103 protein-coding genes, 1 tRNA gene, 5 pseudogenes and 1 riboswitch (2 of these 110 running past the window's edge) are annotated in these 112050 nt (G+C 71.2%); of the genes and pseudogenes, 59 read left to right on the plus strand and 50 right to left on the minus strand.

The window, feature by feature from the left end:
- Window positions 1-191 (minus strand): annotated as a pseudogene (locus AC067M_RS10325) (zinc ribbon domain-containing protein); its annotated part reaches 136 nt to the left of the window's first position; the annotation flags it as partial.
- 153 nt (window positions 192-344) lie between these two features.
- On the opposite strand from AC067M_RS10325, the gene AC067M_RS10330 reads away from it, so the two are divergent.
- Window positions 345-420 (plus strand) — tRNA-Thr (locus AC067M_RS10330).
- A gap of 17 nt (window positions 421-437) precedes the next feature.
- On the opposite strand, the gene AC067M_RS10335 is transcribed toward AC067M_RS10330, so the two are convergent.
- From AC067M_RS10335 to AC067M_RS10345, 3 genes are read right to left on the minus strand one after another with little or no spacing between them, the layout of a single operon-like run.
- Window positions 438-1448 (minus strand): DUF4037 domain-containing protein, encoded by a 1011-nt coding sequence (locus AC067M_RS10335; RefSeq protein ID WP_478696578.1) that lies wholly within the window; start codon window positions 1446-1448, stop codon window positions 438-440.
- A complete protein-coding gene (locus tag AC067M_RS10340; RefSeq protein ID WP_478696579.1) occupies window positions 1445-1921 on the minus strand; it encodes an N-acetyltransferase family protein in 477 nt (158 codons plus the stop codon). Before AC067M_RS10340 ends, AC067M_RS10335 begins: the two co-directional genes overlap by 4 nt.
- Before the next feature lie 9 nt (window positions 1922-1930).
- Complete coding sequence (locus AC067M_RS10345; protein WP_478696580.1) at window positions 1931-2851, minus strand: aminoglycoside phosphotransferase family protein; 921 nt, start codon at window positions 2849-2851, stop codon at window positions 1931-1933.
- On the opposite strand from AC067M_RS10345, the gene AC067M_RS10350 reads away from it, so the two are divergent.
- Window positions 2850-3515, plus strand: coding sequence for a rhomboid-like protein (locus tag AC067M_RS10350; protein WP_478696581.1), 666 nt, complete (start codon window positions 2850-2852; stop codon window positions 3513-3515). The genes AC067M_RS10345 and AC067M_RS10350 overlap by 2 nt on opposite strands.
- A 69-nt stretch (window positions 3516-3584) precedes the next feature.
- On the opposite strand, the gene AC067M_RS10355 is transcribed toward AC067M_RS10350, so the two are convergent.
- From AC067M_RS10355 to AC067M_RS10365, 3 genes are all read right to left on the minus strand, one after another.
- Window positions 3585-5087: an MFS transporter gene (locus AC067M_RS10355; protein ID WP_478696582.1), complete on the minus strand. Its 1503-nt coding sequence runs from the start codon at window positions 5085-5087 to the stop codon at window positions 3585-3587.
- 56 nt (window positions 5088-5143) lie between these two features.
- Entirely contained in the window at window positions 5144-6124 is a 981-nt protein-coding gene (locus AC067M_RS10360) for a zinc-binding dehydrogenase (RefSeq protein WP_478696583.1), read from the minus strand.
- 90 nt (window positions 6125-6214) lie between these two features.
- Complete coding sequence (locus AC067M_RS10365) at window positions 6215-7375, minus strand: FAD-dependent oxidoreductase (RefSeq protein ID WP_478696584.1); 1161 nt, start codon at window positions 7373-7375, stop codon at window positions 6215-6217.
- Window positions 7376-7518: 143 nt separating this feature from the next.
- Here AC067M_RS10365 and AC067M_RS10370 point away from each other — a divergent pair, with 143 nt between their 5' ends.
- Complete coding sequence (locus tag AC067M_RS10370) at window positions 7519-8196, plus strand: pentapeptide repeat-containing protein (protein WP_478696585.1); 678 nt, start codon at window positions 7519-7521, stop codon at window positions 8194-8196.
- A gap of 73 nt (window positions 8197-8269) precedes the next feature.
- Here AC067M_RS10370 and AC067M_RS10375 read toward each other — a convergent pair whose 3' ends face one another.
- A complete protein-coding gene (locus AC067M_RS10375; protein ID WP_393622258.1) occupies window positions 8270-8770 on the minus strand; it encodes a hypothetical protein in 501 nt (166 codons plus the stop codon).
- Window positions 8771-8899: 129 nt separating this feature from the next.
- Between AC067M_RS10375 and AC067M_RS10380 the strand changes: the two genes are divergently transcribed.
- Complete coding sequence (locus tag AC067M_RS10380) at window positions 8900-10318, plus strand: M1 family metallopeptidase (protein ID WP_478696586.1); 1419 nt, start codon at window positions 8900-8902, stop codon at window positions 10316-10318.
- A 61-nt stretch (window positions 10319-10379) separates the two neighbouring features.
- Here the strand turns inward: AC067M_RS10380 and AC067M_RS10385 are convergent, their stop codons facing one another.
- Together AC067M_RS10385 and AC067M_RS10390 are read right to left on the minus strand one after the other, a co-directional pair.
- Window positions 10380-11321 (minus strand): bifunctional GNAT family N-acetyltransferase/NUDIX hydrolase, encoded by a 942-nt coding sequence (locus tag AC067M_RS10385; protein WP_478696587.1) that lies wholly within the window; start codon window positions 11319-11321, stop codon window positions 10380-10382.
- A 99-nt stretch (window positions 11322-11420) separates the two neighbouring features.
- Window positions 11421-11996 carry a TerD family protein gene (locus AC067M_RS10390; protein ID WP_392002693.1) on the minus strand — a complete coding sequence of 192 codons (576 nt, stop codon included), beginning with the start codon at window positions 11994-11996 and terminating at the stop codon, window positions 11421-11423.
- A 160-nt stretch (window positions 11997-12156) separates the two neighbouring features.
- Between AC067M_RS10390 and arfB the strand changes: the two genes are divergently transcribed.
- Together arfB and AC067M_RS10400 are read left to right on the plus strand one after the other, a co-directional pair.
- Entirely contained in the window at window positions 12157-12594 is a 438-nt protein-coding gene (gene arfB / locus AC067M_RS10395) for an alternative ribosome rescue aminoacyl-tRNA hydrolase ArfB (RefSeq protein ID WP_478696588.1), read from the plus strand.
- A 120-nt stretch (window positions 12595-12714) separates the two neighbouring features.
- Entirely contained in the window at window positions 12715-13563 is an 849-nt protein-coding gene (locus tag AC067M_RS10400) for a sigma-70 family RNA polymerase sigma factor (RefSeq protein ID WP_478696589.1), read from the plus strand.
- A gap of 31 nt (window positions 13564-13594) precedes the next feature.
- Here the strand turns inward: AC067M_RS10400 and AC067M_RS10405 are convergent, their stop codons facing one another.
- Entirely contained in the window at window positions 13595-14083 is a 489-nt protein-coding gene (locus AC067M_RS10405; RefSeq protein ID WP_478696590.1) for a GNAT family N-acetyltransferase, read from the minus strand.
- A 52-nt stretch (window positions 14084-14135) separates the two neighbouring features.
- Window positions 14136-14627, minus strand: coding sequence for a flavin reductase family protein (locus AC067M_RS10410; protein WP_478696870.1), 492 nt, complete (start codon window positions 14625-14627; stop codon window positions 14136-14138).
- Between the two features lie 475 nt (window positions 14628-15102).
- Between AC067M_RS10410 and cdgB the strand changes: the two genes are divergently transcribed.
- Together cdgB and AC067M_RS10420 are read left to right on the plus strand one after the other, a co-directional pair.
- A complete protein-coding gene (gene cdgB / locus AC067M_RS10415; RefSeq protein ID WP_478696591.1) occupies window positions 15103-16746 on the plus strand; it encodes a diguanylate cyclase CdgB in 1644 nt (547 codons plus the stop codon).
- A gap of 131 nt (window positions 16747-16877) precedes the next feature.
- On the plus strand, window positions 16878-17843 hold the full coding sequence (locus tag AC067M_RS10420; RefSeq protein WP_478696592.1) for a carbohydrate-binding protein: 966 nt from the start codon (window positions 16878-16880) through the stop codon (window positions 17841-17843).
- A gap of 12 nt (window positions 17844-17855) precedes the next feature.
- Here AC067M_RS10420 and AC067M_RS10425 read toward each other — a convergent pair whose 3' ends face one another.
- The 3 genes from AC067M_RS10425 to AC067M_RS10435 form a co-directional block, all read right to left on the minus strand.
- Window positions 17856-18785, minus strand: coding sequence for a 1-phosphofructokinase family hexose kinase (locus AC067M_RS10425; RefSeq protein WP_478696593.1), 930 nt, complete (start codon window positions 18783-18785; stop codon window positions 17856-17858).
- A 119-nt stretch (window positions 18786-18904) separates the two neighbouring features.
- Window positions 18905-20071, minus strand: coding sequence for an N-acetylglucosamine-6-phosphate deacetylase (nagA, locus tag AC067M_RS10430; RefSeq protein WP_478696594.1), 1167 nt, complete (start codon window positions 20069-20071; stop codon window positions 18905-18907).
- A complete protein-coding gene (locus AC067M_RS10435; protein WP_478696595.1) occupies window positions 20071-21018 on the minus strand; it encodes an ROK family protein in 948 nt (315 codons plus the stop codon). Before AC067M_RS10435 ends, nagA begins: the two co-directional genes overlap by 1 nt.
- A gap of 104 nt (window positions 21019-21122) precedes the next feature.
- On the opposite strand from AC067M_RS10435, the gene AC067M_RS10440 reads away from it, so the two are divergent.
- From AC067M_RS10440 to otsB, 3 genes are all read left to right on the plus strand, one after another.
- Window positions 21123-22388, plus strand: a complete 1266-nt coding sequence (locus tag AC067M_RS10440) for an extracellular solute-binding protein (RefSeq protein WP_478696596.1) — start codon at window positions 21123-21125, stop codon at window positions 22386-22388.
- Between the two features lie 34 nt (window positions 22389-22422).
- Window positions 22423-22650, plus strand: a complete 228-nt coding sequence (locus AC067M_RS10445) for a DUF3263 domain-containing protein (protein ID WP_478696597.1) — start codon at window positions 22423-22425, stop codon at window positions 22648-22650.
- Between the two features lie 148 nt (window positions 22651-22798).
- Complete coding sequence (gene otsB / locus AC067M_RS10450; protein ID WP_478696598.1) at window positions 22799-23662, plus strand: trehalose-phosphatase; 864 nt, start codon at window positions 22799-22801, stop codon at window positions 23660-23662.
- Here otsB and AC067M_RS10455 read toward each other — a convergent pair.
- Both AC067M_RS10455 and AC067M_RS10460 read right to left on the minus strand, forming a co-directional pair.
- The gene (locus tag AC067M_RS10455) at window positions 23650-25056 is read right to left on the minus strand and encodes an alpha,alpha-trehalose-phosphate synthase (UDP-forming) (protein WP_478696599.1); all 1407 of its coding nucleotides are present in this window, start codon (window positions 25054-25056) and stop codon (window positions 23650-23652) included. The genes otsB and AC067M_RS10455 overlap by 13 nt on opposite strands.
- Before the next feature lie 124 nt (window positions 25057-25180).
- A complete protein-coding gene (locus AC067M_RS10460) occupies window positions 25181-26125 on the minus strand; it encodes a glucosyl-3-phosphoglycerate synthase (protein ID WP_478696600.1) in 945 nt (314 codons plus the stop codon).
- A gap of 131 nt (window positions 26126-26256) precedes the next feature.
- Window positions 26257-26410, plus strand: a riboswitch (SAM riboswitch).
- A gap of 17 nt (window positions 26411-26427) precedes the next feature.
- Between AC067M_RS10460 and thrC the strand changes: the two genes are divergently transcribed.
- The 6 genes from thrC to AC067M_RS10490 all read left to right on the plus strand — a co-directional run bounded on the left by thrC (window position 26428) and on the right by AC067M_RS10490 (window position 33561).
- Window positions 26428-27714 carry a threonine synthase gene (thrC, locus tag AC067M_RS10465; protein ID WP_478696601.1) on the plus strand — a complete coding sequence of 429 codons (1287 nt, stop codon included), beginning with the start codon at window positions 26428-26430 and terminating at the stop codon, window positions 27712-27714.
- Complete coding sequence (locus AC067M_RS10470; RefSeq protein WP_003991133.1) at window positions 27711-27986, plus strand: MoaD/ThiS family protein; 276 nt, start codon at window positions 27711-27713, stop codon at window positions 27984-27986. Before thrC ends, AC067M_RS10470 begins: the two co-directional genes overlap by 4 nt.
- A 432-nt stretch (window positions 27987-28418) precedes the next feature.
- Entirely contained in the window at window positions 28419-28625 is a 207-nt protein-coding gene (locus AC067M_RS10475) for a cold-shock protein (protein WP_007493268.1), read from the plus strand.
- A gap of 328 nt (window positions 28626-28953) precedes the next feature.
- Window positions 28954-30579 (plus strand): chaperonin GroEL, encoded by a 1626-nt coding sequence (gene groL, locus AC067M_RS10480; RefSeq protein ID WP_478696602.1) that lies wholly within the window; start codon window positions 28954-28956, stop codon window positions 30577-30579.
- A 199-nt stretch (window positions 30580-30778) separates the two neighbouring features.
- The gene (locus AC067M_RS10485) at window positions 30779-31906 is read left to right on the plus strand and encodes an NADH:flavin oxidoreductase (protein WP_478696603.1); all 1128 of its coding nucleotides are present in this window, start codon (window positions 30779-30781) and stop codon (window positions 31904-31906) included.
- 170 nt (window positions 31907-32076) lie between these two features.
- Window positions 32077-33561, plus strand: a complete 1485-nt coding sequence (locus AC067M_RS10490) for an MFS transporter (protein WP_478696604.1) — start codon at window positions 32077-32079, stop codon at window positions 33559-33561.
- 8 nt (window positions 33562-33569) lie between these two features.
- On the opposite strand, the gene AC067M_RS10495 is transcribed toward AC067M_RS10490, so the two are convergent.
- Together AC067M_RS10495 and AC067M_RS10500 are read right to left on the minus strand one after the other, a co-directional pair.
- Window positions 33570-34151: a hypothetical protein gene (locus tag AC067M_RS10495; RefSeq protein WP_478696605.1), complete on the minus strand. Its 582-nt coding sequence runs from the start codon at window positions 34149-34151 to the stop codon at window positions 33570-33572.
- Window position 34152: 1 nt separating this feature from the next.
- A pseudogene (locus AC067M_RS10500) lies at window positions 34153-34798 on the minus strand (Uma2 family endonuclease).
- A gap of 219 nt (window positions 34799-35017) precedes the next feature.
- Between AC067M_RS10500 and AC067M_RS10505 the strand changes: the two are divergent.
- Window positions 35018-35176 carry a hypothetical protein gene (locus AC067M_RS10505; protein ID WP_478696606.1) on the plus strand — a complete coding sequence of 53 codons (159 nt, stop codon included), beginning with the start codon at window positions 35018-35020 and terminating at the stop codon, window positions 35174-35176.
- Between the two features lie 5 nt (window positions 35177-35181).
- Here AC067M_RS10505 and murQ read toward each other — a convergent pair whose 3' ends face one another.
- Both murQ and AC067M_RS10515 read right to left on the minus strand, forming a co-directional pair.
- Window positions 35182-36192: an N-acetylmuramic acid 6-phosphate etherase gene (murQ, locus tag AC067M_RS10510; RefSeq protein WP_478696607.1), complete on the minus strand. Its 1011-nt coding sequence runs from the start codon at window positions 36190-36192 to the stop codon at window positions 35182-35184.
- A 47-nt stretch (window positions 36193-36239) separates the two neighbouring features.
- Window positions 36240-37160 carry a MurR/RpiR family transcriptional regulator gene (locus tag AC067M_RS10515; protein ID WP_478696608.1) on the minus strand — a complete coding sequence of 307 codons (921 nt, stop codon included), beginning with the start codon at window positions 37158-37160 and terminating at the stop codon, window positions 36240-36242.
- Between the two features lie 55 nt (window positions 37161-37215).
- Here AC067M_RS10515 and AC067M_RS10520 point away from each other — a divergent pair, with 55 nt between their 5' ends.
- Together AC067M_RS10520 and AC067M_RS10525 are read left to right on the plus strand one after the other, a co-directional pair.
- Entirely contained in the window at window positions 37216-37599 is a 384-nt protein-coding gene (locus AC067M_RS10520; protein ID WP_478696609.1) for a hypothetical protein, read from the plus strand.
- Window positions 37596-37880, plus strand: a complete 285-nt coding sequence (locus AC067M_RS10525; RefSeq protein WP_478696610.1) for a DUF4031 domain-containing protein — start codon at window positions 37596-37598, stop codon at window positions 37878-37880. The genes AC067M_RS10520 and AC067M_RS10525 overlap by 4 nt, the downstream gene beginning before the upstream one ends.
- Here the strand turns inward: AC067M_RS10525 and AC067M_RS10530 are convergent.
- Both AC067M_RS10530 and AC067M_RS10535 read right to left on the minus strand, forming a co-directional pair.
- Window positions 37862-38944: a GNAT family N-acetyltransferase gene (locus tag AC067M_RS10530; protein WP_478696611.1), complete on the minus strand. Its 1083-nt coding sequence runs from the start codon at window positions 38942-38944 to the stop codon at window positions 37862-37864. The two genes, AC067M_RS10525 and AC067M_RS10530, sit on opposite strands and share 19 nt — an antisense overlap.
- A gap of 28 nt (window positions 38945-38972) precedes the next feature.
- On the minus strand, window positions 38973-39617 hold the full coding sequence (locus tag AC067M_RS10535) for an HD domain-containing protein (RefSeq protein ID WP_478696612.1): 645 nt from the start codon (window positions 39615-39617) through the stop codon (window positions 38973-38975).
- 143 nt (window positions 39618-39760) lie between these two features.
- On the opposite strand from AC067M_RS10535, the gene AC067M_RS10540 reads away from it, so the two are divergent.
- Window positions 39761-40432 carry a maleylpyruvate isomerase family mycothiol-dependent enzyme gene (locus AC067M_RS10540; protein ID WP_478696613.1) on the plus strand — a complete coding sequence of 224 codons (672 nt, stop codon included), beginning with the start codon at window positions 39761-39763 and terminating at the stop codon, window positions 40430-40432.
- A 79-nt stretch (window positions 40433-40511) separates the two neighbouring features.
- Complete coding sequence (locus tag AC067M_RS10545) at window positions 40512-41225, plus strand: copper homeostasis protein CutC (RefSeq protein ID WP_478696614.1); 714 nt, start codon at window positions 40512-40514, stop codon at window positions 41223-41225.
- On the opposite strand, the gene AC067M_RS10550 is transcribed toward AC067M_RS10545, so the two are convergent.
- Window positions 41111-42490 carry an MFS transporter gene (locus tag AC067M_RS10550; protein WP_478696615.1) on the minus strand — a complete coding sequence of 460 codons (1380 nt, stop codon included), beginning with the start codon at window positions 42488-42490 and terminating at the stop codon, window positions 41111-41113. The two genes, AC067M_RS10545 and AC067M_RS10550, sit on opposite strands and share 115 nt — an antisense overlap.
- A 105-nt stretch (window positions 42491-42595) precedes the next feature.
- Here AC067M_RS10550 and AC067M_RS10555 point away from each other — a divergent pair, with 105 nt between their 5' ends.
- Window positions 42596-42922, plus strand: a complete 327-nt coding sequence (locus AC067M_RS10555) for an ArsR/SmtB family transcription factor (protein WP_478696616.1) — start codon at window positions 42596-42598, stop codon at window positions 42920-42922.
- Here AC067M_RS10555 and AC067M_RS10560 read toward each other — a convergent pair.
- The 4 genes from AC067M_RS10560 to AC067M_RS10575 all read right to left on the minus strand — a co-directional run bounded on the left by AC067M_RS10560 (window position 42919) and on the right by AC067M_RS10575 (window position 48582).
- Window positions 42919-44967, minus strand: coding sequence for a HelD family protein (locus AC067M_RS10560; protein ID WP_478696871.1), 2049 nt, complete (start codon window positions 44965-44967; stop codon window positions 42919-42921). The genes AC067M_RS10555 and AC067M_RS10560 overlap by 4 nt on opposite strands.
- Window positions 44968-45215: 248 nt before the next feature.
- Window positions 45216-46106, minus strand: a complete 891-nt coding sequence (locus AC067M_RS10565) for a transglutaminase family protein (protein WP_478696617.1) — start codon at window positions 46104-46106, stop codon at window positions 45216-45218.
- A gap of 2 nt (window positions 46107-46108) precedes the next feature.
- On the minus strand, window positions 46109-47041 hold the full coding sequence (locus AC067M_RS10570) for an alpha-E domain-containing protein (protein ID WP_478696618.1): 933 nt from the start codon (window positions 47039-47041) through the stop codon (window positions 46109-46111).
- On the minus strand, window positions 47038-48582 hold the full coding sequence (locus tag AC067M_RS10575; RefSeq protein ID WP_478696619.1) for a circularly permuted type 2 ATP-grasp protein: 1545 nt from the start codon (window positions 48580-48582) through the stop codon (window positions 47038-47040). The genes AC067M_RS10570 and AC067M_RS10575 overlap by 4 nt, the downstream gene beginning before the upstream one ends.
- A gap of 195 nt (window positions 48583-48777) precedes the next feature.
- On the opposite strand from AC067M_RS10575, the gene AC067M_RS10580 reads away from it, so the two are divergent.
- Complete coding sequence (locus AC067M_RS10580) at window positions 48778-48963, plus strand: hypothetical protein (protein ID WP_478696620.1); 186 nt, start codon at window positions 48778-48780, stop codon at window positions 48961-48963.
- A 28-nt stretch (window positions 48964-48991) separates the two neighbouring features.
- Here AC067M_RS10580 and AC067M_RS10585 read toward each other — a convergent pair whose 3' ends face one another.
- Window positions 48992-50635, minus strand: coding sequence for a DNA repair helicase XPB (locus tag AC067M_RS10585; protein ID WP_478696621.1), 1644 nt, complete (start codon window positions 50633-50635; stop codon window positions 48992-48994).
- Window positions 50636-50698: 63 nt separating this feature from the next.
- Window positions 50699-53275, minus strand: a complete 2577-nt coding sequence (locus AC067M_RS10590; RefSeq protein ID WP_478696622.1) for a helicase-associated domain-containing protein — start codon at window positions 53273-53275, stop codon at window positions 50699-50701.
- A gap of 133 nt (window positions 53276-53408) precedes the next feature.
- Here AC067M_RS10590 and AC067M_RS10595 point away from each other — a divergent pair, with 133 nt between their 5' ends.
- Together AC067M_RS10595 and AC067M_RS10600 are read left to right on the plus strand one after the other, a co-directional pair.
- The gene (locus AC067M_RS10595; RefSeq protein ID WP_478696623.1) at window positions 53409-54419 is read left to right on the plus strand and encodes a hypothetical protein; all 1011 of its coding nucleotides are present in this window, start codon (window positions 53409-53411) and stop codon (window positions 54417-54419) included.
- A gap of 105 nt (window positions 54420-54524) precedes the next feature.
- Complete coding sequence (locus tag AC067M_RS10600; RefSeq protein ID WP_478696624.1) at window positions 54525-55169, plus strand: HAD family hydrolase; 645 nt, start codon at window positions 54525-54527, stop codon at window positions 55167-55169.
- Here the strand turns inward: AC067M_RS10600 and AC067M_RS10605 are convergent.
- Complete coding sequence (locus tag AC067M_RS10605; RefSeq protein WP_478696625.1) at window positions 55145-55396, minus strand: hypothetical protein; 252 nt, start codon at window positions 55394-55396, stop codon at window positions 55145-55147. The genes AC067M_RS10600 and AC067M_RS10605 overlap by 25 nt on opposite strands.
- Before the next feature lie 151 nt (window positions 55397-55547).
- Between AC067M_RS10605 and AC067M_RS10610 the strand changes: the two genes are divergently transcribed.
- A complete protein-coding gene (locus AC067M_RS10610; protein ID WP_478696626.1) occupies window positions 55548-55931 on the plus strand; it encodes a cold-shock protein in 384 nt (127 codons plus the stop codon).
- A gap of 16 nt (window positions 55932-55947) precedes the next feature.
- Here the strand turns inward: AC067M_RS10610 and AC067M_RS10615 are convergent, their stop codons facing one another.
- From AC067M_RS10615 to AC067M_RS10630, 4 genes are all read right to left on the minus strand, one after another.
- Entirely contained in the window at window positions 55948-56853 is a 906-nt protein-coding gene (locus AC067M_RS10615; protein WP_478696627.1) for a 1,4-dihydroxy-6-naphthoate synthase, read from the minus strand.
- Complete coding sequence (locus AC067M_RS10620) at window positions 56843-57544, minus strand: futalosine hydrolase (protein ID WP_478696628.1); 702 nt, start codon at window positions 57542-57544, stop codon at window positions 56843-56845. The genes AC067M_RS10615 and AC067M_RS10620 overlap by 11 nt, the downstream gene beginning before the upstream one ends.
- 20 nt (window positions 57545-57564) lie before the next feature.
- A complete protein-coding gene (locus AC067M_RS10625) occupies window positions 57565-58050 on the minus strand; it encodes a DUF2771 domain-containing protein (protein WP_478696872.1) in 486 nt (161 codons plus the stop codon).
- A gap of 150 nt (window positions 58051-58200) precedes the next feature.
- Window positions 58201-59634, minus strand: a complete 1434-nt coding sequence (locus tag AC067M_RS10630) for an MFS transporter (RefSeq protein ID WP_478696629.1) — start codon at window positions 59632-59634, stop codon at window positions 58201-58203.
- Window positions 59635-60055: 421 nt separating this feature from the next.
- Here AC067M_RS10630 and AC067M_RS10635 point away from each other — a divergent pair, with 421 nt between their 5' ends.
- Entirely contained in the window at window positions 60056-60982 is a 927-nt protein-coding gene (locus tag AC067M_RS10635; protein ID WP_478696630.1) for a DUF3027 domain-containing protein, read from the plus strand.
- A 27-nt stretch (window positions 60983-61009) separates the two neighbouring features.
- Here the strand turns inward: AC067M_RS10635 and AC067M_RS10640 are convergent.
- Window positions 61010-61813, minus strand: a pseudogene (locus tag AC067M_RS10640) (RpnC/YadD family protein); the annotation flags it as partial.
- On the opposite strand from AC067M_RS10640, the pseudogene AC067M_RS10645 reads away from it, so the two are divergent.
- The 4 genes and pseudogenes from AC067M_RS10645 to AC067M_RS10660 all read left to right on the plus strand — a co-directional run.
- Window positions 61806-61895 (plus strand): annotated as a pseudogene (locus tag AC067M_RS10645) (transcriptional regulator); the annotation flags it as partial. The pseudogenes AC067M_RS10640 and AC067M_RS10645 overlap by 8 nt on opposite strands.
- Window positions 61892-62101: a DUF397 domain-containing protein gene (locus AC067M_RS10650; RefSeq protein WP_478696631.1), complete on the plus strand. Its 210-nt coding sequence runs from the start codon at window positions 61892-61894 to the stop codon at window positions 62099-62101. The pseudogene AC067M_RS10645 and the gene AC067M_RS10650, both read left to right, overlap by 4 nt.
- Window positions 62102-62199: 98 nt before the next feature.
- Entirely contained in the window at window positions 62200-65358 is a 3159-nt protein-coding gene (locus AC067M_RS10655; RefSeq protein WP_478696632.1) for a sacsin N-terminal ATP-binding-like domain-containing protein, read from the plus strand.
- Window positions 65359-65565: 207 nt separating this feature from the next.
- Window positions 65566-66435 (plus strand): DUF5707 domain-containing protein, encoded by an 870-nt coding sequence (locus AC067M_RS10660; protein WP_478696633.1) that lies wholly within the window; start codon window positions 65566-65568, stop codon window positions 66433-66435.
- A gap of 15 nt (window positions 66436-66450) precedes the next feature.
- On the opposite strand, the gene AC067M_RS10665 is transcribed toward AC067M_RS10660, so the two are convergent.
- Complete coding sequence (locus AC067M_RS10665; RefSeq protein WP_478696634.1) at window positions 66451-68847, minus strand: cation-translocating P-type ATPase; 2397 nt, start codon at window positions 68845-68847, stop codon at window positions 66451-66453.
- Window positions 68848-68944: 97 nt separating this feature from the next.
- Window positions 68945-69208, minus strand: a complete 264-nt coding sequence (locus AC067M_RS10670; RefSeq protein ID WP_478696635.1) for a DUF2530 domain-containing protein — start codon at window positions 69206-69208, stop codon at window positions 68945-68947.
- Window positions 69209-69359: 151 nt separating this feature from the next.
- Here AC067M_RS10670 and AC067M_RS10675 point away from each other — a divergent pair, with 151 nt between their 5' ends.
- Complete coding sequence (locus tag AC067M_RS10675) at window positions 69360-70811, plus strand: NCS2 family permease (RefSeq protein WP_478696636.1); 1452 nt, start codon at window positions 69360-69362, stop codon at window positions 70809-70811.
- A 16-nt stretch (window positions 70812-70827) separates the two neighbouring features.
- On the opposite strand, the gene AC067M_RS10680 is transcribed toward AC067M_RS10675, so the two are convergent.
- Entirely contained in the window at window positions 70828-71010 is a 183-nt protein-coding gene (locus AC067M_RS10680) for a ribbon-helix-helix protein, CopG family (RefSeq protein WP_478696637.1), read from the minus strand.
- 152 nt (window positions 71011-71162) lie between these two features.
- On the opposite strand from AC067M_RS10680, the gene AC067M_RS10685 reads away from it, so the two are divergent.
- Genes AC067M_RS10685 through thpR form a run of 3 tightly spaced genes read left to right on the plus strand, consistent with a single transcriptional unit; the run spans window position 71163 to window position 73607 of the window.
- Window positions 71163-71600, plus strand: coding sequence for a MarR family winged helix-turn-helix transcriptional regulator (locus AC067M_RS10685; RefSeq protein WP_478696638.1), 438 nt, complete (start codon window positions 71163-71165; stop codon window positions 71598-71600).
- A 31-nt stretch (window positions 71601-71631) separates the two neighbouring features.
- On the plus strand, window positions 71632-72993 hold the full coding sequence (locus tag AC067M_RS10690; RefSeq protein ID WP_478696639.1) for an MFS transporter: 1362 nt from the start codon (window positions 71632-71634) through the stop codon (window positions 72991-72993).
- Window positions 72994-73034: 41 nt separating this feature from the next.
- Window positions 73035-73607: an RNA 2',3'-cyclic phosphodiesterase gene (thpR, locus tag AC067M_RS10695; RefSeq protein WP_478696640.1), complete on the plus strand. Its 573-nt coding sequence runs from the start codon at window positions 73035-73037 to the stop codon at window positions 73605-73607.
- Between the two features lie 187 nt (window positions 73608-73794).
- Here thpR and AC067M_RS10700 read toward each other — a convergent pair whose 3' ends face one another.
- The 3 genes from AC067M_RS10700 to AC067M_RS10710 all read right to left on the minus strand — a co-directional run bounded on the left by AC067M_RS10700 (window position 73795) and on the right by AC067M_RS10710 (window position 76293).
- Entirely contained in the window at window positions 73795-74787 is a 993-nt protein-coding gene (locus AC067M_RS10700; RefSeq protein WP_478696641.1) for an aldo/keto reductase, read from the minus strand.
- A 43-nt stretch (window positions 74788-74830) separates the two neighbouring features.
- Window positions 74831-75415, minus strand: a complete 585-nt coding sequence (locus tag AC067M_RS10705; protein ID WP_478696642.1) for a Uma2 family endonuclease — start codon at window positions 75413-75415, stop codon at window positions 74831-74833.
- 113 nt (window positions 75416-75528) lie between these two features.
- Window positions 75529-76293: a GDSL-type esterase/lipase family protein gene (locus AC067M_RS10710; protein WP_478696643.1), complete on the minus strand. Its 765-nt coding sequence runs from the start codon at window positions 76291-76293 to the stop codon at window positions 75529-75531.
- A gap of 94 nt (window positions 76294-76387) precedes the next feature.
- Between AC067M_RS10710 and AC067M_RS10715 the strand changes: the two genes are divergently transcribed.
- Entirely contained in the window at window positions 76388-77371 is a 984-nt protein-coding gene (locus AC067M_RS10715; protein ID WP_478696644.1) for a WD40 repeat domain-containing protein, read from the plus strand.
- On the opposite strand, the gene AC067M_RS10720 is transcribed toward AC067M_RS10715, so the two are convergent.
- The gene (locus AC067M_RS10720; protein ID WP_478696645.1) at window positions 77345-78154 is read right to left on the minus strand and encodes a TetR/AcrR family transcriptional regulator; all 810 of its coding nucleotides are present in this window, start codon (window positions 78152-78154) and stop codon (window positions 77345-77347) included. The two genes, AC067M_RS10715 and AC067M_RS10720, sit on opposite strands and share 27 nt — an antisense overlap.
- A 116-nt stretch (window positions 78155-78270) precedes the next feature.
- On the opposite strand from AC067M_RS10720, the gene AC067M_RS10725 reads away from it, so the two are divergent.
- The 3 genes from AC067M_RS10725 (at window position 78271) to AC067M_RS10735 (ending at window position 81683) form a co-directional block, all read left to right on the plus strand.
- A complete protein-coding gene (locus AC067M_RS10725) occupies window positions 78271-79233 on the plus strand; it encodes an ATP-binding cassette domain-containing protein (protein WP_478696646.1) in 963 nt (320 codons plus the stop codon).
- Window positions 79230-80051, plus strand: a complete 822-nt coding sequence (locus tag AC067M_RS10730) for an ABC transporter permease (protein WP_478696647.1) — start codon at window positions 79230-79232, stop codon at window positions 80049-80051. Before AC067M_RS10725 ends, AC067M_RS10730 begins: the two co-directional genes overlap by 4 nt.
- Window positions 80052-80159: 108 nt before the next feature.
- The gene (locus tag AC067M_RS10735) at window positions 80160-81683 is read left to right on the plus strand and encodes a cellulase family glycosylhydrolase (RefSeq protein WP_478696648.1); all 1524 of its coding nucleotides are present in this window, start codon (window positions 80160-80162) and stop codon (window positions 81681-81683) included.
- A 191-nt stretch (window positions 81684-81874) separates the two neighbouring features.
- Here the strand turns inward: AC067M_RS10735 and AC067M_RS10740 are convergent, their stop codons facing one another.
- Window positions 81875-82615 (minus strand): SDR family NAD(P)-dependent oxidoreductase, encoded by a 741-nt coding sequence (locus AC067M_RS10740; protein WP_478696649.1) that lies wholly within the window; start codon window positions 82613-82615, stop codon window positions 81875-81877.
- A gap of 102 nt (window positions 82616-82717) precedes the next feature.
- Window positions 82718-83836, minus strand: coding sequence for a phosphoserine transaminase (serC, locus tag AC067M_RS10745; protein ID WP_478696650.1), 1119 nt, complete (start codon window positions 83834-83836; stop codon window positions 82718-82720).
- 227 nt (window positions 83837-84063) lie between these two features.
- Between serC and AC067M_RS10750 the strand changes: the two genes are divergently transcribed.
- From AC067M_RS10750 to AC067M_RS10765, 4 genes are all read left to right on the plus strand, one after another.
- Window positions 84064-86928 carry an FAD-binding and (Fe-S)-binding domain-containing protein gene (locus AC067M_RS10750; protein ID WP_478696651.1) on the plus strand — a complete coding sequence of 955 codons (2865 nt, stop codon included), beginning with the start codon at window positions 84064-84066 and terminating at the stop codon, window positions 86926-86928.
- A complete protein-coding gene (locus tag AC067M_RS10755) occupies window positions 86921-87679 on the plus strand; it encodes a metallophosphoesterase family protein (RefSeq protein WP_478696652.1) in 759 nt (252 codons plus the stop codon). Before AC067M_RS10750 ends, AC067M_RS10755 begins: the two co-directional genes overlap by 8 nt.
- Before the next feature lie 64 nt (window positions 87680-87743).
- Window positions 87744-88889 carry a lipid II:glycine glycyltransferase FemX gene (locus AC067M_RS10760; protein ID WP_478696653.1) on the plus strand — a complete coding sequence of 382 codons (1146 nt, stop codon included), beginning with the start codon at window positions 87744-87746 and terminating at the stop codon, window positions 88887-88889.
- A 105-nt stretch (window positions 88890-88994) separates the two neighbouring features.
- Window positions 88995-89954 carry an EamA family transporter gene (locus tag AC067M_RS10765; RefSeq protein ID WP_478696654.1) on the plus strand — a complete coding sequence of 320 codons (960 nt, stop codon included), beginning with the start codon at window positions 88995-88997 and terminating at the stop codon, window positions 89952-89954.
- Between the two features lie 18 nt (window positions 89955-89972).
- On the opposite strand, the gene AC067M_RS10770 is transcribed toward AC067M_RS10765, so the two are convergent.
- Window positions 89973-90368, minus strand: a complete 396-nt coding sequence (locus AC067M_RS10770; RefSeq protein WP_478696655.1) for a hypothetical protein — start codon at window positions 90366-90368, stop codon at window positions 89973-89975.
- Window positions 90369-91235: 867 nt separating this feature from the next.
- Here AC067M_RS10770 and AC067M_RS10775 point away from each other — a divergent pair.
- The 9 genes from AC067M_RS10775 to AC067M_RS10815 are packed head-to-tail and all read left to right on the plus strand — an operon-like array spanning window position 91236 to window position 101987.
- Complete coding sequence (locus AC067M_RS10775) at window positions 91236-92030, plus strand: TIGR03084 family metal-binding protein (RefSeq protein ID WP_478696656.1); 795 nt, start codon at window positions 91236-91238, stop codon at window positions 92028-92030.
- Window positions 92027-93703 (plus strand): acyclic terpene utilization AtuA family protein, encoded by a 1677-nt coding sequence (locus tag AC067M_RS10780; RefSeq protein WP_478696657.1) that lies wholly within the window; start codon window positions 92027-92029, stop codon window positions 93701-93703. Before AC067M_RS10775 ends, AC067M_RS10780 begins: the two co-directional genes overlap by 4 nt.
- The gene (locus tag AC067M_RS10785; protein ID WP_478696658.1) at window positions 93658-95298 is read left to right on the plus strand and encodes an acyl-CoA carboxylase subunit beta; all 1641 of its coding nucleotides are present in this window, start codon (window positions 93658-93660) and stop codon (window positions 95296-95298) included. Before AC067M_RS10780 ends, AC067M_RS10785 begins: the two co-directional genes overlap by 46 nt.
- Window positions 95299-95309: 11 nt before the next feature.
- Window positions 95310-97151: an acetyl/propionyl/methylcrotonyl-CoA carboxylase subunit alpha gene (locus tag AC067M_RS10790; RefSeq protein ID WP_478696659.1), complete on the plus strand. Its 1842-nt coding sequence runs from the start codon at window positions 95310-95312 to the stop codon at window positions 97149-97151.
- Between the two features lie 58 nt (window positions 97152-97209).
- On the plus strand, window positions 97210-98370 hold the full coding sequence (locus tag AC067M_RS10795; protein WP_478696660.1) for an acyl-CoA dehydrogenase family protein: 1161 nt from the start codon (window positions 97210-97212) through the stop codon (window positions 98368-98370).
- A 30-nt stretch (window positions 98371-98400) separates the two neighbouring features.
- Complete coding sequence (locus tag AC067M_RS10800; protein ID WP_478696661.1) at window positions 98401-99969, plus strand: 4-coumarate--CoA ligase family protein; 1569 nt, start codon at window positions 98401-98403, stop codon at window positions 99967-99969.
- Window positions 99966-100700 (plus strand): enoyl-CoA hydratase family protein, encoded by a 735-nt coding sequence (locus AC067M_RS10805; RefSeq protein WP_478696662.1) that lies wholly within the window; start codon window positions 99966-99968, stop codon window positions 100698-100700. Before AC067M_RS10800 ends, AC067M_RS10805 begins: the two co-directional genes overlap by 4 nt.
- Window positions 100688-101365, plus strand: a complete 678-nt coding sequence (locus AC067M_RS10810) for a TetR/AcrR family transcriptional regulator (protein ID WP_478696663.1) — start codon at window positions 100688-100690, stop codon at window positions 101363-101365. Before AC067M_RS10805 ends, AC067M_RS10810 begins: the two co-directional genes overlap by 13 nt.
- Before the next feature lie 55 nt (window positions 101366-101420).
- The gene (locus tag AC067M_RS10815; protein WP_478696664.1) at window positions 101421-101987 is read left to right on the plus strand and encodes a hypothetical protein; all 567 of its coding nucleotides are present in this window, start codon (window positions 101421-101423) and stop codon (window positions 101985-101987) included.
- Between the two features lie 21 nt (window positions 101988-102008).
- On the opposite strand, the gene pdxH is transcribed toward AC067M_RS10815, so the two are convergent.
- Entirely contained in the window at window positions 102009-102719 is a 711-nt protein-coding gene (pdxH, locus tag AC067M_RS10820; RefSeq protein WP_478696665.1) for a pyridoxamine 5'-phosphate oxidase, read from the minus strand.
- Between the two features lie 235 nt (window positions 102720-102954).
- Between pdxH and AC067M_RS10825 the strand changes: the two genes are divergently transcribed.
- Window positions 102955-104055, plus strand: a complete 1101-nt coding sequence (locus tag AC067M_RS10825) for a citrate synthase 2 (protein WP_478696666.1) — start codon at window positions 102955-102957, stop codon at window positions 104053-104055.
- A gap of 416 nt (window positions 104056-104471) precedes the next feature.
- Here AC067M_RS10825 and AC067M_RS10830 read toward each other — a convergent pair whose 3' ends face one another.
- Entirely contained in the window at window positions 104472-105371 is a 900-nt protein-coding gene (locus tag AC067M_RS10830) for a LysR family transcriptional regulator (protein WP_478696667.1), read from the minus strand.
- A 72-nt stretch (window positions 105372-105443) separates the two neighbouring features.
- Between AC067M_RS10830 and AC067M_RS10835 the strand changes: the two are divergent.
- The 3 genes and pseudogenes from AC067M_RS10835 (at window position 105444) to AC067M_RS10845 (ending at window position 107718) form a co-directional block, all read left to right on the plus strand.
- Window positions 105444-105679, plus strand: a pseudogene (locus AC067M_RS10835) (RidA family protein).
- Window positions 105676-106155 (plus strand): GNAT family N-acetyltransferase, encoded by a 480-nt coding sequence (locus tag AC067M_RS10840; protein ID WP_478696668.1) that lies wholly within the window; start codon window positions 105676-105678, stop codon window positions 106153-106155. Before AC067M_RS10835 ends, AC067M_RS10840 begins: the two are co-directional and overlap by 4 nt.
- Before the next feature lie 129 nt (window positions 106156-106284).
- Window positions 106285-107718 carry a PAS domain-containing protein gene (locus AC067M_RS10845; RefSeq protein ID WP_478696669.1) on the plus strand — a complete coding sequence of 478 codons (1434 nt, stop codon included), beginning with the start codon at window positions 106285-106287 and terminating at the stop codon, window positions 107716-107718.
- A gap of 174 nt (window positions 107719-107892) precedes the next feature.
- Here AC067M_RS10845 and AC067M_RS10850 read toward each other — a convergent pair whose 3' ends face one another.
- A complete protein-coding gene (locus tag AC067M_RS10850) occupies window positions 107893-108648 on the minus strand; it encodes an SIS domain-containing protein (protein WP_478696670.1) in 756 nt (251 codons plus the stop codon).
- 259 nt (window positions 108649-108907) lie between these two features.
- Between AC067M_RS10850 and AC067M_RS10855 the strand changes: the two genes are divergently transcribed.
- Together AC067M_RS10855 and AC067M_RS10860 are read left to right on the plus strand one after the other, a co-directional pair.
- Window positions 108908-109600, plus strand: coding sequence for an iron-dependent transcriptional repressor DtxR (locus AC067M_RS10855; protein WP_133928997.1), 693 nt, complete (start codon window positions 108908-108910; stop codon window positions 109598-109600).
- A 584-nt stretch (window positions 109601-110184) separates the two neighbouring features.
- The gene (locus AC067M_RS10860; RefSeq protein ID WP_478696671.1) at window positions 110185-111171 is read left to right on the plus strand and encodes an alpha/beta fold hydrolase; all 987 of its coding nucleotides are present in this window, start codon (window positions 110185-110187) and stop codon (window positions 111169-111171) included.
- 125 nt (window positions 111172-111296) lie between these two features.
- Here the strand turns inward: AC067M_RS10860 and AC067M_RS10865 are convergent, their stop codons facing one another.
- Window positions 111297-112050, minus strand: partial view of a transporter gene (locus tag AC067M_RS10865; RefSeq protein ID WP_478696672.1) — the end only. The gene runs 836 nt beyond the window's last position; only the last 754 of its 1590 coding nucleotides appear in the window; its start codon lies off the right edge, out of view — the gene reads right to left on this strand; the stop codon is at window positions 111297-111299.

The following is a 112050-nucleotide window of genomic DNA, read 5'->3' on the forward strand; positions in this document are numbered from 1 at the left end:
ACCAGAGTCCGGCCGTACCACTCGCACTTGTAGCGCAGCTGGCGCAGCAGTTCGCCCCACGAGGCATCGCGGATTGCCTCGTTCAGCTTCGCTTTTCGCCGCCTTCCGCTTGATGTGCTCGGCTTCCTCGCCGACCACGGCTTCCGGCTTCGGCTTCTCCGCCGACTCCCCCATGTCCTCGACGGTCCGATCTTCGGAACAGCACGTCAGACCGATCAACGAACGGGTGCACGGATGGTTACGCACAGTCTTTGAGGTCGTGTGAAGGTGAAACTTCGTGGCCTGGGAGAACGGGCGCTGTGTACAGTGGAGCCGCCTTCGCGCGCGGCGTTGTGGTGCGTGGTGCCTCCTTAGCTCAGTCCGGCCCAGAGCAGCTGTCTTGTAAACAGCAGGTCGTCGGTTCGAATCCGACAGGGGGCTCAACAGGAAAGCCCAGGTCAGATGTCTTCTGACCTGGGCTTTTTTGTTTCCGCTAGCAGTGCCTCGGCGAACCGTTCCGCGTGCAGCACCCGAAACGGCCTGCTGTGATACGGCCGTGTCGTCGGATCGACCGGCGCGGTCAGCCCGAGCTGGTTGTGCAGTGCGCCCACCGCCTCGTACGCCTCACCAAGGTGCCGCTCCCGCGTCCGCCAGTCCGTGGCCGCCAGGGCCGCCGTCAGCACCGGAGTGAGGCGGCGGCCCGTCGGGGTCCGGGTGAAGGCGGTGCCCAGCCACTTGCTGTAGGGCGGGTAGCGGCGGTCCATGAGGAGGCACAGGCGCATCAGGTCGCGGGTCAGGCGGGCGGCGACCACGGCGGAGCCCAGTTCGTCGCCGACCTCGCCGCAGCGGCCGACGAACGCTTCTTCGTCGGAGACGCTCTGCCAGTGGCGGGCCAGGACCTGGAGCCAGACGTCGTGGGGGTACCAGCGGAGCGTTGTGCGGATGGGGGTGAGTGCGCCCAGGCCGTCGTGGAAGACCGCGCCCGAGGTGAGCTCGGCCAGGCGTTGGGTGGAGGTGGTGAGCCAGTGCTCCGTGGTGATCTCGGCCGTCGGGTCGAAGCCGAGCTGAGCCGTGAACCATGAGGTCGCGTCGGTGATCTCGACGCGGTGGTGGACCGGGCCGTCGGTCATCGCCATGACGCGGATGTCCTTGACCGGGTCCTCGCCCGTCGCCGCAAAGTGCGTCGGGTGGCCGAGGAAGGTCTTCGGGAGGCGTTCGGAGAGGAGGGTGTTCAGCCGGCTCCCGTGCTCGCGGGCGTCGTCCGGGTGGAGGTAGAGCTGGAGGCGTGGGCCCCATTCGTGGTCGGCGGAGCGGGATGTGTCGTAGCCGAGGACTTCGGAGCCGGGGCCGAGGCGGGCGGCCGAGTGGGGGGTGTGGGGGAGGGCCGCGTCGAGGAGGGGGCGTACGGCTTCGAGGTAGAAGCGGCGGGAGAGTTCGAGGCCGGGGAGGAAGGGGGGTGGTGTGGTCATGGGGCTCCTAGGGTCTTGAGTGCTTGGTCCGTGAGGCGGTACACCGTCCATTCGTCCTGCGGACGCGCCCCCAGCGCCTCGTAGAAGTCGATCGCCGGGCGGTTCCAGTTCAGGACGGACCACTCCAGGCGCTCGTAGCCGCGCTGCACGCAGATGCGGGCGAGTTCCGTCAGGAGGGCCTTGCCGTGGCCGCCGCCGCGGGCCTCGGGGCGGACGTAGAGGTCTTCGAGGTAGATGCCGTGGACGCCGCGCCACGTCGAGAAGTTGAGGAACCACAGGGCGAAGCCGACCGCCTCGCCGGTGGAGTCGTCGGTGGCGATGTGGGCGTAGGCGGCGGGATGGTCGCCGAAGAGGGCGTCGTGGAGCTGCTCCGGGGTCGCCTTCGCCTCGTGAGGGGCCTTCTCGTAGTCGGCCAGCTCGCGGATGAGGGTGTGGAGGGTGGGGACGTCGGCGGGGGTCGCGGTGCGGATCATTCCGGGAGACTAACCGTGCCGCAGGCAGCGGACGATCTCGAGGTGTTCCTCGTCCAGTTCGCGACCGTCCTCGATGTCCCAGAGGCAGTTCTGCAGCAGTCGGCCGAGGGTCCACGCCCGTGCCCGTTCGCGGTCCAGGGCGAGTACGTCGGTCATGGCGTCGAAACGCCAGAGGATGTCGTCGGCGTCGAAGCGGTTGGCGAGGGCGGGCCAGAGTTCGAAGCCGGGGTCCCCGGCGAGGGGTTTGGGGTCGATGGCGAGCCAGGGGGCGCGGTCGGAGACGAGGACGTTCTCGTCGTGCAGGTCCCAGTGCAGGAGGCGGTCGCCGGGTTCGTGGACGACCTCGCGTACGGCGGCCGCGCAGTCGGCGATCAGGCGTCGGGCCTCCGGGGCGGGGACGCGGTCGAGGGCTGAGGGGGTCTGCTCCAGCATCGCGTGGGCGATGTCGCCGAGGCGGCGCATTCCCGGCGGTGCCGGGAACGACGTCAGGTGGGCCAGCAGGCGGGCGATGACGAGGACGCCCTCGTGGACGTCCGGCAGGTGGGAGAGCATGCGGGTCGCATCGAGGCGTTCGAGGAGCATCGTGCCCGTCGGCTCGTCGAGTCGCAGCAGCCGCACCGCCCCGTCGCCGTCCCACAGGCGCAGCGCGACCGGCTCCCCCTCGCTCTCCTCGTCCAGGAGTTGCAGCTTGAGCACGGCCCGGGTGCCGTCGGCGGCGGAGACGACCGGCAGGACCAGAGCGGACACGCCATGCATCGCCGGACCGTCGAGCCGCAGCTCCCAGCTGTCGAGAAAGCCGGCCGCCAGTTCCGGCAGCCCCGCGACGAACGCGCGTCCCGCCTCACCGTTGTACTTCTCCTGTGCCTCCGCCAGCCCGCCCGGAATGTCAATCACGGGCCGGACGATACTGGCGTGCGTGAATCGGCTCATGCGAATTTCCGCGGGCCTGTACCGGGTCGTGGCGTACGTCCGCGGCGCCCCCGGAACGTACGTGTGGCTGGGAATGCTGTTCGTGACCACCGTGGCCGTGCACCACATGTCGCCGGAGTTCGAGCACGAGTTCCTGCGGGAGCGGTCGACGAACATCAGCGGGCTGTCGCAGAACCCGCTACGCGTGCTGTTCGCGAGCGCGATGCTGATCGACGGCGGGATCTGGCTGCCGTACGTCGTGCTCTACAGCCTCTTTCACGCGCCGGCGGAACGCTGGTTGGGCACGGTGCGCTGGCTGGTGGTGTGTCTGGCCGCGCACATCCTGGCGACGCTCATCAGCGAGGGCGCGGTGCTGCTGGCGATCTGGGAGGGCCGGGCACCGTTCTCGTCGGTCGACGCCCTCGACATCGGCGTCAGTTATGCCCTCGCCGGGATCATGGGCGTCCTGACGTACCGCATCGCGATGCCGTGGCGGCTGGCCCATCTCGCGGGTGTGTTCGCGGTGTACGCGGTGCCGCTGGCCGTGAGTGGGACCTTCACCGACTTCGGACATGTCACCGCCCTGCTGATCGGTCTGGCCTGCCATCCGCTGACGCGGGGCCGTGGAGAACCGTGGAATCCGAAGGAGACACTGCGCACGCTCAGGGATGGCGTCCGCCCATGAGTTCGGGTGGCGCAGCGGCACCGAGGTGCGCGTGCCTGATGTGTGAGGGGGGGCGCCGCGCCCTTCGTCTCAGGCCACTGATTCCGGTACCGCCGGCTCCGCGGGCGCCCCGTGCTTCGGGGGCTTCGTCGTGACCATGAGGCCTGCGATGAGGCCGGCGAGGAGCATGATGGCGGCCGCCCAGGCGATGGCGACGGTGTAGCCGTGGACGATGCCTTCGCGGGTGATGAGGGCTTTCTGGGTGGGGTCGGTGAGGTGGGTGGTGATGTAGGTGGCGCTGCTGGTGGTGGCGATGGTGTTGAGCAGGGCTGTGCCGATGGAGCCGCCGACTTGTTGGGAGGTGTTGACGGTGGCGGAGGTGACGCCGGAGTCCTGGGGGGCGACTCCTGCGGTGGCGGTGGCGAAGACGGGCATGAAGGTGAGGCCCATGCCGAGGCCCACGAGGAGAAGGGCGGGGAGTATTTCGGTGGTGTAGGAGGAGTCGACGGTCATCCGGGTGAGGATGAGCATGCCGCCGGCGGCGAGGATCATGCCAGGGACCATGAGCATGCGGGGGGCGACGCGTGGCAGGAGGCGGGCGGAGATCTGGGTGGAGCCGATGATGATGGCGGCGGTGAGCGGGAGGAAGGCGAGGCCTGTTCTGACGGGGGAGTAGCCGAGGATGACCTGGAGGTAGTAGGTCATGAAGAGGAACAGGCCGAACATGCCGATGACGGCGAGGGCCATGGTGAGGAAGCAGCCGGCGCGGTTGCGGTCCTTGATGATGTGCAGGGGGAGCAGGGGCATGGGTGCCCTGCTCTGCCACCAGACGAAGGTGGCGAGGAGTGCGACTCCTGCGGCGAGGAGGCCGAGGACGAGGGGGTCGCTCCAGCCTCGGGGTTCGGCTTCGCTGAAGCCGTAGACGATGGCGACGAGTCCGCCGCAGCCGAGGAGGGCGCCGGGTACGTCGAGGCGGGCGCCGGGGTGGCCGGGGCGGTCGTGGAGGAGGGCGAAGGCGCCGAGGACGGCGGCGATGGCGATGGGGACGTTGACGTAGAGGCACCAGCGCCAGTTGAGGTATTCGGTGAGCAGGCCGCCGACGATGAAGCCGATCGCGGCGCCGCTGCCGGCGAGGGCGCCGTAGATGCCGAAGGCTTTGCCGCGTTCCTTGGGGTCGGTGAAGGTGGTGGTGAGGAGGCTGAGGGCGGAGGGGGCGAGGACGGCGGCGAAGACGCCCTGGAGGGCGCGGGCGCCGAAGAGCATGCCGTCGGTGGTGGCGGCGCCGCCGAGTGCGGAGGCGGCGGCGAAGCCGATGAGGCCGATGACGAAGGTGCGTTTGCGGCCGGCGAGGTCGGCGATGCGTCCGCCGAGGAGGAGCAGGCCGCCGAAGGCGAGGGTGTAGGCGGTGATGACCCACTGGCGGTTGCCGTCGGACATGCCGAGGTCGGCCTGGGCGGAGGGGAGGGCGATGTTCACGATGGTCGCGTCGAGGACGACCATCAGCTGGGCGAGGGCGATGACGACCAGGCCCCACCAGCGGCGGGGGTCGGCATCGGTCGCCGGGCCGGGTTCACCTGATCGGGCGACACTCATCCGGCCAGAAGACCATGAATCGGGGTGTATTGCATCCCCGGGTTTCTTGTGCCTGGTCATGGCTCCAGTACCACCTTTCCGATCGTCGCGCGGGTCTGAAGGGCCCGGTGTGCGGCGGCTGCCTCGGCGAGGGGGAAGCGGTGTACGGCCGGGGTGAGGCGGCCGGCGGCGGCTTCGGTGAGGGCGCGTAGTTCGAGGGTGCGCAGGGGGCTGGGGCCACCCGCCTTGCGCATCATCACGGGGCCGAGGACCTGCTCGGAGACGCCTTCCACGAAGTGGCGGGTGCTGTCGTGCAGGCCTTGGCCCGACCAGCCGAAGACGAGGTGCTGTCCGCCGGGGCCGAGGAGGGCGACGGCCTCCGGGGTGATGTCGCCGCCGACGCCGTCGAAGACGACGGTGGCGGGCCTGCCGCCGAGGTGGGCGCGGACCTTTGCGGGCCAGGTGGGGTCGTTGTAGTCGACGGCGAGGTCGGCGCCGTTCGCCTGGACGCGGGCGACCTTCTCGGGGCCTCCGGCGAGGCCGATGACGGTGGCGCCGGCGTTCTTCGCGTACTGGACGAGGAGGGTGCCGATGCCGCCCGCGGCCGCCGGGACGACGGCCACCGAGTCGGGGCCGAGCTCGGTGAACTGCACGATTCCCATCGTCGTACGGCCTGTGCCGATCATGGCGACGGCCTGGGCGTCGTCGAGGTCGGCGGGGGTCTCGTGGACGCGGTCGACATCGGTGACGGCCAGTTCGGCGTAGCCGCCGGGGGCGAAGCCCAGGTGGGCGACGACGCGCTTGCCGAGCCAGAGGGCGGCGACGCCCTCGCCGAGGGATTCGACGGTGCCGGCGACCTCGCGACCGGGGATGGTGGGGAGGGCGGGCAGCTCGGGCAGGGGGCCCTGTATGCCTTCGCGTACGGCGGTGTCCAGGAGGTGGACTCCGGCCGCTTCGACGGCGATACGGACCTGGCCCGGGCCCGGCTGCGGGTCCTCGACCTCCTCGTGGGTGAGGTTCTCGGCCGGGCCGAAGGCGTGCAGGCGGATGGCGCGCATGTGGGGCTCCCCCGGTGCGTTGGATCTCTCGTCCGTTCGCGGAGCTCATGTCCGTTGGCGGATCTCTTGCCGAGCCCCCACTCTTCAACCTCAAGCTTGCTTGAGGTCAAGGGTGTGCCGGCCCAGTGCCAGGGACACGGCTGTGAGGGCGCTGTTGAAGGACACCTCGGACAGCACGCCGGGGGCGGCGACCTGGTCGCCGACGAGGTAGACGCCGTCGCCGCGGTCCACGGCCGGACGGTCGCGCCAGCTGGTGCCGGGCAGGTCGAGGGCGCCGGTGCGGCCGTCCGCGGTGGCCTCGCGCCGCCAGGTGACGCGGCCCCGCCAGCCGTCGAAGGCCAGGTCGAGGAGTTGCTCGGCGCGGGCGACGCCGTCGGCCTTCGTCTCGTGCGGGGCGAGGGGGATCTGCCCCTGGACGAGCTGTTCGCCGGCCGGGGCGAGGGAGCGGTCCTGGGCGGTGAACCGTTCGAGCCAGCCGGTCCGGTCCAGGTCGGACACGGCGAAGGCGTCGCCGCGCCGGGTCCGCAGGGCGAGGTCGACGAGGGCGGTGCGGCCGCTCGGCCAGGTCAGGGAGTCGTCCCCCAGGAGGCGGCGGGCGGCGGCGAGGGAGGTGGCGACGACGACGGGCGTGTCGGTCGGGAGGGCGTCGACGCGGGAGAGGGTCTCGATGCGTACGCCGAGGTTCCAGGCGCGGGAGGCCATCCGGTCGATCATGCTTGCCCAGCCGCCGCGCGGGTAGTGCGCCTCGGGCGGGAGCTTGGTGGCGCGACGCAGGCGTTCCTGCACGAACGCGGCGGACAGGGCGCCGGGGTCGTGGTGGAAGAGGGCGACGGCGGAGTAGTGGGAGGCGGCGAGGGCACCTTCCTCGCCGGCCTGTCGGGTGGCCCAGGTCATGAAGTCGACGTCGACGGGGGCCTGTCGGGCGGTGTGGCGCAGCAGTTTCAGCATCGCGAAGGGCGGGGTGCGGCGCAGGACGCCCTTGTGGCGCAGTCGTATCCGGGCGGCTTCCAGGGGCGGGATCGGGGCGAGCGGGCCGATGAGGTCGCGCTGCTTGAGCCAGGCCCAGTGGGGGCCGCCGTTGTAGAGGGCGTGCGGGCCGTCGTTCGTGCGGTACGGGCCCTCGGCGGTGCGTGCTCGTCCGCCGAGGGTGTGGTGGGCCTCGTGGATGGTGACCTTGGCGCCCGCCTCGGCGGCTGTGATGGCCGCGGTGAGTCCGGCGAAGCCGCCGCCGATGACGGTGATGCGGTGCATGGCTGGGGGTCTCCCTCTGCTCGTCGGGGTCGCCTTTCTGTGCATGCGACTGATGGACGCCTCGGAATGTGACATCGGGGTGTGGTCGGATGGTGTATGCGCAGGTCAGGGGGATTGTCAGTGGTGGGGTGCAGCATGGGGGCATGGTGAGGCGAGCGGCGGCCGGCGGGGCCGGTCCGAAGGGGGCGCGGCGGCCGGAGGTGCGGTTGCCGCGACTGGAGGAGTACGGCGGGGGGCTGGAGCCCGACGGGGATTACGACGGCGTGGAGTTCCGTGAGGCGGACCTGGCCCGTCAGGACGGCGCGGGCGCGCGGTTCATGGACTGCGCGCTGACGGGGTGCGCGCTGGACGAGACCCGGCTGCGTCATGCCCGCGTTCTGGACTCCGTCCTGTCCGGCATACGGGGTGTCGGTACCGATCTCGCCGAGGCGACCCTGCGCGATGTCGAGCTGCTCGACGCTCGGCTGGGCGGGACGCAGTTGCACGGCTCCGTTCTGGAGCGGGTGCTCGTGCGCGGCGGCAAGATCGACTATCTCAACATGCGAAGAGCCAGGCTCCGCGATGTCGTCTTCGAGAACTGCGTCCTGGTCGAGCCGGACTTCGGGGGAGCCCGGCTGGAGCGCGTCGAGTTCGTCGACTGCACCCTCAAGGCGGCGGACTTCAGCGCGGCGACCCTGACGGACGTGGATCTGCGGAGGGCGGCATCGCTGGAGGTCGCTCGGGGCGTGGGCCGCCTCGCGGGGGCGGTGATCAGCACGGCGCAACTACTGGATCTCGCACCGGTGCTGGCGGCGGAGATGGGGATTCGGGTGGAGGGCTGAGGGAGGGCTCTGCGGGGAGCCGAGGGGGCCTAGGGGGCCTAGGGAGCCGAGGGGGCAGGCGGAGCCCAGGCGATCAGGCGATCCTCGGGAAGCGGGCCTGGAGGGTCCAGATGGCCGGGTTCTCGGCCAGGTCGTCGTGGAGGTCGGTCAGGTCGGCGACGAGGTCGTGGAGGAAGTCGCGGGCCTCACGGCGGAGTTCGGCGTGGGAGAAGGTCAGCGGGGGTTCCTCCGCCGGCATCCAGTCGGACTCGATGTCCACCCAGCCGAAGCGGCGCTCGAAGAGGAGGCGGTCGGTGGACTCGGTGAAGTCCAGTTCCGCGTGCTGGGGGCGGGAGGCGCGGGAGCCGGCCGGGTCCCGGTCCAGGCGTTCGACGATGTCGCACAGGGCCCAGGCGAAGTCGAGCACCGGCACCCATCCCCAGGCTGTGGACAATTCCCGGTCCGCCTTGGTGTCGGCGAGGTAGACGTCACCGCAGAACAGGTCGTGGCGCAGGGCGTGGACGTCCGCGCGGCGGTAGTCGGTCTGCGGGGGGTCGGGGAAGCGGTTGGAGAGGGCGTAGCCGATGTCGAGCACGACGACGATGGTGTCACGCCCGGGCGGGCCCAGGACTACGGTCCCCGGGCGGGCCCGGGATAACGATCCCTGCCCAGAGGATCACGTTCCGCCCACATGGGCATGATCCGCGCCCGTAGGATCCTGATCATGTCCCGATCCGCGCGTCTTGTCCCCGCTCTGGCCTCCTCCGCCCTGCTGGCGCTCGCCCTGACCGCGTGCAGCGGTGGCGGCGGTGTCGAGGGCAGCCCCGGCGGCTCCGGCGTCCGCGACCCGTATTTCCCCAAGGCGGGCAACGGTGGGTACGACGTCACGCACTACGACCTGAAGCTCGCCTACGACCCGGACCAGCGCCACCTCACCGGCACGGCCGGCATCACGGCGCGTGCGACCAAGGACCTCTCCGCTTTCGACCTCGACCTCAAGGGCCTGGACGTCGACACGGTCACCGTGGAGGGCAAGGGCGCCCATGTCAGCCGTAGCGGGCAGGAACTGACCGTCCGACCGCACGACGAGCTGGCCGACGGGGAGACCTTCCGGGTGACCGTCCGCTACTCCGGCACCCCGGAGACGATCACGGACCCGGACCACTCGAAGGAGGGCTGGTTGCCGACCGCCGACGGCGCGCTGGCGCTCGGGGAGCCGACCGGGTCGATGGCGTGGTTCCCCGGCAACCACCACCCCTCCGACAAGGCGTCGTACGACATCGCCGTCACGGTGCCGAAGGACCTGCAGGTCGTGTCCAACGGGGAGTTGCAGAGCAAGCAGACCGTCCACGGGCGTACGACCTTCGCCTGGCACACCGCGGAGCCGATGGCGAGCTATGTCGCCATGCTCGCGATCGGCCGTTTCGACATCACCCGCACCACCGTCGGCGAGGACCGTCTGCCGGTGTACACCGCGGTCGACCCCGAGCAGACCGACGCGAGCCGCAAGGTGCTGGCGAAGATCCCCGAGATCATGGAGTGGGCCGCGTACAACTTCGGGCCGTATCCCTTCTCCTCCACCGGCGCGGTCGTCGACCGAGAGCACGACGCCGGGTACGCCCTGGAGACCCAGAACCGGCCCGTCTTCGCCGGCGCCCCCTACACCGAGATCCTCGTCCACGAGCTCGTCCACCAGTGGTTCGGCAACTCGGTCACGCCGAGGAGCTGGCGGGACATGTGGCTCAACGAGGGCTTCGCGACGTACGCGGAGTGGCTGTGGCAGGAGGACAACGGCGGGGACAGCGCGCAGGAGATCTTCGACGCGCTCTACCGGGGCGACTACGACGACGAGGAGGCCGGGAAGGCGATCTGGGCGTTCTCGCCCGCGAAGCCGCCGAGCGCCGAGCACATCTCCGACAACCTTGTCTACCAGCGTGGCGCCATGGTCATCCACAAGATCCGGCAGACGGTCGGCGACGACGCCTTCTACGACATCGTCCAGGGTTGGGCGGCAGCCCACCGCCACGGCAACGCCGACACCGACGACTTCACGGCGTACGTCGAGAAGAAGGCCCCCGACAAGGACTTCGACGCCATCTGGGAGGACTGGCTGTACGGCGAGGGGAAGCCGGACCGCCCGTAGGCCGTGCCGCCGGCGAGGGCGCCGAGGCCGGTGGCGGCGAGGTCCGTCCACTCCATGCCGGTCAGACCGCGCCCGTTTCGTATCGCTCGTCCAGCAGTCGTCCCAGTCCGGGCGGCCACACCGGTTCGGCCTCCGCGATGAGTTCCTCGCGGGTCCACCAGCGCCAGGTGAGGATGCCGTCGTCGGGGTGGGTGGCCACGGCGGGGCCGGTCGGTTCGCGGTGGGGGCCGTGGGTGACGTAGATGTGCTCGTGCTGGCGGACGGGGGTGTCGAAGCGGGTGAAGTCGTGTTCCCAGGTGCACAGGAGGGGGCCGGGCTCCAGGTCGGTCCAGCCGGTCTCCTCGCGCAGTTCGCGCAGGGCGCCCTCGCGTGGGGTCTCGTCCGCGTCGAGGCCGCCGCCGGGGAGGGCCCAGTGGAGGCCGACCTCCGGGTTGTCGTACCGGAAGAGGAAGACCGAGGCGTCGGGGTCGAGCACGGCGACGCGGGCCGCGCGGCGCGGGGTGCGCAGCTTTTTGCGCAGGACGGCGCAGGGGCGGCCGTGTTGAAGGTCGGGGCGTCGGTCGAGGAGTTCGTAGCCGAGGGCCGTCCAGAAGGCGAGGCCGTCGGGGTTGGCATCGAGGACGGCGAGGCGTATCGCGGTGCGGCCCGTGGCGCGGAAGCGGTCCTCGAGGCGCTGCGCGATACGGCGGCCGTGTCCGCGTCGCCGCACCGCCGCGTCCACCATCACCAGGCCGATCCACGGGTCTGGGTCGGCCGGGTCGGGGTGGTGCGCGAGTGTGACCGCGATCCCCACGAGCTGTCCCGCCTCGTGCGCGAGCAGCACTTCCGCGTCCGGATGCGCCAACTCCCCCTCCAACGCGGCCGCCACCTGCTCCGGCCGGATGTCGTCCGGGTCCGGGAAGTCGCCGCTGCGGGTGTGGAACTCGCGGTTCGACGCGTAGAGGGCGGTGAGTTCGGCGAGGAGAGGGGGCGGGACGGGAAGGGCGAGGGGCGTGAGGATCACGCCCGGCAACCTATCGCGGGCACGGCGGAGCCCCCGGCGCTTTTCTCGCGGCCGGGGGCTCCGTCAGAACGTGGGCGTCGCTCAGGCGTCAGCCGTCGCTCAGACGTTCACGCCGAAGTCCTGGGCGATGCCGACGAGGCCGGAGGCGTAGCCCTGGCCGACGGCGCGGAACTTCCACTCGGCGCCGTTGCGGTAGAGCTCGCCGAAGACCATGGCCGTCTCGGTGGCCGCGTCCTCCGACAGGTCGTAGCGCGCGATCTCGGCGCCGCCGGCCTGGTTGATGATGCGGATGTAGGCGTTGCGGACCTGGCCGAAGTTCTGCGAGCGGTTCTCCGCGTCGTAGATCGAGACCGGGAAGACGATCTTGTCGATGTCGGCCGGGAGGGCGGCGAGGTTGACGTTGATCGCCTCGTCGTCGCCGGCGCCCTCACCGGTGCGGTTGTCACCGGTGTGGACAATCGTGTTGTCCGGGGTCTGCTTGTTGTTGAAGAAGACGAAGTGGGCGTCGGAGTAGACCTTGCCCTGCGGGTTGACCGCGATCGCGGAGGCGTCGAGGTCGAAGTCCGTACCGGTGGTCGTGCGGACGTCCCAGCCGAGGCCCACGGTGACGGCGGTCAGGCCCGGAGCCTCCTTGGTGAGCGAGACGTTGCCACCCTTGGACAGGCTTACAGCCATGGTTGGGAGTCCTTTCCCTCGTTTACGTACGGCAGTACCGCAGTACGGCATGAAGCTACAGCTACCCGTATCAACGCAGCGAGGGGCGCCCAGGGTTCCAGGCGCTTTACTTTCTTTACCTCGGATATTCGAGTGACGTGGACCGGACAGAACAGGGAACATGGACGGCATGTCCGGTCCGTACCTGATCCGCGGCTCCGTCTCCCTGCCCGAGGCCGAGCTCCTGTGGCGTTTCTCGCGGTCGTCCGGGCCGGGAGGCCAGCATGTGAACACCTCGGACTCGCAGGTCGAGCTGCGGTTCGACCTGGCGGCGACCGAGGCGCTGCCCGAGGTCTGGAAGCAGCGGGCACTGGAGCGGCTGGCCGGTCGCCTCGTCGACGGGGTCGTCAGCGTCCGCGCCTCCGAGCACCGGTCCCAGTGGCGCAACCGTGAGACCGCCGCCGTCCGCCTGGCCGCGCTCCTCGCCGAGGCGACGGCTCCGCCGCCCAAGCCGCGCAGGCCGACCCGGATCCCCCGCGGGATCAACGAGCGGCGGCTGCGGGAGAAGAAGCAGCGCTCGGACACGAAGCGGGGGCGGTCGGGGCAGGGCTGGTCCTGAGTTCCCGTAGAAACCCGAGCCCGAGCTCCCGTGAAGCCTGACCACGGTGGTGTCACGTTCCTCGTTCGCCATCCGTCAATGCGATGACGGCGGATCCCGACGGACGAAGGGCAGCACCCCATGACCGACACCGGCAGCGACTTCCTGGCCGAACGCTTCGAGGCGCACCGACCCCATCTCCGCGCCGTCGCCCACCGCATGCTCGGCTCGTTCGCCGAGGCCGACGACGCGGTGCAGGAGGCCTGGTTCCGGCTGAGCCGTTCCGACGTCGGGCAGGTCGACAACCTCGGCGGCTGGCTGACGACGGTCGTCGGCCGGGTCTGCCTGGACATGCTCCGTTCCCGCAAGTCCCGCGCCGAGCAGCCCCTGGACACCTGGACCCCGGCTCCGTCCACCGAGCCCGACCCCGCGCAGGACGCGCTGCTCGCCGACTCCGTGGGCGTCGCCCTCCTCGTCGTCCTCGACACCCTCACGCCCGCCGAACGGCTCGCCTTCGTGCTGCACGACCTGTTCGCGGTGCCGTACGAGCAGATCGCCGACATCGCGGGACGTACGCCGGCGGCGGCGCGGCAGCTCGCCAGCAGGGCCCGGCGCCGGGTACAGGGCGCCCCGGAGCCCGGCACCGACCTGGTCCGGCAGCGCGAGGTCGTCGACGCGTTCCTGGCGGCCGCGCGCGACGGGGACTTCGAGGGACTGCTCGCCGTCCTGGACCCGGACGTGGTCGCGCGCGGCGAGACCGGGCTGACCGCCGGCGCGGCGGCCGTGGCGTCCGGCGCGGCGAGCTTCGCCCACCTCGCCCGCGTCGCACGTCCCGCCCTCGTCGACGGCGCCACGGGCCTCGTGGTGCTGGTCGACGACCGCCCGGAGCGGGTGCTGAGCTTCGCACTTGTACACGACCGCATCGCCGCGATCGAGATCATCGCGGACCCGGAGCGGCTGGCCGGGCTCGACATCGAGCTCACCGAGTAGCGCCGACGGGTTCCGGCACCCTCCGCGCCGCCTACGCCAGCCCCAGCACCCCCACCGTCTGGTCCCCGCTCGTCTCCCCGGTCTTCCGGAAGCCGAGCCCCAGATAGAACGCCTCGGGGCCGGTCGGGCCGGGGTGCCAGGTGACGTACAGCTCCTTGCCGTCGCGGCGGCGGATCTCGGTGGCGACGGCGTCGACGGCGAAGCGGCCGTAGCCCTTGCCCTGTTCGTCGGCCGCGATGTTCAGGCGCCACAGGCCGGAGCGCAGGAGGGTGCCGTCGCCGTGCCAGTCGATGTCGAGGAAGGCCATCAGGAAGCCGACGGGACGGTCGTCGTCGAGGATCAGGCGCGGCCAGGCGACGCCGGCAGGATGGACGTACGCCTCGGCGAGGGACTGCATGACGGGGGAGACAGCGTGTTCCTGATCGGGGCGGACCCGAATGCCGGTGGCGGTCTTGAAATTCCCGGGTGTGATTTCTTCGAGGCGGAGTCCGGACGGGCGCCGCGGTCCCGATGTAGTCATCCGCGCATCCTAGGGCGGCGGACTCACGTCGCGGCCAAGGAATTTCAGGGCCTCAGCCCAAATGCCGGTAACGGCCCCGGAAATACACCAGAGGCCCCCCTTCGGCACTCGGTACGCGGGCCGTCAGCACGCGTCCGATCACCAGCGTGTGGTCCCCGGCGGTCACCCGCTGCTCGGTGCGGCACTCCAGGGTCGCCAGGGCGCCGCCCACCAGGGGCGCGCCGGACTCCTCGCCGCGGGTGTACGGGATGTCCGCGAACAGCAGCCGGTCGCTGACGCGGCCCTTCATGGCGAAGCGGCCGGCGATGTGGCGCTGGCTGTCGGACAGCACCGACACCGCCCACAGGGGCTGTTCGTCGAGCAGGTCGTCCAAGCGGGAGCCCTCGCGCACGCTGACCAGCACCAGGGGCGGGTCCAGGGAGACCGACATGAAGGCCGTCGCCGTCATGCCGACGTCCTCGCCGGCCGGGGCCTCGGGGTCGTCGGGGTCGAGCGGCGGCTCCAGCGCGGTCACCAGGACCACGCCGTCGGCCAGCCGTGACATGGCGGCGCGGAACTCTTCGTTGCTCACCCCCTCAGCATGCCCAAAGGCAGCGGGGGCGGCGGGCGAGGGTACGGCGGAGCGGGAGTTCAGCACACCGGGAACGCTAGTGTCGTCCTCCCGCGACGCGCATCGGACCTCCGGCCGAGCGGAGTCCTAGGACCCGCGGCGGAAGCCAGAAGCCTCGCGGCGGAAGCGATAAGCCTCGCGGCGGAAGCCAGGAGCCTCGTGGGGAAGCCAGAAGCCTCGCGGCGGAAGCGAAGCCCGCAAACCCTGCCTTCCGTAAACGCACAGGGAAAACACAGAAACCCTACTCAATTGTTCACGTTCTTCTGTGACTTGAGTCACAAGAGCCATTAATTGTTGACCCTGTGTACCGAGTGGGGAGCGCGCTGTGATTCAGTGGCGGGGAAGCTGCTAGGACGATACGCCGATGAGAACCCTTGATTCGCTGCGAGGTCTCGGGGGGAGGGCGAGCATGGAGACCGAGTCGGAACCCTACGTCCGTCTTGCGTCCCTGCGACAGTTGCACCAGGTCATGGCCGACATGAACACGGCCCGCAGCCTGGCCGACACACTGCAGACCGTCGCGGACGGAGTCGTCACCGCCCTCGGGTACGAGCTGGCGTGCGTCAACCTCGTGCGCCCCGACGGCGACCTGGTGGTCGCCGCCTTCTCGGGCAACCCGGCCGCCGAGGCCCTCATCACCGGCCGCGTCGGCTCCCGCGAGTCGTGGGAGCGCCGCCTGAGCATGGGCGAGAACTGGGGCGACCTGGTCTTCATACCCCACACCGAGGGCTGGATCCTCGACGACGACGACGTCCCGCAGTGGTACACCGACGGGCCCGCGCCCCGCTTCGAGGACGAGTGGCACCCCTCCGACCGGCTCTTCGCGCCCATGTACACGCCCGCCGCGCCGGGCGGCGGCTCCTGCGGCGAACTGATCGGCGTGCTCTCCGTGGACCGGCCGCGCAACGGACGCCGCCCCGGCGCGTGGGGGCGCGAGGCGCTCCAGATGTACGCGTTCCAGGCAGCCATCGCGATCAGCAACGCGCGTCTACGTGCGAACATGCAGCGCGCCCTGGTCCGCCTCGAACGGGAACAGCAGGCACTGCGCGCCAGTGAGGAAAGCTTCCGCCAGGCCTTCGAGTACGCCCCCTCCGGCATGGCCATCGCCGAGATGGGCGGCGACCAGCACGGCCGGATCCTGCGCACCAACGACGCCCTGTGCCGCCTCCTGGGCCGCCCCGCCTCCGCGATGCGCCGCTACTCCTTCTCCGACCTCGTCCACCCCGAGGACATAGGCACCCTGCTGCGCACCTCCGCCGAGGGCGGCCGCGCCGAGCTGCGCCTCGGCCGCCGCGACGGCACCTACGTCTGGGTGTCCCTGCGCAACAGCGTCGTCGCCGACGCCGCAGACGGGCCCCGCTTCCTGCTCACCCACGTCGAGGACATCGAGGAGCGCAAGCGCCGCGAGCTCCAGCTCGCCCACCGCGCCTCCCACGACTCCCTCACCGGCCTGCCGAACTCCGCCGAGCTTCGCTCGCGGTTGTCCGCCCGGCTCTGTCGCCGGCCGCAGTCGGCGGACCCGGCGGCGGTGCTCGAGTCCCCCGACGCGGCTTTCGGCCACCCCGCCTTCGACTTCCCGCCGAGCACCGAGTCCTACGACGCCTACGACCACCACGTCCACACGATCGCCCCCGAGGGCGAGCTGGACGACGGCACCAAGGGCCTCGCGGTGCTCTTCTGCGACCTGGACGGCTTCAAGTCGATCAACGACCGCTTCGGACACAACGCGGGCGACGCGGTCCTCATCGAGGTCGCCCGCCGCCTGAGCAACCAGGTCCGCGACGGCGACACGGTCGCCCGGCTAGGCGGCGACGAGTTCGTGATCCTCGCCGACGGCCTCGGCCGCGCCGACGCCCAGGACCTCGCCGTACGACTGCGCAACGAGATCATCCAGCCGATCCGCGCCGAGGGCCGGGCCGTGCGCGTGGGCGCCAGCTTCGGCATCGGCTGGGCACACTGTGGGATGACCGCGGACGAAGTGTTGAAGTCCGCTGACGAACGGATGTACGTCGAGAAACGATCTCGTCCCAAACAACACAGACGCGCGGGATGAAACCCAGGTCAGCGAGTTGATGCGGTCCGAGTCACCCGTTTGGGGCAGCTGGAGCGGGTAGGCTCGCCATTTGCCACACGTACACGGACGCGTACCGCATCCGCCCCGCACCTGTTGAGGAGTTCGAAGGGATGACGCCCGGCAACAACGGCGCGAGCACGCCGGAGGACGACGACCCGTTCGGCTACCTCTACGCCGACGGTCAGGCCAACGGAGCTCAGCCGCCCTCCGGGGGCTACGGCTACCCGAACTCGGTCAACAGAGTCCGGTCGGTCGGCCAGCGCCCGTACGGGCAGCAGGCACCGACCGCGCAGTACGGCCAGGCCCAGCAGACCGCACCGCAGCAGCAGGGCGCGTACGGCCGGCCGAACGCCCACTACGCCGCCCCGGAGACGCTCCCCGGCGGCGCCCCCACCAGCCAGCAGCCGAGCCACGGCAGCGGCGGCGGCCGGGGCCGCGGCCCCAACACCAAGGGACTGCTGATCGGCGCGGTAGCGGTGGTCGCCGCCGTCGTGATCGGCATCGGCATCGCCATGATGAACGGCGACTCCAAGGACGACGACAAGACCGGCCCTGCCGCCGCCTCGACGCCGACCCAGCAGCAGAGCGGCGGCTCCGGGCCCAGCCCGTCGAGCAGCAGCGGCAAGAGCGCCGAGAAGGAGAAGGAGCTGCCGAAGGTCGAGGCAAAGGCGTTGCGCCTCGGCGGCAGCGCCGCCCTCACCTCCGATGTCAAGGGCGCCCAGTCCGACGGCGGCGTCTACGTGGGCAACCTCAACCAGGTGGGCAACTCCGTCACCTGGAGCGTCGACGGCATCCCCTCGGAGGGCGACTACACGCTGTTCGCGCACTACAGCGCGACCGGCGAGGACCAAGAGATGACGCTCACCGTCAACGGCAAGAAGTTCGGCAGCAAGATGCCACTGGGGAACTACACGCACGTGAAGGACGGTGACTTCGAGCACGGCTGGACGACCACCTACGCCTGGCCCTCGCTCACCAAGGGCACCAACACGCTCTCGATCTCCTGCGAGACCGGCGACAAGTGCAACGTGCTCCTCGACAAGCTGTACCTGAAGAAGGGCCGGGTCAAGGAGTAGCTGACCGAGGGACTACGCGGCGGTGACCTCCCCGGTCACCGTCACCCGCCCCAGCAGCTCCTCGTAAGCGGCGCGGTCGAACTCGCCCGCCACCGGTGACAGCACCGTCGCCACCGACAGGGCGGTCGCCCGGGCCAGGCAGTCCGGCCAGGGCAGGTGTTGCACGAGGCCCGACAGCAGGCCCGCGACCACCGAGTCGCCGGCGCCCGTCGGGTTGCCGTGGACGCGGGCGGGTGGCCTGGCGCGCCAGCGGCCCTCCGCGGTGCAGGCGAGCAGGCCCTCGGGGCCGAGTGAGGCGACCACCGCCCGGGCGCCGCGCCGTCGGGCGTCCTGGGTGGCGCGCAACGGCTCGTGCGAACCGGTGAGTTCGGCCAGTTCCTCGGCGTTGGGCTTGACGACGTCCGGGCGGGCGGCGACTCCCCGGCGCAGCGGCTCGCCGCTGGTGTCCAGCAGGACGGGCACGTTCGCGGCCCGGGCCGTGCGCACCAGGCCCGCGTATGCGCCCACCGGCACCCCCGGCGGCAGGCTGCCGCACAGGGCCACCGCCGAGGCGGCGGGGACCAGACCTTCGTAGGCCTTCTGGAAGGCGGACCACTCGGCGGGTGTGACGACCGGTCCCGGTTCGTTGAGCTGGGTCGTGTCGCCGGTCCGTTCGTCCACGACCGCGATCGTGCGCCGTGTCGCTCCGGCGACCGGCATCAGCGCGTCCCCGACGCCGGGCACCCCCGCGAGCTGTTCCCGGACCACCTGTCCGGTGGCGCCACCGACGAAGCCGGTGACCGTCACCTCGTGCCCGAGCGCCGCCAGTACGCGCGCCACGTTCAGCCCCTTGCCACCGGGCCGCTCGACGACCTCGGTGACCCGGTGCGAGCCGTGCGGCCGCAGCACCGGCACGCAATAGGTGATGTCGAGAGCGGTGTTCAACGTGACCGTGAGGATCACCGTGCCGACCTCCCCCCGAGTGCATGTGCCTGTCACCTGTCCGGAGGGTCGATCATGCCAAAGAGACGGTGGCCGGCCCAGAGCGCGGGTCGGCCACCGTCTCTCTGCGCACGGACCTCTCAGCTCAGTTGGGGATCAACCACCCACGCGCCCTGCCGCATCACGCCCTTGAGCTCGAAGTCGGCGTCGAGGACGACCAGGTCGGCGTCCTTGCCCGGTTCGAGGGAGCCGATGCGGTCGTAGCGGCCCAGCAGACGGGCCGGGTTGGCGGAGAGAGCCGTCACCGTGTCCGGCACCGAGATCCCGTCCACGGTCACCGCCCGCTGGAACGCGCGGTCCAGGGTGAGGGTCGAGCCCGCGATCGAGCCGCCCTCCACCAGGCGCGCCACGCCCTCGCTGACCTCGACCTCCAGCGGGCCGAGCCTGTAGTGCCCGTCACCGATGCCGGCCGCGTCCATCGCGTCGGTGATGAACGCCACTCTCTCCGCGCCCGCGTGATGGAACGCCAGCTGCAGCGAGGCCGGATGCAGGTGCGTGCCGTCGTTGATGAGCTCGACCGTGACGCGCTCGTCCTCCAGGAGGGCCGCGATCGGGCCCGGCGTGCGGTGGCCGAGGGCGGGCATCGCGTTGAAGAGGTGCGTCGCGACCGTCGCGCCCGCCTCGATCGCCTCCACCGTCTGCTCGTACGTCGCGTCCGTGTGCCCGACCGCCGCGATCACCCCGTGCTCCACCAGCAGCCGTACGGAGTCGATGCCGCCCGGCAGTTCGGTGGCCAGCGTCATCATCGCCGCCCGGCCGCGCGCCGCGTCGACCAGCTTGCGCACCTCGGCCGGGTCCGGGTCGCGCAGCAGCTGCTCGGAGTGGGCGCCCTTGCGGCACGGCGAGATGAACGGCCCCTCGAAGTGGACGCCCGCGAGATCGCCCTGCTCGGCCAGCTCGGACAGCAGCCCGGCCTGCTTGACCAGGAAGTCAATGTCGTCGGTGACCGTCGAGGCGACGAGCGTGGTCGTGCCGTGCAGCCGGTGGGTGCGGATGGCCGTCAGCACGTCGTCGACCGAGCCCGAGAAGGACGCGCCCCCACCGCCGTGGTTGTGCAGGTCGACGAAGCCGGGGACCAGCCAGTGGCCGCTCACGTCGATGATCTCGGCGTTCTCGGGGGTGTTTCCGGGAGCGTTCGCGGGCGTGAGGTCCGCGATGCGCGTGCCCTCCACGATCAGGCGGCCGTCCGGGACGATTCCGGTGGGCGTGACCACCTGGGCACCGGCGAGAACCTTGGTCAGGGCCATCAGGTGGTTACCTCCGCGGGAGTCGTGGGAGTGCTCAGGAGATCCCAGGCGAGGAGCCCCGCGCCCAGGCATCCGGCGGCGTCGCCCAGCGCCGCGGGGACGATCGACGGCAGCTTCTGGAAGGTGACCCGCCGCCGGACGGCGTCCCGCAGCGGTGCGAACAAGGTTTCCCCCGCCTCGGCGAGCCCGCCACCGATGATGAGCGTGCGCGGGTCCAGCAGGGTGAGCGCGGTGACCAGGCCGTCGGCGAGCGCGTCCACGGCCTCCCGCCACACCCGTACGGCGTCCGGGTCGCCGGCCGCGACGGCCTTCGCGCAGTCCGCCGCGTCCGCGTCCGGGCCGCCGCCGGCCGCCGCCCACGCCTCGCTCACCGCCGCCGCGGACGCGAACCGCTCCAGACAGCCGCGCTGCCCGCACGGACAGGGGGCGCCACCGGGTCGTACGACGATGTGACCGATCTCGCCCGCGAAGCCGTGCGCGCCCGCCTCCACCCGCCCGTCGACGCCGATGGCGCCCGCGATGCCGGTGCCGAGGGCCACGAACAGGAAGCGGTCGGCGCCCCGGCCCGCGCCGATGCGGCCCTCCGCGAGTCCGCCGGTGCGCACGTCGTGCCCCAGGGCGACGGGGATTCCGCCCAGCTCGGCACTGATCAGCTCGCGCAGCGGGACGTCACGCCAGCCGAGGTTGGCGGCGTAGGCGGCGATGCCGTGGGCCTCGTCGACGATGCCGGGGACGGCGACGCCGGCGGCGGCCGCGGGCTCGCCGAGATGCCGGGCGCCGTACGCGTACAGCTCGTCGGTGAAGTCGAGGATCTCGGCGACGACCGCGTCCGCGCCGCGCTCGCGCCCGGTCGCCCGGCGTGCACGGTGCAGCAGTTCGCCGTCCGGCCCGGCCAGGGCGGCCTTCATCCCGGTGCCGCCCACGTCGAGGGCGATGACATGTCTCACGAGGACAGTGTGGCCTCCCGACCCATGAGAGGTCTAGTCCACTCACGTGGTGTAGACCTTATGGTTCACTTATTGAACGGCGAGACAGCAAGGTTGGGGAAGTAGTGCAGCGGCGCAGGACAGGAACGATCGCGGTGATCTCCGCACTGGGTATGACGGTGGCCCTCGGGGGCTGCGGTCTGGCTGGAGGATCCGACGACGTCACCCTGAGACTCGTCGCCGCCGACTACGGCGACAGCGCGGGCAACAGCTCCAAGAAGTACTGGGGCTCCCTGGTCAAGGAGTTCGAGGCCGAGCACCCCGACATCAAGGTCGAGGTCAGCGTCTACTCCTGGAACGACGTCGACCGCAAGGTCAAGGAGATGGTCGCCGCCGAGGACACCCCCGACATGGCGCAGATCGGCGCGTACGCCGACTACGCCGACAAGGGCTTGCTCTACAAGGCCGGCGACGTGCTCTCCATCCCCACCCAGGCCGACTTCGCCTCGCAGCTGGCCTCCGCGGGACAGATCCACGGGATCCAGTACGGCATGCCGTTCGCGGCCTCCACGCGCCTGCTCTTCTACAACAAGACCCTCTTCGACGACGCCGGCCTCAACCCGCCGAAGACCTGGGACGACCTCGCCTCCGACGCGGCCACGCTCAAGGCGAAGGGTGTGAAGTACCCCTACGCACTGCCCCTCGGGCCCGAGGAGGCGCAGGCGGAGACCATGCAGTGGCTGCTCAGCGGTGGGGGCGGCTACACCGAGACCATCGGCGCCTACAGCCTCGACTCCGCGCAGAACGTCGAGACGTTCGCCTGGCTCAAGGACGAGCTCGTCAGCAAGGGACTCACCGGGCCGGTCGCACCGGCCAAGCTGAACCGGGCCGACGCCTTCGCCGCGTTCACCGCGGGTGACGTCGGCATGCTCAACGGCCACCCGTCCCTCATGAAGGCCGCCGCGGCCAAGGGCGTGAAGTTCGGCATGGTGCCGATGCCGGGCAAGGACGGCGAGAGCAGGGCGACGATGGGCGTCGCCGACTGGATGATGGCGTTCAAGAAGAACGGCCACCAGGACCAGATCGGCGAGTTCCTCGACTTCGTCTACAGCAAGCAGAACGTGCTCAGGTTCTCGCGCACGTACGACCTGCTGCCCGTCACCGAGTCCGCGTCGGCGGCCATGAGCACGGCCGACGAGGACCAGGACCTGCGGCCCTTCCTCAAGGAGCTTCCGCTCTCCGAGCTCTACCCGGTCGCCAAGACCTCCTGGGCCGATGTCAACGCTGTCATCAAGCAGCGCATAGGCCAGGCCGTCGCGTCGGACGGCGGCCCCGCCACGGTCCTGAGCAGGCTGCAGGCGACGGCCACCGCGGCGGACAGCGGCCAGTAGGCGCCTGTCAGTGGCCGGGGCTACGGTGGCCGACATGACCGACCTCGGCCGCCGCGAACAGGACATCCTCGCCCTGGAACGCCGGGGCTTCACCGGCCCCGGCGCCAAGGAACGCGCCATCCGCGAGGAACTCGGCCTGGCCCCCGTCCGCTACTACCAACTCCTCAACGCCCTCTTGGACGACGAGCGCGCGCTGGCCCATGACCCGGTGACGGTGAATCGTCTCCGGCGGATACGGGAGGAGAGGCGGGCGGAGCGTTAGGGGCACCCCGTGCCGCTGCGGGCCTGACCGGGGGCTCCGCCCCCAGACCCCCATCGGCCTGAACGGCCTCGTCCTCAAACGCCGGACGGGCTGGATACCGCGGACCTGCGCTCGCCAGTGACTGCGCCGACACCGATAAAGTCGCCCTATGGGCAGCCACGACAAGGACTCCGCGAAAGAACCGACCTCACCTGTCCCCACCCCCACCACCCGCCCCGGTCGTGAAGGACTGGACGCGATCCTCGCGCACCCCCGCCGAACAGTGATCGCCCTCGACTTCGACGGCACCCTCGCCCCGATCGTCGCCGACCCGGAACAGGCCAGGGCCCACCCCGACGCGGTCGCCGCGCTCACCGCACTCGCGCCCAAGGTCGCCGCAGTGACAGTGATCACCGGTCGCCCGGCCGAGGTCGCCGTCCGGCACGGTGGGTTCGACGGAGTCGAGGGGCTGGAGCGGCTCGTCGTGCTCGGGCACTACGGCGCCGAGCGCTGGGAGCGCGGCACCCTCGCCGCCCCCGACCCGCACCCGGGTGTCGCCGCGGTCCGGGCCGAACTGCCGGACGTCATCGAGCGGGCCGGCGCCTCGCACGGGGCCTGGGTCGAGGAGAAGGGACGGGCCGTCGCCGTCCACACCCGCCGCGCAGAAGACCCACAGGCCGCGTTCGACGCCCTGCGCGAACCCCTCACCGACCTCGCCACCCGCCACGGCCTGATCGTCGAACCGGGCCGTATGGTCCTCGAACTCCGCCCGCCCGGCATGGACAAGGGCGTCGCACTTCTGGAACACCTCCGCGAGACCGGCGCCGAGGCAGTCCTCTACGCCGGCGACGACCTCGGCGACCTCCCCGCCTACGCCGCCGTCGACAAACTCCGCTCCGACGGCGTCCCCGGCCTCCTCGTGTGCAGCGGCAGCGCCGAGGTCACCGAACTGGCCGAACGCGCGGACCTCGTCGTCGACGGCCCGGCAGGGGTCGTAGCACTGCTGCGGGCCCTGGCGGCTCAGCTGGACTGAACCTCCCGCAGCGCGTTCAGCTGGTCCAGGAACCACTGGGTGGGGGGCAGGGCGGTCGCCGCGGACGCCAACCGCTTCGTCCGCTCCGCCCGCTCCGCCGGCCCCATCGACAACGCCTCGTGCAGCGCCCGCGCGGTCTCCATCACGTCGAACGGGTTGACGGTGATCGCGTCCTCACGCAGCTCCCAGTACGCCCCCGCCTCCCGCGACAGCACCAGCGCGCACCCCTGGTCGGAGACGACCGGCACCTCTTTCGCGACGAGGTTCATGCCGTCCCGGATGGGGTTGACCAGGGCCACGTCGCCGAGGCGGTAGGCGGCCAGGGAGCGGGCGAAGTCGTCCTTGAGGTGCAGGACGACCGGGGTCCAGCCCGGGGTGCCGTACTGCTCGTTGATCTCCTGCGCCACCCGCCGCACCTCGGCCATGTAGTCGCGGTAGACCGCGAGGTCCTGGCGGGAGGGGTAGGCGAAGGCGATGTGCACCACCCGTTCGCGCCACTCGGGGTGGTCGTCGAGCAGTTGCCGGTAGGCCAGCAGACCGCGCACGATGTTCTTCGACAGCTCGGTGCGGTCGACACGGACGATCGTCTTCCGTCCCTCGCCGCCGATCTCCTCACGCAGGGCGGTGATCCGCTCCTCCACGTCCGGCCGGTGCGAGCGCTCGCGCAGGAAGTCGGCGTCGGCGCCGAGTCCGTGCACCCCGATGCGCGTACGGCCCAGGCCGCCGGCGAACTCCGTACAGCAGGTGGTGAACGCGTCCGCCCAGCGCCGGGTGAGGAAGCCCAGGCGGTCCGCGCCGAGCATGCCGCTCAGCAGCTGCTCCCGGATGTCCGCGGGGAGCATCGCGAAGTAGTCCGCCGGCGCCCACGGCGTGTGCGAGAAGTGCCCGATGCGCAGGTCGGGGCGCAGCTCGCGGAGCATGCCGGGGACGAGACAGAGGTGGTAGTCCTGCACCAGGACGGCCGCCCCCTCGGCCGCCTCCTCCGCCAGCGCCTCGGCGAACGCCCGGTTGTAGGTCTCGTACGCCGCCCACTGGCGCCGGAACTCGGCGTCGAAGACCGGCTCCAGCGGTGTGAGGTACAGCATGTGGTGGACGAACCACAGCACGGAGTTCGCGATGCCGTTGTACGCGTCCGAGTGCACGTCCGCCGGAATGTCCAGCATCCGTACGCCCTTCTCGCCCACCCCGCGCCGGATCGCCTCCCGGTCGCCATCGGACAGCGCCGAGCACACCCACAGGGCGCCGGCGTCCGGGTCGATGGCCGACAGGCCCGAGACGACCCCGCCGCCACCGCGCTTGGCGTGCAGCGAGCCGTCCTCCTGGAGCGTGTACGAGACCGGGCCGCGGTTGGACGCGACCAGCACCTGAGCAGCAGCGTCGTGCGTGGAAGCCATACGCCTCAACTTAGCCCGGCCTGTAAACGCTCAAACGTACGATCGCGCTTCGTGGACGGCCGTATCAGCCGTATCAGCCGTATCAACAAGCCCCATCGAGCCGTATACGGCCGTCCCGTGCGCGTCACGCCACCTTGCGCGCGGCGTACTCCGCGATCTCCGTCATCGGCGGCCGTTCCTCCGTGTCCACGGAGTACGTACGCGGCTCGAACCCGTCCTCGCCCCGCTCGAACTGGGTGAGGGACGGACGGACGAGGTGCCCGCGGGCCAGCCTGAGCTGCGCGGTGCGATAGATCGCGGCGGCCATGCGGCCCAGCGCCTGCCCGTCCTGGTGGCGGTGCTTGCGCACGCCGACGTCGACCTGGGCGAGGGCGTCGAGCCCGACCAGGTGCAGGGAGTCGACCAGCATGCCCAGCTCCACGCCGTAGCCGACGGGGAAGGGAAGCTGTTCCAGGAGGGAGCGGCGGGCCGCGTACTCGCCGCCGAGCGGCTGCACGAACCCCGCCAGCTGCGGCCAGTGCAGGTTCAGCAGCGGGCGCGCCATGAGCTCGGTGACCCGGCCGCCCTGGCCGGCCGCCCCGCCGAGCGGACGGTCGTACATCGCCTTGACGAGATCGACGTCCGGGTCGGTGAGCAGGGGGCCCACGATCCCGGAGACGAAGTCGGAGGAGAACTCCTTCAGGTCGGCGTCTATGAAGCAGACGATGTCCCCGCCGGTCACCATCAGGGAGCGCCACAGCACCTCGCCCTTGCCGGGCACGGTCGGGATACGCGGGAGGATGTCGTCGCGGTGGACGACCCGGGCGCCCGCGGCGGCGGCCACCTCGGAGGTGCGGTCGGTGGATCCCGAGTCGACGACGACGATCTCGTCGACGAGCGGGACCTGTCGCATGAGGTCGTGACGGATCACGGCGACGATGTCGCCGACGGTCTCCTCCTCGTTCAGCGCGGGCAGCACGACACTGACCGACTGGCCCGTGCGCTGCTTGGCGGCCAGGATCTGGTGGAGCGGGCGATCGGTCACGGACCAGGAGCGGGTCCTCAGCCAGCGCTCGGCTTCTTCCAGCACAGTCTGCGGCTCCTCACGGGTTGTCTCGCGGTTCGGACGACTATCTCAACTGTCCTGGCCTTCGGTTACAGTCTTGGACAACGCTGGTGACCATCGCATGTCGGAGGTCATGTGCGTCAACAACCACATACCGCTCATCCAGAGGGGCAGAGGGACACGGCCCGTTGAAGCCCCGGCAACCCTCCAGCCGGTCTCGTAGATCACTGTCGATCGCCAGCGAGGCTCCCGGCTAGGGAAGGTGCCAAATCCGTCTCGCGGCGAGATGCGTCGTGAGGAAGATGAGGAGAAAGGGCCTCGCCTCCATGGCTGTGCAGACTGTTGCAAGCACCACCGACTCCACCGTAGACCTCGGCCCCGCCGCAGCGCTGAGCTGTCGCGAGTGCGGTCACCGCGTGCCCCTCGGCCCGGTCTTCGCCTGCGAGGAGTGTTTCGGCCCGCTCGAGATCGCCTACGACTTCTCCTCCTACGACACGGAGAAGCTGCGGGGGCGCATCGAGGCGGGCCCCGCGAACATCTGGCGTTACGCCCCGCTGCTGCCCGTCCCGGCCGACGTGGCGGACAAGCCGAACATCAACCCCGGCTGGACCGCGCTCGTCAAGGCCGACAACCTGGCCCGCGAGCTGGGCGTCGACGCCGGCAAGCTCTTCGTCAAGGACGACTCCGGCAACCCGACGCACTCCTTCAAGGACCGTGTCGTCGCGCAGGCGCTGGAGGCCGCCCGCGCCTTCGGCTTCACCACGCTCTCCTGCTCCTCCACCGGCAACCTCGCCGGCGCGGTGGGTGCCGCGGCCGCCCGCGCCGGCTTCCGCTCGTGCGTGTTCATCCCGCACGACCTGGAGCAGGGCAAGGTCGTCATGGCCGCGGTCTACGGCGGCGAGCTCGTCGGCATCGAGGGCAACTACGACGACGTGAACCGCTTCTGCTCCGAGCTCATCGGCGACCCGGCGGGCGAGGGCTGGGGCTTCGTCAACGTCAACCTGCGGCCGTACTACGCGGAGGGCTCCAAGACCCTGGCGTACGAGATCTGCGAGCAGCTCGGCTGGCAGCTCCCGGACCAGCTGGTCGTGCCGATCGCCTCCGGCTCGCAGCTCACGAAGATCGACAAGGGTCTGCAGGAGCTGATCAAGCTCGGGCTCGTCGAGGACAAGCCGTACAAGATCTTCGGCGCCCAGGCCGAGGGCTGCTCGCCGGTGTCCACCGCGTACAAGGCGGGCCACGACGTCGTCCGGCCGCAGAAGCCGAACACCATCGCCAAGTCCCTCGCCATCGGCAACCCGGCGGACGGGCCGTACGTCCTCGACATCGCCCGCCGCACGGGCGGTGCGGTGGAGGACGTCAACGACGAGCAGGTCGTCGACGCGATCAAGCTGCTCGCCCGGACGGAGGGCATCTTCGCGGAGACCGCGGGTGGCGTGACGGTCGGGGTGACCCGCAAGCTGATCGAGAACGGCCTGCTGGACCCGGCCCTCACCACGGTCGTCCTGAACACCGGCGACGGCCTCAAGACCCTCGACGCGGTGGCCGGCACCGGCCTCACCGCCACCATCCGCCCGAACCTGGACTCCTTCCGAGAGGCTGGCCTCGCATGAGCGTGACCGTCCGCATCCCCACCATCCTGCGCACCTACACCGGTGGTCAGGCCGAGGTCGCCGCCGAGGGCGCGAACCTCGGCGAGGTCATCGCCGACCTGGAGAAGAACCACACGGGCATCGCGGCCCGCGTGCTCGACGACCAGGGCAAGCTGCGCCGCTTCGTCAATGTGTACGTCAACGACGACGACGTCCGCTTCGAGCAGGGGCTGGAGACGGCCACCCCGGACGGTGCCGGTGTCTCCATCATTCCGGCGGTCGCCGGAGGCTGATCATTACCTTCGGTAACATCAGTTACCGAGAGTTCATCGAATTGCCCCCTCCGTGAGAGAAGCGGAGGGGGCAATTCTGTGTGGTTGAGCGCGGTACAGTTGGGGAACACGCTGTTTTCCGCGTACCGAACGCCTCTGTTTTACGGCTCCACATGCGATGAGAAGTAGCCAAAGTGTGGGGTTCTTTTGCGTCATTTGCTCCTTTTGTGGAGCCCGACTTGCCCTGAATTCTGGCGAATTCTCGGTAAATTCCCGACCGGCCATGCCCGGAATTCTCGTCCGATTGACCTGTTGCAGACGGCAGTTGGACAGATACATTCGGCCGCGGTCGACGCGTTCCGGCGCACGCCCCCAACCAAGGCGGGGGGTGAGGTCTGACCCGGATCCGCGAAGTGTGGATCTGTGCAAGGGCCAGTAATAGGGGAGTTAGGCATGGCTCAGGGCACCGTCAAGTGGTTCAACGCGGAGAAGGGGTACGGCTTCATCGCGGTCGACGGTGGTGCGGATGTTTTCGTCCACTACAGCGCGATTCAGATGGACGGCTACCGCACCCTGGAAGAGGGTCAGCGGGTCGATTTCGAGATCTCGCAGGGCCAGAAGGGGCCGCAGGCGGACATGGTCCGACTCGCGACCGGCTGAAGCACGCGCCGACGCAGCGTCGTTCTTCTGAACATCTTCGAAGGGCTCGTACCTCCCGGGGTACGAGCCCTTCGGTCTGCCCCGACGCGCCGCCGGGCGCCACGGCACCCGGCGTTCACCTGCGGATCCGGGGAAGGCGCTTGCACTCGACAGGGGCGAGTGCTAATCATTGCGTTAGCACTCTGAAGGTGAGAGTGACAACGAAGGACCGGGTCGGTGAGGCCCGCACGCCAGGTGGGGCAAGGAACCACGAGGCAGGCGAGCCGTCCGTCGCGGGCGCGGGCGCGGTCCGAAGGAATCACCCCCAGTCCTGGAGGGACCACTTCACATGGCCAAGATCATCGCGTTCGACGAGGAGGCGCGGCGCGGCCTCGAGCGCGGCATGAACCAGCTCGCGGACGCCGTGAAGGTGACGCTCGGCCCCAAGGGCCGCAACGTCGTCCTCGAGAAGAAGTGGGGCGCCCCCACGATCACCAACGATGGTGTCTCCATCGCCAAGGAGATCGAGCTCGAGGACCCGTACGAGAAGATCGGCGCCGAGCTGGTCAAGGAAGTCGCCAAGAAGACGGACGACGTCGCCGGTGACGGTACGACCACCGCGACCGTTCTCGCCCAGGCGCTGGTCCGCGAGGGCCTGCGCAACGTCGCCGCCGGCGCCAACCCGATGGCCCTGAAGCGCGGTATCGAGAAGGCCGTCGAGGCCGTCTCCGGTGCCCTGCTCGAGCAGGCGAAGGATGTCGAGACCAAGGAGCAGATCGCCTCCACGGCCTCCATCTCCGCCGCCGACACCCAGATCGGCGAGCTCATCGCCGAGGCCATGGACAAGGTCGGCAAGGAAGGCGTCATCACCGTCGAGGAGTCCCAGACCTTCGGTCTGGAGCTGGAGCTCACCGAGGGTATGCGCTTCGACAAGGGCTACATCTCGGCGTACTTCGCCACCGACATGGAGCGTATGGAGGCCGTCCTCGACGACCCGTACATCCTGATCGCGAACTCCAAGATCGCGAACGTCAAGGACCTGCTCCCGCTCCTGGAGAAGGTCATGCAGTCGGGCAAGCCGCTGCTGATCATCGCCGAGGACGTCGAGGGCGAGGCCCTGTCGACCCTGGTCGTCAACAAGATCCGCGGCACCTTCAAGTCCGTCGCCGTCAAGGCCCCGGGCTTCGGTGACCGCCGCAAGGCCATGCTCGGCGACATCGCCATCCTCACGGGCGGCGAGGTCATCTCCGAGGAGGTCGGCCTCAAGCTGGAGAACGCCACCATCGACCTGCTGGGCAAGGCCCGCAAGGTGGTCATCACCAAGGACGAGACCACCATCGTCGACGGCGCCGGCGCCTCCGAGCAGGTCACCGGCCGCGTCAACCAGATCCGCGCCGAGATCGAGAACAGCGACTCGGACTACGACCGCGAGAAGCTGCAGGAGCGCCTGGCGAAGCTCGCCGGCGGTGTCGCGGTCATCAAGGCCGGTGCCGCCACCGAGGTCGAGCTCAAGGAGCGCAAGCACCGCATCGAGGACGCCGTCCGCAACGCGAAGGCGGCCGTCGAGGAGGGCATCGTCGCCGGTGGTGGCGTGGCGCTCATCCAGGCGTCCTCCGTCTTCGAGAAGCTGGACCTCGAGGGTGACGAGGCGACCGGCGCCAACGCCGTGAAGCTCGCGCTGGAGGCCCCGCTGAAGCAGATCGCCGTCAACGGTGGTCTCGAGGGCGGCGTCGTCGTGGAGAAGGTCCGCAACCTCCAGGTCGGCCACGGCCTGAACGCCGCGACCGGTGAGTACGTCGACATGATCGCCGAAGGCATCATCGACCCGGCGAAGGTGACCCGCTCTGCCCTGCAGAACGCCGCCTCCATCGCCGCGCTCTTCCTCACCACCGAGGCCGTCATCGCCGACAAGCCGGAGAAGGCGGGCGCTGCCCCGGCCGGCGGCGGCATGCCGGGCGGTGACATGGACTTCTGATCCTCCCCGAGGATCGGAAACGTCCCTTCCGTGCCGAGGGCGGCACTCCCTGGAAACAGGGGGTGCCGCCCTCGGGCGTGTCCGGGATCACATCGCGTTTCGCCCCGCACCGGGATGGAGGCGGCGCGCGCGGTGGTTGACGTAGGCGATCACTTTATTGCATGTGCACATACCAGTTGGTACCGACGAGGAGTCCCGAGTGACCGCCACCCCGACCCCCGCCTCCCGCGCCGCCGAGATCCTCTCCCGGCCCGTGTCCATCAACGGCCTGACCGTCCCGAACCGCATCGCGATGGCGCCGATGACCCGGATGTTCTCCCCGGGCGGCATCCCCGGTGAGGACGTGCGCTCGTACTACGCCCGCCGCGCCGCCGCAGGCGTCGGCCTGATCGTCACCGAGGGCACCTACGTCGGCCACGCCTCCGCCGGACAGAGCGACAGCGTCCCCCGTTTCCACGGCGACGAGCAGCTCGCGGGCTGGGCGAAGGTGGCCGAGGCCGTGCACGCGGCCGGCGGCACCATCGTCCCCCAGCTGTGGCACATCGGCATGGTCCGCCGGCAGGGCGAGCCGCCCTTCGCCGACGCCCCTGCCGTCGGCCCCTCCGGCCTGCGCACCGACGGTACCGAGGGCACCGGCAAGGCGATGACCCAGCGCGACCTCGACGACGTCATCGGCGCGTTCGCCGAGGCCGCCGCGGCCGCCGAGCGCATCGGCTTCGACGGCGTCGAACTGCACGGCGCCCACGGCTACCTCATCGACCAGTTCCTCTGGTCCGGCACCAACCGCCGCACCGACGCCTATGGCGGCGACCCCGTGGCCCGTACGAAGTTCGCCGCCGAGATCGTCGCCGCCGTACGCGAGACGGTCTCGCCGGAGTTCCCCGTCATCTTCCGCTACTCCCAGTGGAAGCAGGACGCCTACGACGCCCGGCTCGCCGAGACCCCGGAGGAGCTGGAGGCCATCCTGACCCCGCTCGCCGCGGCCGGCGTCGACGCCTTCCACGCCTCCACCCGCCGCTACTGGGTCCCGGAGTTCGACGACTCCGACCTCAACCTCGCCGGCTGGACCAAGAAGCTGACCGGCAGGACGGCCATCACCGTCGGCTCGGTCGGTCTCGACGGTGACTTCATCAAGGGCTTCCAGGGCGAGGGCTCCCCGGTCAAGGGCATCGACGACCTCCTCGACCGCCTGGAGCGCGACGAGTTCGACCTGGTGGCCGTGGGCCGCGCCCTGCTCCAGGACCCGCAGTGGGCGGCGAAGGTGCTGGGCGGTCGACTGGACGAGCTCAAGGCGTACGAGCCGTCGGCGCTGCAGACGCTGAGCTGAGCTGCCGGGCCCGTGCCGGGCCGGGGTGCCGCGACAGCGGCGCTCCGGCCCTTCTTCGTGGGTGGCCCGTTGTTCCTGGAGGCCCTTGGTTAAGTCAAGCAAGTGACTTAAGGTTGCCTCGGTCAAGTACAGGGCTCTTCTCATGCCGCCCCACCGACGGAGGCCCCGCCATGTCCGACGCTCCTGCCCGCCCCACCGGGGCCGGGGGGTCAGCCCCGCCGAGGTCGAACGCGGTGGTGGCGGTCCTGGCCCTCGCCGGAATCGTCGTCTCGCTGATGCAGACCCTGGTCATCCCGATCGTCCCCGAGCTGCCGAAACTGCTGAACGCCTCGGCCTCGGACACCGCCTGGGCGGTCACCGCCACCCTCCTGGCGGCCGCTGTCGCCACGCCGGTGATGGGACGCCTCGGAGACATGTACGGCAAGCGCCGCATGCTGCTGGTCAGCGTGGCCCTGCTGGTCACCGGCTCGGTCACGGCCGCCCTCAGCGAGTCCCTGATCCCGATGATCACCGGCCGCGTACTCCAGGGCCTGGCCTCCGGTGTCATCCCGCTCGGCATCAGCATCATGCGCGACGAACTGCCCGCCGAACGCCTCGGCTCGGCCACCGCGCTCATGAGCACCGGCCTCGGCGTCGGCGGCGCCCTCGGCCTGCCGGCCGCCGCGCTCATCGCCGAGAACTTCGACTGGCACGTGCTGTTCTGGACGTCGGCCTGCCTCGGCGCCGTCGCCGCCGTGCTTGTCGTCCTCTTCGTGCCCGAGTCCCAGGTCCGCACCGGCGGCCGCTTCGACCTGGTCGGCGCCGTCGGCATGGCGACCGGCCTGGTCTGCCTGCTGCTCGCGATCTCCAAGGGCGCCGACTGGGGTTGGACCAGCCCCACCACGCTCGGCCTGTTCGGCGCCGCCGTGCTCGTCCTGCCGGCCTGGGGCTGGTGGGAACTGCGCGTCCGGGCCCCGCTGGTGGACCTGCGCACCACCGCCCGCCGCCAGGTCCTGGTCACCAACCTCGCCTCGATCGCCGTCGGCTTCGCGATGTTCGCGATGTCCCTCGTCCTGCCGCAACTGCTCCAGCTGCCGGAGGCGACCGGCTACGGCCTCGGCAGGTCGATGCTGGCCTCCGGCCTGGTCATGGCCCCCTCCGGCCTGGTCATGATGGCCACCGCCCCCGTCTCCGCCGCCGTCTCCAAGGCCAAGGGACCCAAGGTCACGCTGATGACCGGCGCGCTGATCGTCGCCGCCGGCTACCTCATCAACATCGCGCTGATGTCACAGGTCTGGCACTTCGTCCTCGTCTCCTGCGTGATCGGCGCCGGCATCGGCTTCACCTACGGCTCGATGCCCGCCCTGATCATGGGCGCCGTCCCCGCGTCCGAGACGGCGGCCGCGAACAGCCTCAACACGCTGATGCGGTCCATCGGAACATCGTCGGCCAGCGCCATCGCCGGTGTGATCCTCGCTCAGATGACCACGAACTTCGGCGGCTTCGCCCTGCCCTCGAAGGACGGCTTCCGCACGGTCCTGGCGATCGGCGCGGGCGCGGCGCTACTGGCCTTCGCGGTGGCGTCGTTCATCCCGCGCCAGCGGCAGGAGCCGGGGCAGGGAGCGCCCGCTGCCGGGGAGCCGACGGGTGCGGGGGCGTCGGCGGTGAAGGCGTAGGAGAGGCCTCAGAGGTTGCCCATGGGCTCGATGTCCACCTGCACGGGCGTGCCCCACACCCGCAGCACCTCGTAGTCGGTGAACTCGTGCACGAGCCGGTACGCCATCGCGGGCCGGGATCCGCGCCGCTGGGCGGCGATGTAGAGCTCGGCCTCGCGCCGGTCCCGGCGGGGCGTACCGCACAGCTGCCACTCCCGCCCGTTCCACAGCTCCGGCAGCCACCGCTGCTGGGGCTGGGGGCGGTCGGCGCTGGTGCCGTAACGGGACGGCGAGGGGGAGGGCGTCTCGGCGGCGCGGGGCGGCGGCCCGTACGCGCCGTTGAACTCCGACCGCCGGGCGGCGCGGCGCCGCGTCTCGCACAGCAGGCACAGGTCGGGGGCGGCCTCGTCGACGGGCCCGTTCGGATGCTCGGCGCACCGGGTGGTGGGCGCGGCGCTGGTCACACTCTCGTCCAGCAGATCCAGCGCTCGCCGCAGATCGGCCTTGACCTCGTGCAACTTGGCGTCCGGGGTGTCGGCGCCCAGGGCGTCGCCGTGCTCCCCGAGGAGACGGAGGGCGCGGCCTAGGGCGGTGAGCTGGGCGTGGTTCATGTCAGCCGGCGTAGTCCTTGAGCTTCTCGGTGTCGAGGCTGATACCCACGGGGGTGGGCAACTCGACGGTGGCTCCCCAAGGGTAGGCCGGGGACTGCTGGTAGCGGCCGTCCTTCGGCTCGTGGAAGACGGTGAGGGTGTGGGTGTCGCGGTCGATGAGGAGGTACACCGGGATGTCGGCGGCGGCGTAACCGACGGGCTTGTCGATGCGGTCACGCTTGTCGGTGTCGCGGTCGTGGGAGGTGATCTCCACGACCATGAGGACCCCACCGGTTTCAGACCACTCGCCGTCTCCCCTGAGGTGGTCCACCGGCACGAGGGTCCCGTCCGGCCGGGCGCGGCCTTTGCGATATGCCTCGGCCTTGACACCGGACTCGGGCACGAGGTCCAGGTCGGGACGGTGCTGCATGCACTGGCGAAGCAGAGAAAATCGAACGGTGGTTGCCGTCCGGCATCGCCTTGACCTCTACTTTTCCGTTGATGTACTCGAGCCGCACGCTCTCCGGCGCCGCGGCGGCAAGCTCCTCGAACTCCTCCACATCGAGCGGGCCGTGCCGGACGCACAGCCTTCCGCCGAGAAACTCCAGCCTGTTCCGCAGCTCCCTCGGTGCTCGGCGGACGAGTTCCTCGAAGTCCTCGACGGACATCTGGGGACGTTCGGCGGTGTCAGGGGTCATGGCGTCGCCTCCTCCCCTCCGTCGTGCCCCGGCGCGGTCTCGTCGGACCGTGGGTGCGGTCATGTGGGTGTCCTTTCGCGTCGCGGGACCGAGCGTGAACGGCCCAGAGCAGCGCGCATCCGGGCTGCGTGGGCGCGGACGTCCGGGGCGGGCTGGAGCGCACTGGTGCGCAGCTCGGGGCTTTTGTGGATGGCCGCCTTCGGTGGCATGGCCTTCACGGGCCTCGGCTTCGGCCTCGTCCTCGCCACCCACTCCTACGCGACCCGCACGAGACCCGTCTGCGCCGATGCCGATGCTCCGGTGTCGCCGGCCTGGGACGGCGGCCACAGCCGACCAGGACCCGGGTGACTTCGTCAGGTGGATCGCCCAGGTGCCGGGCTACCGACGGAAGTAACCCCGAAGCGCGCTGCTCGGCCGGTTTCCGTCCCCGTGCTGGTCGTCAGCGCCAGCGCCACGCGCAGTCGGCCGCCCGATTCCTCCAGAAGCCGGGCGGCCGTCGGGCCGTCCACGCCCGCCAGCAGCGTCAGGATCGCGTTCTTCACCTCGCCGTCCGTCGCCGCCAGCGCCGCCTCGATCTCCTCGTCCGCGGCGCCGGTCGCGAGGGCGACGATACGGCGGGAGCGGGCGCGCAGCTTGTCGTTGGAGGCGCGGACGTCGACCATCAGGTTCCCGTACGTCTTGCCGAGGCGGATCATCGTGATCGTCGAGATCATGTTGAGCACCAGCTTCTGCGCGGTGCCCGCCTTCAGCCGGGTGGAGCCGGTGAGCAGTTCGGGGCCGACGACGACCTCGATGCCGTGCTCGGCGGCGGCGGCGAGCGCGCTGCCCGCGTTGCAGGCGAGCCCGATGGTCAGCGCGCCCCGGGCTCTGGCGTGTTCCACGGCGCCGATGGCGTACGGGGTGCGGCCGGAGGCCGAGACGCCGACCACCGTGTCGTCGGCGCCCACGTCGATCGCGTCGAGGTCGGCTTGCGCCAGTTCCTTCGAGTCCTCCGCGCCCTCCACGGAGGTGACCATGGCCTGGGGGCCGCCCGCGAGGAGTCCCACGACCTGCCCGGGCCGCGTGTTGAACGTCGGCGGACACTCGGACGCGTCCAGCACACCGAGCCGCCCCGCCGTTCCGGCGCCGGCGTAGATCAGTCGGCCCCCCCGCGCCATCCGCTCCGCCACGGCGTCGATCGCGGCGGCGATCTCCGGCAGCCGCGCGGCCACGGCGGCGGGCACGGCGGTGTCCTCGGTGTTCATGAGGCGGGCGATGTCGAGGGTGGGGAGCTGGTCGATGTCGGCGAGGTCGGGGCGGAAGGCCTCGGTGGTGAGCGCGTCCAACTCGGGGCGGAGGTCGCGATGGTGGGAGGGGGAGGTCATGGGGCGGCTCTTCTCAACGTCGGTGTCCTGTCCTGCCAGGGGGCGGTCTAGCGGCGATGCCGGTGCGCCAGCGCCTCGTAAGACGCCGCCAGCGCCGGTCCCGCCGTCTCGTACGTCCGCTGCGCCACCCCCAAGAACAGACAGTCCACGACCAGCAACTGACTGGTCCGCGAGGACATCGCCGCCGGCCGCAGCTCGCTCTCGCGGGCCGTGGAGGTCGTGAGGATGTGGTCGGCGTACTGGGTGACGGGCCCGCCCGGCCGCCCGGTGATCGCGACGGTGGTCGCCCCGTGCTCGAAGGCGACCCGGAGTGGCTCGATCACGTCGCCGGTCGACCCGGAGTGGGTGATCGCGACGGCCACGTCACCCGCCCGCAGCTGCACGGCGTTGGTGACGGCGAGGTGGGGATCGCTGTGCGCGTGGGCTATCAGCCCTATGCGCAGGAGCTTTTGGGCGAGGTCCTGGGCGACGAGGCCGGACGCCCCGATGCCGTACACGTCGATCCGTCGTGCGGTCGCCGCCGCGGTGACCGCCGCGTCGAGCTGCCCGATGTCGAGGCCGGCCGCGGTGTCGGCGAGGGTCTGCTGCTCGTCGTAGGCCAACTTGGCCACCACGTCCGCGAGGGGGTCGTCGACCGAGATGTCCGTCGTGAGGGCGGGTGCGCGGCCGGACTGCTGCTGGGCGGCGAGGCCGGCGAGGGCGAGGCGCAGGTCGCGGTAGCCGGGGTAGCCGAGGACACGGGCGGTGCGCACGATGGTGGCCTCGCTGGTGCCGGTGCGTTCGGCGAGGCCGGTGACCGTGAGGGCGGCGCAGCCCGCCGGGTCGCTCGCGACGGCCTCGGCCACGCGCTGCATGGAGCGGGTCATGGAGGGAGCGAGCGTGCGCACCTTGGCCGCGAGGGCGGCTGGGGCGGGCGGCGCGCCTCCGGGACCACTGTCCCCGAAAATTTCCTTCATGTCACGGGTCACATATGAAAGGTATTTTCGGACCCGTGTGGTGGTCAAGAGTGCGCACAATGGGTGCATGGACCCCATCAGCTCTCTGGAGCAGGCGTTGCACGCGGCGCGCGCCCTGGTGCTCGCCGATCTCGCCGCGAGTGAGGTCGCCGCGGCCGACGTGGTGTCCATGGTCGAGGACTCGGTCGTGCAACGACGCTGGTGGGTCGAGCAGTGGCCGGAGGGTGCGCCGTACGTCGCCGGGCTGGTGGCACAGGACGTACAGGACGCGCTGCTTGAGGCGTACGGGCGCTGGCCGCTGTGCCCGGTGTGCGGCTCCGGTGATCCGCACGCCCTCGACGTCGAACCGGAACTCGGTCCCGATCCGCACTGGGTGTGTCACAAGGCGGGCGTGAAGGTCGCGGCGGTCGGCGGGCTGGGGTCGGCGACGGGCGGGGCGTCCTCGTCGTGACCGTCTACATCGACCCTCCGAGCTGGCCGGGTCACGGCCGGATGTGGTCCCACCTCGTCAGTGACGTTTCTTACGAGGAACTGCACCTGTTCGCCGCGGAGATGGGCGTGCCCCGGCGGGCCTTCGAGCGCGACCACTACGACATCCCGAGCCATCGGTACGCGGACGCCGTGCGGGCCGGCGCGGTGGAGGTCAGCAGCCGCGAGGTGGTGCGGCTGCTGCTCGGTGCGGGGCTGCGCAGACGGCGCAGCGATCAGCGCAGTCAGCCGCGCAGCTCGTAGAGGACCTCCGTCTCGTCCACTCCGTCCGTCCCGGATGCTCCGGCCTCGACGAACCCGGCGCGGGAGACCACGCGCTGCGAGGGGGTGTTGCCGCGGTCGATGACCGCGATGAGCGCCGTCACCTCGTCGCGGGCCAGTGCCCAGCGGGCGAGGGTGCGCAGGGCCTCGGTGGCGTACCCCTTGCCGCGGGCGGCTTCGACGAGGTCGTAGCCGACCTCCGCCCTGCCCTCCTCGTCGGGGACGCCGTGGAAGCCCATGCCGCCGACCGCGCGGCCGTCGTCCCGTCGTACGAGGACGAACAGGCCGAACTCCGGCCGGTGCACGCCGCCCTCGTAGGCCTTGGTCACCATGCCGGCTGCCTCGCGGGTGCCCTCGAAAGGGCCTCCCTCGGCCCAGTCGAAGCCTCCGTCGCCGCCCGTGCCGAGGTCGGCGGCGGCCGCGGGCGTGACGCCCTGGAGGGTGAGGCGGTCGGTGGGGATGACGAGGTTGTTGTTCCATCGCCAGTCCGTCACGGGGGCGCGGTCGGGCAGGTCGCCGCGGCCGGTGGCCCACAGCAGCGTGCGCCAGTGGTCGGTGTCGGGCCGGACGTGGGGGAAGATCCGGGTGAGGACGAACTCGGGGAGTTCGGCGGGGGGTTCGTAGGCGAGACCCAGGCCCTGGGCGATGTCGTGGGTGTGCAGCAGGACCTCGGCGACGCCCATCGCGGCGAAGCCGTCACGGTTGGCGCTGCCGAAGGGGTAGGGGTGGTAGGCGCGCACCTCGTCCGGGGTGGTGCGGATGACGGCGCAGAGCAGGCGCTGCGTGGTTTCGACTGCTCGCAGCACTTCCCCGTTGGCCGCTCCGTCAAGGGGCAGCGCGAAGGGGACGTACCGCTCACGTGCGCGTGCCGCCAGCTGACCGGAGTAGCGCATGAGGGCCTCGGCGATGTGCAGGGCCGTGCGTCGACAGCTCCACTCCAGCCGACCCGCCCGGGCCTCCTCCCAGTCCCGGTCCGTCGCCGTCCGCAGCAGTGCCACGCAGCTCGCCACGGCTTCTTCCACGCGTTCCCCGCCCATGTCTCGCATGCCGCCGAGGGTAGGCACGGCCGGGTCCTCAGGTCGACAGTATTTCCAGCTCGCTCCGCAGGTTGTAACGGGCCGTCGCCTCCCACTTCTCCTCGCCGTACGGCGTCCTGAACAGCCGTGGCAGGGAGAGGAGTTGGCGCAGGATCTCCGCGCGGCCCGCGCGGAAGGCGTCGCTGGGGACGAAGTGGTACTCCTCGCGGACGGCGGCGGTGTACGCGGCGTACGCCGACGGCGCCGACGCGAGGATCGCCAGGTCGGCGTCGCACAGCACCTGCCCGTCGCGGTCGTCGTCGGTGGGGGCGTGGGTGACGGTGAGGCGGACCAGCCTGGCCACCTCGGCGGTCTTCGCGTCGGTCACCCCCGCCTCGGGCAGGGCGCGTTCGGCGAGGCGGGCGGAACGCTCCTCGTTCTCGGAGCGGTCGGGGAGGTAGACGGCGTCGTGGAACCAGGCGGCCAGCCGCACGACGTCCGGGTCGTCGGCGTGCTGCTCCAGTACGTCGACGTGGTCGAGGACCGCGGTGAGGTGCGCGAGCGTGTGGTAGCGGCGCTGCGGTTCCTGCCAGCGGGCGATCAGGTTGTCGGCGTAGGGGAGGGGGTCCGGGCCGGTGGCCGGTCCTCGGGCTCCTTCCAGGGCCTGGGCGAAACGGGTGCGCAGGGCGTCGAGATCGGCCATGCCCTCATTCTCGCGCGTGGCCGCTCGGCGCGCCCTGGTGCTCCGGTCACAGCACTAGGGTCTTTCGTTTGGATCAGGCCGGATCAGGCACCGGGGCCCGCGAGCCCGGCATGATCCAAACGAGAGGCCCTAGCGTGGACGCCATGACGACGAGTGACGTGCTTGACGTACGCGACCCCGAACTGCCCGGACGGCTCCTGGTGAGCGAGCGGGACGCCCTCATACCCCTGCTGCGGGCGCGGCCCGCCACGGACTTCGCCCTGCCGGTCGCCGCGTGTCCCGGCTGGAGCGTGCGGGACGTGCTGGCGCACTGTTCGTCCGCGCTGATGCGGGTGGTGGAGAGCCGGTTCGAGGAGGGGGTGTTCTCGCCGGAGTCCAACGACCGGGACATCGCGGAACGGGCTCAGTGGTCCGACGCGCGGGTCGTGGACGAGCTGGAGCGGGGGATGACCGAGGCGGGGCCCGTGATCGCCAAGGCGGGCGGGGTGCTGGACGGGATCGCGCTGGGCGAGTGGGTGCACGCCGGTGACGTACGGGAGGCGTTCGGCGAGCCGGGGGCCTACGCCGGAGCGGGGCTGCCGGACGCGCTGACCCTGCTGGGCCGCATCACCCGGGAACGGGGGCATGTGCCGCTCCAGGCCGACCTCGACGACCTGGACGAGCCGCTGCGGCTGGGCGGTGTTCCCGGGGACCGGACCCCGGCACGGTTCATCGGCGCCGCCGCCACGCTCGTACGGCTGTACTCGGGGCGTTCCGCGGCGGGGGCGTCGTACGAGCTGGTGGGCGTGGAGGAGGGGGAGCTCAACATCTTCTGAAGCGGCGAGTCCGGGGGCGTAGTCTTGGGCACAATTGGACTAGACCTATAGGTGCCGTGCCTGAGACGAATGGGGTCCCATGAGCAAGCGTGCAGTCCTGGAGGTGATCGCCCTCGACGTCGAGGACGCGGTCGCCGCCCAGGCCGGAGGCGCGGACCGCCTCGAACTGGTCACCGACATGGCGGCCGACGGGCTCACCCCGTCGCCCCGGACCGTGGCCGGCGTCCGCGCCGCCGTCGACATCCCGCCGCGCGTGATGCTGCGGCTGGCGGACGGGTTCGCGGCGGGGGACGTGGCACGGCTCGTCCGGGTCGCGCGTGAGGTGCGGGACGCCGGGGCCGAGGAGTTCGTGCTCGGGTTCCTCGGCGCGGACGGCGGGGTGGATCTGGACGCGGTGGAGCGGGTCGTCGGCGTGCTGGACGGGTGTCTCTGGACCTTCCACCGGGCGATCGACCGGGCCGCTGACCGCGACGCGCTCCGTAAACAACTCGACGGGCTCCCCGGCCTCGACGCCTACCTCACCGCCGGCTCGGCCACCGGCGTCGACGACGGCCTCCCCACGCTGCTCGCCGAGGCGGCGCGGCGCGGGGAACCCGGCTACGAGCAGCGCATCCTGGTGGGCGGCGGCCTGCGTCTCGACCACGTCCCGCCCCTCCTCGCCGCCGGCGTCGACGCCTTTCACATCGGCGGCGCGGCCCGCCCCGACGGCTGGGCGGGGCAGGTCTCGGCGGCGGCCGTGGCGGAGTGGCGGAGGGTGCTGGACGGGGGCGAGGAGGGGAGCGGGGCGGCCTGAGCGCTTGGGTCGGTGGTCGAGGGGTCGGGGGTGGGCTGGCCGCTCGGAGCGCCGGTGATCGAGGGGTCGGGTGTGGTCTGGCCGCTCGGAGTCTTGCTGGGGCCGGCGGGGGTGGTCAGGCCGGTCGGGGTCGGCTTGCGTGTCGTCAGTGCCGCCACGGCCGTGGCGAACAGTGCGATGCCCGCGCCCGCGAGCAGGAACCAGCGCTCCCCGAAGAGGGTGAGCGCCAGGCTGCCCGTGCCGCCCGCCGCGGCGATGCCCAGGTAGATCGCGCTGCTGTTGAGGGCGATGAGGGCGGGGGTGTTCGGTGGGTCGAGCGAGGTGACCCGGGTGATGAGGGCGACCGCGAGGGTCCAGCCGATCAGCGGGGTGAGGGCGGAGGCGGCCAGGGCGGTGGGGAGGGTGCGCAGGGTCCAGGGGGAGGCCGCGGCGATGACGACGTACGCCCCGCTCGCGCCGAGGATCACCGCCCGCGCGCTCCACTTGTCCATCAGGCGGCCGCCCAGCGACGAGCCCGCGACCGAGGCGACACCGCTGACCAGGAGCAGCAGGGTGAGCTTGTCCTGGGAGCCGTCGGTGGCCGGCAGGGTGGCGACCGCGAAGTAGATGTTCGTGGTCTGGAAGGCGAGGAAAACCAGGAAGGTGGTCAGGGCCGCGCCCAGGACACGGGAGTCGCCCAGCGGGGCCAGCCGGTCGCGCAGGTCCAACGTGTGCGCCGGCTGCGGCAGTTCGCGCAGGAGGAGGCCGAGGCCCGCGAACGCCGCCGCCCCCAGCGCCGTCACCAGCCACATCGTCAGCCGCCAGTCCGTCCGGCCGAGCCAGGTGCCCAGCGGCACCCCGAGCGCGGTGGCCACGGTCAGGCCGCCCATCACGACGGCGATGGCCCGGCCGCGCCGCTCCGGCGGCACGAGCGAGGTGGCGACCGCGTTCGCCGTGGGCGTGTACAGCGCCGCTCCCGCCGCGGCCAGGACCCGCGTCGCGAGCAGGACGCCGTACGAAGGGGCCAGTGCGGTCAGGGCGTTGGCGAGGGTGAAGACGGCGAGGGCGGTGAGCAGGGCGCGGCGGCGGGGCCAGCGCGCGGTGGCCGTGGCGAGTACCGGGGCCAGTACCGCGTACGCCAGGGCGAAGACGGTCACCATCTGTCCGGCGACCGAGATGGAGACGTCCAGGTCGCGGGCGACGAGCGGAAGAATGCCGACCGTCACCATTCCGTCGGTTCCCACGGCGAAGGTGCCGAGGGCGAGCAGGAGCAGTCGTAGGCGCACGTTTCCCCCAGGTGCGTCCGGCGCGAGAGCGCGCAATGGTTTGACGTTGGTCAAACAATAGGGATTGTTGGATGATTGTCAAACAGTTTGGAGAGGGGTGTGCCCGTGAGTGCGGACGGTGAATGGCTGCCGCAGCCCGACGTGAACGACATCGAGCTGGTCAGGGTGTTGCACGCGCTCGGCGACCCGGTGCGGCTGCTGTTGCTGCGGGAGTACGCGCACGGTGAGCCGCTCAGCTGCGCGCCCGAGGAGCTGGGCGTCGGTCATCTGCACAAGTCGACCGTCTCGCACCACCTGAAGATCATGCGTGAGGCCGGGATCACCTCGACCCGGGCGGTCGGCCGCAACCGCCTGGTGCAGCTGCGCCGCGCCGACCTGGACGCGAGGTTCCCCGGCCTCCTGGATGCGGTGCTCAAGGCTCTGCCTGATTAGGCGAGTTGCTCCGGCAGTGCGGCCGTGTGCGTGACGATCAGGCCGGAGACGGCTCGGGTCAGGGCCACGTACAGGCGGCGCAGGCCCGTGCGTTCGTCCGGCTCGCCGTCCACGACCGCCCCGGGCTCGTCGAGCACCACGTAGTCGTACTCCAGGCCCTTGGCCAGCGACGCCGGGACGAGGGTCAGCCGGGTCTCCCGCGTGGTCTCCTCGCCGGGGGCGAGATACGGGATCCCGGCCGCCGTGAGCGCCTCGGCGAGCGCCGGGATGCGCGCGTCGGCCGCGATCAGGCCCGTCGAGCCCTCGTTGCGCAGCAACTCCTCGCAGGCGGCGACGACGTCGGCGTCCCCGGAGGACGGCCGCAGGTCGAAGAAGCCCGGGTTCTCACGCACCGACGCGACCGGGGTCAGGCCCGGCGCGATGTGCGGGAGCAGCCGGGAGGCGTACGAGATGACGTCCGTCGGCACACGGAAACCGGCCGTCAGCTCCTCGACCACGGCGTCGGACTTGCCCAGGTGGGACAGCGCCTCGTCCCAACTCCGGGTCGCCCAGGGCGTGGTGCCCTGCGCCAGGTCGCCGAGGACGGTCGCGGAGCCGGTGGTGCAGCGGCGGCCGACGGCCCGGTACTGCATGGGGGAGAGGTCCTGCGCCTCGTCGAGGACCACGTGCCCCAGGGAGTGCGTGCGCTCGACGACGTCCGTCACCTCGTCGATCAGCACCGCGTCTGCGGCCGACCACTTGGCGGACCTCACCGACCGCACCGGCTTCGCCCACAGGATCGTCTTCTGCTCGTCCTCGCTGAGGATCCCCGCCGCGTGCTCGGCGAGGAAGTCCGCGTCGGTCAGCAGCCGCAGCACCAGCTTCGCCGGGTCGACGGCCGGCCAGACCGCCTTCACCGCCGCCTTCACGGCGCTGTTGCGGGCGACGGCGTCCTGCACCCGGTCGTCCGGCGCCTCCCCGGCCCGCTCCATCTGCACCAGCACGGCGTGCGCGATGCGCTGCGGCAGGGCCTCGCGGGCGGCGCCGTAGCGGATGTCCCGGTTCAACAACTCACGTACGACATCCTCGAGTTCGTATGCCGGAACCCGCCACCTTCGTGAGCCGCGCACGACGACGACCGGCTCGGTGGGCATGGTCACGTGCGAGTAGACGGCCCTGCGCAGCACCTCGGCCATCCGCGCGTCGCCCTTCACGATCGCGGCCGCCGCGTCGTCCGTGCCCTGGACCTCGACGTGTGCGACCAGGTCGTCGACGGTGGCCTGCTTGACCGCCAACTCGCCCAGGGCGGGGAGCACTTGCTCGATGTAGTGGAGGAAGGACCTGTTCGGTCCGATGACGAGGGTGCCGGTGCGGGCGAGCCGCTCACGGTGGGCGTAGAGGAGGTAGGCGACGCGGTGCAGGCCGACGGCGGTCTTCCCGGTGCCGGGGCCTCCCTGGACGCAGACGCTGCCGGAGAGCCCGGAGCGCACGATCTCGTCCTGCTCCGGCTGGATCGTCGCCACGATGTCCCGCATCGGACCGACACGCGGCCGCTCGATCTCCTGCTGGAGCAGCTTGCTGGTCGTCGCCGCCTCGGACGGGTCGGAGAGGTGCTCGTCCTCGTACGCCGTGAGGTCGCCGCCCGTGTAGCCGAAACGGCGGCGCAGGCCGACGTCCATCGGGTCCTTCTTCGAGGCCCGGTAGAACGGCTGCGAGACCGGTGCGCGCCAGTCGATGACCATCGGGTCGCCCTCGCCGTCGTGCACATGCCGGCGCCCGATGTAGAAGCGCTCGCCTTCCGCGCCTTCCGCCTGCTCCGCGCCCGGCGCGTGCAGGTAGTCGAGCCGGCCGAAGAACAGCGGGGTGCCGCTGAGGTCGGCCAGCGCCTTGATGCGCTCCCCGATCTGGCGCTCCAGGATCTGGGCGTTGACCCAGTTCGCGGTGACGTCGCTGATGTCGAGCGCCTCGACGTCTTCCCGCATGGCCCGCAGGGCGGCCCGGGACGCGGCGAGATGGGACCGCTCCCGGGAGAGGGGATCGTCAACGGGCGAGTCGTCTGCGGGCATGGAGTCGACGGGCGTGGACAAGGGGGTGCCTCCGGAAGGACCTGCGGGACGGGCGCTGTGGGATGCCGACCGGTTTCCGTCCGGACGGCGGCACTCCGAGAGGAGGCGGGCAAGAGCGGAGATTGTAGGGGAGCGGCGCGGAGGCGCACCAACGGTTTTCCGTCCTCCCGCGGAGGGCGCCCCCCTCATCCCTCAGGAATTGACCATGACCGGCGCCGGCAAGCGCGGGCCCTGCACCGCTCGACCCCTCACGCCACCCGCGTGAACTCCACCGTCACCTCCGGCAGGCCTCCGGCCACCCCCCGGTACACCCCCTTGTGCGGGGTCACGTCGTCGTAGTCGCGGCCGCGGCCGACCACCACGTGGGACTCGTCGGTGCGGGTGCGGTTGGTGGGGTCGTAGCCCGTCCAGTCGCCCGCCCAGTACTCGACCCAGGCGTGGCTCTGGCCGGCGACGGGCCGGTGCAGTTCCGCCTCGCGTTCGGGGTGGAGATAACCGGAGACGTAGCGGGCGGGCAGGCCGAGGCCCCGCAGGAGGCCCAGGGTGAGGTGGGCGATGTCCTGGCAGACGCCCGCGCCCTGCTCCCAGGCCTCGGCCGCGCTGGTCGTGACGCCCGTGGAGCCGGGCACGTAGGAGACGCAGTCGGCGACCAGGGCGGAGACCGCGGTCGCCGTCTCGTGCGGGTCCAGGCCCGCGGCCGTCTCCCGCGCCCGCTCCACCAGGGCGTCCGCGACGGCCGTACGGCGGGTCGGGGCCGCGTACTCCAGGAGACGGGTGCGGGACGTCGCCTCGGCCACCTCCGCCCAGGAGGGGGCGTCCGGCAGCGGGCCCGGCGGGGCTGTCTCCACCAGGCTCGACGCCGTGATCGTCAGGTCGGCGTGCGGCTCCATCAGGTCGAAGCCGGTGACCTGGGTACCCCAGTAGTCCCAGTAGGACCAGGTGGGCGTCGACGGGTTCACCAGGACCCGCGCGTCCAGGGTCGCCTGGCTGGGGAGGGTCAGGGGCGTCATCCGGACCTCGTTGTGCGAGGAGGCCGCGGGCTGGGCGTACGAGACGCGGGTGACATGGCGGATCCGCAGGCGGCGGGTGGCCGGCAGTGTCCCCTTCGTGCTCCCGGTCATGGGGGTCGCGGGGGTCATCGTCACGCTCCTTCCTGGGCCCACTCGACGAGCCCCTGGTACGGGAAGAACTTCTGTGCCACCGCGTCGGCGGACGCCATGCAGGCCCCTTGCAGATCCCGCAGCAGGACGGGCAGCCCGCCCTCCAGGGACCGGGAGTCGAGGTACTCCAGATGTGTGCGCATCGCGCCGATCGGGCGTCGCGCCGGGTCCTGGCGCGGGCGGCCCAGCGCCGCCAGGCACTCCTCCGCCGTGGTCAGCGCGTGCAGCGCCGAGCGCGGGAAGTCCCGGTCCAGCAGCAGGAACTCGGCGACCTTCGGGCTGTCCCCGAAGCCGCCGTACACCCGCGCGTACGCCTCGTCCGCGCCGCTCGCGCTCAGCAGGGTCGGCCAGTCGGGCGCGTGGGCCGCGTCCAGTACGCGCACGGCCAGCAGCCGCACGGTCATGTCGACCCGCTCCAGGCTCCGGCCCAGGACGACGAAGCGCCAGCTGTCGTCCCGGCTCATCGTGGAGTCGGCCAGGCCGAAGAACAGGGCCGCCTGTCTGCGCACCAGCTCCAGGTAGGCGTACGGGCCCGTCCGGCGGGCCGCCAGCCGCTGGTCGGCGAGGGCGTGCCAGGTGGAGTTGAGGCACTCCCACATCTCGGACGAGACCGCTTCGCGGGCGCTGCGGGCGTTGAGCCGGGCTGCGCCGAGCGCACCCTCGATCGAGCCCGTCGAGCGGCCGTCGAAGGCCAGCTGGTCCAGCACCTGCTGCATGTCGCAGGGGCCGGAGCCCGCATCGACGCCCAGGATCGCGTACAGGGACCGGCAGGCGGCGTCCTCGTCGCGCCACGGATCCTCGAGGAGCCGGTGCAGATACGCGTCGAGGATGCGGCCGGTGGCGTCGGCACGCTCCACGTACCGCCCCGTCCAGGTCAGCGCTTCCGCTATGCGGGAGAGGATCACGTCGTTCACTGCTGCTGCCCCCCTTGCTGTACGGCGGTGTGGGTGCCGTCGGGTCCGAGCTGGCGCGGGGCCTTCTCCGGCAGCGGGCCGCCCACGGCGGGGGCCGGCGGCTCGGCGAGGCCCTCCGCGAGGACCCAGGTGTCCTTCGAGCCGCCGCCCTGACTGGAGTTGACGATGAGGTTGCCCTCCTGGAGCGCGACCCGGGTCAGCCCACCGGGCAGCACCCACACCTCACTCCCGTCGTTCACGGCGAACGGCCGCAGGTCGATGTGGCGGGGCGCCATGCGCTCGCCCGCCAGGGTGGGGGAGGTGGACAGGGCCACCGGCCGCTGCGCGATCCAGCCGCGCGGATCGGCGGCGACGGCCGCGCGGGTGCGTTCCAGCGTCTCCTTGTCGGCCTTGGGCCCGATGACGATGCCCTGCCCGCCGGCTCCGTCGACCGGCTTGATGACGAGCTGGTCGATCTGGTCGAGCACAGCCTCCAGCTGCCCTGGTTCCTCCGGCCGGTACGACTCGACGTTCGGAAGAATCGGTTCCTCGCCGAGGTAGTAGCGGATCAGATCAGGTACGTACGTGTAGAGCAGCTTGTCGTCGGCGATGCCGTTGCCCACGGCGTTGGCGAGGGTGACGTTCCCGGCCATCGCCGCGCCCATGATCCCCGGGCAGCCGATCACCGAGCCGGGCCGGAAGTGCAGCGGGTCGAGGAAGTCGTCGTCGAGCCGTCGGTATACGACATGGACGGGCATCTCGCCGCGCGTGGTGCGCATCCACACCCGGTTACCCCGGCACACGAGGTCATGTCCCTCCACCAGCTGCACGCCCATCAGCCGGGCCAGCAGGGCGTGTTCGAAGTAGGCGGCGTTGCTGGGCCCCGGGGTGAGTACGACTACGCGCGGGTCCCCGATGCCGTCGGGCCCGGCCGCCCGCAGCGCGGCCAGCAGCTTCTGCGCGTAACCGTCCACCGGCAGTACCTGCTGCTCGGCGAAGAGCGAGGGGAAGATACGGGTCATCGCGCGCCGGTTCTCGATGACGTACGAAACGCCGGACGGCACGCGGACGTTGTCCTCCAGCACCCGGAAGTCGCCCGCCTCGTCCCGTACGAGGTCGATCCCGGCGACGTGGATGCGTACGCCTCCCGGTGGCTCGACCCCGTGGGCGGCTCGGTGGAAGTGGTGTGAGTTGAGAAGCAGCCGCCAGGGCACGACCCCGTCCTCGAACGCCCGGCAGTTGCCGTAGGCGTCCCCGAGATACGCCTCCAGTGCCCTGACCCGCTGCGTGACCCCGCGCTGGATGAGGTCCCACTCCATCGCGTCCAGAATGCGGGGCAGCAGGTCCAGCGGCCACGGCCGTTCCTCGCCGGCGAAGGCGTAGGTCACGCCGCGGTCGGTGAAGGCCCGGGCCATCTGGTCGGCCTTGAAGCGGAGTTCGGCTGGTTCGATGGGCTGCAGCGCCGCCAGTACCGGTTTATAGGCGGTTCTGACCTCCCCGGGCCGCACGAACATCTCGTCCCATGCGTCGGCCAACGCGTACGCGTCAAATATGTCCGCCATGGACTGACGGTAGGTGCGGTATGTAACGCGCTGATCTCCGATTGCTTTCGGCCATATGACAGGTGATCGAGCACTAGGGAGCTTCCCCTCCTCCCCCCGGGGGGCACGGATCAGCCCCAAGGACTACGCGGCGGCGACGGAGGTTCGGCCCGAAGACCGATGCCGTTCTCATGTCCGGAAACCCACCATGGAGACATGAGTACAGCGACCTTCACCCACGCCACCGCACCGGGCCGCCCGTCCGGTGCCACCCCGCTCGGCGGAAGCCACCGCCACCGCCTCGGTGACGCCCTGCGCGCCGTCAAGGTGTTCGCGAGTGCCGCCTTCGACGTCCTCGTCCTCGGTGAGTACGGCGCCGAAGCCGGCGTCCGCCGCAGGTAGTCACCCCACGGTCACTCCACGCCGGCGGTCAGCCCTCCGCCAGCAACTCGTCCGCGTCCATGATCCGGTACGCGTAGCCCTGCTCCGCCAGGAACCGCTGGCGGTGCGCCGCGAAGTCCTGGTCGATGGTGTCCCGCGCCACGACCGAGTAGAAGTGAGCCTGATGCCCGTCCGCCTTAGGCCGCAGCACCCGCCCGAGCCGCTGAGCCTCCTCCTGCCGTGACCCGAACGTCCCCGACACCTGGATGGCGACCGTCGCCTCCGGCAGGTCGATGGAGAAGTTCGCGACCTTCGACACCACCAGCACGCTGATCTCGCCTTCCCGGAAGGCGTCGAACAGCTTCTCCCGCTGGGCGTTGGACGTCTCACCCTTGATCACGGGCGCGTTCAGATGCTCGCCCAGCTCGTCCAACTGATCGATGTACTGCCCGATGACGAGGATCTGCTGCCCGGCGAAGCGCCGCACGATCGCCTCCGTCACCTTCCGCTTCGTCGCAGTCGTCGCACAGTAGCGGTACTTCTCCTCCGTCTCGGCGGTGGCGTACGCGAGCCGCTCGGAGTCGGTCAGGTTGACCCGTACCTCCACGCAGTCGGCGGGCGCGATGTACCCCTGCGCCTCGATCTCCTTCCACGGCGCGTCGAACCGCTTGGGCCCGATCAGCGAGAACACGTCAGACTCGCGCCCGTCCTCCCGGACGAGGGTCGCGGTCAGGCCCAGCCGCCGCCGCGCCTGGAGGTCCGCCGTGAACTTGAAGACGGGCGCGGGCAGCAGGTGCACCTCGTCGTAGACGATGAGCCCCCAGTCCCGCGAGTCGAACAGCTCCAGGTGGGGATAGATCCCCTTCCGCTTCGTCGTCAGCACCTGGTACGTGGCGATCGTGACGGGCCGGACCTCCTTCCTCGTCCCGCTGTACTCACCGATCTCGTCCTCGGTGAGCGACGTCCGCTTCACGAGCTCGTGCTTCCACTGCCGTGCGGAGACGGTGTTGGTCACGAGGATGAGCGTGGTCGACTTCGCCTGAGCCATGGACCCGGCCCCGACGAGTGTCTTCCCGGCTCCACAGGGCAGGACGACGACCCCACTCCCGCCGTGCCAGAAGTTCTCCACGGCCTGCTTCTGGTACGGCCTGAGCGCCCACCCGTCCTCGGCCAGCTCGATCGGGTGCGCCTCACCGTCCACGTACCCCGCGAGGTCCTCAGCGGGCCAGCCCAGCTTCAGCAGCGTCTGCTTGATCTGCCCGCGCTCGGAGGGGTGCACGGCGACCGTGTCCGGGTCGATCCGGGCGCCGACCAGCGGAGCGATCCGCTTCGACCGCAGGATCTCCTCCAGCACCGGCCGGTCGGTGGTCGTCAGCACCAGACCGTGCGCCGGATGCTTGCTCAGCGTCAGCCGGCCGTACCGGTCCATCGTCTCCGCGATGTCCACGAGCAGCGCGTGCGGCACCGGATACCGGCTGTACTCCACCAGCGCGTCCACCACCTGCTCGGCGTCATGCCCCGCCGCCCGCGCGTTCCACAGCCCCAGCGGCGTCACCCGATACGTGTGGATGTGCTCCGGCGCCCGCTCCAACTCCGCGAACGGCGCGATGACCCGACGACAGTCGTCGGCCCGCTCATGGTCGACTTCCAGAAGCAGGGTCTTGTCGGACTGGACGATCAGAGGTCCGTTCACGCGCGGCACACCCTTTCCACAACGGTCAAACGTCCAGTCTGCCCTATGGCCCGACGATCACCGTCAGTCGTCCGCGAGCTCCGCCACCCCCGTGATCCGGTGCAGGGGGTACGTGCGGACCTCGTCCGCCGTGTGGTCGTAGGCCGTGACGAAGCCGCCCTCGACGCGGACGGGGGCGATGACGCGTTGGCTGGCCGTGCCCTCGGCGTTGACGTAGCCGATCCAGAGGGTGTCGCCGGTGAGGACGGCGGCCTGCATGGTGGCGAGGGTTTCGGCGGAGCTGGTGCGGGGGAGCGCGCCGCCGGTCGGCGGGGGGTCGGCGGAGGTGGCCTTGCGGGGGGTGGTGGAGGCGAGGTCGCCGGCGCGGATCGCGCGGAGGGCGGCGGTGAGGAGGGTGGCGTCGGGGACCGGGGGTCCGTCCGGGACCGGCTCGGGGGCCGTGCGGGCCGGGGTGCGGTGGGCGTGGGCGCGGGTGATCAGGACGTCGCCCTCGGCGGACTCGGCGGCGGGCGCGAAGCCCATCGCGCGCAGGCCGTCGAGGAGCGTCGCCGGATCGGCCTGGGCCGCGAGGACCGTAGGGGCGAGGCGGCGCAGGCGCAGGGCGGCGGCCCGCTTGTCGGCGAGGATCTCGTTCAGTACGGCGTCGTCGTCGCAGCGCACGTACGCCGAGGCCGCGCCCACCCGGAGGTGCCCGTGCCTGCGCGCCACGTCGTCGATGAGGTACGCCAGCGGCTGTGGCACCGGCGTGCGGGAGTGCGCGGTGAGGAAGGCGTGCAGGTCGGAGGCGCTCCGGCCGGCGTCCAGGGCCCGGCGCACCGAGGCGGGCGTGAAGCGGTACACCGTCGCCCCGCCCTTCGACTCAACGTCCGCGAGGACACCCAGCATGTCGGCCAACGGGCGTCGCAGGGGGCCCGGCGCCACCGCGGTCAGGTCCGCCTGGAGCAGGACGTGGTCGAGCGGTTCGGGGAGGAGGGGGGCGAGGAGACGGGCGGCGGCCGCGGAGGCCACGGCCTGCTCGGCGGAGGAGAGGGGCTCCGGGGGTGCGGGGCGGTGGTGGTGGACGGGCAGCTTGTCACCGGGGCCAAGGGGGCCGGTGGGGGCGGTGGAGCCGGTGGGGCCGCCTTCCGCCGGGGCCTCGTGCGGTTGCCGCTGTGACCGTGACGCCGTCGCCCCGAGCAGGGCCCGGCCGTGCGCCGACAGGGCGCCTCGGCCCGTCACGCCCAGCAGTTCCGCCTCGGACAGGGTCCAGCGTGCCAGGCGGCTGCGCAGGTCGTCCTCCTGTTGCGGGCCGCGCAGGGGGCGTTCCCAGCGGAGGCGGGCCAGGACCGACTCGGTGGCCGGGGCGGCGCCCTCGGGGAGGGCCGACAGCAGGGTCAGGACGCGGTGACGGACCTCGGGCGCGGCCGAGCGGTCAAGACCGGGACCCAGCGCCGACAGCGCCCGGTCCTTCGCGTCCCGGCCGCCGACCAGCCCCGCCGTCCGGGTCGCCGTCAGCCACGCCTCGGCCAGCCGCGCCCAGCGCTGCGCGGCGGGCTGCTCCAGCCACTCGTCGTACGCCGGTGTCGCCGCGTACCGCTCGTCGGCCTCCCCGTCCGACGCCAGCAGCCCGGCCGCGTACGCCAGCTCGACCCAGAACGCGGCGATCGGCTCGGACATGTCGAGGGCGACGGCGGTCCGCTTCAGGTCCCGCACGCTGAGCCCGCCCGCCCGCAGCACCGCGGGCCCGCCCTCGTCCCAGTCCTTCAGCAGCTCCTCGACGGTCGCCAGCGCCGTGTACGCCTGCCCGGCCGCCGTCGCGTCCACGATCGGCGGGCGGTGCGCCGCCGTCGACTCCACCGCGGGAGGCACGGGCTCGGGGGCCCGGTGAGCGCGGCCGTCACGCAGGTGCAGGGCCACTTCGCGCGGGAGTACGACCGTCCCCGGCGCCGTCGGCACCAGCAGGGCACGGTCGAGGAGCCAGCGCAGGTGGGCGGCGGGGGCGGCGGTGACCTGGCCGTACGGCGGGCCCCAGACCAGCCGTGACAGGACCTCGCGCGCCTCCTTCGGGGCCTCGGCGAGCAGCGCGGCCATGCGCTCGCGGTCGTTGAACAGGGCCGCGAGCGAGGCCACGGCGGAGACCGCGTCGTGCGTGGAGGGCAGCCCGGCGGTGGTGACGATCTCCTGGATCCGGCCCGGCGACATACCCGCGGTCGACTCCTGCACCGTCGGGCCGAGGCCGGTCGGCGACGGGTGCTGAGGGGAGGGGGCGAGCAGCTCACGGGCCGTGCGCACGAGACGCAGCCGGTCATCGCCGCCCCAGACCAGCGCCTGCACGCGCAGGGTCGCGAGAGCGGCGGGGAGCGCCGCGGTGACGGCCGGGTCGCGGTCGTCACCGGCCATCAGGCCGAGCAGCTCGTCGTACGGCGCCGGGTCCGCGGCCACGGCCAGGGCCTCCGCGGTCTGCAGGGCGAAACGGTCCAGGTGTTCCAGGGCGCGGACGACGGAGGCGCGGGTGCCGGCGCGGGTGGCGAGCTGCGTGAGGTCGGTGGGGACGGGGGTGATGAGGTCCGGGCGGGCACGCAGGAGGGCGGCCAGGGAGACGTCGTCCCTGGCGCGGAGCGCTTCCGCGAGGGAGCGGGGCGGGGTGTCCGGGCTGCTCATCCGACCCACGGTAGCGGGTGGGCACGACGGTGGGGGGTGGCGTCCTCGAACGCCGGACGGGCTGGGAGATGCCGACCTGCGCTACCTTCGTCCCCCATCGGGTAATCCAACGCACCCGCCCCGGAGGGGCTTCGTGGGGATCGAGAGTGACCAGGTCGTCTTCGAGTATCTGAGTCGCGTCGGGGACGTGGCTCAGCAGCGGCAGCTGCCGTCGGCCGCGCGGATGCGGCTCGTCTCGGAGTTGCGCAACGAGATCGACCGGCGCCGTTCGAAGGCGACCGTGGACAGTCCCGCGGCCGTCCGCCGCATCATCGACCGCCTCGGCAGCCCCGACGACGTCGTCACCGCCGCGGCCGGCGGAGCGGAGAGCGTCCCGCAGGCGCCGGCCCCCTCCGTCCCCGTACAGCGCGACGGGGAGACGCGGGAGGAGCGGCCGAAGGGGATCCGGCGCGTCGTACCGCGGCCCCGGCCGCGTCCCGCCGCGCCGAGTCGCCCGGCGTCCGACGGGCCGTCCCCGCCGCATCTCGCGAGCGCGGAGGAGCTGGGGAGCGGGGTGGGCCGGCCGGACTGGTGGCAGTCGGACGGGGGCAGTCCCTTCGGGCTCGGCGACGAGGTGCCCGGGTTCGTCGGTGGCGTGGAGATCCCCGATCTGCTCAAGCCTCCGCCGCCGAAGGAGCCGAAGGGGGACCCGGCGAAGGCCGCCGCGGAGAAGGCAGCAGCGGAGAAGGCGGCGGAGGCCGCGGCAGCCGCCGAAGCGGTCGAGGAAACGGTCGTCGTGCGGCGGCGGCTCCCGGGGCTGCGGCCCGGCAACTGGAGCAACCCCCTCCTCCTGATCGCCGCCGGCTGTCTCGTCGCCGGCGCGGTGCTCGGCAACTGGTTCGTGCTGATCCTCGGTTGGCTCATCGCGTACGCCTCCCGCCGGTTGACCCCCACGGAGTCCAAGCTGGCGGTGATGGGCGTGCCGGGCCTCGCCGTCACCGCCGGGCTCGTCTGGCTGTGGGGTCGTACCAACGGCCGTTGGGGCACCCCCATCGCCGAGGGCCACATGAACGAGGCGGTCGCCGAGACCTGGCCGTGGGTGGTGCGGGGGGCGGCCGTCGCGTCGGCACTGTTCCTGGTGTGGCGCTCCCAGCGACAGAAATAGTCAGAAATAGTCGGAAGCGGACAGTGATAGTCGGAGCTGGACAGCGGTAGGCGGCAGCCCCTCGGGCGGTCCCCAGCGGCAGACCCGACAGAGCGGCTGGGCACAATGGCCCATATGGCCTCCACGAGCTCACCCGCCCTCACCGTCGGCTTCGATCTCGACATGACCCTCATCGACTCCCGGTCCGGAATCCACGCCTGCTTGACCGCGCTGGCGGAGCGGACCGGGACGTACATCGACGCCGACCTCGCCGTCACGCGGCTCGGGCCGCCGCTCGCGCAGGAGTTGGGCTACTGGTTCCCGGCGGAGGAGGTGGAGGCCACCGCGGACCTGTACCGCGCGATGTACCCGGGCGTCGCCATCGCCGCCACGCCCGCGCTGCCCGGCGCGAGGGAGGCGATCGAAGCCGTGCGGGCGGCGGGTGGCCGGGCGATCGTCGTGACCGCCAAGTACGAGCCCAACGCCAAGCTCCACCTGGAGCACCTGGGCATCGTCCCGGACGTGGTGGTCGGCGACCTGTGGGCCGAGCAGAAGGCGCAGGCGCTGCGTGAGCACGGCGCGGGCGTGTACGTCGGCGACCACGAGGGCGACGTGCGGGGCGCCCGGGCGGCCGGTGCCCTCTCGGTCACCGTGGCGACCGGCCCGTACGGCGTCGAGGCACTGCGCGCGCTCGGCGCCGACGTGGTCCTCACGGACCTGACCGCGTTCCCCGGGTGGCTCGCCGGCTACCTCGACGCGCCGCGCGCCTGACGCCGTCCCGCCGCGATCGACTGGAGCACGCCGGCACCGGCCAGCAGGAAGCCGACGCCCATCAGCATGCTCAGCCCGAACATGTACGTCGGAAAAGGCGACGTACCGAGGAGGAACGGGGCCACGGTGACGAGAGTGGCCACCGTACCGATGAAGAACACGACGGCACCGGCTCGGATCATTCGGTCACCGGGAGCGGCGGAATTCGTTTGGGTTTTGTCACGCACTCGACCAGGGTAGTTCCCTGCGCGAAGGAACAACCGGGCGACGTCTTGTCACCCGCCCGGAGACCATTAGCCTTGGTACCGGCGGGTCCCGATGACCCGCCCCAGTGCGTTAATAGGCAGTTTTCCGACGAGTACGAGGACGAGGACAGACGTGCCCACCGGCAAGGTCAAGTGGTTCAACAGTGAGAAGGGCTTCGGCTTTCTCTCCCGCGACGACGGCGGTGACGTCTTCGTCCATTCCTCGGTCCTCCCCGCCGGAGTCGAGGCGCTCAAGCCCGGACAGCGCGTGGAGTTCGGAGTCGTCGCAGGTCAGCGCGGCGACCAGGCCCTTTCGGTCACCCTCCTCGACCCGACGCCCTCGGTCGCTGCCGCCCAGCGCAAGAAGCCGGACGAACTCGCCTCCATCGTGCAGGACTTGACGACCCTCCTCGAGAACATCACGCCGATGCTCGAGAAGGGCCGCTACCCCGACAAGGTCTCCGGCAAGAAAATCGCGGGCCTGCTGCGCGCGGTCGCCGACCAGCTGGACGTGTAGAACCCGTCGGCGCCGGTCACGGAAAGTCGAGTGCGTTCGGGCCGAGGGGCGGAAGCAGTCCCTCGGCCGCCGCGCGTGTCAACAGTCCCCTGACCGCCGCGTAGCCGTCCTCGCCGAGGTCGGCGGTGAACTCGTTGACGTACAGCCCGATGTGCTGGTCGGCGACGGCCGGATCCATTTCCTGGGCGTGCTCCATGACGTACGGGCGGGACACCTCGGGGTCGTCCCAGGCCGCGCGCACGGACGTCCGGATCGAGTCCGCGAGCAGCCGCAACGCGTCGGCCCCCAGCGACCGCTTCGCGATGATCGCGCCCAGCGGGATCGGCAGCCCGGTCGTGCCCTCCCAGTGCTCGCCCATGTCGGCGAGCTTGTGCAGCCCGAAGTTCTGGTACGTGAACCGCGCCTCGTGGATGACGAGGCCCGCGTCGACCTTTCCGTCCCGTACCGCCGGCATGATCTCGTGGAAGGGCATCACCACGATCTCGCCGACCCCGCCCGCCCGTCGCCCACCACCACCCTCAACCGAGGGCCCTGCGGGCCCGCCCGCCTTGTTTCCAACCGTGTCCGCGGCCCACAGCCGGAACAGCAGATACGCCGTCGACCGCTCGCTCGGCACGGCGACCGTACGACCGGTGAGGTCCACTCCCTCCTCCCGCGCCAGCACCAGCGGCCCGCAACCCCGGCCCAGCGCGCCCCCGCAGGGCAGCAGCGCGTAGTCGCCGAGGACGTACGGCAGCACGGCGTACGACACCTTCAGCACGTCGAACTCGCCGCGCTCGGCCATGCCGTTGGTGACGTCGATGTCCGCGAAGGTCACGTCGAGGGCGGGCGCGCCGGGGATGCGCTCGTGGGCGAGGGCGTCGAAGACGAAGGTGTCGTTGGGACAGGGCGAGTACGCGATCCGCAGGGGCTCACTGGTCATGCCACTTCCAACCTTCCAGTACGGGCGTGAGCTTCCCGAAGGCCCCGGTCAGGGCCGCCAGCGCGTCGCCGATGCGCCAGGCGGCGCGGTCGCGCGGGCCGACGGGATTGGACACCGCGCGGATCTCCAGCACGGGCACACCGTGCGCGACGGCGGCCTCGGCGACCCCGAAGCCCTCCATGGCCTCGGCGAGGGCGGCGGGGTGACGGGCGCGCAACGCGGCGGCCCGTTCGGCGGTCCCGGTGACCGTCGAGACGGTCAGCACGGCGCCGGTACGCGCTCCCGTGGCGGCCGCGGTCTCCCGTACGAGTGAATCCGGTGGCCGGTGGGTGACGGTGCCGAAGCCCAGGTCCGTGACCGGCAGGAAGCCCTCGGCGGTCTCCGCGCCCAGGTCTGCGGCCGTGATCGCGTCCGCGACGACGAGGGAGCCGACCGGGGCCTCGGGGAGGAAGCCGCCGCCGATCCCGGCCGACACGACCAGGCCGTAGGGGGCGCCGTCGAGGGCGGCCGCGGTGAGGGCGGTGGCGGTGGAGGCGGCGGCGAGCGCGGGGCCCACGCCGCCGGCGAGCAGGTCGAACCCCTCGCCGACGGGGTGCAGGGTCACGCCGGGCAGCCGCACCTCACGACCGGGGGCAGCGAAGGCCTGCGCCACCGCGTCCCGCTCCACGGGAACCGCGGTGGCGACCAGCACCCGAAGGCCAGCGGCAGCGATCAGTCGTCCTTCTTGAGCTTGAAGGTCCACAGACCGGTGACCGTCTGGCTCTCCTTCTTGCCGTCGCCCGCGCGGATGGAGACCAGCGTGGAGTTGCCCTGCGCGCCGTACTGGGCGTTGAAGAACACGCTGCCCGGGATCTCGCGGTAGGTCTTGGCGCTGTCCTCGGTCAGCTGCTGACCGTTCATCAGGATCGTCCACCGCTTGTCGGCGACATCGGGGTCGACGCCGATGCGCACCGTCTCGTCCGGGTCGACGGAGATGGACTTGACGCCGGCGGAGTCCTTGAGGCACTTCGCCAGATCCGCGGCCTTGAGGGTGTCCCCCTCGCCACCGCAGGTGGCCTCCTCGCTGACCGAGGAGCGACCGACGGTGATCGTGGACGTCGGCGTCGGCTTGTCGCAGGCCGACAGGACGAGCAGTCCGGCGGAAACGGCGCCGGCGGCGGCGACGGCGCGGCGGCGTCGCACAGACACGGATTGCATCGAGGTCATGGCCGAAGGCTATCGGGCACGTCCACCCTGCTCCCTACGTGGGGTGCGGCATCGCTGTGTGTCAGGGCGTGTGGCGCTCTAGGGTCTTTCGTTTGGATCAGGCCGGACCCCGCGAGCCCGGCATGATCCAAACGAGAGGCCCTAGGCCACGCGGGTCCGAGCCTTCCCACCGAGCCGGGCCGAGCGCAGCAGCCCCCGTACGGTCGTCACCCAGGCGATGGCCACGATGCCGGCGGCCACCGACAGGCCCAGCGTGCCGTTCAGCGGCATCGCGATACCGATCGCGCCGCCGAGCACCCACGCCACCTGCAGCAGCGTCTCGGAACGCGCGAACGCCGAGGTGCGCACCAGCTCGGGCACGTCCCGCTGGATCAGCGCGTCCAGGGACAGTTTGGCGAGGGCCTGCGCGAACCCGGCGAACGCCGCCAGGCACGCCACCAGGAACGCTCCGAAGAAGACTGCCGCTATGATCGCCGCGCCCAGCACCACGGCGACGACCGTCACGATGATGATCTCCGGTGTACGGGTCCGCAGCCACGCCCCGACCGCCGTGCCGAGCGCGTTGCCCACGCCCGCCGCGACCGCCACCATCCCCAGCGACACGGCCGCGCTCTGACCGGTCAGCGGATGCTCGCGCAGCAGGAACGCCAGGAAGAAGATCAGGAAGCCCGACAGACAGCGCAGCCCCGCGTTGGCGCCCAGGGCGTGGGTGACGGCGATACCGACCGTCCGCAGCCCCGGCCGCTTGACGGGCTGCCGGTGCGGTCCGTGCAGGTGCTGTTCGTCCGCCGCGAGCAGGGCGGTGTCCTCGCCTTTGGCCGAGTCGACCTTCGGCGGCAGGGAGAACGACAGGAACGTACCCGCCAGGAAGATCACGAAGGCGCCGTAGAGCGGCCAGCGCGGGCCGATCGCCTGGAGCCCGGCGCCTATGGGAGCGGCCACCCCGGTGGCGAGGAGCCCGCCCAGCGTGACCCGGGAATTGGCCTTCACGAGCGAGAAGCCGGGTGGCAGGAGCCGCGGCACGACCGCACTTCTCACCACCCCGTACGCCTTCGACGCGACGAGCACGCCGAGCGCGGCCGGGTACATCTCGATGCTGCCCGTGATGACCGCGCCCGAGAGCACCAGAGCGAGCAGGGCACGGGCGAACATGGCGCCCGCCATCGCGGCGCGCCGGCCGTGCGGCAGACGGTCCAGCAGGGGGCCGATCACCGGGGCGAGGATCGTGAACGGGGCCATGGTGATCGCGAGGTACAGCGCGACGCGGCCGCGGGCCTCGTCGGTGGGCACGGAGAAGAAGACGGTCGACGCGAGCGCGACCGTGATCATCACATCGCCGGCGCCGTTCACCCCGTGCAGTTCGATCAGCTTGCCGAGGCCGGACTCGCCCGCTCCGTGCGCGTGCGTCGCTTTGCGGATGCCGCGCGCGGTGCCGGTCAACGGGAAGTGCAGGGCACGCCCGAGCGCCCGGACGGCCCCGCCGACCCGGCCCGAACCGTTTCCCCGGCTGCTCCCCTTGTACCCCTTGTCCCCACCGATCCCGGTGGCGCCCTGGGGTGTCCTCGCGGCTGCCACTCCGTCATAGTGCCCCGAGATGGGCGCGGGTAGTGCGGTGTGCGCGCGGATGGGGGTGGGGTTTCGTCGGGGGGCCGGGGTGGCCGGGCGGGGGTTTCGGCAGAGCTTGGTTGTGGATTCGGTGCCGTTCCGGCGTGAAACAGCGCACAAATGTGGCGGGAAGCGGCACGGGGATCTTCGAGAAGGGGTGAAGAAGCCCGTCGGTGTAGGCCGAGCGGCGGCGAACAGGTAGCGTGCGTAGCGCGCCGTGGCGATTGTTCTCGGCCGCGCGCCTCCCCGGCATCCCGCAGAATGGATGACAGAAGGCGTGCCCGAGCGCGATCGGGCGCGGACGTCGACGCGGTCCCTTGGTCCGCTCCGTCCGCACCCGCCGCCTTCAGGCCGGCGCACCGAGAGACGGCGTAGGAGAGAAGCGATACCTGTGAGCGCAGCGACAACGCGAAGCCGCACCCCCGACCGCCTGTGCGCCGAGGCCGTCGACCTCGCCCGCGCCGCCGCCGAGGAGGCCGCGGCGCCCGGCGTCGTCGGCGAGCATGTGGGGCTGGTGTCCGAGGGCGATCGCGTTGTCACGCACTTCTTCGAGTGCAAGGAGCTCGGGTACCGCGGCTGGCGCTGGGCCGCCACGGTCGCCCGTGCCTCCCGCGCCAAGATCGTCACCCTCGACGAGGTGGTCCTGCTCCCCGGCCCCGACGCCGTGCTCGCGCCGGAGTGGGTGCCGTGGAGCGAGCGGCTCCGTCCTGGGGACATGGGTCCCGGTGATCTGCTCCCCACGGACGCGGAGGACCTGCGTCTGGAGCCCGGCTACTCCGGCGGGGACGAGCCCCTGCCCGACTCGGCCGTCTCGGCGGAGATGGCGGAGCTGGCGGAGGCGGAGGACGCGGAGGTGACGGCGGGGCCGCCCTCGAACCTCACGACGGCTCCGGTCCGGGGCTCCATCGCGGCGGTGGCCGAGGAGCTCGGCCTGCGCCGCGCCCGCGTCCTCTCCCGTTACGGCCTCCACATCGCCGCCGACCGCTGGGAGGAGGCGTTCGGCCCGAAGACGCCGATGGCCCAGGCGGCCCCCGCGGCCTGTTCGAGCTGTGCCTTCCTCGTCCCCATCGGGGGCTCGCTCAGCCAGGCCTTCGGTATCTGCGCGAACGAGTTCGCCCCGGCCGACGGGCGTGTGGTCTCCCTGGCGTACGGCTGCGGCGGCCACTCCGAAGCAGCGGTCATGCCGAAGCCGCCCCGGCCGGCTCCGCCGGTGATCGACGAGACCCGGGTCGACCCGTTCCCGCTGCGTCCGGCGGCGGACTCGGGGTCGGTCCCGGCGGTCGCCGACGAGGACGCGGCGGAGCTGGGGCACTCGTAGGGAGTCCTGAGAGTCCTGGGCGTCCGGCTACGCGTCCGTGAAGACCTCGTCGGCGGTCGTGGCCGTGACGGCCCGGTCGAACCAGCGGCCGAGCACGTCGAGGTCGTCGCAGGCGGTGATCCGCTCGCGGGCCTCGGCGGGCACTTCGACACCGCGGCGTTCCAGGAGCCGGAGGATGTCCTCGGCCCGGCCCTGGGCGCGGCCCTCGTCGCGGATCTCCTCGGAGAGCGGGGACTTGAAGAAGGAGAGGTCGGCGGCCATCAGGTTCCTCCACTGTTGCGCGGACGGGCGCTTGCCCAAGCCCTGCGCGGTGAGTTCGGCAAGGATGATCGACAGATCCTGGGGTGCCTCCCGCAGGGCGGCGGAGAGTGCCTTCGGTATGGCAGCGATGTCCGGGTCTGCCGCGTGGGTGATGGCGGAGAGGGTGGCCAGCGCGAGGTCGGCGCGGGCCTCGGCCGGGTCGGTGATGACCGGCATGTTGTGCCGCCCCAGGACGACGGGCCGCAGGGTGAGAGTGGGGAGCTGGGGAGGCCCGCTGGCCACCGGTCGCTGGGCCCACTCGGCGGTGGCCCGGTCCTGGCACACGACGACGAGCGCGGTGGGCAGCCGGTACTTGGTCCACAGGTACGAGGTGTAGTAGGCCCAGTTCGCCGGTTTGTCGGGGTCCTTCTTGCTCTGTGCCTCGACGGCGAGAAGGATGGCGTCGTGCTCAGCGGTCTGAAGGCGCAGGAGTGTGTCCACACGGCGTTCGACGGGACTCGTCTCGGTGAGGTCGGTGGGCAGGACGGTGACCGTGACGGGCGCGGGAATGGTGAGCCCGAGCCTGGAGCTGCGCTACGGCATCATCCGGGCGCAGGCTCTCACTCCGCGTGAGTCGACGGCCTTCATCGAGCAACTGCTGGGGGAATCATGATCCGCAAGTCCTCGGCCGGGGGCGCCTCCGACCTGGCGTGGTTCAAGAGCAGCTACAGCAGCAGCAGCGAAGGCGACTCCTGCGTCGAGATCGCCGCCACCCCCGGCACCGTCCACGTCCGCGACTCCAAGCACGTCGAGGGGCCCCGGCTCGCACTCACCCGGACTGCGTGGGCGGACTTCCTTACGTACGCGGTCCAGGGCTGACGAACGGCTCTCTTCGGCGGAGCCGGTGACGGCGGGCGGGCGGCGCGTCCGTGCCGTGTGGGCGGTACCTTCGTCCCACGCCGATGAGGAGAGTGAACGTGAGCAAGTTCGTGCGGCCGGCTGCCGAGGGTGCCGATCCGTTCGGGACGGCGCGACTGCGGCGCGGTGTCCTGGACGCCTGGGCCACCAGCCCCGCCCGCTTCCGCGAGGACGCCAACGCCGAGGAGGATCTGGTCCTCGGTGGCTATCGGGACCGGCTCGTCGTGGAGCTCGCTCAGAACGCCGCTGATGCGGCGGCCCGGGCCGGTGTCCCCGGGCGGCTACGGCTCACCCTTCGGGACGGGGTCCTCGTCGCCGCCAACACCGGTGCGCCCCTGGACGCGGCCGGTGTCGAGTCGCTCGCCACCCTGCGCGCCTCGGCCAAGAGGAACACCGGTGAGGGCGCGGTCGGGCGTTTCGGGGTCGGGTTCGCCGCTGTGCTCGCCGTGACCGATGAGCCCGCCGTCATCGGGCGGCACGGTGGGGTGCGGTGGTCGCTTGCCGAGGCTCGGGAGCTGGCCGCCGACACCGCTCGGCACAGTCCTGGGCTCGGTGACGAGATCCGGCGCCGTGACGGGCACGTGCCGCTGTTGCGGCTGCCGTTCGCCGCCGAGGGGAGCGCCCCGGAGACCTACGACACCGTCGTCATCCTTCCACTGCGTGACGCCGCTGCCGCCGATCTCGCCGAGCGGCTGCTCCACTCCGTCGATGACGCGCTTCTGCTTGCCCTTCCCGGGCTCGAGGAGGTTGTCGTCGAGGTCGGTGACGGGAGTCCCCGGACCATCGGGCGGCGCACCGAGGGTGCCTTCACCGTCGTGGACGACTCCCGGGACGGGATCAACTACTGGCGTACCGCTGCCGCGCACGGGGCGCTCGCGGCCGAGCTCCTCGCCGACCGGCCCGTGGAGGAGCGGCTGCGGCCCCACTGGTCGGTCACCTGGGCCGTGCCTGTGGACTCGGACGGGAGCCCGGTTCGGCCTCGTACGAGCCCCGTCGTGCACGCCCCGACTCCCAGCGACGAGCCGCTCGGGGTGCCCGCGCTGCTGATCGCGTCCTTCCCGTTGGACACCACTCGGCGCCATGCCGCGCCCGGTCCGCTGACTGACTTCCTCGTGGAGCGGGCGGCGGACGCGTACGCCGAACTCCTCGGGGACTGGCGGCCGGTGTCCGCCGGGATCATCGACCTCGTTCCCGGGCCGCTGGGCAAGGGGGAGCTGGACGGCGCGCTGCGCCGGGCGATCCTGGAGCGGCTGCCGCGGACCTCGTTCCTGCCGCCCGCCGTCGAGCCGGGCAAGGACGACGGCGACGACCTGCCCGAGTCCCTGCGGCCCCGGGACGCCGAGGTCGTCGAGGGCGCTGGTGTCGACACCGTGCGGGTCCTCGCCGAGGTGCTGCCCACCCTGCTGCCCGCCGGGCTGGAACGCCGGGTGGAGCTGCGCACGCTGGGGGTCGCCCGGGTGCCGCTCACCGACGCGATCGACCGGCTGGCCGGGCTGGAGAAGGCTCCGGAGTGGTGGCACCGGCTCTACGACAGCCTGGCCGGTGTCGATCCCGACCGGCTCTCCGGGCTGCCCGTGCCGCTCGCTGGGGGCACCTCCCAGACGTTTGGTACTGGGGGAGGGCGGACCACCATCGGGCCCCGGCAGGTGCTGCTGCCCACCGCGGACGCGGCCCGTATCGATCCGGAGGTCCTCGCCCGGCTCGGCCTCAAGGTCGCCCATCCGGACGCCGCCCATCCGCTCCTGGAGAAGCTCGGCGCCCTGCCCGCGACCCCGCGTGCCGTTCTCACCACCCCGCAGGTGCGTGCCGCCGTCGCCGCCTCCCTCGACGACGAGGGCGGGGTGAGCTGGGAGGAGGACGCCCCGGACGCCGAGGAGCTCGCGGACACCGTCCTCGCCCTGGTCCGGGACGCCGGCCTCGAACCCGGTGACGAACCCTGGCTCGGCGCCCTCGCCCTGCCCGACGAGGACGGCGAGCTGTCCCCGGCGGGCGAACTCGTCCTGGCCGGCAGCCCCTTCGCCCAGGTCATCCGCGAGGACGAACTGGCCGCCGTGGACGCCGAGCTGGCCGAGAAGTGGGGTGAACAGCCGCTGGCCGCCTGCGGTGTGCTCGCCGATTTCGCCCTGGTCCGCGCCACGGATGTCGTTCTCGACCCGGACGAACTGGAACCCCGTGACGGCGACTTCGCCGAGCCCGACGACGCCGGGCTGCTCGACGCCGTCGACGTGTGGTGCGAGGACATCCTCGACCGGTTCCCGGACACGCCCGTACCGCCGGTGGCGACCGAGCTCGTCGCCGTGCGCGACCTCGACCTCGTCGACGACGACCGCTGGCCCCAGGCCCTTGCCCTGCTCGCCCAGCCGCCGCTGCGCGACGCCCTCACCCAGCCGGTCCGCATCCTGCTTCCCGACGGCACCCACGAGGTCGTACGGCCGTACACGGCATGGTGGTTGCGCGGGCACCCGGTGCTCGACGGCCGTCGGCCGGCCGGTCTGCTCGCCGCCGGCGGGGACCCCCTGCTGCGGGGGCTGTACGAGGAGGCCGACGCCACCGGTTTCGACGACGAGCAGGTGCTGCGGGCCCTGGGGGTACGTACCTCCGTGGCCGCGCTGCTCGACGAGCCCGGCGGAGCCGCCGAGCTGCTCGAACGGCTCGCCGACCCGGAGCGTCCCGTCACCGCCGCCCAACTGCACGGCCTGTACGGCGCGCTGGCCGAGCTGGACCCCGAGCAGGTGACCCTGCCGGAGGAGCTGCGGGCCGTGGTCGACGGGCGCGTGGAGGTCGTGGACGCGGCCGACGCCGTGGTCGTCGACTCGCCCGACCTGCTGCCGTTCACCACGGGCGTCCCGCTGCTGCCCGTACGGCCGTCGCGGGCCGCCGAGTTGGCCGAGCTGTTCCAAGTGCGGCGGCTGAGCGAGTCCGTCACCGGCGAGGTGAACTCCGAGGGCACCGAGCACGACGTACCGGAGTCGGTGCGGGTGCTGCTCGGGCCGCTCACCCCGGCCACGTACGTCGAGCACGAGGAACTCGTCGTGGACGGCGTGGAGATCGACTGGCGGCTCACCAACGACGGCGTCCTGCACGCCTCGACCCTCGAGGGCGTCGCCGCGGGTCTCGCCTGGGCGGCGGGTCAGTGGCCGCGCCGCTTCGAGGTGGCGGCCCTGCTGGAGGACCCGTCCCGGACACAGGAGTTGGCGCGGGACCGCTGGTTCGACTGACCGTCTGCCGGTGCCCGCCGGGTCACACCGGTGGGCGCCGCACGGCCGTAAAGTTCCGTCCACTAAATCTTCACTTCTTGTACAACCCTTCACCCCCGCCACGTATCTGATCAGTCGGAGTCAATGGATTCCGCGATCATTCGGGCCCCGACGTGATCAAGAGTCGTGCGAACGACGCCCGGCGGGGCCCCTGTTGAATGGGGGAACATGCGCATTCGTGTCACCGTCGCCGCCGTCTCGGGCGCCCTGGCCCTCTCCGCCCTCGCCGTGCCGGCCGCACAGGCCGGCCCGCAGGGCGACACGGTCCCGTCCAAGCCGACCGCCGCCGAGCGCTTCGGCGTCTCGCCGGGGAAGTCCTCGGTGAGCGGGGTGCGGCCCGACGAGCTGCCCAAGGTGTCCAAGGTGACCATCAACGGCGGCAAGAACATCGTCGTGGGCACCACCTACGCCAAGACCTTCACGGTCTCCGTGACCGCGAGCCACCCCAGCGGCATAGCCGACGCCTACATCGACCTGTGGCACGGTGCGGGCCCCGCGGAGGGCGAGTACGACGGTGCGCTGGTGTCCGACGCGGCAGCCGCCGACTGCACCGCCGTCAACGCCACCACGTCGACCTGCAAGCTCACCATCACCGCCACCCCGGGCTACAACCTGTACGCCAACATGCTGGCGGGCACCTGGCATGTCACGACGGGTGTGCTCTCCGGTGACGAGGCCAACGTCTACTGGAACGACTACCAGGCCACCCACCGGGTCCAGCGCAACTCGACCCTCACGGTCAACGCCTCGCCCGAGCCCGTGCGGAAGGACAGGACCATCACGATCACGGGCAAGCTGGCCCGGGCCAACTGGGAGGACTTCAAGTACCACGGCTACACCAGCCAGCCCGTGAAGCTCCAGTTCCGCAAGAAGGGCACCAACACCTACACCACGCTGAAGACCATCAAGACGAACTCGACGGGCAGCCTGAGCACCACCGTCAAGGCGTCCACCGACGGCTACTTCCGCTACAGCTTCGCGGGCACCTCGACCACGCCGGCGATCACCACTGCGGGCGACTTCGTCGACGTGCAGTAAGAGGGCCTGGCCGGCTCACACCGGAAAGCGGCGGTCGACCCACTTCCACACCACTTCCAGGGTGGCCGCCGCCACCGCCGCGATGCCCACCGCGATCCACGGCATCATCACCCCGACCAGCTTCAGCGCGAAGAAGTGCTGCAACCACGGCACCATCAGCACGCACAGGAACGCCAGGCCCATCGCGGCCACCAGCGCGATCCGCCACCAGGTGTAGGGCCGGGCGATGATCGCCAGCACCCACATCGAGATCAGGAACAGCGTCAGCGTGGCCGCGCTGGTCTCCGCGTCCAGTGCGCCGCTGCCGGTGTAGTGGTGGCGGGCCAGCAGATACGTCGCGAAGGTCGCCACGCCGGCCACCACGCCGCCCGGGATGGAGTACCGCATCACCCGCCGGACGAAGTGGGGCCGGGCCCGTTCCTTGTTCGGGGCGAGGGCCAGGAAGAAGGCGGGGACGCCGATGGTGAGGGTGGACAGCAGGGTCAGGTGCCGGGGCAGGAAGGGATACTCCACCTGCCAGCACACCACCAGCAGGGCCAGCAGCACCGAGTAGACGGTCTTCACCAGGAACAGCGTGGCCACCCGGGTGATGTTCCCGATCACCCGCCGCCCCTCCGCCACCACCGACGGCAGGGTGGCGAAGCTGTTGTTGAGCAGCACGATCTGTGCGACGGCCCGAGTGGCCTCGGAGCCCGAGCCCATCGACACGCCGATGTCGGCGTCCTTCAGGGCGAGGACGTCGTTCACACCGTCGCCGGTCATCGCGACCGTGTGCCCGCGCGACTGCAGGGCGCCCACCATGTCCCGCTTCTGCTGCGGGCTGACCCGACCGAACACGGTCCCCTCGTCCAGGGCCTGCCCCATCTCCTGCTCGTCGGTCGGCAGCCGGCGCGCGTCCACCGTGCTGCCGTCGAGCCCCAGCTTGCCCGCCACGGCCCCCACCGACACCGCGTTGTCGCCGGAGACGACCTTGGCGTGGACGTCCTGCTCGGCGAAGTAGCGCAGGGTGTCGGCGGCGTCCGGCCGCAGCCGCTGCTCCAGTACGACGAGGGCGGCGGCCTCCGCGTCCTTGCCGAGGGTGGGATCGTCGAGGTCGCCTGAGCTACGGGCGAGCAGGAGCACCCGTAGGCCCTGTTCGTTGAGCCGGTCGGTCTCGGCGAGGGCGGGGTCGTCGGCGGCGAGGAGGACGTCGGGCGCCCCCAGCAGCCACGTACTGCTCTCCCCGTCGCCCTCGCTGAACGTGGCGCCGCTGTACTTGCGGGCCGAGGAAAACGGCAGGGACTCGGTGCAGCGCCAGTCGTCGGTGTCCGGGTAGGCCTCGATGATCGCCTGGAGGGAGGCGTTGGGCCGGGGATCGGACTCACCGAGCGCCCCGAGCACCTTCCGTACGTACGACTCGTCGCTGCCGCCCAGCGGGCGCAGCTCGGTGACGTCCATGCCGCCCTCGGTGAGGGTGCCGGTCTTGTCGAGGCAGACGGTGTCGACGCGGGCGAGGCCCTCGATGGCGGGCAGCTCCTGCACGAGGCACTGTTGCCGGCCGAGCCGGATGACGCCGATCGCGAAGGCGACGGAGGTGAGCAGGACGAGCCCCTCCGGGACCATCGGCACGATGCCGCCGACCGTCCGGGCGACGGAGCCCTTGAGGTCGGTGTCCTTCACGACCAGCTGTGTGATGACCAGGCCGATCGCGGCCGGGATCATCATCCACGTCACGTACTTCAGGATCGTCGAGATGCCGGTGCGCAGTTCGGACTGGACGAGGGTGAAGCGGGACGCCTCCTCGGCGAGCTGGGCGGCGTAGGCCTCGCGGCCGACCTTCGTGGCTTGGAAGGCACCGCCGCCGGCCACGACGAAGCTGCCGGACATCACCTGGTCGCCGGGGCGTTTGACGACGGGGTCGGCCTCGCCGGTGAGCAGCGACTCGTCGATCTCCAGTCCCTCTGCTTCGACGCAGACGCCGTCGACGACGACTTTGTCGCCCGGGCCGATCTCTATCAGGTCGTCGAGGACGATGTCGCCGGTGGAGACCTCGGCGGCGGTGCCGTCCCGCCGTACGGTCGGGCGCGCTTCGCCGATCACGGCGAGCGAGTCCAGGGTCTTCTTCGCCCGCCACTCCTGGATGATGCCGATGCCCGTGTTGGCCAGGATCACGAAGCCGAAGAGGCCGTCCTGGATCGGTGCGACGCACAGCATGATCAGCCAGAGGACGCCGATGATCGCGTTGAAGCGCGTGAAGACGTTGGCGCGGACGATCTCGGCGGTGGAGCGGCTGCTGCGCACCGGCACGTCGTTGACCTGCCCCCGCGTGACGCGTTCCGCGACCTCGGCGGCGGTCAGGCCGGTCGCCGGGGCGGAGGGGTACGGCACGGGGTGCACAGGGTCGAGTTCGGCGCCCGCGTCGATATGCGTCATGCATCCGACGGTACGTGCGGATTTGGGACCGCACCCGCTGAGGACGCGGAAGATCAGACCAGGGGAGGACGGATGTCGTGCGGTGGTTGTACGGGGGCTACTCCACGGCCGACTTCAGCGCCGCGTCCCGCTTGAGCGCCGCATCCCGCCTGCGGACGTAGTAGATGCCGATCAGCCCGAGCCCGCCCCCGGCCAGGCAGGTCCACAGCCACCACAGGTGACCGTGGTCGTCGAACCAGCCGTAGAAGGGGAGCTGGACGAGGAAGAGGACGAACCAGACGATCGTGCCGCCGATGATGGTGGCGACCACGGGGCCCTCCAGGGGCTCCGGCGCCTCGTGCTGTGGTGTCCACTTCGCCATGGGGACAGCTTACGAGGCGATCACATCTACGCGCGGAGATGGCGCTACCAACCTCATATGTTCATACTGAAACAGTTTGTTTCTGACCACTTCCGTTCGTATGAAACTCCAACGGCACTTTGGGGGAAGTCCGCTGGTGATGAGGTCCCGCATGTCCACCTCGGCCCCCGCCAAGGTTCCCGCGCCCGACCAGCCGGGCGGCGCGCCCGCGTCCGGCGCGCTCGACCGCTACTTCAAGATCTCCGAGCGGGGCAGCACCCTCGCCCGCGAGGTCCGCGGCGGTCTCGCCACTTTCTTCGCGATGGCGTACATCATCGTGCTGAACCCGATCATCCTCGGCAGCGCGAAGGACATGTACGGACACCAGCTGGACAACGGCCAGCTCGTCACGGCCACGGCCCTCACCGCCGCGTTCACGACCCTCCTGATGGGCGTCATCGGCAACGTACCGATCGCGCTCGCCGCCGGCCTCGGCGTGAACTCGGTCGTCGCCCTCCAGCTCGCCCCCCGGATGTCCTGGCCGGACGCCATGGGCATGGTGGTCCTGGCCGGCTTCGTGGTGATGCTGCTCGTCGCCACCGGTCTGCGCGAGCGCGTCATGAACGCCGTCCCCTACAGCCTGCGCAAGGCGATCTCCATCGGCATCGGCCTGTTCATCATGCTGATCGGCCTCGTCGACTCCGGCTTCGTCTCCCGCATCCCGGACGCCGCCCACACCACCGTCCCGCTCCAGCTCGGCGGCGACGGGCACCTCAACGGCTGGCCGGTGCTCGTCTTCGTCCTCGGCGCCCTGCTCACCCTCGCGCTGATCGTCCGCAAGGTCACCGGCGCGATCCTCATCTCGATCGTGGCGATGACGGTCCTGGCCGTCGTCATCAACGCCGTCGTCACGGTGCCGTCCTGGGGCCTGACCACGCCGAAGTGGCCCGGGAACCCCGTCGCCACCCCCGACTTCGGTCTGGTCGGCGAGGTCAGCCTGTTCGGCGGGTTCGGCAAGGTCGGCGTGCTGACCGGCGTCCTCTTCGTCTTCACCGTGCTGCTGTCCTGCTTCTTCGACGCCATGGGCACGATCATGGGCGTCAGCGACGAGGCCAAGCTCACCGACGCGCAGGGGCAGATGCCCGGCATCAACAAGGTCCTCTTCGTCGACGGCATCGCCGTGGCCGCCGGTGGCGCCAGCTCCTCCTCGGCCACCACCTGCTTCGTGGAGTCCACGGCGGGCGTCGGCGAGGGCGCCCGTACCGGCCTGGCGAACGTCGTCACCGGCGCGCTGTTCGCCGTCGCGCTGTTCCTGACCCCCGTCGCCACCATGGTCCCGTCCCAGGCGGCCACCCCGGCCCTGCTCGCGGTCGGCTTCCTGATCCTGGCCGGCTCGGTCAAGGAGATCGACTGGGCGGACCACACCCTCGCCATCCCCGCCTTCGTGACGATGGTGATGATGCCGTTCACCTACTCGATCACCAACGGCATCGGCATGGGCTTCATCACCTTTGTGGTGCTGCGCCTGGCGGCGGGCCGGGGCAAGGAGATCCCGGCCGCGATGTACGTCGTGGCGTCGGTGTTCGCCTTCTACTACCTGATGCCGGCACTGGGCCTGACCTGATGGACGCGACCGCGCCTCACATGAGCCCGTAGAACTTCTCCGTCTTCTCGACGGCGGTCTGGAACCGCTCGTCGAAGTCATCGCGAATGAGCGTCCGGACCACATAGTCCTGGACGCTCATTCCTCGTCTGGCGGCGTGTTCCCGAAGCCGTTCCAGCAGGTCGTGGTCTATTCGCAGGCTGAGCACGCTGGTCCCCATGCACTGAGGGTCGCCGCATGCCTTGGGGCAGCGCGTTACGTTCCGCAGCGGTATCACCCGGATGAGTGACAGCGGGGCTCAGTGGCCGGTATCACGCGCCCTCGCGTGTTTCCGGTGGTCCTTAGCGAGAGTAATGAGTTACGCTAAAGAACATGCCGGACCTTACCCATGGCGACGACGCGGCCGCCGTGAACTCGCTGCGATCCGCCGTGATGCGACTGTCCCGTCGGCTCAAGCACCAGCGGGTCGACGAATCGCTGAGCCCCACCGAGATGTCCGTGCTCGGCACCCTCTCCCTCTGCGGCAGCGCCACCCCCGGCGAACTCGCCCGCAAGGAGCACGTCCAGCCGCCCTCGATGACCCGCATCGTGGCGCTGCTCGAGGCCAAGGGCCTGGTCCGCCTGGAGCCACACCCCGAGGACCGGCGCCAGAAGGTCGTCACGAAGACCGAGCAGGCCGAGGCGATGCTCGAGGAGAGCCGCCGTAAGCGCAACGTCTTCCTGGCTTCCCTGGCCGAGAACCTCGACGAGGACGAGTGGGCGAAACTGCGCGCCGCCGCCCCCGTGCTGGAGAAGCTCGCACACCTGTAAACAGCACGCAGTACCAAGGAGGCGAACCCTTTTGAGTACGGGACCCGGAGCAGATTCCGCCCCCGCACCAGGCACCCACGACTCCCCGCCCACCCCCACTCGCAAGTCCTCGATGTTCAGCTCCCTGAGCGTCCGCAACTACCGCCTGTTCTTTCTCGGCCAGGTCGTCTCCAACACCGGCACCTGGATGCAGCGCATCGCCCAGGACTGGCTGGTCCTCAGCCTCACCGGTTCCTCCACGGCCGTCGGCTTCACGACGGCCCTGCAGTTCCTGCCGATGCTGCTCTTCGGCCTGTACGGCGGCGTCCTCGTCGACCGCCTGCCCAAGCGCCGCACCCTCCTCTTCACTCAGACGGCGATGGCCGTCACCGGCGTCGCGCTCGCGCTGCTCACCCTCTCCGGCCACGTCCAGGTCTGGCACGTGTACGTCGCCGCCTTCGCGGTCGGCCTCGCCACGGTCGTCGACAACCCGGCCCGGCAGTCCTTCGTCAGCGAGATGGTCGGCCCCGGCCAGCTGCAGAACGCGGTCAGCCTGAACTCCGCGAACTTTCAGTCCGCCCGCCTGGTCGGCCCCGCCGTCGCGGGCCTGATGATCACCGGCGTCGGCACCGGCTGGGCGTTCCTCGCCAACGGCCTGTCCTTCGTCGCGCCCATCGCCGGCCTGCTGCTGATGCGCGCCCGTGAGCTGCACGTCGTCGAGCGCGCCCCGCGCGGCAAGGGCCAGCTGCGGGAGGGCCTGCGCTATGTCGCAGGGCGCCCCGAGCTGATCTGGACGATCGTCCTGATCGGGTTCATCGGCACCTTCGGCTTCAACTTCCCCGTCTACCTCTCGGCCTTCGCCGACGACGTCTTCCACGCCGGCGCCGGCTCCTACAGCCTCTTCAACACCCTGATGGCGATCGGCTCCCTCGCGGGCGCCCTCCTCGCGGCCCGCCGCGGCACGGCCCGGATGCGGGTGCTGGTCGCGGCGGCGCTGGCCTTCGGCGCGGTCGAGATGGTCGCGGCGACGGCCCCCTCGCTCTGGCTGTTCGCGTTGCTCATGGTTCCCATCGGCATGTTCGGCATGACGGTCAACGTCACCGCGAACACCAGCGTCCAGATGGCCACCGACCCGGCCATGCGGGGCCGGGTGATGGCCCTGTACATGATGGTGTTCATGGGCGGCTCGCCCGTCGGCGCCCCGATTGCGGGCTGGATCACGGACGCGTACGGCGTCCGCGCGGGCCTGGCCGCGGGCGGCGCGATCGCGGCCGCGGCGGCCGTGACGATCGGCCTGGTCCTGGCCCGCGTGGGCGGACTGCGCCTGTCGGTCGGCTGGAACCGCGGCCACCCCCACGTCCGCTTCGTCCCCCGCGAACCGGAGGAGCGGGAGCGGCTCGCGACGGTGGCCTGAGCGCACGAAGGCGCGCGGAGGCTCATGGCAGGGTGACCTCCATGAGACTCTTCGCCGCCGTGCTCCCGCCGACCGACGTGACCGACGAACTGGCCGCGAAGATCGCCGAACTGAAGAAGCTGCCCGGCGCGGCCGACCTGCGCTGGACGGGCCGCCCGGGCTGGCACTTCACCCTCGCGTTCTACGGCGAGGTCGACGACGAGGTCGTGTCCGACCTGTCTGGACGGCTGGAGCGCGCGGCTCATCGCACCGCCCCCTTCCCGCTCTCCCTCCGCAGCGGTGGCCAGTTCGGCCACGGCCGGGCGCTGTGGGCGGGGGCGGACGGCGACCTGGACACCCTGAGCCGCCTGGCCGACCGGGCGGAGGCGGCGGCACGCAAGGCGGGCCTGCCGATGGGAGAACACCGCCGCTACAAGCCCCACCTCACGGTGGCCCGCAGCCGGGACGCCTTCGCCGTACGACCGTATGTCGAGGCCCTCCACACCTTCACCGGCAGCACGTGGACCGTCCGGGAGCTGGTCCTCGTGCGCAGCGACCTGCCGACGTCAGGGGTGCCGGGCGAGCAGCCCCGCTACACCCCGGTCGCCCGCTGGCCGCTGGGCGCGGCCGGTTAGGCTCGATGGCGTGGACCCGAAAACCCGGAACCGGATCATGGCCGGTGCGCTTGTGCTGATGTTCGTTGTCGTCGCCGTGGCCGCTGCGGTGGGCAGGTAAGGCCGGGGGGAACCGCGGCCGGCTCTCGGCTGCGGACCGTGGGTGGCCGGTCGCGCAGTTCCCCGCGGCCCTTACTGGCGCCTGCGTCTACCAGGCGAAGGCCTCCGGAGAGGGGCCCGGGCCCGGGAAGACCTCGTCGAGGCCGGCCAGCAGCTCCTTGCTCAGCTCCAGCTCCACGGCGCGCAGGGCGCCCTCCAGCTGCTCGGCGGTACGCGGACCGACGATCGGGCCGGTGACGCCGGGCCGGGTCAGCAGCCAGGCGAGTGCGGCCTCTCCGGGCTCCACGCCGTGCTTCTCCAGCAGGTCCTCGTAGGCCTGGATCTGCGCGCGTGCGGTGGGTTTGGCGAGCGTGTCGGCGGCCCGCCCGGACGCCCGGCGCCCGCCCTCGACCTCCTTCTTGATCACGCCGCCGAGCAGTCCGCCGTGCAGCGGCGACCAGGGGATGACCCCGAGGCCGTACTCCTGCGCGGCCGGGATGACCTCCATCTCGGCCCGGCGCTCGGCGAGGTTGTAGAGGCACTGCTCGCTGACGAGGCCGATGGTGCCGCCGCGCCGCGCGGCGATCTCGTTGGCCTGGGCGATCTTGTAGCCGGGGAAGTTGCTGGACCCGACGTAGAGGATCTTCCCCTGCTGCACCAGGACGTCGATGGCCTGCCAGATCTCCTCGAAGGGAGTGCTGCGGTCGACGTGGTGGAACTGGTAGAGGTCGATGTAGTCGGTCTGCAGCCGCTTGAGGCTGGCGTCCACGGCTCGCCGGATGTTCAGCGCGGAGAGCTTGTCGTGGTTGGGCCAGGCGGCGCCGTCGGCCGCCATGTTGCCGTACACCTTGGTGGCGAGCACGACCTTGTCGCGCCGTTCGCCGCCCTTCGCGAACCAGTTGCCGATGATCTGTTCGGTGCGGCCCTTGTTCTCGCCCCAGCCGTACACGTTGGCGGTGTCGAAGAAGTTGATGCCCGCGTCCAGCGCCGAGTCCATGATCGCGTGGGAGTCGGCTTCGTCCGTCTGCGGGCCGAAGTTCATGGTGCCGAGAACGAGTCGGCTGACCTTGAGTCCGGTGCGTCCGAGCTGCGTGTACTTCATGACCGCCCAGCCAACGGCTTGGAGTGCGCTCTATGCAAGGGGGTCAGTCGCGGGGGAAGTCGTCGGTCTTGAGGGTGAGGCCGACGGGGGTAGTGGTCATGTCGACGTCCATGCCGAAGACGACGGAGAGTTCACTGAAGTACTCGCCGTCCTTGGGCTGGGTGTAGAGGTGGCACTTGCCCTGGTAAGGGTCGGCGATGAGGTAGACGGCTACGCCGGCGACTGCGTACGCCGTCTTCTTGGGGCCGTAGTCGTTCTGGGCCGTGCCCTTCGAGATGACCTCCGCGATGAACTCGACGTCCTCGCAGCGCCACAAGCCCTTCTGGTCCATCTCGGCGCCTTCCGCCACGAGAGTCACATCGGAGGCGAAGCCGTTGAGGTGGCCCGGATAGTCGACGCGGACGTCCGACTTGATGCGCTTGCGTGGGTATTTCGTGCGCAGTTGCTCGAAGATGTCGGCGATGATCTCCCAGTGCGTGTCCCGTTGCGGCGACATGAAGATGGCCCCCTCGACGATCTCGACCTTGTAGCCCTCGGGGGTGGCCCGATCGAGCGACTCGAACAGCTCGTCCAGAGTCAGCACGTCGTTTGCCTCGGCCATCGCGATCCTGTCTTCAAGGACGGTCATTCTGGCGCTCCTCCCCGGCGACCTCATGGACCAGTGCCGCCGCGCAGTACAACGATACGCACCGTGACCAGGACGCGGGTCGAGTGGCATATGCCACAGCGACCCCGGGCCGACTACCTCGAGGAGGAACAGTGGGACGACCTGCGGCCCCGCGAGGGGCCCTGTGCCGAGTGCCTCGTGGACGCCGTCGGCTCCCCGTCCTCCCCGGCTCCGTACTCCCCACCCAGCCCCCACGCCTGATGCATCGCCCCCGCGAACGCCGCCGCCAGCTTGTGCTCGCCGCTCGCGTTGGGGTGGGTGCCGTCGTAGGTGTCGGTGTGGATGTCGTACGACTCCGGGATCGAGGCCATCAGCAGGGGGGACGTCGGATCGTCCAGGTTCGCCGCGGTCTTGGCCAGCAGCTCGTTGAAGCGGGCGACCTCCGCGGCGAAGGGCGCGTCGGACTCGGCGCGCACATTGGGGATCACCGGGAGGAGGACGACGCGGACGTGCGGGTCGGCGGCGCGGGCCTCGGCGATGAACTCCCGTGCGTTGGCGGCCGTCTGCTCCGCGTTCGTGTAGAAGCCCAGGTCGATCAGGCCCAGGGAGACGAGCAGCACGTCGGCCCGGCAGGCGCGGACCGCCTCGCGGATCGCCGGAGCCATGTGCAGCCAGCCCTCGCCCCAGCCGGCCAGATGGGCGTGCGGGAAGTCCGGGTCGGCGTACTCGTACGACGTCGGCTCGTCCGTCGCCTTGTCGTACAGCGTCTCGCGGGGACCGACCACACCGAACGGGGCGTCGTACGTGGCGCGCAGGTGCTGCCACATGCGGTACCGCCATGTGTGCTCGCCCGCGCTGCCGATCGTCATGGAGTCTCCGACGGGCATGAACCTGAGCATCCGCTCATGATGGACGATCAGGCGGGGAGTTGGGATGTGAGGCTGCCCACGCATTGACACCGCCCACACAACCCAAGATGGCAAGCTTGGCCCCATGCGCGCGCTTCTCGGTGTGGTCACGGTCACCGCTCTCTGTGTCCTCGTGGGCGCGGGGCCCGTCTCGGCGGCGCCGGGTGACGACGGGTTCACCATCCAGGACTCCCGCATCACCGAGTCGAGCGGCCTCGCCGCCTCCCGTCTCCACCCCGGTGTCTACTGGACCCACAACGACAGCGACGACGGCCCGTACCTCTACGCCGTCGACAGTGCCACCGGGAAGACGGTCGCGCGAGTCACCATGACCGGCGTGGGCCGTCCGCGTGACGTCGAGGCCATCTCCATCGGGCCGGACAACGAGATCTACGTCGGTGACATCGGCGACAACCTCGGCGGTTCCTGGTCCTACGTGTGGGTCTACCGGCTGCCCGAGCCGAAGGAGCTGAAGGACCAGACGATCCGGGCGACGCAGTACGTCGTGAAGTACTCCGACGGTGCCCGGGACGCCGAGTCGCTCGTCGTCCACCCCAAGACCGGCCGCGTCTACATCGTCGACAAGAACGAGGACGGCGGACACCTCTACGAGGGCCCCGCCAAGCTCTCCGCCTCCGGCACGAACGTCTTCCGCCCCATCGCCCCTGTCGACCTGTGGGCCACGGACGCCGCGATCTCCCCGGACGGCAAGCGGCTCGCCGTACGCGGCTACCTCGGTGGCATCGACTACGACTGGAACGGCGGCAGTATCAAGCGCGTTGAGCAGCTCGACGTGCCCCTGCAACGGCAGGGCGAGTCCGTCAGCTACTCCGCCGACGGGACGAAGCTGATGTACGGCAGTGAGGGCTCCGGCAGTTCGGTGGTCGCGGAGGACGCGCCCGGTGGCGCCGGGTCCACGTCGCCGTCCGGCGGCGGGGGTTCCTCCGCGTCCGGGGGCAGCGACGGCGACGGCTCCCATACGCCCGTCACGCTCAAGAGCGGTGCCGTCGCCGTCGTCCTCGCCTGCGCTGCCCTCTTCGGGCTACGCCGACTCTTCCGCCGCCGCTGAGTCGTCCGGGGTGTCCCCCTCCCGTCCCGCGACGAACACCTCCAGCCCGTCCAGGATGCGCTGCAACCCGAACTCGAAGTGGTCGAAGCCGGGGTTCCAGGTGTCCTCGGCGAGGGAGGCGAGGACGGGGTAGCGGCCGGTGGCCATGACCTTCTCGATGAACGGGGCCTGGGCGGCGTAGAACTCCGCCGTGGTCTGGCCCGACCTGCGCTCGGCCTCCTGCTGGTAGACCTGCGTGCGCGCGGCCCCGATGACGTACCCCTCGATCATGATGATCGCCGAGACCAGCTCGGGGTCGCTCAGGCCCATCGGGCGGATGCGGGCGAGCATGTGCTCCATGCCGTCCAGGGCGCTCGGGCCGAGGAGCGGGCGCGTCTGGTTGATGTGGAGCAGCCAGGGGTGGCGCCGGTAGAGGGCGAGGGCGGCGCGGGCCATGGCCTCCAGCGCCGGGCGCCAGCCGCCGTCGCCGAGGTCGGCCGGGTCGCCGGGGCGCTGGACGCGGTCGAGCATGAGGTCGAGCAGCTCGGCCTTGCCGGGGACGTAGCGGTACAACGACATGGCGCCGGTGCCGAGTTCGGTGGCGACCCGGCGCATGGACAGCGCCTCCAGGCCCTCGGTGTCCGCGACCTGGACGGCCGCTTCCACGATCCGGTCGAGTGTCAGGCCGGGCTTGGGCCCGCGACTGGGACGCCGACCGGTGTCCCACAGCAGCTCGAGGGTGCGCATGATGTCGCCGCTGCCGCTGGTCTCCGTACCGCCCGTACCGCCCGTGCCGCTCGTCATGGAGCCAGCTTAAGTCCCCGGTTCCGGCCCCTCCGGAAAAACTGAGTACATCGTACGCGCAATCGGGTACGGTGTACTCAATTCATGCTGTGCTCAATTCTCTGAAGGGGGGACCCATGAGTGACGCCTACGCCGTCCGCGCCGAAGCCCTGCGCAAGCACTACGGCGACAAGCGCGCCCTCGACGGCTTCGACCTGACCGTCCGCGAGGGCACCGTGCACGGCCTGCTCGGGCCGAACGGCGCCGGCAAGACCACCGCCGTGCGCATCCTGTCCACGCTCGTCCGTCTCGACGGCGGCCACGCGACGGTCGCGGGACTGGACGTGGCCCGGCAGCCGCGCGAGGTGCGGGCCCGGATCGGGCTGACCGGGCAGTACGCCGCCGTGGACGAGGTGCTCACGGGCCGGCAGAACCTGGAGATGTTCGGCCGGCTGTTCCATCTCGGGGGAAGCCGGGCCAAGTTGCGGGCCGTCGAGCTGCTGGAGCAGTTCGACCTGACCGACGCCGCCGACAAGGGGGTGGGCGGCTACAGCGGCGGCATGCGGCGCCGACTCGACCTCGCCGCGTCGATGATCCTCGCACCCGCCGTCCTCTTCCTCGACGAGCCGACGACGGGCCTGGACCCCCGTAGCCGAGGCGAAGTCTGGGAGTCCGTACGCGCCTTGGTGGCGAGCGGTACGACCGTGCTGCTGACCACGCAGTACCTGGAGGAGGCCGACAAGCTGGCCTCCCGTATCACCGTCATCGACCAGGGACGGGCCATCGCCGACGACACCCCGGACGGGCTGAAGAACCGGATCGGCGGCGACCGCATCGAGGTCGTGCTCGCCGAGCGGTCCGACATCCCGCGCGCGGTGAAGGTCGTCGCCCGCGTCGCGGACGGCGAACCCGAGTCGGACGAGACCGAGTCACGCGTCCACGCCCCCGTGACCGACAGGGTGGCCGCACTGACGGAGGTGGCGCGCACGCTCCAGGACGAGGGTGTGCGGGTCGAGGACATCGGGCTGCGCAGGCCGAGCCTCGACGACGTGTTCCTGCGCCTGACCGGACACCGCACCGACAAGGAGACCGCGGCATGAGCGCCATCGACCTGAGCACGCCGAGCACGCGCGGCGGCACGTACTGGCTGCTCGCCGACTGCTGGAACATCGTCCGCCGCGGACTGACCCACTATCAACGCCAACCGATCAACATCGCCTGGCAGTTGGGCTTCCCGATCCTGTCCGTGCTGCTGTACGGCTATGTCTTCGGCAGCGCGATGCAGGTGCCCGGCGGCGGGGACTACAAGGACTTCCTGATGCCGGGGATGTTCGTGATGACAATGGCGTTCGGCTTCATCAACACGGCGACCGTCGTGGTCTACGACTCCACCAAGGGAGTCATCGACCGCTTCCGCTCCATGCCGATGGCCTCGTCCGCCGTGGTTGCCGGGCGCGGGGTGACCGATCTGATCGTGGCTTGCGCGGAGTTGGGCATCATGATGCTCACCGCGCTCGCCATGGGCTGGCGGCCGGACGGCGGACTCGGCTTCCTGGCCGCCTTCGGGCTGCTGCTGTGGCTGCGGTTCGCGCTGATCTGGATCGGCGTGTGGCTGGGTCTCCTCGTCCCCAACCCGGAGGCTGCGGGCGGGCTGTTCGCGGTGGCCTTCCCACTCACCATGATCTCCAGCATCTTCGTCGCGCCCCAGCTGATGCCCGACTGGCTCGGCGCGGTGGCCGCCTGGAACCCGATCTCCTCGACTGCGGCGGCCACCCGTGACCTGTTCGGGACGCCGGTCGGTGGCGGCGACTCATGGGTGGAGCAGCACGCGCTGCTGATGGCGGGGATCTGGCCGCTGGTACTGACGCTTGTCTTCCTGCCGCTGGCGGTGCGGAGGTTCCAGAGGTTGAGCCGGTGACGTCGTAGTCCTTGACGGGCCGGTGTGTCCTGCCTTCCATAGGAGGTGCGGGAGTGGGAGCGCTCCCACTCGTTCCGGCCCGCGCCTCCCCGAGAGGAAGCAGCGACAATGTTCCGCAGCTTGCGAAAAGCGTTGTGCGCGATGGCGGCGGCGCTCCTGTTACCACTGGCGGGCGCGCAGACGGCGAAAGCGGTGGACGCCGCCGATGCCGGCGCCGGCTACTGGCACACCAGCGGCCGCCAGATCCTGGACGCGGCCGGACAACCGGTCCGCGTCGCCGGCATCAACTGGTTCGGCTTCGAGACCGGCAACAACGTCGTCCACGGCCTCTGGTCCCGCGACTACAAGAGCATGATCGACCAGATCAAGTCGACGGGCTACAACACCCTCCGCATCCCTTACAGCGACGACATCTTCAAGAGCGGCACCGTCCCCAACAGCATCAACTTCTCCAGCGGCAAGAACGCCGACCTCCAGGGCCTGAACTCCCTCCAGGTCCTCGACAAGATCGTGGCCTACGCCGGTCAGGACGGCCTGAAGGTCATCCTCGACCGGCACCGCCCCGACGGTGGCGGCCAGTCCGCGCTCTGGTACACCTCGGCCGTCCCCGAGTCGACGTGGATCACCAACCTGAAGTCCATGGCGACCCGCTACAAGGGCAACACGGCGGTCGTCGGGATCGACCTCCACAACGAGCCTCACGATCCCGCCTGTTGGGGCTGCGGCGACACCACCAAGGACTGGCGCCTCGCGGCGCAACGGGCCGGCAACGCCGTCCTGTCCGTCAACCCCGACCTGCTGATCTTCGTAGAGGGCGTACAGACCTTCAACGGCGTCTCCGGCTGGTGGGGCGGCAACCTGATGGGCGTCGCCCAGTACCCGGTCCAACTCGACGTCCCCAACAGGGTCGTGTACTCCGCCCACGACTACGCCACCAGCGTCGCCCAGCAGAGCTGGTTCAGCGACCCGGCGTTCCCCGACAACATGCCGGGGATCTGGGACAAGTACTGGGGCTACATCTTCAAGCAGAACATCGCCCCCGTGTGGGTGGGCGAGTTCGGTACGACCCTCCAGTCCACGATCGACCAGAAGTGGCTCGCCGCGCTCGTGAGCTACCTGCGGCCGACCTCGACGAACGGCTCCGACTCCTTCCACTGGACCTTCTGGTCCTGGAACCCCAACTCCGGTGACACGGGCGGGATCCTGAAGGACGACTGGCAGACGGTGGACACGGTCAAGGACGGATACCTCACGAGCATCAAGGCGCCGGGCTTCCCGAGCGGCGGGGGTGGCGGTGGCGGCGGTGGAGGCGGTGGCGGTGGCGGCAGTACGGCCGCCTGCACCGCCGCCTACACCGTCAGCAGCGACTGGGGCGGCGGCTTCAACGCCGAGGTGAAGGTGACCAACTCGGGGACCGTCGCGCTCAAGTCCTGGAAGGTGACCTGGACCTGGCCCGGCTCCCAGAAGGTCACCAGCATGTGGAACGCCTCCCACACCCAGAGCGGCGCGAGCGTCACCGCCTCCAACGCCGACCACAACGGAGCGGTGCCGGTGGGCGGTTCGGCGACCTTCGGCTTCGGGGGCGCGCCTGGGGGCGGGGGTGTGCCGAGTGTGAGCTGCACGGCGACATGAGAGAAGGGCGCCCGGTGAGCACCGGGCGCCCTTGCCGCGCACACGTCCCTCGGAGCGAACGAGAGGGGGCCGGCCTGGGTTTCTACCAGCTGATGGTCTGTCCCCGCGGGGTGACACTGACGGTGAACTCGTCGAGCGCTGGGGTGCCGGCGGCGTGACAGCGGCCTGGTTGTTTCTCGACAGCGTGTTGATCAGGTCAGGTTCAGGCCGCCGTCGAGCACGATGACCTCGCCGGTGAGGTAGGAGTTGGCGATCACCGACGCCACCAGGTCGGCCACGTCGGAGGGCTGGGCCGGACGGTGCATGGGTGCGCGGTCCCGCCACACCTCGTGCGCGTGCGCCCAGTCCTTCGTCATCGGCGTGTCCACCAGCCCCGGGGCCACCGCGTTGACCCGCACCTCGGGCCCGAGCGCGGCCGCGAGCAGCCGAGTCACGTGGTTCAGCGCGGCCTTGCTCGCCGCGTACGGTACCGACGAGCCCTTGGGGCGCACCCCGGCGTGGCTGGTGATGTTCACGATGCTGCCGCCCGCGGGGGATGTGCGCAGGGCCGGAAGTGCCGCCGTGCACAGCACCCAGGGCGCGATCAGGTTGACCTCCAGCAACTGCCGCCAGTCCGCCGGAGTCGCCGCGGCCAGGTCGTCGTGCGGGATCGGCCAGCTGATGCCCGCGTTGTTGACCAGCACGTCCAGCCGCCCGTACCGGCCGAGCGCCGCCTTGACCAGCCCCCGGGCCTCCTCCTCCACCGCGAGGTCCGCCCGTACGTACGCCCCGCCGAGCTCCGCCGCCAGCGCCTCCCCGGCCTCCGTACTGCGCCGCGAGTGCACGACAACCCGCGTCCCGTCCGCCGCCAGCCTCCGCGCGACGGCCTCCCCGATCCCCGATGTGGACCCGGTGACCAGGGCGACGGGCCGGTCCGCTTGTTCCATGCTCATCCTGCGGATCCTGCCACGGCGCTGCATGCGAGAGGGCGCCCCACGCGTGTGGGGCGCCCTCGTCATCGTTCGCCCCGTACGGGGGAGCCGTACGGGAAACGGCTACAACTTCTCGATCACGTAGTCGACGCACTTCGTCAGCGCCTCGACGTCCGCCGGGTCGATCGCGGGGAACATAGCGACCCGCAGCTGGTTGCGGCCGAGCTTGCGGTACGGCTCGGTGTCGACGATGCCGTTGGCGCGCAGGACCTTGGCGACGGCGGCCGCGTCGACCTCGTCCGTGAAGTCGATCGTGCCGATGACCTGGGAACGCTTGGCCGGGTCGGTGACGAACGGGTTGGCGTACTTGATGTCCTCGGCCCAGCCGTAGAGGGTGCGGGCGGAGGTGGCGGTGCGGCGGACCGACCAGTCCAGGCCGCCCTGGCCGTTGATCCACTCCAGCTGCTGGTTCAGCAGGAAGAGGGTGGCGAGGGCCGGGGTGTTGTACGTCTGGTTCTTGCGGGAGTTGTCGATCGCCGTGGGGAGGGAGAAGAACTCCGGGACGTGACGGCCGGACGCGTGGACACGCTCCGCGCGCTCGATCGCGGCCGGGGAGAACACGCCGATCCACAGGCCGCCGTCGGAGGCGAAGGACTTCTGCGGGGCGAAGTAGTAGACGTCGGTCTCGGCGATGTCGACCGGGAGGCCGCCGGCGCCGGAGGTGGCGTCCACGAGGACGAGGGAGCCCTCGTCGGCGCCCTGCACGCGCCTGATGGGCGCGGCGACACCGGTGGAGGTCTCGTTGTGGGTGAAGGCGTAGACGTCGATGCCCGCCTCGGCGACCGGCTCGGGGTGCGTGCCCGGGTCGGAGGAGATGATGTCCGGCTCCGCGAGCCAGGGGGCGAGCTTGGCGGCCTTGGCGAACTTGGAGCTGAACTCGCCGAAGCTGAGGTGCTGCGACTTGTTCTCGATCAGGCCGTGGGTCGCGACGTCCCAGAACGCGGTGGAGCCGCCGTTGCCGAGGATCACCTCGTAGCCCTCGGGGAGCTGGAACAGCTCGGCGATGCCCTCGCGCACCTTGCCGACCAGGTTCTTCACCGGGGCCTGGCGGTGGGAGGTGCCGAGCAGGGACGTGCCGGTGGCGGCCAGGGCGTCCAGCGCCTCAACCCGCACCTTGGAGGGGCCCGCGCCGAATCGACCGTCGGCGGGCTTGATGTCAGCAGGAATCTGGATCTCAGCCACGAAGCGAGGTTAGCCGGTGGAGGAAACCTCGGCGAAACCTCGTCCGTCGGGTGAGACGGTGTTGGTGTGGCCGTAGACCTGGGGGCTGTCGCCCCCAGACCCCCGCTTCGGCCTGAACGGCCTCGTCCTCAATCACCGGACGAGCTGAGAGGGGGTGGCTGATGTGGCCTCGTGCGCGGTCGCCGGACGCTCTGTGACGGCCTGGCGTGAGCTGGTTTGCTGGGGGCATGACGGATCTTGAGGCAGAGTTGCGCAAGGTCGTCCGGGGTGACGTCCGCTTCGACGTCACCTCCCGGGCACTGGTCACCATGGACGCGTCCAACTACCGGCGGGTCCCGCTGGGCGTCGTGGCGCCGAGGGACGGCGATGACGTCGCGGCCGTGCTGGAGGTGTGTCGTACGCACGGCGTGCCGGTCGTCCCCAGAGGCGGCGGTACCTCGATCGCCGGGCAGGCCACCGGCACGGGCGTGGTGCTGGACTTCACCCGGTACATGAACCGCCTCGTCTCGCTCGACGCGGACGCGCGCACGGCCGTCGTGCAGCCGGGGCTCGTGCTCGACCGCCTCCAGGAGGCCGCCGGCCCGCACGGGCTCCGCTTCGGTCCCGACCCGTCCACCCACAGCCGTTGCACGCTGGGCGGGATGATCGGCAACAACTCGTGCGGCTCGCACTCGGTGGCGTGGGGCACGACCGCGGACAGTGTGCGCGAACTGTCGGTGGTCACCGTGCGGGGGCGGCGGCTGCGGCTCGGGCAGGGGTGGGCCGGAGCGCCGGACGGGCTGCGGGAACTGGTCGACGGCGAGCTGGCCCGCCTGCGCACCGGCTTCCCGGAGCTGCCCCGCCGTATCTCCGGCTACGCGCTGGACGCGCTGCTGCCGGAGAAGGGCGCCGACGTGGCCCGCGGCTTCTGCGGCTCGGAGGGCACGCTGGGCGTGCTGACAGAAGCGGTCGTACGGCTCGTCGAGGCGCCACGCGCGCGTGCGCTGGCCGTGCTGGGCTACGCCGACGAGGGCGCCGCCGCCGAGGCCGCGGCCGGCCTGCTGCCGCACGGCCCGCTCACGGTGGAAGGCATGGCGGCCGACCTGGTGCCGCCGGGGGCCGGGCTGCCCAAGGGCGGGGCCTGGCTGTTCGTGGAGACCGGCGGGGAGTCGCCGGACGAGGCACGCGCGCGTGCGGAGGCGATCGTGCATGCCGCCGACGTCGTCGACGCCCTGGTCGTCACCGAGGCGGCCGGGCAGCGCGCCCTGTGGCGCATCCGCGAGGACGCGAGCGGCACGGCGACCCGGATGCCGGACGGGAGCGAAGCCTGGCCGGGATGGGAGGACTGCGCGGTGCCGCCGGCCCGGCTCGGCGCGTACCTGCGGGACTTCCGGGGCCTGTTGTCCGCCCACGGCCTGCGCGGCACCCCGTACGGACATTTCGGGGACGGCTGCATCCACGTCCGTATCGACTTCGACCTCCTCACCGAGACGGGCATCGGCCGCTTCCGCCGCTTCTCCGAGGAGCTGGCCGAGCTGGTCGTCGCCCACGGCGGCTCGCTGTCCGGGGAGCACGGGGACGGGCAGGCGCGGGCGGAGCTGCTGCCGAAGATGTACGGCGAGGAGATGGTGGCCCTCTTCGAGCGGGCCAAGGGGGTGTGGGACCCCGACGACCTCCTCAACCCGGGGATGCTCGTACGGCCCGCCCCCCTGGACGCCGACCTCCGCTTCTCCGTCCTGCCCCGCGAGCCCGTCGACGTCGCCTTCGGCTACCCGGCGGACGGCGGCGACTTCTCGGCGGCGGTACGCCGGTGCGTCGGGGTCGCGAAATGCCGTACGACATCCGTGTCGGGGTCCGCCGTCATGTGCCCGTCCTTCCGGGCGACCGGCGAGGAGGCGCACTCCACGCGCGGGCGTGCCCGGCTGCTGCACGAGATGCTCGCCGGTGAGCTGGTCACCGACGGCTGGCGCTCCACGGAGGTCCGGGACGCGCTCGACCTGTGCCTGTCCTGCAAGGGCTGCCGCTCCGACTGCCCGGTCGACGTCGACATGGCCACGTACAAGGCGGAGTTCCTCCACCACCACTACGCCGGCCGCCGCCGCCCGGCCGCCCACTACAGCATGGGATGGCTGCCGGTGTGGCTGCGGGCGGTGGCACGCAGTCGTACCGCGCCGGTGGTCAACGCGCTCGCCTCCGTGCCTGTGCTGGCGCGGGCGGCCAAGCGGCTCGGCGGGATCGCGGCCGAGCGGGGGATACCGCGGGTGGCGCCGGAGACGTTCAGCAGGTGGTGGCGCAGACGGGGGCGGGTCGCCCCCCACGGCGACCTCGTCGTCCTGTGGCCGGACACCTTCACCGAGCACCTGTCGCCGTCCGTGGGGCAGGCGGCCGTACGGGTGCTGGAGGCGGCCGGGTTGCGGGTGACGCTGCCCCCGCCGGTACGGCCGGCACCCCCACGGGGGCGGGACCGGTCGAGCGCCTGGGCCCTGCCCGCCCTCCTCCGTGGCCGGGGCCGCGTCTGCTGCGGCCTCACCTACGTGTCGACCGGCCAACTCGACCGCGCCCGCGCGGTGATGCGCCACACTCTCGACCTGATGGCACCGGTCCTGGAAACCTCCGCACCGGTCGTCGTACTGGAGCCGAGCTGCGCGGCCGCGCTCCGCACGGACCTGCCGGAGCTGCTGCACGACGACCCGCGCGCGGCCCGCCTGGCCGCGCGCGTGCTGACCTTCGCGGAAGCCCTGGAGCGCCACGCCCCCGACTGGACCCCGCCCCGCGTCGACCGCCCCGCCGTCGGCCAGACCCACTGCCACCAGCACGCGGTCCTCGGCGACGCCCCCGACCGCCGCCTGCGCGCCGCCGCGGGCCTGACCGGCGAGCTGAGCGGCGGCTGCTGCGGCCTCGCGGGCAACTTCGGCTTCGAGAGGGGCCACTACGATGTGTCGAGCGCCTGCGGGGAGGAGCAACTGCTGCCGTCGGTACGGGGCGCGGGGGAGGGAGCGGTGGTCCTCGCGGACGGGTTCTCCTGCCGTACGCAGCTGGAACAGCTGGCGGGGGTGCCGGGGAGGCACCTGGCGGAGGTGCTGGCGGAGGCGTTGGGAGAGATGAGTGAGTGAGCTGAGCCGGGTCGCCGTCCTCTCCGACATCCACGGCGTGTTACCCGCCCTGGAAGCCGTCCTCGCCGAGCCCGAGGTCGTCGCCGCCGAGCGGATCGTGCTCACCGGCGACATCACGGCGGGCCCGCAGCCGGCCGAGGTGCTGGACCTGCTGCGCAAGCAGGGCGACCGCGTGCTGTGGCTCGCGGGCAACGCCGACCGCGAGCTCGTCGAGTACCGCCGGGGCGACCGGGACGACATCCCGGACCCGATCGGCCCGTACGCCGCGTCCGCGCTCCGTGAGGACCAGGTGGACTTCCTCGCGGGCCTGCCCAAGACACTGACCCTGGACGTCCGCGGTCTCGGCACGGTCCTCTTCTGCCACGCCACCCCGCGTGACGACGAGGAGATCGTCCTCGTCGACTCCCGGCTCGCCCGCTGGTCGGAGGTCTTCACCGGCCTCGACACCGCCGTGCGCACCGTGGTCTGCGGCCACACCCACATGCCGTACGTCCGCCTCGCCCACGGCCGACAGGTGGTCAACCCCGGAAGCGTCGGCATGCCGTACGGCCGTCAGGGTGCCCACTGGTGCCTGCTGGGGCCGGGTGTCGACCTGAGGGTGACGCCGTACGACATCCCGGCGGCCGTCGCCCGGCTCGTCGCGGAGTGCGCGTACCCGGAGATCGCGGAGTGGGCCGACTACTTCCTGCACGCGCGGGCCACCGACGCCGACGCGCTGGAGGTGTTCGCGCCACGGGACGGACGGGGGTGACCTCCTAGGCTGGCAGGTTCAGCCGGTTCGGTTAACCGTCCAGCCACCGTGAGGAGCCCCACCCATGACCCTCCGCGTCCAGCCCATCGGCCGCGACGAGCACCTGGCCTTCGTCGCGGCCCGCGGCTCCGCCAGCCACATGCAGATCCCCTCCTGGGGGGACGTGAAGCCGGACTGGCGGGCGGAGAGCCTGGGGTGGTTCGAGGAGGGCGAGGGCGAGGGCGCAGGCGGTGGCGGGCGGCTCGTCGGGGTGGGGCTCGTGCTGCTGCGGCCGTTGCCGAAGCTGAAGAAGTACCTCGCCTACCTGCCCGAGGGCCCGGTGATCGACTGGTTCGCGCCCGACCTCGACCGCTGGCTGGCACCCATGCTGGCGTACCTCAGACGGCGGGGCGCCTTCTCGGTGAAGATGGGGCCGCCCGTCGTCGTACGGAAGTGGAGTGCGGACGCGGTCAAGGCGGCGATCGCCGATCCGGGGGCGCGGCGGCTGGGGGACGCGGAGGCGACCTCGCACGATCCGCGCGCCGTCGAGGTCGCCGACCGGCTGCGCCGCGCGGGCTGGCGGCAGAGCGAGCCGGGCGGCGAGGACGGCTTCGCGGCCGGGCAGCCGCGGTACGTCTTCCAGGTGCCGCTCGCGGGGCAGAGCCTGGAGGAGGTCCACAGCGGGCTGAACCAGCAGTGGCGGCGCAACATCAAGAAGGCGGAGAAGGCGGGCGTGAAGATCGTCCGTGGGGGCCTGGACGACCTGCCGGTCTTCTACGAGCTGTACACCGAGACCGCCGAACGCGACCGGTTCGTCCCGCGCCCGCTGCCCTACTTCCAGCGCATGTGGACCGCGCTCACCGCCGAGGACCCCGACCGTATGCGGCTCTATCTCGCCCACCACGACGGCGAGGTCCTCGCCGCCGCCACGATGCTGACGGTCGGCGAGCACGTCTGGTACTCCTACGGCGCCTCCACCAGCCGCAAGCGCGAGGTCCAGCCGAACAACGCCATGCAGTGGCGCATGATCTGCGACGCCCACGAGCTCGGCGCCGCCGTGTACGACCTGCGGGGCATCACGGACACCCTGGAGGAGTCCAACCACCTGCTCGGGCTGCTCCGCTTCAAGGCGGGGACGGGCGGAGAGGCGGTGGAGTACCTGGGGGAGTGGGACTTCGCGCTGAACCGGGTGCTGCAGAAGGTGCTGGATGTGTATATGGCGCGACGATAGAGCGTCAGGTGTTTATCGGGTTTACGGGCCTGACGTCAGTCCATTACCGTGGACTGCGCAGTACATCCAGATGAACGAATCCCCGAGCCCCGCACTGGAACGCCCGTGAGCACGCCCAGCACCGCCGCATCCTCCTCCTCCCCCCTCTCCACCACCCCCACGCCGACCGCCCCCGGCCCGGTGGGCGGCGGCCCGCGGGGGCGACGCTCACTCGGCCCTGTCGGCCTGGTCTTCGCAGGGGGCGTCTCCGTGCAGTTCGGCGGCGCCCTGGCGGTGACCCTGATGCCGCGGGCGGGCGCGCTGGGCGTGGTGACGTTGCGGCTGCTCGTGGCGGCCGCGGTCCTCCTCCTGGTCTGCCGCCCGCGCCTGCGCGGTCACTCCCGCACCGACTGGGGCACGGTCGTCGTCTTCGGCATCACCATGGGCGCGATGAACGGCCTCTTCTACGAGGCCGTCGACCGCATCCCCCTGGGCACCGCGGTCACCCTGGAGGTCCTCGGCCCGCTCGCCCTCTCCGTCCTCGCGTCCCGCCGCGCGATCAACGTCGTCTGGGCCGGTCTCGCCCTCGCAGGCGTCTTCCTGCTCGGCGGCGGTGGCTTCTCCGACCTCGACCCCGTGGGCGTCGCCTTCGCCCTGTCGGCAGGCGCGATGTGGGCGACGTACATCATCTTCAGCGCCCGCACGGGCCGCCGTTTCCCCCAGGCCGACGGCCTCGCCCTCGCCATGGGGGTCGCGGCGGTGCTGTTCCTGCCGCTGGGCATCGCGGAGTCGGGGACGAAGCTGCTGGACCCGGTGACGGTCGCGCTGGGCGCGGGCGTGGCGGTGCTGTCGTCCGTACTGCCCTACACGCTGGAGTTGCTGGCCCTACGCCGCCTGCCCGCGTCGACGTTCGCGATCCTGATGAGCCTCGAACCAGCCATCGCAGCCACAGCGGGCTTCGTCGTCCTGAACCAGACCCTGTCCGCCATGGAGGCGGCAGCGATCGCCCTGGTCATCGCGGCGAGCATGGGGGCGGTACGGACGCAGGTGGGGCGGGGGGAGGCGCCCCGCCCGGAGGAAGGCTGAGCCGGGCCCCGGCTCCGGTCAGCGTCCGGGGGCCTGGTTCGACGGTGAGAGGCCCGCGAGTCCGGCACGCACGACGAACGTGAGCGCGCTCGCCCCCATCAGGAGGGCGACCACCAGGATCCAGTACCCGAGCGTCCGCCCGTGCCACAGCGCGATCCCGGACCCGATCACCGCCCCCACGGGCATGCCGAGCACGGGACGCCAGTCGTTCGTACGGAGAGCCGCAAGGAACCCCGGAACCAGGCCGAACCCGCAGATCATCACAGCGGCGAAGTACTTCAGCACCTCGGGCGACCCCGGGCAACGACTGCGCTCGCCCGGGCATCCGGTGTGCTCCACCAACCCCGAGACACCCCAGCCGAGCCCCGACACAGCGACGACGAACAAAGCGAAGCCCACACACTTAAGGACCATGCGGGAAGCCTAGGTCTGCGCGTCCGCCCGGTACAGGTGTGGCCGCCATCGCCCTGTGGGCAGCGAGGTGGCCGTTGAGGCCGCCCGCTTCTTTGCCAGTGTCGTGCTTCCGCGCCCCGAGTAAAGGGCGCTTCGCGTCGCCTTCGGCGATGGCCCTTCGAGCCACCCTTGACTCGGCTCGCTCCAGCACGGGTGAGAAGCGAGCGGGTGGCCGGGGGAGGAGCGGGTGGCTCAGGTATGCCGGTCCCTTGAGTGGGTTGCGTTGCGGGCCGGGGTTGCGGGACGCGGTCGCGCCTCGGCTGCACGCCGGGTGGGTTTGGCGTCTGCGGCCAGTGGGGGGTACGCGTCGGCGGGGTGGCGGCACGCCGGGTGAGCTTGTCGGCAGCGGATGTCGGGTTGGCTGGCGGGCCTCGGAGGGGGATTGGCGGATGTATGCCCGTGTGGAGTTGTCCACCTCGGGTTTTGCCCTGGCAGGGTGGCCCAGATCCGCCAATCGCTGGGTGCGGGGGACGAAGGCGGGCTGTGGCGTTTCGAGCAGGGGTGTGTCGGAGGGTTTGTGCCAGGGGCTGGGCCGAGTGCAGTGCATCAGCGGGCTGCAGGCCGGCCCAACTTCACCGATCCCAGTACCGGCACGCTGCCTGGCAGCGACTTCGGCCCACCCGCGCCCCACTGGCCGCAGACGCTAAACCCACCGGCGTGCCGCCACCCGCTGGCGCGCACCCCCCACCGGCCCGCAAGCCGCCAAGCCCGCCCGGCGTGCAGGCGAGGCGTGGCCCCGACGGTCACGTCATTTCAGGCGCGATGTTGTGGAAACTTAATAATGCAAGCACGCTTGATTGTTTCTGGAGCCGCTGCCATGCTCCCCCCATGTCCGATCCGACACCCGTGTTCGACGACCTGCGTGCGGAAAGTGAGCAACTCGACCTGCTCGTGGCCGAGTTGAGTGGGGAGCAGTGGGCGCTCCCGACCCCCGCCCCCGGCTGGACCGTCGCCCACCAGATCGCGCACCTCGCCTGGACCGACCGCTCGGCCCTGGTGGCGGTGACCGACGAGAAGGGCTTCCGCGCGCTGGTCGAGCGAGCGCTCGCCGCACCCGATTCGTTCGTGGACGAGGGCGCGGAGGAAGGCGCCGAGCTTCCGCCCGGCGAGATACTGGCCGGCTGGCGGGAAGGACGCGCCGCCCTCGACGCCGCCTTGCGCAACTCCGCGCCCGGCGCCCGCTTCCCCTGGTACGGCCCGCCCATGTCCGCCGCTTCCATGGCCACCGCCCGCCTCATGGAGACCTGGGCCCACGGCCTCGACGTGGCCGACGCGCTCGGAGCCGCCCCCACGCCGACCGACCGCCTCCGGCACATCGTCCGCATCGGCGTACGAACCCGCGACTTCGCCTTCGGCGTGCACGGGCTCACCCCACCCACCGACGACTTCCGCGTCGAACTCGCCGCCCCGTCCGGCGCCCTGTGGACGCACGGCCCCGAGGACGCACCCCAACGCGTCACCGGCCCCGCTCTCGACTTCTGCCTTCTCGTCACCCAGCGCGCTCACCGCGCCGACCTCGCTCTCCGCGTCCAGGGCCCCGACGCCGACCGGTGGCTGGACATCGCCCAGGCCTTCGCGGGCCCGCCCGGTACCGGACGTCCGCCCAAGGAGGCCGCCCCGTGACCCTGCGCATCGGCAACGCGTCCGGCTTCTACGGCGACCGCTTCGACGCGATGCGCGAGATGCTCACCGGCGGCGAGCTCGACGTCCTCACCGGCGACTACCTCGCCGAGCTGACCATGCTGATCCTCGGACGCGACCGCATGAAGGACCCCGGCGCCGGATACGCCCGCACCTTCCTGCGGCAACTGGAGGAATGCCTCGGCCTCGCCCACGACCGAGGCGTCCGTATCGTCACCAACGCCGGCGGCCTCAATCCCGCCGGACTCGCCGACGCCGTACGACAGTTGGCAGACCGTCTCGGCATCCCCGTACGCGTCGCGCACGTCGAGGGCGACGACCTCACCCCTCGCCACCCCGGCAGCCTCACCGCCCACGCCTACCTCGGCGGCCACGGCATCGCCGCCTGCCTGCGGGAGGGCGCCGACCTCGTGATCACCGGGCGGGTGACGGACGCGGCGCTGGTCACCGGCCCCGCCACCGCCCACTTCGGCTGGGCCCCCACCGACCACGACCGGCTCGCCGGCGCGGTCGTCGCCGGCCACGTACTGGAGTGCGGGGCGCAGGCCACCGGCGGCAACTACGCGTTCTTCCGGGACGGGGACGCGCGCCGGCCCGGCTTCCCGCTCGCCGAGCTGCACGAGGACGGCACCTGTGTCATCACCAAACACCCCGGCACCGGCGGCTTCGTCGACGTCGGCACGGTGACCGCCCAGCTGTTGTACGAGACGCGGGGCGCCCGGTACGCGGGACCCGACGTCACCGCCCGCCTGGACACCGTACGGCTCACCCAGGACGGGCCCGACCGGGTGCGGATCGAGGGCGTGCGCGGGGAGGCCCCGCCCCCGACCCTCAAGGTCGGCCGCACTCGCGTCGGCGGTTACCGCAACGAGGTCGCCTTCGTCCTCACCGGCCTCGACATCGAGGCCAAGGCGGCACTGGTGCGGGAACAGATGGAGGCCGACGGTTTCTCCAAGTCCCGCCCGCAGGAGGTGCGCTGGGACCTCGTCCGCACCGACCGTCCCGACGCCGACTGCGAAGAGACCGCGAGCGCGCTCCTGCGGCTCGTCGTGCGCGATCCCGACCAGGCGGTCGTGGGGCGGGCGTTGAGCGGCGCCGCCGTGGAGCTGGCGTTGGCGAGCTACCCCGGGTTCCATGTGCTCGCCCCGCCCGGCAAGGGCTCGCCCTACGGGGTGTTCGAGGCCGCGTTCGTCCCCCAGGGCGACGTCGAGCACGTCGCCGTACTCAACGACGGGCGCCGCGTCCCCGTTCCCGCGCCCGCCGAGAGCCTCGTACTCGACGACGTACCGGAGCCGCCCCTGCCACTGCCCCCGCCGTCGGGGCCCACGAAAAGGGCTCCGCTCGGGCTCGTCGCCGGTGCCCGCAGCGGGGACAAGGGTGGGGACGCCAACGTCGGCGTGTGGGTGCGGACGGATGACGCCTGGCGGTGGCTCGCACACACCCTGACCGTCGAGCGTTTCCGGCAACTCGTCCCCGAGAGCCGCGCACTGCCCGTCACCCGGCACACCCTCCCCGACCTCCGCGCCCTGAACTTCGTCGTCGAAGGGATTCTCGGGGCAGGCGTCGCCTCCCAGCACCGCTTCGACCCGCAGGCCAAGGCCCTCGGGGAATGGTTGCGCTCCCGCCACCTGGACATCCCGGAGGCCCTGCTGTGACCGTCATCGACTCCCGGCTCGACACCCAGGGTGCCGAGTACGCGGCGAACCGCGAAGCCATGCTCGCCAAGCTCACCGAACTGGACGCCGAGCACGCGAAGGCGTTGGCGGGCGGCGGGGAGAAGTACGTGGCCAGGCATCGCAAGCGGGGCAAACTCCTCGCCCGCGAGCGCATCGAGCTGCTGCTCGACCCCGACACGCCCTTCCTGGAGCTGTCGCCGCTGGCCGCGTGGGGGAGTGAGTACGCCGTCGGGGCGTCGCTCGTCACCGGGATCGGTGTCGTCGAGGGCGTGGAGTGTCTGATCACCGCCAACGACCCGACCGTACGTGGCGGCGCAAGCAACCCCTGGAGCCTGAAAAAGGCCCTTCGTGCCAACGACATCGCCCTCGCCAACCGGTTGCCCTGCATCAGCCTGGTGGAGTCGGGAGGCGCCGACCTTCCCTCCCAGAAGGAGATCTTCATCCCCGGAGGCGCGATCTTCCGGGATCTGACCCGGCTGTCGGCGGCCGGGATCCCGACCGTCGCCGTCGTGTTCGGGAACTCGACCGCCGGCGGTGCGTACATCCCTGGGATGTCCGACCACGTGATCATGGTCAAGGAACGGGCGAAGGTGTTCCTCGGGGGGCCGCCGCTGGTCAAGATGGCCACCGGGGAGGAGAGCGACGACGAGTCGCTGGGCGGTGCCGACATGCACGCGCGCGTGTCGGGGCTCGCGGACTACTTCGCCGTCGACGAGCGGGACGCGCTGCGGCAGGCCCGGCGGGTGGTGGCCCGGCTCAACCACCGGAAGGCGTACGAGGATCCGGGGCCGGCCGCGCCTCCCAAGTACGACGAGGACGAGCTGCTGGGCATCGTCCCCGGGGACCTCAAGACCCCCTTCGACCCGCGCGAGGTCATCGCCCGGGTCGTGGACGCCTCCGACTTCGACGAGTTCAAGCCGCTGTACGGGACGAGCCTGGCAACCGGTTGGGCGACCCTGCACGGCTATCCCGTCGGCGTGCTGGCGAACGCCCAGGGCGTCCTGTTCAGCGAGGAGTCCCAGAAGGCAGCCCAGTTCATCCAGCTTGCCAACCAACGGGACGTCCCGCTGGTGTTCCTGCACAACACCACCGGCTACATGGTCGGCCGCGAGTACGAGCAGGGCGGCATCATCAAGCACGGCGCGATGATGATCAACGCGGTGAGCAATTCGCGGGTCCCGCACCTGTCGGTCCTCATGGGGGCGTCGTACGGCGCCGGGCACTACGGCATGTGCGGGCGTGCCTACGACCCGCGCTTCCTGTTCGCCTGGCCCAGCGCCAAGTCGGCCGTGATGGGGCCGCAGCAGCTCGCGGGCGTCCTGTCGATCGTCGCCCGGCAGTCGGCCGCCGCGAAGGGGCAGCCGTACGACGAGGAGGGCGACGCGGCCCTGCGCGCCATGGTGGAGCAGCAGATCGAGTCCGAGTCGCTGCCGATGTTCCTCTCCGGGCGCCTCTACGACGACGGGGTCATCGACCCGCGCGACACCCGTACCGTCCTCGGCCTGTGCCTGTCCGCCCTCCACACGGCTCCCTTCGAGGGCGTGCGGGGCGGCTTCGGCGTCTTCCGGATGTGAGGGACCCTTCAGTGATCACTTCTGTGCTCGTGGCCAACCGGGGCGAGATCGCCTGCCGCATCTTCCGCACCTGCCGTGAGTGGGGAATCCGGACGGTCGCCGTCTCCTCGGACGCCGACGAAAACGCCCTCCACGTGCGCGTGGCCGACACGGCGGTAAGGCTGCCGGGGGCGGCGCCGGCGGAGACGTATCTGCGCGGTGACCTGATCGTGAAGGCGGCGCTCGCGGCCGGCGCGGACGCCGTCCACCCCGGCTACGGCTTCCTCTCCGAGAACGCCGATTTCGCGCGGGCCGTCCTCGACGCGGGGCTCGTCTGGGTCGGCCCGCCCCCGGAGGCGATCGAGGCGATGGCGTCCAAGACACGCGCCAAGAGGTTGATGGGGCTCGAACCCCTGCGCACGGTCACCGAGACCGACCTGCCGGTCCTGGTGAAGGCGGCCGCGGGCGGAGGCGGGCGCGGGATGCGCGTCGTACGCCGACTGGAGGAGCTGGACGCCGCGTTGGAGGGTGCCCGTGCCGAGGCGGCGAGCGCCTTCGGGGACGGCGAGGTCTTCGTCGAGCCGTACGTGGAGCAGGGCCGGCACATCGAGGTGCAGATCCTCGCCGACACCCACGGCACGGTCTGGGCCCTCGGCACCCGCGACTGTTCCCTCCAGCGCCGCCACCAGAAGGTGATCGAGGAGGCCCCGGCACCCGGGCTGACACCCGACGTCACCCAGGCGCTGGAGGAGATGGCCGTGCACGCCGCCCGAGCCGTCGACTACGTCGGCGCGGGAACCGTCGAGTTCCTGGTCGCCGACGGCAAGGCGCACTTCCTGGAGATGAACACCCGCCTCCAGGTCGAACACCCCGTCACCGAGGCCGTCTTCGGCCTGGACCTGGTGGCGGAGCAACTCCGCGTCGCCGAGGGACACGCCCTGCCCTCGGAGCGTCCACACGCGCGTGGCCACGCGATCGAGGCGCGCCTGTACGCCGAGGACCCGGCGAACGACTGGACGCCCCAGACCGGCACGCTGCACCGCCTCACCGTCCCCGAGGGCGTCCGCCTGGACACGGGCTTCGACGACGGCGACTCCATCGGCGTCCACTACGACCCCATGCTCGCCAAGGTCATCGCCCACGCCCCCACCCGTGCGGAGGCGATCCGCAAACTGGCGGGCGCGCTGGAGCAGGCCACGATCCACGGCCCGGTGACCAACCGCGACCTCCTGATCCGCTCCCTGCGCCACGAGGAGTTCACGACGGCCCGGATGAACACGGGCTTCTACGACCGCCACCTCACGACCCTCACCGCGTCGGCGCCCGACCCGCACGCCCCGCTGGCGGCAGCCCTCGCCGACACCCACGGCCGCTCCCGCTTCGGCGGCTGGCGCAACCTGTCCTCCCAGCCCCAGATCAAGCGCTATGCCATGGCGGGCGAGGAGCACGAGGTCCACTACCAGCACACGAGGAAGGGCCTGGTGGCGGACGGCGTGCACGTACTGCACACCGACCCGCGGCTCGTGATTCTGGAGGTGGACGGCGTCCGGCGCAGGTTCGAGGTGGCCAGGTACGGCGACGAGGTCCACGTCAACGCCTCACGCCTCACGGCCCTGCCCCGCTTCCCCGCCCCGACCGAGCAGCGCGTCCCCGGCTCCCTCCTGGCGCCGATGCCCGGCACAGTCGTCAAGATCGCGGACGGTCTCATCACCGGATCGAGTGTCCAGGTCGGCGAACCGCTCGTGTGGCTCGAAGCGATGAAGATGCAACACGTCATTTCCGCACCGGTCACAGGCAAGCTGACGGACCTACAGGTGACCCCCGGACAACAGGTGGAGCTCGGCACGGTGCTAGCGGTAGTGCAGTCGACCTAGGGGCGCGGGGAACTGCGCGACCAGCCACAACGAAGCCGCACTTCGAGGAGCCGCTCAAATGACCACTCTCATCGAATCCGACGAGCACAAGGCACTCCGCACAGCGGTAGCCACCTTCGGCAAGCGCTACGGCCGCACCTACCTCACGCAGGTCGTGGACGAGGGCCGCTACCCCACAGAGCTCTGGCAGGAAGCCGCCAAGCTCGGCTACCTCGGCGTCAACCTGCCGGAGGCATACGGCGGCGGAGGCGGCGGCATCGCAGAGCTCTCCATCGTCCTCGAGGAACTCGGAACCGCAGGCGCCCCCCTCCTCATGCTGATCGTCAGCCCGGCGATCTGCGGCACGGTGATCGCCCGCTTCGGCACACAGGAACAGAAACGCGCCTGGCTCCCCGCAATCGCCGACGGCACCCGCATCATGGCCTTCGGCATCACCGAACCCGACGCCGGCTCCAACAGCCACCGCATCGCCACCACCGCCCGCCGCGACGGCGCGGACTGGGTGCTGACCGGCCGCAAGGTCTTCGTCTCGGGTGTCGACATCGCCGACGCGACCCTCATCGTCGGCCGGACGGAGGACTCCCGCACGGGACGCCTCAAGCCCTGCCTGTTCATCGTCCCGCGTGACGCCGAGGGCTTCCAGCGGCGGCCCATCGACATGGAGCTGAACGCCGCGGAGAAGCAGTTCGAGCTGGTCCTGGACGACGTACGGCTGCCCGCCGACGCGCTCGTCGGCGACGAGGACGCGGGCTTGCTGCAGCTGTTCGCGGGGCTCAACCCCGAGCGGATCATGACGGCCGCGTTCGCGATCGGCATGGGCCGCTACGCCCTCGCGCAGGCCGTCGGCTACGCGCGCGACCGCACGGTCTGGAACAGCCCCATCGGTGCCCACCAGGCCATCGCGCACCCCCTCGCCCAGGCGCACATCGATCTCGAACTGGCCCGCCTGATGATGCAGAAGGCGGCTCATCTGTACGACGCCGGGGACGACACGGAGGCGGGTGAGGCGGCCAACATGGCGAAGTACGCGGCGGGGGAGGCCTGTGTGAAGGCCGTGGACCAGGCCGTGCACACCCTCGGCGGCAACGGCCTCACGCGCGAGTTCGGCCTCGCCTCGTTGATAACAGCCGCGCGTGTGGCCCGTATAGCCCCGGTGAGCCGGGAGATGATTCTGAACTACGTCTCCCACCAGACCCTGGGCCTGCCCAAGTCGTACTGATCCGACACGCCGTTGTGCGAGGAGGAACCCATGTTCCGCAGCGAGTACGCAGACGTTCCCGCCATCGAGCTCCCCATCCATGAAGCCGTCCTCGCCCGGGCGGCCGAGTTCGGTGACGCGCCCGCGCTCGTCGACGGCACGGACGGCACCACGCTCACATACGAGCAACTGGACCGTTTCCACCGCAGAATCGCCGCCGCTCTCGCCGAGGCGGGCGTGCGCAAGGGCGATGTCCTCGCCCTGCACAGCCCCAACACCATCGCCTTCCCGACGGCGTTCTACGGCGCCACGCGCGCGGGTGCCTCTGTCACCCTCGTGCACCCGCTCGCCACTCCGGAGGAGTTCGCCAAACAGCTCGGCGACTCCTCGGCCCGCTGGATCGTCACCGTCTCACCGCTGCTGGAGACGGCGCGCCGGGCCGCCGAGATCGCGGGCGGGGTGCGGGAGATCTTCGTCTGCGACAGTGCGCCCGGACACCGCTCCCTGATCGACATGCTCGCCTCGGCCGCCCCGGAGCCGGTGGTCGACATCGACCCCGCGCGGGACGTCGCCGCGCTGCCGTACTCGTCGGGGACCACCGGCACCCCCAAGGGCGTGATGCTCACCCACCGCCAGATCGCCACCAACCTAGCCCAGCTCGAACCGGCCCTCGCCGACCGCTCCGGCGACCGCGTCCTCGCCGTCCTGCCGTTCTTCCACATCTACGGCCTGACCGCCCTGATGAACGCCCCGCTCAGGCTCGGCGCCACCGTCGTCGTCCTGCCCCGCTTCGAACTGGACACGTTCCTCGCCGCGATCCAGAACCACCGCATCACCAGCCTGTACGTCGCCCCGCCGATCGTCCTCGCCCTGGCCAAACACCCCGCCGTCGCGCAGTACGACCTGTCGTCGCTGAAGTACATCGTCAGCGCCGCGGCGCCCCTCGACGCCAAGCTCGCCGCCGCCTGCTCCCAGCGCCTGGGCCTGCCGCCCGTCGGTCAGGCCTACGGCATGACGGAACTGTCGCCCGGCACCCACGTCGTCCCCCTGGACGCCATGCGCGACGCCCCCGCCGGCACCGTCGGCAGACTCATCGCCGGGACCGAGATGCGCATCGTCTCCCTCGACGACCCCGACAAGGACCTCGGCGTCGGCGAGTCCGGCGAGATCCTCATCCGCGGCCCCCAGGTCATGAAGGGCTACCTGGGCCGCCCCGAGGCCACCACCGCCATGATCGACACCGACGGGTGGGTGCACACCGGCGACGTCGGACACGTCGACGCCGACGGCTGGCTCTTCGTCGTCGACCGGGTCAAGGAACTCATCAAGTACAAGGGCTTCCAGGTGGCCCCCGCCGAACTCGAGGCACTCCTGCTCACCCACCCCGGTATCGCCGACGCCGCCGTCATCGGCGCCTACAACGAAGACGGCACCGAAGTCCCGCACGCCCACGTGGTCCGCCAGCCCGCCGCCACCGACCTCTCCGAAGGAGAGGTCATGATGTACGTCGCCGAACGCGTCGCCCCCTACAAGCGCGTCCGCAAGGTCACCTTCATCGACGCCGTCCCACGCGCCGCCTCCGGCAAGATCCTGCGCCGACAGCTCAGGGAGCCGGCATGACCCTCATCGGCCGCACCGACGAACGCGGCATCACCACCCTCAGCCTCGACTCGCCCGGCAACCGCAACGCCCTCTCCGCGGCCCTCGTCGGCGAACTCGCCGACGCGCTGACCGACAGCGCGAAGGACGGCGAGGTCCGCGCGGTCGTCCTCACCCACACCGGCACCACCTTCTGCGCGGGCGCCGACCTGCGCGACCCTCCCCACCCCGACGCGCTCGTGGATCTACTCCGCCAGATCCTCGACCTGAGCAAACCCGTAGTCGCCCGCGTCACGGGACACGTCCGCGCGGGCGGCCTCGGCCTGCTCGGCGCCTGCGACATCGCCGCCGCGGCCCACGGGGCGACCTTCGCGTTCACCGAGGTACGGATCGGCGTGGCACCCGCGGTGATCTCCCTGCCGCTCCTGCCACGCACCGACCCCAGGGCCCTCGCCCGCTACTACCTCACCGGCGAACGCTTCGACGCGGCCGAGGCCACCCGCATCGGCCTGCTCACCGCGACCGCCGACGACGTGGACGCCGTACTGGCCCCCGTCCTCGACGGCTTGCGCCGAGCCGCACCCCAGGCCCTGGCAGAAACGAAACGGCTGCTCACAGCTAGGGTGCTGGAAACATTCGACCGGGACGCGGCCGACCTCACCGCGCTCTCGGCCCGGCTGTTCGCCGCCCCGCAGGCTCGCGAGGGGATGGCGGCCTTCCTCGAACGACGGGATCCCTCATGGGTGCTGTGACCACGACCCCCGGGTCAGCCGGCGCACGTGACGAACGTGCCGACCGCGTCGATCACGCGGGTCACGTGGACCGTGTCGAACGCGCCGAGCGCGTTCCCAAGCAGGACCGCAGCCGTGCCACCCGGCAGCGGCTCCTGGAAGCCGCCGTGGCCTGCCTGGCCGAACACGGCTGGGCGGGTTCCACCGTCTCCGTCGTCGCCGAACGCGCCGGTGTCTCCCGCGGCGCCGCCCAGCACCACTTCCCCACCCGCGAGGACCTGTTCACCGCGGCCGTCGAGTACGTCGCCGAGGAACGCTCGACCGCTCTGCGCGCCCTGTTCCCCGAAGGCGGGGCCGAGCGCCACGCCGTCGTCGCCGCCCTCGTCGACCTCTACACCGGCCCCCTTTTCCGGGCGGCCCTCCACCTGTGGGTGGCCGCCTCCAACGAGGAACAGCTGCGCCCGCGCGTGACCGAGCTGGAGGCCCGCGTGGGCCGCGAGACCCACCGGATAGCCGTGGAACTGCTCGGCGCCGACGAGTCCGTGCCCGGTGTCCGCGAGACCGTCCAGGGGCTGCTCGACATGGCGCGCGGCCTGGGCCTCGCCAACCTCCTCACCGACGACAAGAGCCGCCGGGAACGGGTGGTCGCTCAGTGGGCGGGACTGCTGGAGGAGACGCTGGGCTGACGCCGAGGTCGGCCGTGCCGGGCCCGTTGTCAGTGGCGGGTCTTACGGTTCGGGCATGGGGGACACCTACCAGACGATCGTCGACCGTTACGCGGGTCCACAGGACGCACCGAGCCTCGCCCGGCCCGTGGTGGAGTGGCTCGTGGCCGAGGGCATCGTGCTCGCCGAGGCGGAGCCCGGCTGGGCCCTGGGGGACCATCCGGCCCACCCACCCGGCCCGAACTGGCACAAGGCGGTCACCCACGCCCGCTGGGGCGCACCGGAGGGCGTCGCCGTCCACACCGAGCGGCACGTCTTCTACAGCAACTTCAACACCAACAAGGGGGCGACGGCGATCTGCCCGCGCTGCGGGACGGCCGCCGATCCCGACGACCCGGTCTGGTCGTCGCACGTGTCCACCGTGATGGACGTCTGGTACGAGACGGGCACGGCCGACGCCGAGTGCGCCGCCTGCGCCGAGTCCGCCCCGCTGCCCGAGTGGGACTGGACCGACGACCACCTGGCCTTCGTCCATCTCGGCTTCCAGTTCTGGAACTGGCCCGCGCTCAGCGAGGAGTTCCGCGCCCGCATGACCGAGCTATTGGGCGGGCGCCGTACGGCGTTCCTGCCGGGCAAGGTATGAGCCCCCGAGGGGCCGACCGCCTCACGGACTGAGCCGCTCCACCCGCCAGCTCCCGTCCACCTGTGCCACGTACAGCAACCGGTCGTGCAGCCGGTTCTCCCGCCCCTGCCAGAACTCCACCGACTGCGGCGCCACCCGGAAACCACCCCAGTGCGGCGGCACCGGCACCTGCTCACCCTCGGGATACCGGGCCTCCAGCTCGGCGTAGGAGGCGTCCAGGTCGGCGCGGGAGGAGATCACCGAGGACTGGACGCTCGCCCAGGCGCCCAGCTGGGAGCCGTGCGGCCGGGTGCGGAAGTAGGCGGCCGTCTCGTCCCGGCCCGTCCGCCGTGCCACGCCCCGCACGATGACCTGCCGTGCCATCGGATGCCACGGGAACAGCAGCGAGACGTACGGGTTCTCGGCCAGGTCACGGGCCTTGCGGGAGTCGTAGTTCGTGTAGAAGACGAAGCCGTGCTCGTCGAACTGCTTCAGCAGCACCGTACGGGAGGAGGGCCGGCCCTCGGCGTCCGCCGTGGAGACGATCATCGCGTTGGGTTCGAAGAGGTGCGCCTCCGTCGCGGCCTGCTTGAACCAGCGCGCGAACTGCTCCACCGGAGTGGCGGCCAGCTCGGACTCGGCGAGCCCCGCCTCCCGGTACTGCTTGCGCATCGAAGCGGGGTCGGGAGCCCGGTCGTCCGCGGGATCGAGGAAGGCGGCGTCGTGATCGGTCACTCGGTCATCTTGCCGCATGCGCGACTCTGGCGGGCCGCTGTTTCTGGCGTCGCCTGGCACTCAGTGCCGCGAACACTCCCCAAAGATGACACCCGGGGTTAGGGTGCTGATGCCACCCCGATCGGTATCCCGGTTCGGGTGACCGCCGACCGCAGGGGGAATCACCGGGGTGACCGCCCAGGACCGCGAGTCTCGGACACGACCGCGGATCCCCCGGACGCCATCTGTCGTACACCTCACGAGGAGCCGCCTGATGTCCGACTTCGTACCCGGGCTCGAAGGAGTCGTCGCGTTCGAGACGGAGATCGCCGAACCGGACAAGGAGGGCGGCGCCCTCCGGTACCGGGGCGTCGACATCGAGGACCTGGTCGGCCATGTCTCCTTCGGCAACGTGTGGGGCCTGCTCGTCGACGGCGCCTTCAACCCCGGCCTGCCGCCCGCCGAGCCGTTCCCCATCCCGGTGCACTCCGGTGACATCCGCGTCGACGTGCAGTCCGCGCTCGCCATGCTCGCACCCGTGTGGGGCCTCAAGCCCCTCCTCGACATCGACGCCGAACAGGCCCGCGAGGACCTCGCCCGCGCCGCCGTCATGGCCCTGTCCTACGTCGCCCAGTCCGCGCGCGGCCAGGGCCGGCCCATGGTCCCGCAGCGCGAGATCGACAAGGCCCACTCCGTGGTCGAACGCTTCATGATCCGCTGGCGCGGCGAACCCGACCCCAAGCACGTCAAGGCCGTGGACGCCTACTGGACCTCCGCCGCCGAGCACGGCATGAACGCGTCCACCTTCACGGCCCGCGTCATCGCCTCCACCGGCGCCGACGTCGCCGCCGCCCTCTCCGGTGCCGTAGGAGCCATGTCCGGCCCGCTGCACGGCGGCGCCCCCTCCCGCGTCCTCGGCATGATCGAGGAGATCGAACGCACCGGCGACGCCGAGGCCTACGTCAAGAACGCCCTCGACCGCGGCGAACGCCTCATGGGCTTCGGCCACCGCGTCTACCGCGCCGAGGACCCCCGCGCCCGCGTCCTGCGCCGCACCGCCCGCGAACTGGGCGCACCCCGCTTCGAGATCGCCGAGGCCCTCGAGAAAGCCGCCCTGGACGAGCTCCACAACCGCCGCCCGGACCGCGTCCTGGCGACGAACGTCGAGTTCTGGGCGGCCATCATCCTCGACTTCGCCGAGGTCCCCGCCCACATGTTCACCTCGATGTTCACCTGCGCCCGCACCGCGGGCTGGTCGGCCCACATCCTGGAACAGAAGCGCACCGGCCGCCTCGTCCGCCCCTCCGCCCACTACATCGGCCCGGGCCCGCGTGACCCGAGGCAGATCGAGGGCTACGAGGACATCTCCCGGTAGGCGCCGGACGGGACTCGGAAAACGCAGGCGACCCGCGAGCTGGGTTTCTCACAAGGAGAAGCCGGCCGGACGTACCGGCAGCTCGCGGGTCGGGTGACTGCTTGAGATTGGGCCGGCGACACGCGTTCTCACGCGCTGGTCCGGCACCGCACTGGATGTGGTGACGGGCCGCTAGCCCGCAGCCACCTCACGCGTCCGGTTTCCATACATTCGCCGGATCACCTCCTTTCACCGTGTGCCCGACACCTTACGAACCGGCCCGGCAGCCGTTCAACTGTTTTTCCAGGTTCCAGTACGAGACGTTGAACCGGCCTGTCGGCGTCGTGATGCTGTGCTGTCCCCTGACCCGGGCCGAGATACGGCCGGTCCACGTTCCCGCCCACTTGCCGGAGGGCATGACGGCACGCACGAGATGGTCAGAGCGGTCGGACAGTGACGGCGGCCAAGAGGTTGCTCACCAGGGGGTTTTCGTCGTTCGTGCGCCATGCCACCGCGACCGTGGTCCGGGGCGTAGGTGGTTGGAGGGGGCGGAAGGTGACGCCCTTGAGGCGGATGTGGCGGATGCCGGAGGGGGCCAGGGAGACGCCGAGGCCGGCTTCCACCAGGGCGCAGATCGTTTGCCACTCGACTGCTTGTTGGGTGACGTGGGGGGTGAAGCCGGCTGTCTCGCAGGCGGTGGTGATGCGGTCGTGGAGGCCGGGGCCGACCTCGCGGGGGAGGAGGACGAAGGGGTCGTTCGCCAGGTCGGGGAGGGAGATCTTGCGGTGGGGGGACAGGGGGTGGGACTTGGGGAGGACCGCTACGAAGGGCTCGGTCAGGATCGTGCGGAAGGACAGGTCGGGGTCCGAGGGCGGGGGCTCGCGTACGAGGCCGATGTCGAGGGTGCCTTCGTGCAGGGCGGCCAGTTGTGGGGTCGTCGTCATTTCGCGGATGTCCAGGTGGACGTCGGGGAAGCGGTCCCGGTAGGTGCGCAGCAGGCCCGGCAGGACGGTCAGGGCGAGGGACGCGGCGAAGCCGATGCGGAGGTGGCCGGTGCGGCCGCTGCCGGCGGCGCGGGCCGCTGCGAGGCCGTTCGTGAGGTCGGTGAGGGCGCTGCGGGCGGCGGGGAGGAGCTCCCGGCCGGCTGCGGTGAGCGCGATGCGGCCGGGGGTGCGGGTGAACAGGGCGTGGCCGACCTTGTCCTCGAGGCGGCGGATCTGCTGGCTGAGTGGGGGCTGGGCGATGCCGAGGCGGGCGGCGGCGTGCCCGAAGTGGAGTTCCTCGGCGAGGACCATGAAGGCGTGCAGCTGCGGCAGGGGGACTTCGGGGCGCTCCATACGCTCAGAGATATCAGAGGGTCCATATTCGCGTATTAGACGTACTTCCGCTGCTTACCTAGCGTCTCTGGCATGACGGAGCGACGTGCCATTCTCAGCGGTTCGGTGTTCGAGGAGCGGATCGGGTATGCCCGGGCCGTGGTGGACGGGGACTGGGTGCATGTGTGCTGCGTCGCTGCTTCGGTGTGGTGCGGCCGGCGGCGACGATGATGGTGGTCGGGCTTGCGGATCCTCGGATGCGGATCGAGATCGAGGTGTACGCCCGGCGCGCCCCGGCGCCGCACGGGGCGACGCGGCAATCCCCTTGACCCGCGCGCCGCGCCGGCTGTTCGCTGCTGTCGTGACTGATCTTCGTATCGAGCCCGTGGTCGGCGAGAGCGCGCTGGAGCAGTGGCGGCACGTCCACAACGTGATCGTGCCTCCTGCCGCGATGTCCCTTGACGAGGTGCGCGAGCGGGCCGGGCGTTATCGCCTGGAGAACGCCTACGTCGGTGATGTGCTCGTCGGCTGTTCGACCGTGCGGCCGCCGGAGGGCGAGGAGGCGGTGGCGACGGTCATCGCGCGCGTGCTGCCCGAATACCGGCGGCATGGGTTCGGGGCCGCGTTGTACGAGCGGGGGGTCGCGTACGCGCGCGTGCAGGGGGCAGGCGTGATCGAGACGGTTGTACTGGCCGAGAACGAGGAGGGCGTCCGGTTTGCTGAGACGCGTGGATTTGCCGAGGTCGATCGGTACGTGCTCGACGGGGAGACGGACCTGTGGCTGACGTTGCGGCTGGCGGGGTGAATTTCGGCGTACAACGATTTCTGCAATCTTGCGGGAATCTTATGTGGGCTGCATCACGTTCCAGTTGAATGATTGCGAGTGAGCGAACCGACGCGTCGTGCGTGCGGACGCAGCCTGCAGGGGGTCCAGGTGAGTGCTTCCCGACGTAGTGGGACCACCGACGAGCTGGGGCCGGACGAGCCCGAGCGCGAGCAGACCGGGTCCGAGCAGCCCGAGCAGCATGAGCGTGATGGCTCGGATCTGCTCGCCGCGCTGCTCGACGGGATGGACGCGGCCCTGTGCGCCTTCGACGCGGACGGGGTCGTGACCCACTGGAACCGTGAGGCGGAACGAATCCTCGGCTGGAGCGCGGCCGAGGCCGTGGGCCGGCACGGCTTCGCCGGCTGGGCCGTGCGCAGCGCGGACGCCGAGGACGTGGAGGGGCGGCTGATGTCCGCCATGCACGCCCCCGGACGGCAGGTGTACGAGTTCGCGCTGTTGACGAAGGACGGCGGGCGCGTGCTGGTGCGGACGCAGTCCGCGGCCGTACACGGGCCGGACGGGAAGCCGGCCGGCGTGTACTGCGCCTTCAGCGAGGTGCACGCGCAGATCGACCTGGAGCGGTCCATCGCGCTCAGCGAGGCGTTGTTCGAGGACGCGAGCTGGGGTGTCGTTCTCGTCGACGCCGACCTGCGGCCCGCCGTGATCAACGCGCACGCCGCGCGTGCCCTGGGTATCGGGCGTACGTCCGTGTTGGGGCGGCCGCTCGGGGACCTGCTCACGCAGGGCGTCGAGGAACTGGAGAGCGCCCTCACCCATGTCCTGGCGGAGGGCGCGCCACCCGCGCCCGCAGAGATCTGGGTGAGCGTGCGAACGCCCGAGGGCGACAAGCGGCGGTGCTGGCGCAGCGGCTTCCTGCGGCTGGCCTCGCCGCTCACGGAGGAACCGGTTCCGCTCGGGGTGGGCTGGCTGTTCCAGGACGTCACCGAGGCCAAGCAGGGCGAGCAGGAGGCGGCGCTGCTGCGGTTCCGCACCAACCAGTCGCGCCGGGCGGCACAGGCGGCCGCCGAGTGCGAGGATCCGGCGGAGGCTGCCGTCGTCCACCTGGACTTCGCCCTCGCCGGCTTCGCCGACCACGCGCTCATCGACCGGGTGGCGGGCGGGTCGCTGACCGACGCGGAGACCGCGGGGCCGGTACGGCTGGTACGCGCCGCCGCGACCCCCTCCGGCCAGCCCGGTCCGAGCGCGCTGACCGGGCAGGCCGGGTTGCCCGTCCGCTACTCCGAGGGCCACCCGGCGCTGCAGTCCGTGGTGCGGTCCGGTTCGGTCCGGGCCAGCGTGGGTTCCGTGCCGGCCGAGCAGGCCCGCGAGTGGGCCCGGGCCCGTCAGTGGCCGTCCGACGCGGTCCACGCCCTGTGCGCGGTCCTCCGCAGCCGGGGCCGGACCCTGGGCGTCGTGACCTTCCTGCGCGGCGCCGGCCGCAACACCTTCGAACGCTCCGACGCGACCTACGCGGAGGACGTGGCCGTACGCATCGCCATGGCGCTGGACCTGGCGGGGGCGGTGGGGGAGCAGAACGACTGACCGCGGCTTCCCCGCCGGGACGCTTGTGGGCACGCGGACGGCTCAGCTCCGGAAACCCACGCCATGCGCGGCAGCTCTGCCCGAACGCCATCGGCACAAGGGCTCTGCCCGAACCCCATCGGCACAGGTCGGCACAAGCGCGCCCGAGCGCCAGACCCCAGCCGCACGCGCGCCTCAGTGCCGGTAGAAGATCCGGTCCCCGTACTGCTCCATGATGCGGGTGTTCCAGGCGTGGCCGCCGTCCACGTTGCCGGAGCGCAGGAGTGGGGGTTCGATGCCGCGGGCGGCGAGGGTGGTGGCGGTGGTGGCCATGACTGCCTGGAGGAGGGCCGAGGTGACGACTGTCGAGGCGGGGGCGAAGGGGGCGGGGACGGTGTCGAGGGTGAGTTCCGCGTCGCCGACCGCGATCTTGGAGTCGAGGACGAGGTCGCAGTGGTCCTTGAGGTATGTGCCGGAGGAGTGCCGGGATTCCGTCAGCGAGGCGTACGCCACCGAGGTCACGCCGATGACCTTCACGCCGAGCGTGCGGGCGTGCAGGGCCATCTCCACGGGGAGGGCGTTGCGTCCGGAGAGGGAGATGATCACCAGGGCGTCGCCCTCGCGCAGGGGTGAGGAGTCGAGGACCGCGGTCGCGAGGCCGTCCACCCGCTCCAGGGCGGAGCCGAGCGTGGCAGGCATGACGTCCACGCCGACGACACCCGGGACGGCGAGCAGGTTCATCAGGGCCAGTCCGCCCGCGCGGTAGACGACGTCTTGCGCGGCGAGCGAGGAGTGGCCGGCGCCGAAGGCGAAGAGGCGGCCGCCGGAGGCGACGGTGTCGGCGAGGAGCGTGCCGGCGGCCTCGATGTTCTCGGCTTCCTCGTCGCGGACCTGCTGGAGCAGGGCGATCGCGGCATCGAAGAACTGACCGGCCGGCTTGCTGTCGCTCATCCGCGGGGCCCCTTCGCCTCTGACGGTGTCCGTGTCGCGGATCACGGTGCGGTCTGGACCAGTGTGGTGTCAATACGGCCGCCCGGCGCGAGGAAGCCGCCGGTCCACGACCGCGCCCCCACAACAGCGACGACCACGCACCCCCCTCGTTTCACCGGTGCGGCACGGTTGTCGGTGGTATGCGTCAGAATTGAGTCCAGGGCCAGCGCACGCGCCGGAGAGCCGTCCAGCCTTCGGCAGAGCTAATCGAGGGGCACGTATGTCCGGACTGATCGACACCACGGAGATGTATCTCCGCACCATCCTCGAGCTGGAGGAGGAAGGCGTGGTCCCCATGCGCGCCCGGATCGCCGAACGCCTCGACCAGAGCGGGCCGACGGTCAGCCAGACGGTGGCCCGGATGGAGCGCGACGGGCTCGTGTCCGTGGCCAGCGACCGGCACCTGGAGCTGACGGACGAGGGGCGCCGGCTGGCCACGCGTGTGATGCGCAAGCACCGGCTCGCCGAGTGTCTGCTCGTCGACGTGATCGGCCTGGAGTGGGAGCAGGTGCACGCCGAGGCGTGTCGCTGGGAGCACGTGATGAGCGAGGCCGTGGAGCGGCGCGTGCTGGAGCTCCTGCGCCACCCCACCGAGTCGCCGTACGGCAACCCGATCCCCGGCCTGGAGGAGCTCGGCGAGAAGGACCACGCCGACCCCTTCCTGGACGAGGGCATGGTGTCGCTGGCCGACCTCGATCCCGGCTCGGACGGCAAGACGGTCGTCGTCCGCCGTATCGGCGAGCCGATCCAGACGGACGCACAGCTGATGTACACGCTGCGTCGGGCGGGTGTGCAGCCCGGTTCGGTGGTGAGCGTGACGGAGTCGGCGGGCGGTGTGCTGGTGGGAAGCGGTGGCGAGGCGGCCGAGCTGGAGGCGGACGTCGCCTCCCACGTGTTCGTCGCCAAGCGCTGAGCGTCGGCCCGCAACTCCCGGGGTGGTGGGGGCAGTTGTGGCGTTCCGTCGAACTGGTCGAATCCAAGATTGCCTGTGCCGAATCGCAGCGCTTCGACGCTGCGCGTGCGAGGCTGTCGCGTGAGGCATATGACCTAGGGGGGCCGGGCGGATGTGCCGTGATCGAGTGGAGGGCCCCGGTGCCGTACGGCACCGGGGCCTGTCCTCCCCTGTGTTGACCCGGAGCCCCGAGCTCCCAGGGTCATTCCCCTCGGACCGTTTTCCCCGAGCGGTCCGCCTCCCGTTGAAGATCTCCCCTCGCCAGCGGCGATCATTCCTTGCGAGTGGTCACTCGAACGAGGGGTGTTGTCAGCGGAGAGTGCCATTCTCGAATATGCATTCGATACTCTGCCAGTGACGGTTCACGCGGAACGTGCGTTAGAAGGAGGGGCAGGAAAACGCACGCGACGTGTGTGACGCCGACGAGGGCAGGACAGGGAAAGCGGCACGACGGCACAGCAGCGACGGCATACAGGACGCGCTACGGGACGGTCGCCTCGAGCGGGAGCGACGGTCCGGGCGAAGCGAGGGGGGTGCCAGAACCAATGGCGCGACGCATCGACGTGACCGGGGCGGGTGGCGTACGCCTGGCCGCCTGGGAGTTCGGCGATCCTCCCAAGAGTGATCCGGCCCAGCTCCTTCCTGATCAGGCGGAACCACTGCTACCGGGCCAGGCGGAGCCATTCGTACCCGGCCAGGCGGAGCCATTCGTACCCGGCCAGGCGGCACCGGTCGACGAGCCCTCGGCCCCAGGGGCCGACCGGGCGCCCGGCGTCCTCTTACTGCACGGCCTGATGGGCCGTGCCTCGCACTGGGCGGCCACCGCCCGCTGGCTCTCCGAGCGCCACCGCGCGGTCGCGCTCGACCAGCGGGGCCACGGCCAGTCCGAGAAGCCCCCGCGGGCCGCCTACACACGCGAGGCGTACGTCGACGACGCCGAGGCCGCCCTGGAGCAGCTCGGCCTCGCCCCGGCCCTCCTCGTCGGCCACGCCATGGGCGCGCTGACCGCCTGGCAGCTCGCCGCGAAACGCCCCGACCTGGTGCACGGTCTGATCATCTGCGACATGCGGGCCTCCGCGCTCGGCGGGGCCTCGCAGCGCGAGTGGGGCGACTGGTTCGAGTCCTGGCCGGTCCCCTTCGCCACCCTCGCCGACGTGCGGAAGTGGTTCGGCGAGGACGATCCCTGGGTGGAGCGCCCGAACCCCTCCCGAGGCGCGTTCTACGCCGAGGTGATGCAAGAGTCTGCCGACGGCTGGCGGCCCGTCTTCGAACCCGAGCAGATGCTGAAGTCCCGCGAGACGTGGGTGTTCGACGCGCACTGGGAGGAGCTGGCGCAGGTTCAGTGCCCGGCGCTGGTCGTGCGTGGCCTCGATGGTGAGTTGGGGCGGGCGGAGGCGCAGGAGATGGTTCGGGTGTTGCCTCGGGGACAGTATGCGGAGGTGGCCGATGCGGGGCACCTTGTGCACTATGACCAGCCGGAGGCTTGGCGGGCGGCGATCGAGCCGTTCTTGGACGCGGTGCTCACTGTGTAGCGCCGGATGCCTTTCCGTCTGCCTGATTGCTGAACGTCGGCGGCTGCGGGTTGTCGGGGGCTGATCGCGCAGTTGCCCGCGCCCCTTTCGGGGCGCTACCGGTCCCCGGTGCCGACAAGACCCCGTCAGCCCTTGCTCACCGCTGCCAGGATTTCTGGCAGGCGTCCTGCCGTGCGTGGGGCGGCCAGGCGGAGGCCCAGGAGGGTGATCGCCGTCCCGTAGGCCGCGCCGATCGGGAGGAGCAGCCAGGTGTAGGGGCCGCCGTCGGCGGAGATGTTGAGCCAGATCGTCAGGGCGATGACGGGGGCGCACAGGAGGGCGGCGGAGACCATGCCGCCGAGGATGGCGATCCAGGCGAGGCCGGCCTGGCCGGGGGCCACGTTCTTGTGGCCCTCCTGCGGGATGGAGTACGGGAAGCGGGCCGAGCTCCACGCGCCGGTCGCCAGCAGCGCGCCGAGCAGGGCGAGGGACAGGCCCAGCACCTCCGGCAGCTTCGGCCACTCGCTCAGCAGCGCGGTCGTCACCACGACGACGACGGTGGCGTACGGCAGTGTGATCAGCAGCAGGGCCAGGGCCCGCGCCCGCAGCTCGACGTACGCGTCCCGGGTCGACGAGATCGTCATCGCGACCATCCAGAACGCGGAGGTGTCCTGCCCGAACTGGTTGTACATCTGGATGCCGAGCATGCCGGAGGCGAAGCAGGCGAAGTAGAGCGATCCGGTGCCCTGCAGGGCGTTGAACACGGGCACGATCAGCCCGATCGCCAGGGACGTCACCCAGGCGGCCTTCGTCTTGGGATCGCGCCAGATGTACCGCAGGCTGCGCTCCATGACCGTGCCGGTCCGCCCGGAGGGCAGCAGCCTGGCGAGACCCGTGGAC

It is taken from the genome of Streptomyces sp. NPDC043427 (assembly GCF_056436655.1).

Coding starts and splice junctions, on each gene's coding strand:
- AC067M_RS10335 (WP_478696578.1), bottom strand. CDS start 1,448: ATGACCACACCACCCCCCTTCCTCCCCGGCCTCGAACTCTCCCGCCGC.
- AC067M_RS10340 (WP_478696579.1), bottom strand. CDS start 1,921: ATGATCCGCACCGCGACCCCCGCCGACGTCCCCACCCTCCACACCCTC.
- AC067M_RS10350 (WP_478696581.1), top strand. CDS start 2,850: ATGCGAATTTCCGCGGGCCTGTACCGGGTCGTGGCGTACGTCCGCGGC.
- AC067M_RS10345 (WP_478696580.1), bottom strand. CDS start 2,851: ATGAGCCGATTCACGCACGCCAGTATCGTCCGGCCCGTGATTGACATT.
- AC067M_RS10355 (WP_478696582.1), bottom strand. CDS start 5,087: ATGAGTGTCGCCCGATCAGGTGAACCCGGCCCGGCGACCGATGCCGAC.
- AC067M_RS10360 (WP_478696583.1), bottom strand. CDS start 6,124: ATGCGCGCCATCCGCCTGCACGCCTTCGGCCCGGCCGAGAACCTCACC.
- AC067M_RS10365 (WP_478696584.1), bottom strand. CDS start 7,375: ATGCACCGCATCACCGTCATCGGCGGCGGCTTCGCCGGACTCACCGCG.
- AC067M_RS10370 (WP_478696585.1), top strand. CDS start 7,519: ATGGTGAGGCGAGCGGCGGCCGGCGGGGCCGGTCCGAAGGGGGCGCGG.
- AC067M_RS10380 (WP_478696586.1), top strand. CDS start 8,900: ATGTCCCGATCCGCGCGTCTTGTCCCCGCTCTGGCCTCCTCCGCCCTG.
- AC067M_RS10390 (WP_392002693.1), bottom strand. CDS start 11,996: ATGGCTGTAAGCCTGTCCAAGGGTGGCAACGTCTCGCTCACCAAGGAG.
- arfB (WP_478696588.1), top strand. CDS start 12,157: ATGGACGGCATGTCCGGTCCGTACCTGATCCGCGGCTCCGTCTCCCTG.
- AC067M_RS10400 (WP_478696589.1), top strand. CDS start 12,715: ATGACCGACACCGGCAGCGACTTCCTGGCCGAACGCTTCGAGGCGCAC.
- AC067M_RS10405 (WP_478696590.1), bottom strand. CDS start 14,083: ATGACTACATCGGGACCGCGGCGCCCGTCCGGACTCCGCCTCGAAGAA.
- AC067M_RS10410 (WP_478696870.1), bottom strand. CDS start 14,627: ATGTCACGGCTGGCCGACGGCGTGGTCCTGGTGACCGCGCTGGAGCCG.
- cdgB (WP_478696591.1), top strand. CDS start 15,103: ATGGAGACCGAGTCGGAACCCTACGTCCGTCTTGCGTCCCTGCGACAG.
- AC067M_RS10420 (WP_478696592.1), top strand. CDS start 16,878: ATGACGCCCGGCAACAACGGCGCGAGCACGCCGGAGGACGACGACCCG.
- nagA (WP_478696594.1), bottom strand. CDS start 20,071: ATGGCCCTGACCAAGGTTCTCGCCGGTGCCCAGGTGGTCACGCCCACC.
- AC067M_RS10445 (WP_478696597.1), top strand. CDS start 22,423: ATGACCGACCTCGGCCGCCGCGAACAGGACATCCTCGCCCTGGAACGC.
- otsB (WP_478696598.1), top strand. CDS start 22,799: ATGGGCAGCCACGACAAGGACTCCGCGAAAGAACCGACCTCACCTGTC.
- AC067M_RS10455 (WP_478696599.1), bottom strand. CDS start 25,056: ATGGCTTCCACGCACGACGCTGCTGCTCAGGTGCTGGTCGCGTCCAAC.
- thrC (WP_478696601.1), top strand. CDS start 26,428: ATGGCTGTGCAGACTGTTGCAAGCACCACCGACTCCACCGTAGACCTC.
- AC067M_RS10470 (WP_003991133.1), top strand. CDS start 27,711: ATGAGCGTGACCGTCCGCATCCCCACCATCCTGCGCACCTACACCGGT.
- AC067M_RS10475 (WP_007493268.1), top strand. CDS start 28,419: ATGGCTCAGGGCACCGTCAAGTGGTTCAACGCGGAGAAGGGGTACGGC.
- groL (WP_478696602.1), top strand. CDS start 28,954: ATGGCCAAGATCATCGCGTTCGACGAGGAGGCGCGGCGCGGCCTCGAG.
- AC067M_RS10490 (WP_478696604.1), top strand. CDS start 32,077: ATGTCCGACGCTCCTGCCCGCCCCACCGGGGCCGGGGGGTCAGCCCCG.
- AC067M_RS10495 (WP_478696605.1), bottom strand. CDS start 34,151: ATGAACCACGCCCAGCTCACCGCCCTAGGCCGCGCCCTCCGTCTCCTC.
- AC067M_RS10505 (WP_478696606.1), top strand. CDS start 35,018: ATGGCCGCCTTCGGTGGCATGGCCTTCACGGGCCTCGGCTTCGGCCTC.
- murQ (WP_478696607.1), bottom strand. CDS start 36,192: ATGACCTCCCCCTCCCACCATCGCGACCTCCGCCCCGAGTTGGACGCG.
- AC067M_RS10520 (WP_478696609.1), top strand. CDS start 37,216: ATGGACCCCATCAGCTCTCTGGAGCAGGCGTTGCACGCGGCGCGCGCC.
- AC067M_RS10530 (WP_478696611.1), bottom strand. CDS start 38,944: ATGCGAGACATGGGCGGGGAACGCGTGGAAGAAGCCGTGGCGAGCTGC.
- AC067M_RS10535 (WP_478696612.1), bottom strand. CDS start 39,617: ATGGCCGATCTCGACGCCCTGCGCACCCGTTTCGCCCAGGCCCTGGAA.
- AC067M_RS10540 (WP_478696613.1), top strand. CDS start 39,761: ATGACGACGAGTGACGTGCTTGACGTACGCGACCCCGAACTGCCCGGA.
- AC067M_RS10545 (WP_478696614.1), top strand. CDS start 40,512: ATGAGCAAGCGTGCAGTCCTGGAGGTGATCGCCCTCGACGTCGAGGAC.
- AC067M_RS10560 (WP_478696871.1), bottom strand. CDS start 44,967: ATGCCCGCAGACGACTCGCCCGTTGACGATCCCCTCTCCCGGGAGCGG.
- AC067M_RS10565 (WP_478696617.1), bottom strand. CDS start 46,106: ATGACCCCCGCGACCCCCATGACCGGGAGCACGAAGGGGACACTGCCG.
- AC067M_RS10575 (WP_478696619.1), bottom strand. CDS start 48,582: ATGGCGGACATATTTGACGCGTACGCGTTGGCCGACGCATGGGACGAG.
- AC067M_RS10580 (WP_478696620.1), top strand. CDS start 48,778: ATGAGTACAGCGACCTTCACCCACGCCACCGCACCGGGCCGCCCGTCC.
- AC067M_RS10590 (WP_478696622.1), bottom strand. CDS start 53,275: ATGAGCAGCCCGGACACCCCGCCCCGCTCCCTCGCGGAAGCGCTCCGC.
- AC067M_RS10600 (WP_478696624.1), top strand. CDS start 54,525: ATGGCCCATATGGCCTCCACGAGCTCACCCGCCCTCACCGTCGGCTTC.
- AC067M_RS10615 (WP_478696627.1), bottom strand. CDS start 56,853: ATGACCAGTGAGCCCCTGCGGATCGCGTACTCGCCCTGTCCCAACGAC.
- AC067M_RS10625 (WP_478696872.1), bottom strand. CDS start 58,050: ATGCAATCCGTGTCTGTGCGACGCCGCCGCGCCGTCGCCGCCGCCGGC.
- AC067M_RS10650 (WP_478696631.1), top strand. CDS start 61,892: ATGATCCGCAAGTCCTCGGCCGGGGGCGCCTCCGACCTGGCGTGGTTC.
- AC067M_RS10660 (WP_478696633.1), top strand. CDS start 65,566: ATGCGCATTCGTGTCACCGTCGCCGCCGTCTCGGGCGCCCTGGCCCTC.
- AC067M_RS10665 (WP_478696634.1), bottom strand. CDS start 68,847: ATGACGCATATCGACGCGGGCGCCGAACTCGACCCTGTGCACCCCGTG.
- AC067M_RS10670 (WP_478696635.1), bottom strand. CDS start 69,208: ATGGCGAAGTGGACACCACAGCACGAGGCGCCGGAGCCCCTGGAGGGC.
- AC067M_RS10675 (WP_478696636.1), top strand. CDS start 69,360: ATGTCCACCTCGGCCCCCGCCAAGGTTCCCGCGCCCGACCAGCCGGGC.
- AC067M_RS10680 (WP_478696637.1), bottom strand. CDS start 71,010: ATGGGGACCAGCGTGCTCAGCCTGCGAATAGACCACGACCTGCTGGAA.
- AC067M_RS10685 (WP_478696638.1), top strand. CDS start 71,163: ATGCCGGACCTTACCCATGGCGACGACGCGGCCGCCGTGAACTCGCTG.
- thpR (WP_478696640.1), top strand. CDS start 73,035: ATGAGACTCTTCGCCGCCGTGCTCCCGCCGACCGACGTGACCGACGAA.
- AC067M_RS10700 (WP_478696641.1), bottom strand. CDS start 74,787: ATGAAGTACACGCAGCTCGGACGCACCGGACTCAAGGTCAGCCGACTC.
- AC067M_RS10705 (WP_478696642.1), bottom strand. CDS start 75,415: ATGACCGTCCTTGAAGACAGGATCGCGATGGCCGAGGCAAACGACGTG.
- AC067M_RS10710 (WP_478696643.1), bottom strand. CDS start 76,293: ATGCTCAGGTTCATGCCCGTCGGAGACTCCATGACGATCGGCAGCGCG.
- AC067M_RS10715 (WP_478696644.1), top strand. CDS start 76,388: ATGCGCGCGCTTCTCGGTGTGGTCACGGTCACCGCTCTCTGTGTCCTC.
- AC067M_RS10720 (WP_478696645.1), bottom strand. CDS start 78,154: ATGACGAGCGGCACGGGCGGTACGGGCGGTACGGAGACCAGCGGCAGC.
- AC067M_RS10725 (WP_478696646.1), top strand. CDS start 78,271: ATGAGTGACGCCTACGCCGTCCGCGCCGAAGCCCTGCGCAAGCACTAC.
- AC067M_RS10730 (WP_478696647.1), top strand. CDS start 79,230: ATGAGCGCCATCGACCTGAGCACGCCGAGCACGCGCGGCGGCACGTAC.
- AC067M_RS10735 (WP_478696648.1), top strand. CDS start 80,160: ATGTTCCGCAGCTTGCGAAAAGCGTTGTGCGCGATGGCGGCGGCGCTC.
- AC067M_RS10740 (WP_478696649.1), bottom strand. CDS start 82,615: ATGAGCATGGAACAAGCGGACCGGCCCGTCGCCCTGGTCACCGGGTCC.
- AC067M_RS10750 (WP_478696651.1), top strand. CDS start 84,064: ATGACGGATCTTGAGGCAGAGTTGCGCAAGGTCGTCCGGGGTGACGTC.
- AC067M_RS10760 (WP_478696653.1), top strand. CDS start 87,744: ATGACCCTCCGCGTCCAGCCCATCGGCCGCGACGAGCACCTGGCCTTC.
- AC067M_RS10770 (WP_478696655.1), bottom strand. CDS start 90,368: ATGGTCCTTAAGTGTGTGGGCTTCGCTTTGTTCGTCGTCGCTGTGTCG.
- AC067M_RS10775 (WP_478696656.1), top strand. CDS start 91,236: ATGTCCGATCCGACACCCGTGTTCGACGACCTGCGTGCGGAAAGTGAG.
- AC067M_RS10785 (WP_478696658.1), top strand. CDS start 93,658: ATGGTTGCGCTCCCGCCACCTGGACATCCCGGAGGCCCTGCTGTGACC.
- AC067M_RS10795 (WP_478696660.1), top strand. CDS start 97,210: ATGACCACTCTCATCGAATCCGACGAGCACAAGGCACTCCGCACAGCG.
- AC067M_RS10800 (WP_478696661.1), top strand. CDS start 98,401: ATGTTCCGCAGCGAGTACGCAGACGTTCCCGCCATCGAGCTCCCCATC.
- AC067M_RS10805 (WP_478696662.1), top strand. CDS start 99,966: ATGACCCTCATCGGCCGCACCGACGAACGCGGCATCACCACCCTCAGC.
- AC067M_RS10810 (WP_478696663.1), top strand. CDS start 100,688: ATGGGTGCTGTGACCACGACCCCCGGGTCAGCCGGCGCACGTGACGAA.
- AC067M_RS10815 (WP_478696664.1), top strand. CDS start 101,421: ATGGGGGACACCTACCAGACGATCGTCGACCGTTACGCGGGTCCACAG.
- pdxH (WP_478696665.1), bottom strand. CDS start 102,719: ATGCGGCAAGATGACCGAGTGACCGATCACGACGCCGCCTTCCTCGAT.
- AC067M_RS10825 (WP_478696666.1), top strand. CDS start 102,955: ATGTCCGACTTCGTACCCGGGCTCGAAGGAGTCGTCGCGTTCGAGACG.
- AC067M_RS10830 (WP_478696667.1), bottom strand. CDS start 105,371: ATGGAGCGCCCCGAAGTCCCCCTGCCGCAGCTGCACGCCTTCATGGTC.
- AC067M_RS10850 (WP_478696670.1), bottom strand. CDS start 108,648: ATGAGCGACAGCAAGCCGGCCGGTCAGTTCTTCGATGCCGCGATCGCC.
- AC067M_RS10855 (WP_133928997.1), top strand. CDS start 108,908: ATGTCCGGACTGATCGACACCACGGAGATGTATCTCCGCACCATCCTC.
- AC067M_RS10860 (WP_478696671.1), top strand. CDS start 110,185: ATGGCGCGACGCATCGACGTGACCGGGGCGGGTGGCGTACGCCTGGCC.